This window comes from Streptomyces populi (assembly GCF_002911015.1).
Lineage (GTDB): Bacteria > Actinomycetota > Actinomycetes > Streptomycetales > Streptomycetaceae > Streptomyces > Streptomyces populi.
In genome coordinates, this window is record NZ_KZ626856.1 from 1 (window position 1) to 105,521 (window position 105,521).

Annotated in this window: 90 protein-coding genes, 3 pseudogenes and 1 riboswitch; of the genes and pseudogenes, 39 read left to right on the forward strand and 54 right to left on the reverse strand. The window is 72.7% G+C overall.

The genetic code is table 11. The features are described 5' to 3' along the window. Positions 1-193 precede the first annotated feature (193 nt). From CW362_RS11660 to CW362_RS11690, 7 genes are all read right to left on the reverse strand, one after another. Positions 194-1,237: a zinc-dependent alcohol dehydrogenase family protein gene (locus CW362_RS11660; RefSeq protein WP_103549328.1), complete on the reverse strand. Its 1,044-nt coding sequence runs from the start codon at positions 1,235-1,237 to the stop codon at positions 194-196. 40 nt (positions 1,238-1,277) lie between these two features. Further along, on the reverse strand, positions 1,278-1,949 hold the full coding sequence (locus tag CW362_RS11665) for a lysoplasmalogenase (protein WP_103549329.1): 672 nt from the start codon (positions 1,947-1,949) through the stop codon (positions 1,278-1,280). Further along, positions 1,946-2,812 (reverse strand): sterol desaturase family protein, encoded by an 867-nt coding sequence (locus tag CW362_RS11670; RefSeq protein ID WP_103549330.1) that lies wholly within the window; start codon positions 2,810-2,812, stop codon positions 1,946-1,948. Before CW362_RS11670 ends, CW362_RS11665 begins: the two co-directional genes overlap by 4 nt. A gap of 420 nt (positions 2,813-3,232) precedes the next feature. Further along, positions 3,233-4,501, reverse strand: a complete 1,269-nt coding sequence (locus tag CW362_RS11675; protein WP_240657754.1) for an amidohydrolase family protein — start codon at positions 4,499-4,501, stop codon at positions 3,233-3,235. Then, complete coding sequence (locus tag CW362_RS11680; RefSeq protein ID WP_103549331.1) at positions 4,498-5,781, reverse strand: amidohydrolase family protein; 1,284 nt, start codon at positions 5,779-5,781, stop codon at positions 4,498-4,500. Before CW362_RS11680 ends, CW362_RS11675 begins: the two co-directional genes overlap by 4 nt. Before the next feature lie 9 nt (positions 5,782-5,790). Continuing rightward, positions 5,791-6,675 (reverse strand): SDR family NAD(P)-dependent oxidoreductase, encoded by an 885-nt coding sequence (locus CW362_RS11685; protein WP_103549332.1) that lies wholly within the window; start codon positions 6,673-6,675, stop codon positions 5,791-5,793. Further along, the gene (locus tag CW362_RS11690; RefSeq protein WP_103549333.1) at positions 6,675-7,472 is read right to left on the reverse strand and encodes an acetoacetate decarboxylase family protein; all 798 of its coding nucleotides are present in this window, start codon (positions 7,470-7,472) and stop codon (positions 6,675-6,677) included. Before CW362_RS11690 ends, CW362_RS11685 begins: the two co-directional genes overlap by 1 nt. A gap of 332 nt (positions 7,473-7,804) precedes the next feature. On the opposite strand from CW362_RS11690, the gene CW362_RS11695 reads away from it, so the two are divergent. The 6 genes from CW362_RS11695 (at position 7,805) to CW362_RS11720 (ending at position 14,313) form a co-directional block, all read left to right on the forward strand. Continuing rightward, the gene (locus CW362_RS11695) at positions 7,805-8,803 is read left to right on the forward strand and encodes a DEDDh family exonuclease (protein ID WP_103549334.1); all 999 of its coding nucleotides are present in this window, start codon (positions 7,805-7,807) and stop codon (positions 8,801-8,803) included. 78 nt (positions 8,804-8,881) lie between these two features. Further along, positions 8,882-9,115, forward strand: a complete 234-nt coding sequence (locus CW362_RS11700) for a hypothetical protein (protein WP_103549335.1) — start codon at positions 8,882-8,884, stop codon at positions 9,113-9,115. Positions 9,116-9,200: 85 nt separating this feature from the next. Next, complete coding sequence (locus CW362_RS11705; RefSeq protein ID WP_103549336.1) at positions 9,201-9,992, forward strand: SURF1 family cytochrome oxidase biogenesis protein; 792 nt, start codon at positions 9,201-9,203, stop codon at positions 9,990-9,992. Between the two features lie 412 nt (positions 9,993-10,404). Next, on the forward strand, positions 10,405-11,706 hold the full coding sequence (locus CW362_RS11710; protein WP_103549408.1) for an RNA-guided endonuclease InsQ/TnpB family protein: 1,302 nt from the start codon (positions 10,405-10,407) through the stop codon (positions 11,704-11,706). 19 nt (positions 11,707-11,725) lie between these two features. Continuing rightward, positions 11,726-13,543, forward strand: a complete 1,818-nt coding sequence (locus tag CW362_RS11715; protein ID WP_103549337.1) for a glycoside hydrolase family 15 protein — start codon at positions 11,726-11,728, stop codon at positions 13,541-13,543. Between the two features lie 14 nt (positions 13,544-13,557). After that, on the forward strand, positions 13,558-14,313 hold the full coding sequence (locus tag CW362_RS11720; RefSeq protein WP_103549338.1) for an SDR family oxidoreductase: 756 nt from the start codon (positions 13,558-13,560) through the stop codon (positions 14,311-14,313). A gap of 101 nt (positions 14,314-14,414) precedes the next feature. On the opposite strand, the gene amaP is transcribed toward CW362_RS11720, so the two are convergent. The 5 genes from amaP to CW362_RS11745 all read right to left on the reverse strand — a co-directional run bounded on the left by amaP (position 14,415) and on the right by CW362_RS11745 (position 16,867). Continuing rightward, complete coding sequence (gene amaP / locus CW362_RS11725) at positions 14,415-14,993, reverse strand: alkaline shock response membrane anchor protein AmaP (RefSeq protein ID WP_162684046.1); 579 nt, start codon at positions 14,991-14,993, stop codon at positions 14,415-14,417. A gap of 5 nt (positions 14,994-14,998) precedes the next feature. Continuing rightward, complete coding sequence (locus tag CW362_RS11730) at positions 14,999-15,688, reverse strand: DUF6286 domain-containing protein (RefSeq protein ID WP_103549340.1); 690 nt, start codon at positions 15,686-15,688, stop codon at positions 14,999-15,001. After that, positions 15,685-16,107, reverse strand: coding sequence for an Asp23/Gls24 family envelope stress response protein (locus tag CW362_RS11735; RefSeq protein ID WP_103549341.1), 423 nt, complete (start codon positions 16,105-16,107; stop codon positions 15,685-15,687). The genes CW362_RS11730 and CW362_RS11735 overlap by 4 nt, the downstream gene beginning before the upstream one ends. Before the next feature lie 3 nt (positions 16,108-16,110). Beyond that, on the reverse strand, positions 16,111-16,296 hold the full coding sequence (locus tag CW362_RS11740; RefSeq protein ID WP_103549342.1) for a hypothetical protein: 186 nt from the start codon (positions 16,294-16,296) through the stop codon (positions 16,111-16,113). Between the two features lie 85 nt (positions 16,297-16,381). Beyond that, complete coding sequence (locus CW362_RS11745; protein ID WP_103549343.1) at positions 16,382-16,867, reverse strand: Asp23/Gls24 family envelope stress response protein; 486 nt, start codon at positions 16,865-16,867, stop codon at positions 16,382-16,384. Positions 16,868-16,954: 87 nt separating this feature from the next. On the opposite strand from CW362_RS11745, the gene CW362_RS11750 reads away from it, so the two are divergent. Next, a complete protein-coding gene (locus CW362_RS11750; protein WP_103549344.1) occupies positions 16,955-17,941 on the forward strand; it encodes a nucleopolyhedrovirus P10 family protein in 987 nt (328 codons plus the stop codon). Between the two features lie 239 nt (positions 17,942-18,180). On the opposite strand, the gene CW362_RS11755 is transcribed toward CW362_RS11750, so the two are convergent. The 3 genes from CW362_RS11755 to CW362_RS11765 all read right to left on the reverse strand — a co-directional run bounded on the left by CW362_RS11755 (position 18,181) and on the right by CW362_RS11765 (position 21,309). Next, entirely contained in the window at positions 18,181-18,972 is a 792-nt protein-coding gene (locus CW362_RS11755) for an enoyl-CoA hydratase/isomerase family protein (protein ID WP_103549345.1), read from the reverse strand. Positions 18,973-19,117: 145 nt separating this feature from the next. Next, a complete protein-coding gene (locus CW362_RS11760) occupies positions 19,118-19,339 on the reverse strand; it encodes a helix-turn-helix domain-containing protein (protein ID WP_006123601.1) in 222 nt (73 codons plus the stop codon). A gap of 371 nt (positions 19,340-19,710) precedes the next feature. Then, positions 19,711-21,309 (reverse strand): ABC-F family ATP-binding cassette domain-containing protein, encoded by a 1,599-nt coding sequence (locus CW362_RS11765; RefSeq protein WP_103549346.1) that lies wholly within the window; start codon positions 21,307-21,309, stop codon positions 19,711-19,713. Between the two features lie 258 nt (positions 21,310-21,567). Between CW362_RS11765 and ypfJ the strand changes: the two genes are divergently transcribed. After that, a complete protein-coding gene (gene ypfJ, locus CW362_RS11770; protein ID WP_103549347.1) occupies positions 21,568-22,443 on the forward strand; it encodes a KPN_02809 family neutral zinc metallopeptidase in 876 nt (291 codons plus the stop codon). A 113-nt stretch (positions 22,444-22,556) separates the two neighbouring features. On the opposite strand, the gene CW362_RS11775 is transcribed toward ypfJ, so the two are convergent. The 3 genes from CW362_RS11775 to CW362_RS11785 all read right to left on the reverse strand — a co-directional run bounded on the left by CW362_RS11775 (position 22,557) and on the right by CW362_RS11785 (position 26,281). Further along, the gene (locus tag CW362_RS11775) at positions 22,557-23,966 is read right to left on the reverse strand and encodes a hypothetical protein (protein ID WP_206300932.1); all 1,410 of its coding nucleotides are present in this window, start codon (positions 23,964-23,966) and stop codon (positions 22,557-22,559) included. A gap of 329 nt (positions 23,967-24,295) precedes the next feature. Beyond that, positions 24,296-25,423: an alpha/beta hydrolase family protein gene (locus CW362_RS11780; RefSeq protein WP_103549349.1), complete on the reverse strand. Its 1,128-nt coding sequence runs from the start codon at positions 25,421-25,423 to the stop codon at positions 24,296-24,298. A gap of 135 nt (positions 25,424-25,558) precedes the next feature. Continuing rightward, a complete protein-coding gene (locus CW362_RS11785) occupies positions 25,559-26,281 on the reverse strand; it encodes a class II aldolase/adducin family protein (protein WP_103549350.1) in 723 nt (240 codons plus the stop codon). Between the two features lie 494 nt (positions 26,282-26,775). Here CW362_RS11785 and CW362_RS11790 point away from each other — a divergent pair, with 494 nt between their 5' ends. The 9 genes from CW362_RS11790 to cobI all read left to right on the forward strand — a co-directional run bounded on the left by CW362_RS11790 (position 26,776) and on the right by cobI (position 39,655). Next, entirely contained in the window at positions 26,776-28,017 is a 1,242-nt protein-coding gene (locus CW362_RS11790; RefSeq protein WP_103549351.1) for an inorganic phosphate transporter, read from the forward strand. A gap of 20 nt (positions 28,018-28,037) precedes the next feature. Further along, positions 28,038-28,256: a hypothetical protein gene (locus tag CW362_RS11795; protein ID WP_103549352.1), complete on the forward strand. Its 219-nt coding sequence runs from the start codon at positions 28,038-28,040 to the stop codon at positions 28,254-28,256. A gap of 135 nt (positions 28,257-28,391) precedes the next feature. Beyond that, positions 28,392-28,532, forward strand: a riboswitch (cobalamin riboswitch). Between the two features lie 107 nt (positions 28,533-28,639). Next, complete coding sequence (locus CW362_RS11800) at positions 28,640-29,611, forward strand: cobalamin biosynthesis protein (protein WP_103549353.1); 972 nt, start codon at positions 28,640-28,642, stop codon at positions 29,609-29,611. Further along, positions 29,608-31,200 (forward strand): cobyric acid synthase, encoded by a 1,593-nt coding sequence (locus CW362_RS11805; RefSeq protein ID WP_103549354.1) that lies wholly within the window; start codon positions 29,608-29,610, stop codon positions 31,198-31,200. Before CW362_RS11800 ends, CW362_RS11805 begins: the two co-directional genes overlap by 4 nt. Then, positions 31,197-34,850, forward strand: a complete 3,654-nt coding sequence (cobN, locus tag CW362_RS11810; protein ID WP_103549355.1) for a cobaltochelatase subunit CobN — start codon at positions 31,197-31,199, stop codon at positions 34,848-34,850. The genes CW362_RS11805 and cobN overlap by 4 nt, the downstream gene beginning before the upstream one ends. Beyond that, a complete protein-coding gene (locus CW362_RS11815) occupies positions 34,847-36,874 on the forward strand; it encodes a putative cobaltochelatase (protein WP_103549356.1) in 2,028 nt (675 codons plus the stop codon). The genes cobN and CW362_RS11815 overlap by 4 nt, the downstream gene beginning before the upstream one ends. After that, complete coding sequence (cobO, locus tag CW362_RS11820; RefSeq protein ID WP_103549357.1) at positions 36,874-37,473, forward strand: cob(I)yrinic acid a,c-diamide adenosyltransferase; 600 nt, start codon at positions 36,874-36,876, stop codon at positions 37,471-37,473. The genes CW362_RS11815 and cobO overlap by 1 nt, the downstream gene beginning before the upstream one ends. Continuing rightward, the gene (locus CW362_RS11825; protein WP_103549358.1) at positions 37,467-38,927 is read left to right on the forward strand and encodes a cobyrinic acid a,c-diamide synthase CobB; all 1,461 of its coding nucleotides are present in this window, start codon (positions 37,467-37,469) and stop codon (positions 38,925-38,927) included. The genes cobO and CW362_RS11825 overlap by 7 nt, the downstream gene beginning before the upstream one ends. Beyond that, a complete protein-coding gene (gene cobI / locus CW362_RS11830; RefSeq protein WP_103549359.1) occupies positions 38,924-39,655 on the forward strand; it encodes a precorrin-2 C(20)-methyltransferase in 732 nt (243 codons plus the stop codon). Before CW362_RS11825 ends, cobI begins: the two co-directional genes overlap by 4 nt. A 38-nt stretch (positions 39,656-39,693) precedes the next feature. Here cobI and CW362_RS11835 read toward each other — a convergent pair whose 3' ends face one another. Continuing rightward, on the reverse strand, positions 39,694-40,422 hold the full coding sequence (locus CW362_RS11835; RefSeq protein WP_103549360.1) for a ZIP family metal transporter: 729 nt from the start codon (positions 40,420-40,422) through the stop codon (positions 39,694-39,696). A gap of 108 nt (positions 40,423-40,530) precedes the next feature. Here CW362_RS11835 and cobM point away from each other — a divergent pair, with 108 nt between their 5' ends. The 6 genes and pseudogenes from cobM to cobC all read left to right on the forward strand — a co-directional run. Beyond that, the gene (gene cobM / locus CW362_RS11840) at positions 40,531-41,376 is read left to right on the forward strand and encodes a precorrin-4 C(11)-methyltransferase (RefSeq protein ID WP_103549361.1); all 846 of its coding nucleotides are present in this window, start codon (positions 40,531-40,533) and stop codon (positions 41,374-41,376) included. 77 nt (positions 41,377-41,453) lie between these two features. After that, positions 41,454-42,722: a precorrin-6y C5,15-methyltransferase (decarboxylating) subunit CbiE gene (gene cbiE / locus CW362_RS11845; protein ID WP_103549410.1), complete on the forward strand. Its 1,269-nt coding sequence runs from the start codon at positions 41,454-41,456 to the stop codon at positions 42,720-42,722. Further along, complete coding sequence (gene cobJ, locus CW362_RS11850) at positions 42,719-44,425, forward strand: precorrin-3B C(17)-methyltransferase (RefSeq protein WP_103549362.1); 1,707 nt, start codon at positions 42,719-42,721, stop codon at positions 44,423-44,425. The genes cbiE and cobJ overlap by 4 nt, the downstream gene beginning before the upstream one ends. Then, a complete protein-coding gene (locus tag CW362_RS11855) occupies positions 44,422-44,622 on the forward strand; it encodes a hypothetical protein (RefSeq protein WP_162684048.1) in 201 nt (66 codons plus the stop codon). Before cobJ ends, CW362_RS11855 begins: the two co-directional genes overlap by 4 nt. Further along, positions 44,619-45,554, forward strand: coding sequence for a sirohydrochlorin chelatase (locus CW362_RS11860; protein WP_103549364.1), 936 nt, complete (start codon positions 44,619-44,621; stop codon positions 45,552-45,554). The genes CW362_RS11855 and CW362_RS11860 overlap by 4 nt, the downstream gene beginning before the upstream one ends. Further along, positions 45,544-46,614, forward strand: a pseudogene (gene cobC, locus CW362_RS11865) (Rv2231c family pyridoxal phosphate-dependent protein CobC); the annotation flags it as partial. The gene CW362_RS11860 and the pseudogene cobC, both read left to right, overlap by 11 nt. A 642-nt stretch (positions 46,615-47,256) precedes the next feature. On the opposite strand, the gene CW362_RS11870 reads toward cobC, so the two are convergent. From CW362_RS11870 to CW362_RS11890, 5 genes are all read right to left on the reverse strand, one after another. Beyond that, on the reverse strand, positions 47,257-48,192 hold the full coding sequence (locus tag CW362_RS11870) for an SCO1860 family LAETG-anchored protein (protein ID WP_162684049.1): 936 nt from the start codon (positions 48,190-48,192) through the stop codon (positions 47,257-47,259). A gap of 263 nt (positions 48,193-48,455) precedes the next feature. Then, a complete protein-coding gene (locus CW362_RS11875) occupies positions 48,456-49,547 on the reverse strand; it encodes an amidohydrolase family protein (protein ID WP_103549365.1) in 1,092 nt (363 codons plus the stop codon). Between the two features lie 89 nt (positions 49,548-49,636). Next, positions 49,637-50,428: an amino acid ABC transporter ATP-binding protein gene (locus CW362_RS11880; protein ID WP_103549366.1), complete on the reverse strand. Its 792-nt coding sequence runs from the start codon at positions 50,426-50,428 to the stop codon at positions 49,637-49,639. Further along, positions 50,425-51,258 carry an amino acid ABC transporter permease gene (locus tag CW362_RS11885; RefSeq protein WP_103549367.1) on the reverse strand — a complete coding sequence of 278 codons (834 nt, stop codon included), beginning with the start codon at positions 51,256-51,258 and terminating at the stop codon, positions 50,425-50,427. The genes CW362_RS11880 and CW362_RS11885 overlap by 4 nt, the downstream gene beginning before the upstream one ends. Then, a complete protein-coding gene (locus CW362_RS11890) occupies positions 51,255-52,100 on the reverse strand; it encodes a transporter substrate-binding domain-containing protein (protein ID WP_103549368.1) in 846 nt (281 codons plus the stop codon). Before CW362_RS11890 ends, CW362_RS11885 begins: the two co-directional genes overlap by 4 nt. A 195-nt stretch (positions 52,101-52,295) precedes the next feature. On the opposite strand from CW362_RS11890, the gene CW362_RS11895 reads away from it, so the two are divergent. From CW362_RS11895 to thpD, 5 genes are all read left to right on the forward strand, one after another. Further along, complete coding sequence (locus CW362_RS11895; RefSeq protein ID WP_103549369.1) at positions 52,296-53,396, forward strand: pyridoxal-phosphate-dependent aminotransferase family protein; 1,101 nt, start codon at positions 52,296-52,298, stop codon at positions 53,394-53,396. A gap of 474 nt (positions 53,397-53,870) precedes the next feature. Further along, on the forward strand, positions 53,871-54,410 hold the full coding sequence (gene ectA, locus CW362_RS11900) for a diaminobutyrate acetyltransferase (RefSeq protein WP_103549370.1): 540 nt from the start codon (positions 53,871-53,873) through the stop codon (positions 54,408-54,410). A gap of 47 nt (positions 54,411-54,457) precedes the next feature. Beyond that, the gene (gene ectB, locus CW362_RS11905) at positions 54,458-55,729 is read left to right on the forward strand and encodes a diaminobutyrate--2-oxoglutarate transaminase (protein WP_103549371.1); all 1,272 of its coding nucleotides are present in this window, start codon (positions 54,458-54,460) and stop codon (positions 55,727-55,729) included. 147 nt (positions 55,730-55,876) lie between these two features. Next, positions 55,877-56,281, forward strand: a complete 405-nt coding sequence (locus tag CW362_RS11910; protein WP_103549372.1) for an ectoine synthase — start codon at positions 55,877-55,879, stop codon at positions 56,279-56,281. Between the two features lie 7 nt (positions 56,282-56,288). Beyond that, on the forward strand, positions 56,289-57,176 hold the full coding sequence (thpD, locus tag CW362_RS11915; protein WP_103549373.1) for an ectoine hydroxylase: 888 nt from the start codon (positions 56,289-56,291) through the stop codon (positions 57,174-57,176). Positions 57,177-57,246: 70 nt separating this feature from the next. Here thpD and CW362_RS11920 read toward each other — a convergent pair whose 3' ends face one another. From CW362_RS11920 to CW362_RS11935, 4 genes are all read right to left on the reverse strand, one after another. Next, positions 57,247-58,299: an aminotransferase class V-fold PLP-dependent enzyme gene (locus CW362_RS11920; RefSeq protein WP_103549374.1), complete on the reverse strand. Its 1,053-nt coding sequence runs from the start codon at positions 58,297-58,299 to the stop codon at positions 57,247-57,249. A gap of 114 nt (positions 58,300-58,413) precedes the next feature. Then, on the reverse strand, positions 58,414-59,130 hold the full coding sequence (locus tag CW362_RS11925) for a DsbA family oxidoreductase (protein ID WP_103549375.1): 717 nt from the start codon (positions 59,128-59,130) through the stop codon (positions 58,414-58,416). 79 nt (positions 59,131-59,209) lie between these two features. Further along, positions 59,210-59,749: a GNAT family N-acetyltransferase gene (locus CW362_RS11930; RefSeq protein WP_206300933.1), complete on the reverse strand. Its 540-nt coding sequence runs from the start codon at positions 59,747-59,749 to the stop codon at positions 59,210-59,212. Beyond that, positions 59,746-60,741, reverse strand: coding sequence for a GlxA family transcriptional regulator (locus CW362_RS11935; protein ID WP_240657755.1), 996 nt, complete (start codon positions 60,739-60,741; stop codon positions 59,746-59,748). The genes CW362_RS11930 and CW362_RS11935 overlap by 4 nt, the downstream gene beginning before the upstream one ends. A 70-nt stretch (positions 60,742-60,811) precedes the next feature. Here CW362_RS11935 and CW362_RS11940 point away from each other — a divergent pair, with 70 nt between their 5' ends. After that, complete coding sequence (locus tag CW362_RS11940) at positions 60,812-62,197, forward strand: MFS transporter (protein WP_103549377.1); 1,386 nt, start codon at positions 60,812-60,814, stop codon at positions 62,195-62,197. On the opposite strand, the gene CW362_RS11945 is transcribed toward CW362_RS11940, so the two are convergent. Next, complete coding sequence (locus CW362_RS11945; RefSeq protein WP_103549378.1) at positions 62,157-62,765, reverse strand: DUF1349 domain-containing protein; 609 nt, start codon at positions 62,763-62,765, stop codon at positions 62,157-62,159. The genes CW362_RS11940 and CW362_RS11945 overlap by 41 nt on opposite strands. Before the next feature lie 382 nt (positions 62,766-63,147). Next, positions 63,148-64,677: an aldehyde dehydrogenase (NADP(+)) gene (locus CW362_RS11950; RefSeq protein WP_103549413.1), complete on the reverse strand. Its 1,530-nt coding sequence runs from the start codon at positions 64,675-64,677 to the stop codon at positions 63,148-63,150. Between the two features lie 132 nt (positions 64,678-64,809). On the opposite strand from CW362_RS11950, the gene CW362_RS11955 reads away from it, so the two are divergent. Beyond that, the gene (locus CW362_RS11955) at positions 64,810-65,583 is read left to right on the forward strand and encodes an IclR family transcriptional regulator (RefSeq protein ID WP_103549379.1); all 774 of its coding nucleotides are present in this window, start codon (positions 64,810-64,812) and stop codon (positions 65,581-65,583) included. A 108-nt stretch (positions 65,584-65,691) separates the two neighbouring features. Beyond that, the gene (locus CW362_RS11960; RefSeq protein ID WP_103549380.1) at positions 65,692-67,143 is read left to right on the forward strand and encodes a peptidoglycan D,D-transpeptidase FtsI family protein; all 1,452 of its coding nucleotides are present in this window, start codon (positions 65,692-65,694) and stop codon (positions 67,141-67,143) included. A gap of 98 nt (positions 67,144-67,241) precedes the next feature. Here CW362_RS11960 and CW362_RS11965 read toward each other — a convergent pair whose 3' ends face one another. Then, positions 67,242-68,693, reverse strand: a complete 1,452-nt coding sequence (locus CW362_RS11965) for an NCS2 family permease (RefSeq protein ID WP_103549381.1) — start codon at positions 68,691-68,693, stop codon at positions 67,242-67,244. 255 nt (positions 68,694-68,948) lie between these two features. On the opposite strand from CW362_RS11965, the gene CW362_RS11970 reads away from it, so the two are divergent. The 3 genes from CW362_RS11970 (at position 68,949) to CW362_RS11980 (ending at position 71,367) form a co-directional block, all read left to right on the forward strand. Beyond that, on the forward strand, positions 68,949-69,515 hold the full coding sequence (locus tag CW362_RS11970) for a SigE family RNA polymerase sigma factor (RefSeq protein ID WP_103549382.1): 567 nt from the start codon (positions 68,949-68,951) through the stop codon (positions 69,513-69,515). Next, positions 69,512-70,369 carry a hypothetical protein gene (locus tag CW362_RS11975; protein ID WP_103549383.1) on the forward strand — a complete coding sequence of 286 codons (858 nt, stop codon included), beginning with the start codon at positions 69,512-69,514 and terminating at the stop codon, positions 70,367-70,369. The genes CW362_RS11970 and CW362_RS11975 overlap by 4 nt, the downstream gene beginning before the upstream one ends. A 167-nt stretch (positions 70,370-70,536) precedes the next feature. Then, on the forward strand, positions 70,537-71,367 hold the full coding sequence (locus CW362_RS11980; RefSeq protein WP_103549384.1) for a pectate lyase: 831 nt from the start codon (positions 70,537-70,539) through the stop codon (positions 71,365-71,367). Between the two features lie 79 nt (positions 71,368-71,446). Here the strand turns inward: CW362_RS11980 and CW362_RS11985 are convergent, their stop codons facing one another. The 17 genes and pseudogenes from CW362_RS11985 to CW362_RS12070 form a co-directional block, all read right to left on the reverse strand. After that, positions 71,447-72,241, reverse strand: a complete 795-nt coding sequence (locus CW362_RS11985; protein ID WP_103549385.1) for an HAD family acid phosphatase — start codon at positions 72,239-72,241, stop codon at positions 71,447-71,449. A 99-nt stretch (positions 72,242-72,340) separates the two neighbouring features. After that, complete coding sequence (locus CW362_RS11990) at positions 72,341-73,453, reverse strand: right-handed parallel beta-helix repeat-containing protein (RefSeq protein ID WP_103549386.1); 1,113 nt, start codon at positions 73,451-73,453, stop codon at positions 72,341-72,343. A 44-nt stretch (positions 73,454-73,497) separates the two neighbouring features. Beyond that, the gene (locus tag CW362_RS11995; RefSeq protein WP_103549387.1) at positions 73,498-74,628 is read right to left on the reverse strand and encodes a pectinesterase family protein; all 1,131 of its coding nucleotides are present in this window, start codon (positions 74,626-74,628) and stop codon (positions 73,498-73,500) included. Positions 74,629-74,630: 2 nt separating this feature from the next. Continuing rightward, positions 74,631-75,959, reverse strand: a complete 1,329-nt coding sequence (locus CW362_RS12000) for a pectate lyase family protein (RefSeq protein WP_103549388.1) — start codon at positions 75,957-75,959, stop codon at positions 74,631-74,633. 47 nt (positions 75,960-76,006) lie between these two features. After that, a pseudogene (locus tag CW362_RS12005) lies at positions 76,007-76,438 on the reverse strand (SGNH/GDSL hydrolase family protein); the annotation flags it as partial. Between the two features lie 60 nt (positions 76,439-76,498). After that, on the reverse strand, positions 76,499-77,722 hold the full coding sequence (locus CW362_RS12010; protein WP_103549414.1) for an RNA-guided endonuclease InsQ/TnpB family protein: 1,224 nt from the start codon (positions 77,720-77,722) through the stop codon (positions 76,499-76,501). 191 nt (positions 77,723-77,913) lie between these two features. Further along, a pseudogene (locus tag CW362_RS12015) lies at positions 77,914-78,177 on the reverse strand (rhamnogalacturonan acetylesterase); the annotation flags it as partial. Positions 78,178-78,290: 113 nt separating this feature from the next. Further along, a complete protein-coding gene (locus tag CW362_RS12020) occupies positions 78,291-79,700 on the reverse strand; it encodes an ABC transporter substrate-binding protein (protein WP_240657756.1) in 1,410 nt (469 codons plus the stop codon). Between the two features lie 178 nt (positions 79,701-79,878). Then, positions 79,879-81,450: a glycoside hydrolase family 43 protein gene (locus CW362_RS12025; protein ID WP_103549389.1), complete on the reverse strand. Its 1,572-nt coding sequence runs from the start codon at positions 81,448-81,450 to the stop codon at positions 79,879-79,881. Beyond that, positions 81,450-82,292: a DUF6807 domain-containing protein gene (locus CW362_RS12030; protein WP_103549390.1), complete on the reverse strand. Its 843-nt coding sequence runs from the start codon at positions 82,290-82,292 to the stop codon at positions 81,450-81,452. Before CW362_RS12030 ends, CW362_RS12025 begins: the two co-directional genes overlap by 1 nt. Further along, positions 82,289-83,446: a Gfo/Idh/MocA family protein gene (locus CW362_RS12035; protein ID WP_103549416.1), complete on the reverse strand. Its 1,158-nt coding sequence runs from the start codon at positions 83,444-83,446 to the stop codon at positions 82,289-82,291. The genes CW362_RS12030 and CW362_RS12035 overlap by 4 nt, the downstream gene beginning before the upstream one ends. Before the next feature lie 50 nt (positions 83,447-83,496). After that, positions 83,497-84,399, reverse strand: coding sequence for a carbohydrate ABC transporter permease (locus CW362_RS12040; protein WP_103549391.1), 903 nt, complete (start codon positions 84,397-84,399; stop codon positions 83,497-83,499). Then, positions 84,396-85,328 carry a carbohydrate ABC transporter permease gene (locus tag CW362_RS12045; protein WP_103549392.1) on the reverse strand — a complete coding sequence of 311 codons (933 nt, stop codon included), beginning with the start codon at positions 85,326-85,328 and terminating at the stop codon, positions 84,396-84,398. Before CW362_RS12045 ends, CW362_RS12040 begins: the two co-directional genes overlap by 4 nt. A gap of 100 nt (positions 85,329-85,428) precedes the next feature. Beyond that, positions 85,429-87,159 (reverse strand): L-arabinonate dehydratase, encoded by a 1,731-nt coding sequence (gene araD, locus CW362_RS12050; RefSeq protein ID WP_103549393.1) that lies wholly within the window; start codon positions 87,157-87,159, stop codon positions 85,429-85,431. Continuing rightward, positions 87,147-88,055, reverse strand: coding sequence for a dihydrodipicolinate synthase family protein (locus CW362_RS12055; protein WP_103549394.1), 909 nt, complete (start codon positions 88,053-88,055; stop codon positions 87,147-87,149). Before CW362_RS12055 ends, araD begins: the two co-directional genes overlap by 13 nt. Continuing rightward, entirely contained in the window at positions 88,052-88,708 is a 657-nt protein-coding gene (locus CW362_RS12060) for a GntR family transcriptional regulator (RefSeq protein ID WP_103549395.1), read from the reverse strand. Before CW362_RS12060 ends, CW362_RS12055 begins: the two co-directional genes overlap by 4 nt. Before the next feature lie 447 nt (positions 88,709-89,155). Further along, complete coding sequence (locus CW362_RS12070) at positions 89,156-89,743, reverse strand: TIGR03086 family metal-binding protein (protein WP_103549397.1); 588 nt, start codon at positions 89,741-89,743, stop codon at positions 89,156-89,158. Between the two features lie 333 nt (positions 89,744-90,076). Here CW362_RS12070 and CW362_RS12075 point away from each other — a divergent pair, with 333 nt between their 5' ends. Then, positions 90,077-90,802 carry a DUF4097 family beta strand repeat-containing protein gene (locus tag CW362_RS12075; protein WP_103549417.1) on the forward strand — a complete coding sequence of 242 codons (726 nt, stop codon included), beginning with the start codon at positions 90,077-90,079 and terminating at the stop codon, positions 90,800-90,802. A 78-nt stretch (positions 90,803-90,880) separates the two neighbouring features. On the opposite strand, the gene CW362_RS12080 is transcribed toward CW362_RS12075, so the two are convergent. Beyond that, the gene (locus tag CW362_RS12080) at positions 90,881-92,059 is read right to left on the reverse strand and encodes a hypothetical protein (protein ID WP_103549398.1); all 1,179 of its coding nucleotides are present in this window, start codon (positions 92,057-92,059) and stop codon (positions 90,881-90,883) included. Continuing rightward, the gene (locus tag CW362_RS12085; protein ID WP_103549399.1) at positions 92,056-92,997 is read right to left on the reverse strand and encodes a 5-dehydro-4-deoxyglucarate dehydratase; all 942 of its coding nucleotides are present in this window, start codon (positions 92,995-92,997) and stop codon (positions 92,056-92,058) included. The genes CW362_RS12080 and CW362_RS12085 overlap by 4 nt, the downstream gene beginning before the upstream one ends. 273 nt (positions 92,998-93,270) lie before the next feature. Between CW362_RS12085 and CW362_RS12090 the strand changes: the two genes are divergently transcribed. Beyond that, positions 93,271-94,080 carry an NAD-dependent epimerase/dehydratase family protein gene (locus CW362_RS12090; protein WP_103549400.1) on the forward strand — a complete coding sequence of 270 codons (810 nt, stop codon included), beginning with the start codon at positions 93,271-93,273 and terminating at the stop codon, positions 94,078-94,080. A 101-nt stretch (positions 94,081-94,181) separates the two neighbouring features. Then, positions 94,182-95,369, forward strand: a complete 1,188-nt coding sequence (locus CW362_RS12095; protein ID WP_103549401.1) for a TerD family protein — start codon at positions 94,182-94,184, stop codon at positions 95,367-95,369. Between the two features lie 392 nt (positions 95,370-95,761). On the opposite strand, the gene CW362_RS12100 is transcribed toward CW362_RS12095, so the two are convergent. Beyond that, the gene (locus tag CW362_RS12100) at positions 95,762-96,328 is read right to left on the reverse strand and encodes a TetR/AcrR family transcriptional regulator (RefSeq protein ID WP_103549402.1); all 567 of its coding nucleotides are present in this window, start codon (positions 96,326-96,328) and stop codon (positions 95,762-95,764) included. Between the two features lie 136 nt (positions 96,329-96,464). Between CW362_RS12100 and CW362_RS12105 the strand changes: the two genes are divergently transcribed. Beyond that, positions 96,465-97,913 (forward strand): MFS transporter, encoded by a 1,449-nt coding sequence (locus tag CW362_RS12105; protein WP_103549403.1) that lies wholly within the window; start codon positions 96,465-96,467, stop codon positions 97,911-97,913. 161 nt (positions 97,914-98,074) lie between these two features. Here the strand turns inward: CW362_RS12105 and CW362_RS12110 are convergent, their stop codons facing one another. The 3 genes from CW362_RS12110 to CW362_RS12120 form a co-directional block, all read right to left on the reverse strand. Further along, positions 98,075-99,664 carry a TROVE domain-containing protein gene (locus CW362_RS12110; RefSeq protein ID WP_103549404.1) on the reverse strand — a complete coding sequence of 530 codons (1,590 nt, stop codon included), beginning with the start codon at positions 99,662-99,664 and terminating at the stop codon, positions 98,075-98,077. Between the two features lie 549 nt (positions 99,665-100,213). Then, a complete protein-coding gene (locus tag CW362_RS12115; protein WP_103549405.1) occupies positions 100,214-101,671 on the reverse strand; it encodes an alkaline phosphatase PhoX in 1,458 nt (485 codons plus the stop codon). Positions 101,672-102,382: 711 nt separating this feature from the next. After that, positions 102,383-103,807 carry a hypothetical protein gene (locus tag CW362_RS12120; RefSeq protein WP_103549406.1) on the reverse strand — a complete coding sequence of 475 codons (1,425 nt, stop codon included), beginning with the start codon at positions 103,805-103,807 and terminating at the stop codon, positions 102,383-102,385. A 490-nt stretch (positions 103,808-104,297) separates the two neighbouring features. Between CW362_RS12120 and CW362_RS12125 the strand changes: the two genes are divergently transcribed. Beyond that, positions 104,298-105,521, forward strand: a 1,224-nt coding sequence (locus CW362_RS12125) for an endonuclease/exonuclease/phosphatase (protein WP_103549418.1), incomplete at its 3' end; no start/stop codon positions are given.

Consider the following 105,521-nt stretch of genomic DNA (forward strand, 5'->3'; position numbering starts at 1 on the left):
CTCCCGCGCGCGAGGGCCGGGCGCCGGGCGGCCCCGCGGTTCCGGCCCCCAGGGACCGCGGGGCATCGCACGGCCGTCACGGGAGCGGTGGTGCCGGGTGCGGTCGGCGCGGTGCCGGCACCGCTCACGGCGTCCCCGTCGGCCGGACGACGGGAGCCGCCGTCCCCGTGGGTGCCGTCCGGCCGGTCCGGTGTCAGCCGGTGACGAGGACCTTCAGCGCGGTGCGCTCGTCCATCGCCTTGTAGCCCTCGGGCACGCCGTCCAGGCCGACGGTCATGTCGAAGACCGGGGACGGGTCGATGGTGCCGTCCAGGACGTCGGGCAGCAGCTCGGGGATGTACGCGCGCACCGGGGCGACCCCGCCGCGCAGGGCGATGTTCCGGTCGAACATGACGCCCAGGTCGAGGCCCGTACCGCTGCCGTGGGGCACTCCGACGAAGCCGATGGCGCCGCCGTCGCGGGTGATGTTGACCGCCGTGCTCATGGACTGCTCGGTGCCGACCGCCTCAACGACGCAGTGGGCGCCCTGACCGCCGGTGAGCTCGCGGACGGCCTCGACGGCCGCCTCGCCGCGCTCGGCGACGACGTCCGTGGCGCCGAAGCGGCGCGCGATGTCGGTGCGGACCTGGTGGCGGCCGAGCGCGATGATCCGCTCCGCGCCGAGCCGCTTGGCCGCGAGGACGGCGCACAGCCCGACGGCCCCGTCGCCCACGACGGCCACGGTCGAGCCCTTGCGGACACCGGCGCCGAGGGCCGCGTGGTGGCCGGTGCCGAGGACGTCGGAGAGCGTCAGCAGGGCGGACAGCAGGTGGTCGTCGGAGGCCGCCTCCTTGGGCAGCCGCACGAGGGTGCCGTCGGCGAAGGGGACGCGCACGGCCTCGCCCTGGCCGCCGTCGTAGCCGACGGAGCCCCAGAAGCCGCCGTGCACGCACGACGTGGTGAGCCCGTCCCGGCAGTACTCGCAGACGCCGTCGGACCACATGAAGGGCGCCACGACCAGGTCGCCGCGCCGGACGCCGGTCACCGCGGCGCCCGTCTCCTCGACGACGCCGAGGAACTCGTGCCCGATCCGCTGGCCCGGCTGCCGGGCCGCCTCGCCGCGGTACGCCCACAGGTCGCTGCCGCAGATGCAGGACCGCAGCACCCGCACGATCGCGTCGGTGGGCAACTGCACCATGGGCTCCGGCACCTCCTCCACACGCATGTCGTACGGGGCGTGGATGGTGGTGGCGCGCATGGCGAGGATCCTTCTCGTGCGGAGCGTGGGTGAGGTGCGCTCAGGGGGTGGTCGAGCGCACCTCACCGTACGCCGTCACGGTCGCGCGTCGCGCGGCGAGGGGGCCGAGCACGCCTCGGACCAGCAGGAACTGGGCCGCGATGTACGTGAGCATGATCCAGAAGGCCGCCTTCGGAAGCTGCGGCCAGTCGGCGACGCCGGTGGCGATCAGTGTGTCCGAGAGCATGAAGAGAATGCCGCCGAGCGCCGCGACGGGCCCGAGGCGCGTGGCCCCGTACGCCATCGCGGTCAGCAGCAGGCTGTAACCGGCGACGGGGACGCGCAGGCCGGCCGGCAGGCCGGGCCACAGCAGGACGACGAGGACGGCGAGGGCCGTGGCGTACGCGAGGACGAGCCGTGCGTCCCGCGCGCGTGCCGTCCGGCGGAAGAGGACGAGGTAGCACACGTGCCCCGCGGCGAAGGAGGCCATGCCGGCGAGGAAGGCGGGGTCGGCGTCGGAGAGCAGCGCCAGGTCGCCGCACCAGCCGAGGAGCAGGGCCGCCAGGAGCAGCCGGGGCGCTCCGCGCACACCGGCGTGGGCCGCCAGGAGCGGCATCAGGAGCGCCTTGGCGATCCGGTGCGCGGAATCGGCTCCGGCGAGCAGCGAGAGGAGGTCGACGGCCGCCGTCAGGGCGAAACAGACGAGCAGGACGCGCGCGGCACGCGGGTTCACGCGGCGGTCTCCGTGGCCGGGACCGCGACCGGCGGCGCGGGCTGCCAGCCGGGCCCGCCGAGGAGCCGTCCGGCGCGCTCGCGCCAGTTCGCCGCCGCCCGCAGGTCCCTGGCGATGGAGGTGTACTCGTGGGTGGCCACGCGCAGCGGGTTGTACGTGGAGATGTTCTTGGTGAGCCCGTAGACGGGCCGTTCGGTCTCCGCGACGAACGATCCGAAGAGCCGGTCCCAGACGATGAGGATGCCGCCGAAGTTGCGGTCCAGGTAGCCGCCCTGGGAGGCGTGGTGGACGCGGTGGTGGGAGGGGGTGTTGAGGGCGAACTCGAACCAGCGGGGCATCTTGTCGATGCGCTCGGTGTGGATCCAGAACTGGTAGACGAGGCTCACCGACGAGCAGAACGCGAGCGCGGCCGGGTGCACCCCGACGGCGATCATCGGGAGGTAGAAGGGCCACGACGTCAGGCCCGTCCAGGGCTGGCGCAGCGCGGTGGTGAGGTTGAACTTCCTGCTGGAGTGGTGCACGACGTGACAGGCCCACAGGAGGCGGATCACGTGGTGGCCGCGGTGGGACCAGTAGTAGAAGAAGTCCTGGGCGAGCAGCATCGCCGGGATCGTCCACCACAGGACCGGCACCCGCAGCGGGGTCAGTTCGTAGACCGCCGAGTAGACCGCGACGATCGGGACCTTCCACAGGGCGTCGAAGAACAGGCTGCCGAGCCCCATGCCGAGGCTCGTCGCGGCGTCCTTCGTCTCGTACCCGGCGGCGTCGTCGTCCGGATGGACGCGGACGCTCACCATCTCGATCACGGCGAGGAGGACGAAGGCGGGTATCGACCAGAGCACGACGTCGGGCAGGTTCGGCATGGGTGAACCGTAGATGCGCTGGTCGGCCGCGTACAGAGGCTGTCACCCATGAGTATTACCGGGGGTACGCACCTGCTTCCCGCCGTCCTCCGCCGAGAAGCGCCGCGCGTCCGGCCGCAGGAGCGCCCGCCGTCCGTACCGTCACCCGCCCCGCCGTACGCTCACCCGCCCACCGCCCCGGGGCAGGGCCCCGGCGCCGAGTTCCACGGAGGCGCCGGCCGCGCCGACGACGAGGCCCCGGTGGGGACGATGGCGTCGTCGGCGCCCAGGACGGCGGCCCGCGGCCGGTTCAGCCGCGAGCCGAGGGTGTCGCCGCGGGCCTCGCCGTGCGTCGGTCCCGTCGCCCGGGGAGGATCGCGCCCGGGGTGCCGCCGCGGGCGCACCGGCCCGGGGGCCGCCGCTCCCGCGGGGACCCCGGGTTCACCACACGCGCACCGAGCCTCCTCTCGCGAACACCGGGCTCGTCGCGTCGGCGGGCGGGGTGTCCAGCGGTTCGGCGATCTCGGCCACCGTGGGACCGGTCTTGGCGGCGATCTCGTCGAGGTACGCGAGGTCGAAGCCGTAGACACGGGCCGCGTTGCCGCCGGTCATGGCGGCGACCTCCTCGCGCGGCAGGCCCGCGTAGGCGAAGCGCAGCCCCTCGCGGGTGTAGGGGTGGGTGCCTTCGTCGTGCGGGTAGTCGCTGCCCCACATGATCTTGTCGAGGCCGATGCGGTCGCGCAGCGGCACCTCGTGGGGGCGCATGAAACTGGCCCCGACGAAGCAGTTCTCGCGCCAGACCTCGGAGGGGCGGTCGCCCATCGCCGCGGCCAGCCCGGCGCCGAACTTCGACTCGGCCGTCGACGCCCTGCCCGCCGCCGCGACCAGCCGACCGTGGTAGTAGTCCAGCATGTCGAGCACCCCGGGGATCCAGCCCGAGCCCTGCTCGGTGAGCACCAGCCTCAGACCGGGGTGCCGGCGGAACGCGCCGCCGAACACGAGGTGCCACAGCGCCCGGTGCGAGAACCAGGTCGTCTCCACCATGAAGACCGCGCGGGCCGCCGGTTCGTCCCCGAGCGGCGGCGAGGCGGAGCCCGCGTGGTGGTTCACCGGGACGCCCAGTTCGGCGCAGGCCGCCCAGATCGGGTCGTACGCCCGTGAGTACAGCTCGGGCAGGCCCGAACCGGGGGGTGTGCCGGGCAGCAGCAGCCCGCCCTTGAGTCCGGCGTCCGTCGACCGGTGGATCTCCTCGACCGCCGCGTCGACGTCGTTCAGGAGGATCTGGAAGACACCCGCGCGCCGGCCGGGCGCCGCCGCGCAGAAGTCGGCGAGCCAGCGGTTGTGGGCCCGCAGCCCCGCCCAGCGGCGCTCGAACTCCGCCGCCGTCGGGGCCGGTGCCATGAGGGAGGCCGACGGGAAGAACGGCGGGATGGTGTTCGGGAAGAGCACCTCCGCGACGATGCCGTCCGCCTCCAGCTCCGCGAGACGCCGCGCGGAGTTCCAGTTCCGGTCGGCGGTGTCGGCGAGCAGGTCCTCGTACGGGTTGACGTAGCCGGCCGCCCAGGCGTCGAAGTCGTCGTGGTACCGGCGCTCCAGGTAGGGCTTGTAGTCGAGGAGGTCGGCGCCCGCGTGGCAGTCGGCGGAGATGACGGTGTAGCGCTCCTCGGCACCCGTGCCGTCCTCGGCACCCACGCGGTGCCCGGCGGTCACGGGCTCACCCCCAGCACGGGGAAGTCGTGGTCCGTCAGCCAGTGGCGGCCCACCTCGCGCGAGCGCGCCCAGGACGCCTCGACCGCCGACTGGTCCTCGTCCTGGCCCAGTTCGGCCGGGGTGGGTCCGATCCTCCGAGCGACCGGGGCGAGCGCGCCGACGTCGAAGCCGAACACCTCGGCCGCCGCGAGACCGAGCATGCGGCGGGTCTCGGCGACCGGGATGTCGTGGAAGGTCCTCGCCAGCCACGTCCGGGTGTCGGGCCAGGTGCCCTCGGGGTGCGGGAAGTCGCTGCCCCAGAGGATGTTGTCGACGCCGATCTCATAACGCTGGGCGAGTTCACGGCGCTTGGTGTTGGTGGCGCAGACGAACACCTGCCGGTCCAGGTACTCGTGCGGGGGCCGCTTCAGCTCCGCGAAGGGCGACAGCTTCTTACCGCCGTGCGCGCCGAGGTAGAGCCGGTCCATGAACCACAGCAGGTTGGGCAGCCACCAGCAGCCCGACTCCGCGACGCCGAACCGGAGTCCGGGGTGCCGCTCGAAGACCCCCGACCAGAGCAGGAACCACAGCGGCCGCGCGGGCCACCAGGTCACCTCGGAGACGTAGATGCCCAGGTGGTCGCCGTATTCCTGGCGCGGGGCCGCGCCGGAGTGGGTGAGGACGGGCATCGCGCACTCGGCGGCCGCCGCCCACACGGGGTCGTAGCGACGGTCGTGGTAGGGCTCCTTGTCGACCCACATGGAGGGGATCATCAGCGCGCCGAGGCCCGACTCCTTGGCGCGGTGGACCTCGGCGACGACCTCGCCGGTCTCCCCGGTGACGGGCAGCAGGGCGACCCCGCAGTGCCGTTCGGGGTGCTCGGAGACGAAGTCGGCGAGCCAGCGGTTGTGGGCCCGCGCGCCCGCCATGCCGAGCTGCGGGTCCTGGTCGCCGGAGAGGCCGAGGCCCACGCCGAACGGGGCCGCGGTGCGGCTGTCCACGGCGTCCGCGTCGGGGAAGACGACCTCGGCCGCCACCCCGTCGCCGTCCAGTTCCTTGAGGCGCTGCGCGGTGTCCCAGCCGCCGCGCAGGCCCTCCTCGTTGTCCTGGAACCACTTGTCCGCGAACGCCTCGTTGCGGATGCCGAGGCGGTTCATCTCCTCGCGGCGCCGGCCCTGGCCCGCGAGGAACTCGTCGAACTCCCGGTGGAACCGGGCGTCCAGATAGGGCCGGTACTCCTCGGTGGGAAGCCCGGCGTGGCAGTCGGAGGAGATGATCAGATACGGGTCCTGTTCGGTCACCGCGCCCCCTCAGTCGAGGATGAAACTTTCCAGGTACGACGGATCGGCCCGCTCGAGCATCGACCGCGACCGGGCCCGGATCTGCCGGTCGCTGTGCTCGCTCTCGGGCAGCAGCCAGAAGCGGCCCGCGCGGATCCCCTCGGCGACGAGGTCGGCGACCTCCTCGACGGGGGTGAACCGCACCTCGTGGCCCGCCTCGTTCATCGCGGCCTCCCACTGGGCGAGGCTGCGGTACGGGGTCCTGCGGGGCCGCTCCTTCGCGTACCGCTCGGGCCGGTTGCGGTGCGACTCCCACAGGCCCGTGCGGAGCATGTGCGGCCCGGGGAACAGCACGGAGGCGCCCACGCGCGCGTGCTCCGCCTTCAGGTGCGCGTACAGCGACTCGGTCAGCGTCACCACGGCCGCCTTGGTGACGGCGTACACGGAGGCGGTGGGCAGCGGGGCGATCCCGCCGTCGCCGGACGAGGTGTTGACGACGTGGCCCGGCTCACCGCCGGCGAGCATCCGGGGCACGAACGCCTGGACTCCGTGGAAGACGCCCCACACGTTGACGGCGAAGGCCCACTTCCAGTCGTTCGGGTCGTGCTCCCACATCCGGCCCTCGGCGCCGGAGCCGACACCGGCGTTGTTGCACAGGACGTGCACCGCGCCGCAGGTGGCGTACACGTCCTCGGCCAGCGCGAGGACCTCGGAGCGCTCCGAGACGTCCACCACGCGCGCGTGGACGTCGGCACCGTCCTCGCGCAGCTCCCCGGCCGCCTTCTCCAGCGCGGCCTCCTCCACGTCGGCGAGGACCACCGTCAGGCCGTCCGCCGCGAACCGGCGGGCCATCGCGAGCCCGATGCCGCTCGCCGCGCCGGTGACGACGGCGACCTGCCCCGCGCGCAGTTCCATCAGACGCTCCCCTCGGGCGGACCGTCGAGGATCTGCAGCGGATCGTCGTAGCGCTGGTGGATGTACGGCAGCAGTGCCTGCGCGCTGACGCGTTCGGCGACCCTGCCCCGCTGGGCGGAGGTCTTCTCGCCGAAGGTGATCCCCACCAGTCTGCGTACGGGCAGATCGGCGACCGGGTCGTACATCGACTCGCGCAGGACGACGTCCCCGGTGACCCGCTCCAGCCTGCGGACCTTCTCCTCGCGCAGGCAGTGCACGAGGACCGGATCGGCGTCGAACCCCGAACCGTCCACCGCGGGGAGGAACTTGAAGTAGAAGTCGGTCCTCTGTCCGGGTTCCGGCAGCGGCAGCGGCCCGCTCACCGCGCCGCGCACCTCGACGAAGGCGATGCCGTGCCGGGCGAGCACGCCGCGCACGACGAGCCCGTCGCGTTCGACGGTCACCTCGCCGAGCTTCTTGGGCTCCCCGAAGACCTCGCGGCCGCCGACGAGGGCCCGCTCATGGGTCATCGGCATGACCAGCGGGTACCAGCCCTCGACGTCCCCGTGCGCGGCGGCGACGGCGAACGAGCCCGCGCCCAGCGGGTATCCGGGAAGATCCACCTTGCTGACGGTGACCCGCACCAGGGGCCGGGCGACGGGTTTCAGCGGGGGCGGCAGGACCGCCGCGACCGCGTCCGGGTCGCTCTCCCAGACGGCCACCACACCGGTGGACCAGATGTCGGGGAGCTTGGAGCTCGCGGTGCGCGCGGCGGCGGTCTCCGCCTCGGTCCGCGCGCCGTACCTCACTCGTGCCATGTCCGTACCGCCCTTCGTAGGCGCTACCTGCTGGGGCGCGCAGCACGCTTGCACCGCACGGGTGAAAGGTCCATAGCCGTGCGCGCCCCGGACCGCCCCGGACCGCCCCGGACCGGCGCCGGAGGGGACCGTCCGCCGCCCGGTCCGGACGGCGGACGCGGTCCGGACGGCTGACGCGGTCCGGACGGTGAGGGACCCGGCGGCGGGCCGGACGCGTCGGCGGCGGGCTCGCGGGATCCGGACGCGGAGCCCGTGCGGGCGGGATCCGGGAGGGCCCCGGACGGCGAAGGCGGGGACCGGAATGTCGGTCGGGGCCCGTATCCTCATTGACCATGCTCGAAGACCTCACGACCGCAGCGCCCCCTGCCTCCTGGCCGGCCGCGTATCCGCAGGGATACGCGGTCGTCGACGTGGAGACCACAGGACTGGCCCGCGACGACCGGATAATCTCCGCCGCCGTCTACCGGCTGGACGCGCGCGGCGAGGTCGAGGACCACTGGTACACGATGGTCAATCCGGAGCGGGACCCGGGCCCGGTGTGGATCCACGGTCTGACCAGCGAGGTGCTCGAGGGGGCGCCGCTCTTCGGGGAGGTCGCCGAGGAGTTCGCCGCCCGGCTCGACGGCCGGGTGCTGGTCGCGCACAACGCGGTCTTCGACTGGTCGATGATCGCGCGGGAGTACGCGCGCGCCGGGCGCGAGGCGCCGGTGCGCCGGCGCCTGTGCACCATCGCGCTCTCCAAGGAGCTGGGCCTGCCGCTGCCCAACCACAAGCTGGAGTCGCTCGCCGCGCACTTCGGTGTCGTGCAGCAGCGGGCGCACCACGCGCTGGACGACGCGCGCGTGCTGGCCGAGGCGTTCCGGCCGAGCCTGTGGGCCGCCGCGCGGGGCGGGGTGCGGCTGCCGCTCCTCGAATGCCTGCCGCTCAAGGAGTGGTCCGACAGCGCCGCGGCTCCGCGGGGCGGACGGCAGTCCGGCGGCCCCGCGTCCGGTGGCTACCCGTCGGGGAGCTGGCGCCCCTCCCGCAAGCGCCCCGCGTGCCCCTATCCGAACCCCGGACGGTACACGGCGGACAAACCGCTCAAGCAGGGCATGCGGGTCGCGTTCTCCGGCGACACGTCGGTCGATCGCGAACTGCTGGAGGACCGGGCCGTCGAGGCCGGTCTGCACGTCGCGACGAGCCTGTCCCGGCTCACCAGCCTGCTGGTGACCAACGACCCGGACTCCAGCACGTCGAAGGTGGTCAAGGCCAGGCAGTTCGGGACACCGGTGATCGACGAGGCCGCGTTCGGCCAGTTGCTGCGGGACGTCGAACCCGCATCGGAAGGGTGACGGACGTACGGGTGATTGACGGGCGACTCGCCCCGCGCCCGCTCGCCCGCACCGCCCCGGCACCCCACCCTGTGGCGCATGGCGAGATGCGAAGTATGCGGCAATGACTACGGAATGACCTTCGAGGTGCACGCGCAGGGCGCCGTGCACGTCTTCGACTGCTTCTCCTGCGCGATCCACCGGATGGCCCCGATCTGCGAGCACTGTCGTGTCCAGGTCATCGGCCAGGGTGTCGAGGTCGAGGGCCACTGGTACTGCGGCGCGCACTGCGCCCGCGCGGAGGGGAGGGCGGGGATCGTCGACAGGGTCTGAGTCCCGGCCTCCGGGCAGGACACCGCACGGCCCTCGGCGGGACCCTCCCGTCGGGGGCCGAATCGTGCCGAGTACCGTCAATGGGGTGTACCGCTTCCTGTTGTCCCGGCAGTGGGTGATCCTCACCCTCGTGGCCCTCGCGCTCATCCCGACGATGATCGAGCTGGGCTTCTGGCAGCTCCACCGGCACGAGCACAAGGTCGCCCTGAACAAGGTGATCTCCGACTCGCTCGCCGCGAAGCCGGTGCCCGTGGAGACGGTCACCGCGCCGGGGCGGCAGGTCCGGGACGACGACCTGTTCCGCCGGGTGAGCGCGAAGGGGCACTTCGACACCGCGCGCGAGGAGGTCGTCCGCCGCCGCACCAACGCCGACGGCGCGATCGGCTACCACGTCCTGACCCCGTTCGTCCTGGACGACGGCCGGGTCCTCATGGTCAACCGGGGCTGGGTCCCGGCGGACGGGGCGCAGACCGCCTTCCCGAAGATCCCGGCCCCCGCCCGGGGCGAGATCACCGTCACCGGCCGGCTGATGGCCGACCAGACCACCGCCGACAGCGGCATCAAGAACGTCCGGGGCCTGCCCGACCGCCAGGTCATGCTGATCAGCAGCGGGCAGGAGGCACGGCGGCTCGGCGAGGAGGTCCTCGGCGGCTACGTCGAGCAGACCGCCCCGGCGCCCCGGGGCGACTCCCCCGAGCTGATCCCGGACCCCGAGCACAGCGACATCGGCCCGCACATGGCGTACGCGATCCAGTGGTGGCTCTTCTCCGCGGGCGTCCCCGTCGGCTGGGTGGTCCTGGCCCGGCGCGAGCGCCGCGACCGGGCGGAGGCCGCCGCCACGGAGACCTCCCCGGAGGCGGAGCCGGCGGGGGTGTAGCGAAGGGGCGAAGCCGCGCTCTGTCCTTCCTCCCCCGCCCCTGCCTCTGCCTTTCCCCGCGCCCGTACCGCCACGTCATGGGCGTCCGCGCCACTCCGGCGGCTCGATTGACGTCCGCCCCGGTCGGGGACCCGTCCACCTTGTTTTCGGGCAGGGTGCCCGGTCCTTCGGGGCCGGGGTGAATGCCCGCCTCCTGCGGAGCGGGTCGGGGGAAGTGGAATCGCCACCAGGGAGGTGCGGCTTCTCGGGCGAGACGGCGGTGAGGCGGACCTCGAGCAGGTGTGGCAGCTCGGAGTCGACGGTGATCGCTTGACGGTGGCCGACTGGCTGGTGGCCGGGAGTGGTCACTCGCACGAGTGGTGTCGGTCGATGATGTGGGCGGTCAGGGAACGTGCGGGCTAGGTTCATGGTCATGGCACGGTTTCGGATGTACCCGACGGGCGAGCAGGCGGGCGTCATGCTCGAACACTGTGCGCACGCCCGGTACGTCTGGAATCTGGCCGTCGAGCAGCACGCGCACTGGTACCGGGGCCGTAGGGCGGCGCCCGGTTTTGCCGAGCAGTGCCGTCAGCTCACCGAGGCCCGGCGCGACAACGCATGGCTGGGCGCCGGAAACGCGGATGTGCAGCAGCAGGCGCTGAAGGACTTTGCCACGGCGAAGAACGCCCGCTTCACCTCCGGGTTCGGTGAGCCGACCTGGCGCAGGAAGCACGTGCACGAGGGCTTCCGGGTCATCGGCACCGACCGCGTCCCGGAGTTCGAGGCGGACGGCTCACCGAGGCTCAACGCGAAGACCGGAAAGCAGGTCATGGGCCGGTCCGTGGTGGTGCAGAGGCTCAACCGGCGGTGGGCGCGGGTGAAGGTGCCCGGCTGTGGCTGGGTCCGGTTCCGGCTCAGCCGCAGCGGCAAGGGCTCCCGGCTGCCGCAGGCGAAGACGTTCCGTGTCACCTTGCGCAACGGCCGGTGGCACATCGCGTTCGCCGTCGTCCCCGCCCCGGTCGAGGGGCCCGGCACGGGTGAGGTCATCGGCATCGACCGGGGCGTGGCCGTCACTGCCGCCCTCTCCGACGGCCGGAAACTGAACTGTCCCCGGCTCACCGTCAGGGAACGCACGCAGGTCCGCAAGCACCAGCGCCGCGCCGCCCGCGCCCCCAAAGGCAGTGAGCGCAAGGCCGCCGAGTACGCCAAGGCCGCCCGTATCAAGGCCCGTGAGGCGGACCGGCGCAAGGACTGGTGCGAGAAGACCAGCACCATGCTCGCCCGCAACTACGACGTGGCGCGATTCGAGAAGCTGAACATCAAGACCATGACCGCCTCCGCGAAGGGAACGGCCGAACAGCCCGGCAGGAATGTCAGGCAGAAGGCCGGGCTGAACCGGGCGATCCTCGCCCAGGGCTGGGGCCTGCTCCGGCAACGCACCGGGCACAAAGCCCCGGGTCGGGTCGAGGACGTCCCCGCTCCCTATACCAGTCTGCGCTGCAGCGCCTGCGGTTGGATCGACAAGAACTCGCGCAAGAGCCAAGCCGAGTTCTGCTGCTCCTCCTGCGGCTTCACCTGCAACGCCGACACCAACGCAGCAGTCAATGTCGCGGCAGGACAGGGCGGGATCCCCCGCCCCCGGCGAACAGCCGGTGCCGGAGGGGTGACAACGGCCACCAGCCGCTCGAACACCCGTGAACCCCAACCCGTAAGGGCTGGAATCCCCCTCTTTTAAGAGCAGGGAGGATGTCAACGTGCACCGACGCATCGAGGACTACGCGCTCATCGGGGACGAGCAGACCGCCGCTCTGGTGGGCCGCGACGGCTCCGTCGACTGGCTGTGCCTGCCCCGCTTCGACTCCGCGGCCTGCTTCGCGGCCCTGCTGGGCGACGAGGACAACGGTCACTGGCGGATCGCGCCCGAGGGGGCGGAGCTGTGCACCCGGCGCGCCTACCGCCCGGACACCCTGGTGCTCGACACCGAGTGGGACACCGCCGAGGGCTCGGTCCGGGTGACCGACCTGATGCCGCAGCGCGAGCACGCCCCCGACGTCGTACGCATCGTCGAAGGTCTCGGCGGCCGGGTCCGGATGCGCGGCCTGCTGCGGCTGCGGTTCGACTACGGCTCGGTCGTGCCGTGGATGCGCCGCTCGGACGGCCACCGGGTCGCCGTCGCCGGTCCCGACTCGGTGTGGCTGCGCAGCGAGCCGCCGGTGCGCACCTGGGGCGAGGACTTCCGCACCCACTCCGAGTTCACCGTGGAAGCGGGCGAGAAGGTCGCCTTCGTCCTGACCTGGCACCCCTCGCACCGGCCCCGGCCGCCCCTGAGCGATCCCTTCGAGGCGCTGGAGACCAGCGTCCAGGACTGGAGGGCGTGGGCGGCGCGCTGCCGTTACGACGGGCCGCACCGGGACGCCGTCGTCCGCTCCCTGATCACCCTCAAGGCCCTCACCTACGCGCCGACCGGCGGCATCGTGGCCGCCCCCACCACCTCGCTGCCCGAGGAGCTCGGCGGCGTCCGCAACTGGGACTACCGCTACTGCTGGCTGCGCGACTCCACCCTCACCCTCGGCGCGCTCCTGTCGGCCGGCTACCACGAGGAGGCCGAGGCCTGGCGCGACTGGCTGCTGCGCGCGGTCGCGGGCGACCCGGCGGCCCTGCAGATCATGTACGGCCTCTCGGGGGAACGCCGGCTGTCGGAGTACGAGATCCCCTGGCTGTCCGGCTACGCCGGCTCCGCGCCCGTCCGGGTCGGCAACAGCGCGGTCGAGCAGTTGCAGCTCGACGTGTACGGCGAGGTCATCGACTCGCTGTCGCTCGCCCGGCGCTCGGGCCTGCCGTCCCGGCCCCACATGTGGCGGGTGGAGTGCGCCATGATGGAGTTCCTCCGGGTGGCCTGGAGGCAGCCGGACGAGGGGATCTGGGAGGTGCGCGGCCCGCGCCGGCACTTCGTGTACTCCAAGGTGATGGCCTGGGTGGCCGCCGACCGCGCCGTACGCACGCTGGAGGACGACCCGACGCTCGACGGCGACATCGAGGGCTGGCGGGCGATGCGCGACGAGGTGCACCGGGAGGTGTGCGAGCGCGGCTTCGACCCCGTCCGGAACACCTTCACGCAGTCCTACGGCTCGACCGAGCTGGACGCCTCCCTGCTGCTCATCCCGCGCGTGGGTTTCCTGCCCCCCGACGATCCGCGGGTGGTCGGGACGGTCGACGCGGTCCGCGCCGAACTCGCCCCCGACGGTTTCCTGGTGCGCCGCTACAACACCACGACGACGACCGACGTCGACGGGCTCCCGGGCGACGAGGGCGTCTTCGTCGTCTGCTCGTTCTGGCTCGCGGACGCACTGCATCTGACGGGCCGTACGCAGGAGGCGCGCACGCTGTTCGAGCGGCTGGTCGGCCTCACCAACGACCTGGGACTGCTGTCCGAGGAGTACGACCCGGTCGCGGGCCGCCAGCTCGGCAACTTCCCGCAGGCCTTCAGCCACATCGGCCTGGTGGTGTCCGCGCTCAGCCTGTTCGGCGTCGACGAGGCGGAGGAAGCGGACGGGGCCGTGCCCCCGGGATAGGGGAGGATGGGGCCATGGATCTTGGACTGAAGGATCGTGTGTACGTCGTCACGGGGGCCACCCGGGGCCTGGGCAACGCCGCCGCGCGCGAACTCGTCGCCGACGGCGCGAAGGTGGTCGTCACCGGACGCGACGAGGAGACCGCGTCCGGCGCCGCCTCCGCGCTCGGCCCGAACGCCGTGGGGGTCGCGGCCGACAACGGCGCCGCCGAGACCCCGGCCCGGCTGATCGCCGGCGCCCGGAAGCACTTCGGCGGCTTCGACGGCATCCTGATCAGCGTCGGCGGGCCGCCGCCCGGGTTCGCCGCGGACAACACCGACGAACAGTGGATGGTGGCGTTCGAGTCGGTCTTCCTCGGTGCGGTGCGGCTGGCCCGCGCGGCCGCCGAGGAGCTCGGCGAGGGCGGGGTCATCGGCTTCGTGCTCTCCGGCTCGGTGCACGAGCCGATCCCCGGACTCACCATCTCCAACGGTCTGCGTCCGGGCCTCGCGGGTTTCGCCAAGTCCCTCGCGAACGAGCTGGGCCCGCGCGGCATCCGTGTCGTCGGGCTGCTGCCGTCCCGCATCGACACGGACCGCGTCCGCCAGCTGGACGGTCTGTCCGCCGACCCCGAGGCCACCCGCGCGGCCAACGAGGCCCGCATCCCGCTGCGCCGCTACGGCACCCCGGAGGAGTTCGGCCGCACGGCCGCGTTCCTGCTCTCCCCCGCCGCGTCGTACCTGACGGGCATCATGCTCCCGGTGGACGGCGGGATGCGGGGCGGGTTCTAGGACCACGCGGCCGCCGGACGCCGCGGAGCCCGGCATCGAGACGGCCCGGCCCGCTCGTCACGTGGCGGCCTGTTCGCCCGTCCGTGTGCCGGAGGCCCCGCTCAGGTCACGCGTTCCGCGCGGTGCTTGACCCCGCGCAGCCGTACCTCCGCCGGGAGCGCGGCGAGGCCGGCCGAGTCCCGTGCGTGCGCCAGCGCCTCCACGGTCAGCAGACGCAGCGCGTGCCCGGGGTCCACGTGCGGTTCCAGCAGGAGCCGTACCCGCGCCTCGGGCAGGCCGCGCCGACCGGTCAGCCGGACGGTCGCGCGGTCGACGCCGCCGAGGCGGGACGACTCGGCGGCCAGCACGCCCTCCAGGGCCCGTCCGCGCAGCAGCGCACCCGCCCCGTCGCCGGTGTCGACGAACACCTCGGCCAGCCGTCGGCGCCGCACGACGGCGACCAGCCACCACAGGGCGAGCAGCAGGAGCACCGCGAGCCCGGCGATGACGACGGGCCACCACCAGCCCTGGTCCCGCCACCTGGTCCGTTCGGCGGTGCTGAGCAGCACGTCGTGCCGCCCGTCGTGGATCCACCACGACGGCGGCCGGACACCGAGTCCGACGGCGAGCACGGAGCCGCCGAGGACGAGCAGCACGAGCCCGATGAAGCCGATCAGTACGCGGTTGACGATCCGCGGCACGGACCTCACCCCTTTCGTCCGGGGCGCGCGACACGCACCGACAGGGCGGGCGAGCGGACCAGTCCCAGCCCCTTGATGCCGTCGGCGAGCGTGGTGTCGAGGTCGGCGCGCACGTCGTCGAGTTCCCGGAAGTGCGCCACCGCGCGGACGTCGACCTTGCGGCGCTTCACGCGTACGCGGACCGACCGCACACCGGCGACCTCCATGGCCCGGTCGCGGAGCGCCAGCGCGGCGGCGTCCCGGTGCAGTCCGGCCCGGACGTCGGCGTGGGTGCGCCGCATCGGCAGCACGTCCCGCAGTCCCGGTGTGGCCGCGAGGACGATCAGCCAGAGCCCCACCACGGCGGCGGCCGCGGCACCGGCGAGGACCGCCGTGTCGTCGAGCGGCCGTTCGGCGAGCTGCTCGGCCAGCCAGGTCCGCCAGCGCAGCGCGGACCGTCCGGCGCGCACGGCCACGACGTCGTACAGGAAGGCGCCCGCCGCGACGACGAGCAGGAACGCGAGGATGCCCGCCGGGACGCGGCGCGCCGACCAGAACCGGCCCTGCCGGCCGTACTCGTCGTCGGCGGCGGTGTCCAGCGGTTCGTAGGCGGCGGCGGAGGCGGACTGCCCGAGGGCGCCCGCGTCGCCCCCGCCGCCCCGCTTCTCCAGCAGGGGCGTCTTCCGGGTGTCCTCGGAGCCCTGGGACTCGCTCATCGCGTCCTCCCCCGTGCCACGCCGGGCCCGTGCGTCAGGTGCAGCCGCTCCACCTGGACGGCCACCTCGGGCACTTCCATCCCCGCCAACGCCTCTACCCGCTCGGCGACATGACGACGCACCTCGCCGCACCGGGCACCGATGTCGGTGGGGTAGCCGAGTTCGAGACTGACCCGGACCCGGGCGCTGTGCGTCGGGGTGCCGCCCGTCCCCCCGGAGCCCGAGGCCTGCCGCCGCACGACCACCGTCGCGTGCGGGGGCACGGCGTCGGCGGGCGGCGGGGGCAGTGCCTCGCGCGCCGCGCGCGAGGCGATCTTCGCGACGACGCGGTCGGCGATCCGGGTGGCTCCCCGCTCGGGGGGCGGGACCCTCGCGAGCTCCGGTCCGGTCTCACCGAGCCGGTCGACATGGCCTGGCACGCGTCACCGCCGCCGTTCGTTTCGGGCGCGGAAGAAGTCGCCGACGTCCAGGTCCCCCTCCAGGAGCCGTCCGACGACGAACCCGACGGCCCCCAGGGCGGCCACCAGGAGGAAGGCGCCGAAGCCGCCGAAATACCCGGCGAAGGCCAGCGCCATTCCGGCGATCATGCCGATCACGGCCAAACTCATGGTGCGCTCCTCAGCGGTCGGGGGCCGTGTGATCACTCATGGTGCGGTGGCCGGTGCGTCCCGGGGCGTCCCGACGGTCAGGGGGTCACTGGAGCCGCGACTCCGGCTCCTCTTCCTCTTCCTCGGGAAGCTTCACGTCACTCACCGCGATGTTGACTTCCACCACTTCGAGCCCCGTCATGCGCTCGACGGCGGTGATGACGTTCTCGCGCACGGCATGCGCCACGTCGGAGATCGACACGCCGTAGTTGACGACGATCTCCAGGTCGAGCGCCGTCTGGAGCTCTCCGACCTCGGCCTTCACACCCCGCGTCACGGACTTGTCGGAACCGCCCGGCACCCGGTCGCGCACCGCTCCGAAGGTGCGGCTCAGTCCACTGCCCATCGTGTGGACACCGAACACGTCGCGGGCGGCGAGCCCGGCGATCTTCTCCACGACTCCGTCGGCGATCGTGGTCCGGCCCCGGGTGGCGGGATCTCCGCCGCCGCGTCTGACGGGCTTACGGGTCTGCTGGGACTCCTTCTCGGTGTCGGGGCTGTCCGTCCGGTCCCGCTCGCTCATGTCGGTCATCGCCGTACATCCCTTTCGGTCGTCCTCCTCTGCTCACAGTAGGTCGGGTCGCGCGGTCTCGCGCCGCGGATGGGGCACGCTGGAGCAATGACGGCGGACCGGTGGACGCAAGGGGTACGGCATCAGCTCGGGCTCGGCAGGCTCCTGCCGCTGGGGCTCGCGCTCGACGGCGCGTGGATCACGGAGGAGGCGGCCGGGGCGGTGCTGCGGCGGGAGACGGCGGCCGTGGAGGGGGTGCGGCTCGGCACCTTGCGGATCGCGCTCGCCGACCCGGACCGGGCCGGTACTCCGGCCGTGCCGCCCCCGCCCGGTGCGGTGCCGCCCGGTCCGCTGCGTGTCAGCGCGGAGTTCCGGGTCTCGGTGGACCCCACGTCCCCGGGCGCCGAGCCGCTCCCGTCCGTCGCGGCCCGGCTGCGCCTGGCCGTGGTGTCCGCCGCGACACGGCTCCTGGGCCTCGACGTCGTGGAGGTGGACCTGCGGGTGACGGACCTGCTGGAGGAGGACGGGGCACCCGCGGCGCACCCGGCGGGCGTGGAACGAGGGGCGCCCGCCGCGGTCCCTGCCGCCGGCGTACGCGAGGCGCGGGCCGTCCCGCCGGCCGACGGCGTACGGGGGACGCGGACCGCGGTACCGGCCGACGGTGCGCGGGAGGGCCGGGCAGACGCACGGGCCACCGGCGCCCGGGGGACACCGGCCCCCGCCCCGGCCGACGGCGCGGGGACGGAGCCCGCGGCGGTCCCGGCCGCCGACGGGCCGGACGACGGCGTGCCGACGGCGCCCGTGCCGAGGGATCCCGAGGGGACCCGGATCGCGGCGGCGGCCCTGGCCGTCCCGGGCGTCACCCGTCTCACGGACATCCTGGGCAGACCGGTCCGCGTCGAGAGCACGCCCGCCACGGACCCGGCCCTGCCGCGCCGCCACATCCGCGTCGAGCTGGAGGTCTCCGGGGACGAGCGGACGGTGGACGTGGCGCGGGCGGTCAGGAGCGCGATCACCGAGACCGCGCGGGACACCCCGTCGGTGGCGGTCCTGGTGACCTCCGTGACCCCGGGCACCCCGTCCCGGCGACCGTGACCACCGCGGGCCGGGAGCGGCCACCCTCCGGGGACGCGACCACCCCGAGCCGGGGCGACCGCCCCCGGAAGGCGTGACCCGCGCGCACGACGGAACACCCGCCGCCGGAGGCACGACCCCGCGAGCCGGGGCACCCGGTTCCTGGGAGCCCCGGCCTCCGCGTGGCGGGGGCGCCCGGCGTCACCGGGCGTTCCGCCTCGCGGAGGACAGGGCGGAGAGGCCGGTGCGCGCCCGGAGGGCTACTCGCCCACGCCCGCGAGGTCGCGGAGCCTGCGCGCCTGGGACGCCCGCTCGGCGGAACGCTGCTCCTCGTACGACCGCTCCTGGGCCCCGCGCAGCAGGGCCTTCGTCTCGATCACGGCGTCCCGCGGAGCGGCCAGCAGCGCCGCGGCCAGGTCGCCGACCGCCGCGTCGAGCTGCTCACCGGGCACGGCGAGGTTGGCGAGCCCGGTGCGCTCGGCCTCCTCGGCCAGGACGAAGCGGCCCGTGGCGCAGATCTCGAGCGCACGGGCGTACCCCACGAGGCCGACCAGCGGGTGCGTCCCCGTGAGGTCGGGCACCAGGCCGAGGCTGGTCTCGCGCATGGCGAACTGCACGTCGTCGGCGACGACGCGAAGGTCACAGGCGAGCGCGAGCTGGAACCCCGCACCGATGGCATGCCCCTGGACGGCGGCGATGGACACGATGTCGCTGCGCCGCCACCAGGTGAACGCCTCCTGGTACTCGGCGATGGTCGCGTCGAGGTCGGCGTCGGAGCCGCGCGCGAGGTCGATGAACGACGGTTCCCCGTCGAAGCCCTCGGGCGTGAACGCCTGCCGGTCGAGCCCCGCGGAGAAGGACTGGCCCTCGGCGCGCAGGACGACCACCCGGACGGAGCCCGGCAGTGACCTCCCGGCCTGCGTCAAGGCCCGCCAGAGAGCAGGACTCTGGGCATTGCGCTTGGCCGGATTGGTCAGCGTCACCGTGGCGGTCGCGCCGTCGACGGTGAGCCGTACGCCGTCCTTGTCGAGTACCGGGTCGAGCGAAGCCATGGGGTGCCTCCGATGGGTGCGGTCGGATCAGACGCGCGCCCCGCGAGGACACGGGGAACGCACCTAAGTGACTGCACAGTAACCACCCGGCCGGTCACCCGACCGACCGGGTGGTCACCACCGAAGCCGATGGGGACGCCCGGCCTCAGGCCGAGGCGGCCTTCTTGCCCCGCGTCGCACCGCCACGCCCTCGGAGCGTGACGCCCGACTCGCTGAGCATCCGGTGCACGAAGCCATACGAGCGGCCGGTCTCTTCGGCCAGCGCTCGGATACTCGCACCGGAGTCGTACTTCTTCTTCAGGTCTGCCGCGAGCTTGTCGCGCGCGGCGCCGGTAACCCGGCTGCCCTTCTTCAGAGTCTCGGCCACCCGGTCCTCCTCATGGGAAGTGCGCTCTGGACTCTCATGATCACCCCTTTCGGGCGCCATGGCCACCCATTCGGCAAGGTCCGTAAGACAAGGTTTTGACGACAGGAGCCCGTCCCCACGAACGGAATCAACAATTCCGGGTAGTGCGGCTCGTACAGCCGAACGGGTTTCTCCGCGAAGTACCTGGTCAGCGACGCAGAACGGCCGAGCCCTTGCGAACAAAGGACTCGGCCGTGAAATCGATGTACGACACACCCCGGTACGAGGAGATCTCACACAGATGATGGATCACGGATCGGCCGAATGATCCATACGCGGTGGATCAGCCAGTCGATCAAGCGGCGCGGGCCCCTCCCGGAGGCCGCGCGGGCTCAGGCGAGGGCCACCAGGTCGGCGTAGTCGGCGCCCCACAGGTCCTCGACGCCGTCCGGCAGCAGGATGATCCGCTCCGGCTGGAGCGCCTCGACGGCACCCTCGTCGTGGGTGACGAGGACGACGGCGCCCTTGTAGGTGCGCAGCGCGCCGAGGATCTCCTCGCGGCTGGCCGGGTCGAGGTTGTTCGTCGGCTCGTCGAGCAGCAGGACGTTCGCGGACGAGACGACGAGGGTCGCGAGCGCGAGCCGGGTCTTCTCGCCGCCGGAGAGGACACCGGCCGGCTTGTCGACGTCGTCGCCGGAGAACAGGAACGAACCGAGCGTCTTGCGGACCTCGACCAGGTCGAGGTCGGGGGCGGCGGAGCGCATGTTCTCCAGGACCGTGCGCTCGGGGTCGAGGGTCTCGTGCTCCTGCGCGTAGTAGCCGAGCTTCAGGCCGTGGCCCTCGACGACCTCTCCGGTGTCGGGCTGCTCGGCACCGCCGAGCAGGCGCAGGAGGGTCGTCTTGCCGGCGCCGTTCAGGCCGAGGATGACGACGCGGGAGCCCTTGTCGATGGCCAGGTCGACGTCGGTGAAGATCTCCAGCGAGCCGTACGACTTCGACAGGCCCTCGGCCATGAGCGGGGTCTTGCCGCAGGGCGCGGGCTCCGGGAAGCGCAGCTTGGCGACCTTGTCGGAGACGCGGACGGACTCCAGGCCGGAGAGCAGCCGGTCGGCGCGCTTGGCCATGTTCTGCGCGGCGACCGTCTTGGTGGCCTTGGCGCGCATCTTGTCGGCCTGGGCGTTGAGGGCGGCGGCCTTCTTCTCGGCGTTCTGGCGCTCGCGCTTGCGGCGCTTCTCGTCGGCCTCGCGCTGCTGCTGGTAGAGCTTCCAGCCCATGTTGTAGACGTCGATCGTGGCGCGGTTGGCGTCCAGGTAGAACACCTTGTTGACGACCGTCTCGACGAGGTCGACGTCGTGGGAGATCACGATGAAGCCGCCGCGGTACGTCTTCAGGTACTCGCGCAGCCAGACGATGGAGTCGGCGTCGAGGTGGTTCGTCGGCTCGTCGAGCAGCAGGGTGTCGGCGTCCGAGAAGAGGATGCGGGCCAGCTCGATACGGCGGCGCTGACCGCCCGAGAGCGTGTGCAGGGGCTGGCCGAGCACGCGGTCGGGCAGGTTGAGCGCGGCGGCGATGGTCGCGGCCTCGGCCTCGGCGGAGTACCCGCCCTTGGTCAGGAACTCCGTCTCCTGGCGCTCGTACTGCCGCAGGGCCTTCTCGCGGGTGGCGCCGGAGCCGTTCGCGATGCGCTGTTCGTTCTCGCGCATCTTGCGGATCAGGACGTCGAGGCCGCGGGCCGACAGGATGCGGTCGCGCGCGAGGACGTCGAGGTCTCCGGTGCGCGGGTCCTGTGGGAGGTAGCCGACCTCGCCGGAGCGGGCGACGGTTCCACCGGCGGGCTGGCCCTCGCCCGCGAGGACCTTGGTGAGGGTCGTCTTGCCCGCGCCGTTGCGGCCGACCAGGCCGATGCGGTCGCCCTTCGTGATGCGGAAGGTGGCGGACTCGATGAGGATGCGGGCACCGGCGCGCAGCTCGATACCGGAGGCGGAGATCACGGTCAGACTCCAGAGCGGGATTGATGGCGGGGTGGACGGCCGAGGACGTTCACGCCGTCTAATGCGCGAGGAGAATGGCCATGGGCCAAGTCTAACGGGGCGGTGCAACCAGTTTTCCGGTGTGTGGTGCGCGGCACCTGTGACGCTCGCCCCCTCCCGGGGAGCCGAGACCCGCGTCGCCCGTTCGGACCGCGGGCCGGGGCCGGGTGCCGAAGAGCGTACGAGGATGGCGCCACGGAGCGACGAAAGCGGTGGCCCATGCGGTTCGACGACGACGGCCCGGACACCTCCGGGGTGCGGTACGTGCGCGGCGGTCGCGTCCCCGGCGGCTGGGCGGCCGTCGGCGGCGGCCTCGCCTGTCTGGTCGCCCTGGCCCTCGGACCGGTCTTCGGGGTGGGTCCCGATCTGCCCGGGCTCTCCCCGGACGGCGGCCGGTCCGGGGAGAAGGTCTCCTCCCTCGCGCAGGTGCGGCGGAGCTGTCCGGAGGGACGGGAGGCCGACGCCCGGGAGGACTGCCGGACCGTGGCGGTGGTCGACAGCGTCCAGTCCTACTGGACCCGGGAGTTCGCACGCCGGGGAAGCGCCTACACCCGCGCCCCGGCGGTGTTCTTCAGCGGCCGGGTGAACACCGCGTGCGGCACCGCCTCGTCCTCCGCCGGGCCCTTCTACTGCCCCCGGGACCGCGAGGTCCGTCTGGACCTCGGCTTCTTCGACGACCTCCGCACGAAGTTCGGCTCCGGCGGGCCGTTCGCGCAGGCCTACGTGGTGGCGCACGAGTACGGGCATCACGTGCAGAACCTCACGAACACGCTCGCCCGCTCACGGGACGGCGCGGGCGGCGACCCCGTGAAGGTGGAGCTCCAGGCCGACTGCTACGCGGGGGTCTGGGCGCGGCACGCGACCACCACACCGTCCTCGTCGACGGGCAAGCCGTTGCTGACCACGCTGACGGACGCCGACATCCGCGACGGCCTGGACGCGGCGGCCGCCGTCGGCGACGACCGGATCCGGGCCGGGCAGCAGGGCCGGGTGACCCCGGAGACCTGGGCGCACGGATCGGCCCAGCAGCGGCGGCAGTGGTTCTACCAGGGCTTCACCGGCGGCGACATGGCGCAGTGCGACACGTTCCGGTGAGCCGGGCGGACGGACCCGGACCGCGGGCCCGTGCGTGGCGCACGTCGTCGGCGCACACCACCGGCGGGCCGTGGACCGCGGCGCGGGGATCCTGACGCCCCGGCCGGCTCCGGTCAGCTCCCTCCGGTGTGCACCTGGAAGGCGGCCCTGCGCACGGCCTTGGCGAGGGCGGGGTCCGGGTGGGCCGCGGCGAGCGCGACCAGCACCTGCACCGTGCGCGGGTGCCCGACCGTGCGCACCTCGTCCAGGAGCGCGGGCACGGTGGGCTGCACCGCCGACTCCAGATGACGGACGAGGAGCGGGGCCTCGCCGTGGTCGGCGACGGCGGCCGCGGTGTCGACCCACAGCCAGGTGGACTCGGCCCGGGTGAGGACCTCGTGGGCCTCCTCGGGGTCGTAGCCGTCGTGCTCGGCGAGCCACAGCAGGGCGTAGGGGCGCAGCGGGGTCTCCTCGACCACGGCGCGCACGTCCGGCTCCGCGGGGGCGCCGACCACGCGCAGCGCCTCGAAGGCGAGGCCGCGGGTGAGGGCGTCCTCGCCGCGGGCCGCGTCGATGAGTTCCGTGACGGCGCCGCCGACCGGGCGGGCGGCGAGCCAGGCGCGGTACTCGGCGCGGGCGGCGTTGGGGCGCAGTTGGGCACAGCCGCGGAGCATGTCCTCGGCCGACTGCTCGATGTTCCCGGCCGGGCTCTGCGCGGCGACGCAGATCTGCTCCAGCTTGACCCAGACCGCCCAGCTGCCGAGCGCGGTGAGGGTGGCCTGTCCTTCGCCGCAGGTCAGCGCGCCGACGGAGGCGAGGGCCTGCAACGCCCATTCGAGGAGCGGGGCGAGGGGGGCGTCCGGGACCTCGGCGGGCTCCGGGGCGGGCTCGGCCGCGGGTTCGGGGCCGTAGGAGACCTCGCAGCGCTCGGTGCGCAGCTCCGTGACGCGCTGCCCGAGGAGGTCGAGGAGCTGCTCCACCGGGACGGGCCCGGCGGAGAGCTGGAGGAAGGAGAGCACCTGGGGCATCGCGGAGACGACCTCGGCGACGGCCGCGGGCTCGCGGTCCACCGGCTCGGGGTACGCGAGGGACCAGGCGTCGAAGAGGGCGACCCAGCCGCGCAGGACGGCGCTGTCGTCGCGGCTCCAGGCGCGCAGCCGCCATCCCGGGCGGGCGTCGCCGCCGTGCACCTCGATGAGACCGGCCAGACGGGCGGTGTCCCAGTCGGCGCGGACCTGGACCGGGGTCAGTCCGAGGTCCGCGGCGGCCCGCTGCGCGGTGGCGTCGGAGAGGGTGCCCTTGCCGTCGGGGTTCGCGCCGTCGCGCCCCGGGCGCAGGGCGGCGTCGGCCCAGCGCGCCACGCGGGCCGCGTCGGACAGGCCGGTGCGCGCCATGCGGGCGAGTTCCGCGGGCGGCGGTGTGCCTTCCGGCGGCCTGGGGGCGGGGCGGCGGGTGCGGCGCTGGGTCACCGCTCGGGGAGCGGTCGCGAGGGACCGCGGGCTGACGAGTCGGAGCCTGGAGTCGCGCGGGTTACGGGACGTCACGGGTGCAGTCTTGCGGTTGACAGTCCGAAAACCCAAACGGAATGCCGTCGCAGGCCACGGGGGCGCCGGGAGCGGGGCCCTCCCGAGGTGCCCGGCGCGCGGGAAGGAGTGCCGCGCGGAGTTGTCCGGGACCGAACCGGAAGTACGCCTTCGCGTCGGCCGGAACGGCCCGGGCGGGCCCGGTCCCGAGCCCGCCCGGCGGGCCGTCCCGCCGGGGCGCGCGGGGGTTCACCGCCGGTGCGCGCGGGGCTCGGTCGCACCGGTGCGCGCCGGGAGCGACGACCGGGGCCCCGGGAGTCCGTGCCCGTCCCTGCCGGCGGTGCGCCGGCTCACATCAAGGGGGTGAGGAAGCGGCGCAGGGCCTCTTCGTAGCTCGCCGGGTCGGCGTTCCACATGGCGCCGTGCGGGGCGTTCGGGACGGTGTGCAGGGTGACCAGGTCGGGACGGCTCGCGGCGAGGCGGCGGGAGGGGCCCCAGGGGGCGATGCCGTCCTCCGGGCCGTGCACCAGCAGGGTCGGCACCTTGACCTGGTCGGGGTGCGCGGCGTGCGCGATGCGGTCCCCGCGTACGCCGGTGCGGCCCTGCGCGGCGCGCACCGCGAGCGGCAACAGGAAGCCCGGGGTGTGGCGGGCGCCGGCCAGGGCGCGCAGCGTGGTCTCCCAGTCGAGGACCGGTGAGTCCAGGACGAGCCCGCAGATCCGCTCGCGCAGCGCGGAGTGGGCGGCGGCGCGCAGGGCCATGGTGGCGCCGGTGGACCAGCCGTACAGGACGACCCGCTCGGCGCCGAACCGCACGGCGTAGCGGATGGCCGCGTCGAGGTCGCGCCACTCGGTCTCGCCGAGGTGGTTCAGGCCGTCCGGCGGGCGGGGCGCCCCGAGGTCGCCCCGGTAGGCGAGGTCGAGGACGGGGAAGTGCCGGCCGTTGAGGAACTCCATCATGTTCATGGGGTGTTCCCGGGTGGTGCCCAGGCCGTGCACGGTGATGATCCAGGTGTCGCGGACGGCCGGCACGAACCAGGCGGGCAGGGCGCCGAGTTCGCCGGGTACGTCGACGTCGGCGTGTTCGAGTCCGAGGGCGGCCCCGGGGTCGCCGACGTACAGGTTCGGGGTGAGCCACACCTTGTCGCCGGGCTCCAGGGATCCGTGCGTGACGCGCTCCAGGGTGCGCACGACGGTGTCGGCGGTGTGGGGCACGGAGTTCTGGAGGGGGCCGACGACCGCGTGGGAGCCGTCGCCCGCGAGGCCGTAGGTTCCCGGGCGCCGGGAGGCGAGGGTCCTGGTGAGGGTGATGCCGCCCGCCGTCGTGGCGTGCACGGTGAGCCGGGGCTCGGTGGGCAGGGGCTTGCCGGGCCTCGTCTTCAGCGCGGCGTCGCTGGCGAACCGGCCCGCCGCCACGGAGGCCGCGCCCGCGGCTATGGCTACGGTGGCGGCCGCTGCCGTGGCTCTTAGGGTGCGCACCCGACCAGTCTCCCGGGGGACCTCGTCATCGGCCAGCGGGAGGGAATCCGGGAGTGACGGCGGGCGCTCGCCGGGCCTTCGCGCGGGGACGGTCCGAGGAGGCGTCACCGTCCGCGGGGACGGTCCGGCGTGGCCTCACGGCCGTTGGCCGTACCCCCGCAGCCGCTCCCCCGCCTCCTCGAGCTGGTCCGGTGAGAGCAGGGCGGGCGCGAGGCCCGGGACCGAGGCGGACAGGAGCCAGACGCGGCACATCCACTCCAGCTGGGCCGTACGGTCGTACGCCTGGTCCAGCGAGGCCCCGTGGGCGATGGTGCCGTGGTTCCGGAGGAGGCAGGCGGTGCGGCCGGCCAGCGCCCGGAGCGTGTTCTCGGCCAGCTCCGGCGTGCCGTAGGCCGCGTAGGGGGCGACGCGGACCGGGCCTCCCATGGCCGCCGCCATGTAATGGACGAGCGGGAGTTCGGGGACGAGGAGCGAGACGGCCGTCGCGTGCGGTGCGTGGGTGTGGACGACCGCCCGCGCCTCGGTGGCGCGGTACACCGCGAGGTGCATCGGCAGTTCGCTGGTCGGGCGCAGCGAACCGAGCACCTGTCGGCCGTCGAGACCGACGCCGGTGACGTCGTCGGGTGTCAGCCGGTCGTAGGGGACGCCCGTGGGCGTGACCAGGACGGTGTCGCCCACGCGGACCGAGACGTTGCCCGACGTGCCGACGACCAGCCCGTCGGCGACCGTGCGGCGGGCCGTCGCGACGAGTTCGTCCCAGGCCCGCCGGAGGGCGTCCCGTGTGTCCCGCCCGTCGGGTCCGTCCGTCGTCCGTGGGTGCTCGTGCCCGTCCTGTACGTCCCCGTGCCGCTCATTCATGACGCGATCCTGTCAGGCACTGCCGTCCACGGGCTCCGGGCAGGTGTGTTCCAGAGCGGATACGGTCCCTCAAAAGCCCATGGTTGTATGTGATTTACATCACATCATACCGATGAAACGTCGCTGTGACCTCGTTCGGACATTTGCCGCGGATCACACCCCGTGGTCGGCCCGCTACGACCCGGATTGCACCCGGACCCCGCCCCCGGAGCACCCCTTCGGGCCCCCCGGACGGTGTGACGGGGGCTACAGCCTGGGCGTGACGGGGATCTCGCCGTTCAAACCCGCTCCGACCCGAGCGGTCCACCGGGGTTCGAGAGCCCAATCGGAGTACGGAATTCCGTATCCGTTCGAACCCTCCGAGCCCTCCTTCGACACAAGCGGAATGCGGGTCCACTGTTCGGGACACCATCAGGTCCGACCCAGTTCACCTTCCGTTCACCCAGGTTGCCTACGGTCCACCTGCCACTGACGTCCAACAGAAGCCTGGGTAAATGGAACACATCACGCTCCTCCTCGGAATCGTGATCGTCACCGCTCTCGTGTTCGATTTCACGAACGGTTTCCACGACACCGCCAACGCGATGGCCACCACCATCTCGACCGGCGCACTCAAGCCCAAGGTCGCGGTGGCCATGTCCGCCGCCCTCAACCTTGTCGGCGCCTTCCTCTCCGTCGAGGTCGCCAACACGATCTCCAAAGGCCTCGTCGACGAGACGGGCATCCGGCCGGAGGTGATCTTCGCCGCCCTCGTGGGCGCGATCCTCTGGAACCTGGTGACGTGGCTCGTCGGACTCCCGTCCAGCTCCTCGCACGCCCTCATGGGCGGCCTGGTCGGCGCCACCATCGCCTCCGCCGGCACCGGCGCCGTGCACGGTGACGTCCTGGTCGGCAAGGTGCTTCTGCCCGCCGTCGCCGCCCCGGTCGTCGCGGGTCTGGCGGCGATGGTCGCGACCCGTCTGTCGTACAAGCTCAGCGGTGGCGCCGACACCAAGGCCACCAAGAAGGGCTACCGCGCCGGCCAGATAGCCTCCGCGGGCCTGGTCTCGCTGGCCCACGGCACCAACGACGCGCAGAAGACGATGGGCATCATCACCCTGGCCCTGGTCGCCGGTGGCGCCATCGCCCCCGACTCGAACCCGCCGGTCTGGGTCATCCTCTCGGCCGGTGTCGCGATCGCTCTCGGCACCTTCCTGGGCGGCTGGCGCATCATCCGCACGATGGGCAGGGGCCTGACCGACCTCCAGCCGCAGCAGGGCTTCGCCGCCCAGACCAGCGCGGCCACGGTCATCCTGGCCTCCTCGCACATCGGCTTCTCCCTCTCCACCACGCACTCGGTCTCCGGTTCCGTGATGGGCGCGGGCCTCGGCCGCAAGGGCGGTGTGGTCCGCTGGTCCACCGCCACCCGCATGGCCGTCGCCTGGGTCCTCACGCTGCCCGCCGCCGCCCTGGTCGGCGCGCTCGCCGAATGGGTGACCGGTTTCGGCACCTGGGGCACCGCGCTCGTCGCCGTCTTCCTGGTCGCGTCCAGCTTCGCGATCTGGCGCCGCTCGCGTCACGAGGTCGTCGACCACAACAACGTGAACGACACCGAGGAGCCCCCCGGTGTGGTGACGCAGGCCATCGCCGCCGTCACCCCGCCCCCGGCCGGCACCCTGACCGACGGCCTCACGGCCACCATCCCCGCTCCGGCCGAGCCCACGGTGAACCCGTCGGCGCAGTCCCGCGTGGCCTGAGAACCGAAGGAAGAAACAGCATGCACATCGACTGGTCAGCCCTCGGGTCGGTCTTCGGGGTCAGCCTCGGAATAAGCGTGGCCCTCGTCGCCCTCTTCACCCTCGGCGTCGCCGGCCTCTCCAAGAAGGAGACGGCCCAGGGCGGTTCCGCGGTCGCGGCGGCCACCGGCGCGTACGTCTGCTTCGCGGCCTGCGCCGCGGCGGTGGCGTACGGCATCTCCCTGATCATCACCAAGTAACGGCACGGGCGGCCCGCACCCGGGCCGCTCCGAGCGGTACCGCGCGTGGGGCGCGGGACGGATCACCGTCCCGCGCCCCACGCGCATGTGGGCCTGCGCACACTGTCCCTCCGCAGGTCAAGAGCCAGTTGACGGCCGTTCACACCCCGTGGTGGACTGCCGGAGCCAAGTACGGCGGCATGAGAGGAAGCCGGTGCGAATCCGGCGCGGTCCCGCCACTGTCATCGGGGAAGAAACTCCCCGGGAGCCAGGAACTCTCACCGCCGGTCTCGTCGAACCAGGGCGTGGACACCCTGAGTGAGGACATATCGCCATGCGCGGCTGCCCGTTGCCCGTTCCGCTGAGTACGAGGGTTCCGCTCCACCCCACGGCCGGCTGACCCCGTGCGTGCCGATCGCGTCTTCGCGTACGGCGCCGCCGCCGGCCTCCTCGGCGACCTGCTGCTCGGCGATCCCCGCCGGGGGCACCCGGTCGCCGCGTTCGGGCGGGCCGCCGCGGCCGTGGAGCGGACCCTGTGGCGCGACCACCGCGGGTGGGGCGCCCTGCACACCGCCGTCTGCGTGGGCGGCGCCACCGGACTCGCCGTGCTCGCGAGCCGTCGCGTCCGCTCCTCTCCCACCGCCTCGATCGCCCTGACCGCCGCCGCCACCTGGTCCGTCGTCGGGGGAACCTCCCTCGGCCGCGAGGCGCGGGCGATCGGCGGCGCGCTCGCCGCCGGTGACCTCGCCGTGGCCCGGGAGCGGCTGCCGCACCTGTGCGGACGCGACCCGCAGGCGCTGGACGCCGACGGCGTCGCGCGCGCCGTCGTCGAGTCCGTCGCCGAGAACACCTCCGACGCCGTCGTGGGCGCCCTGGTCTGGGGCGCCGTCGCCGGCGTGCCCGGACTCGTCGCCTTCCGCGCGGTCAACACCCTCGACGCCATGGTCGGACACAAGTCCCCCCGGTACCGGCGCTACGGCTGGGCCTCCGCCCGGCTCGACGACCTGGCCGGCTGGCCGGGAGCGCGGCTGACCGCCGTCCTCGCGGCCGTGGCCGGGCCCGACCCGCGCGGCGCCCTGCGTGCCTGGCGCGCCGACGCCCGCCGGCATCCGAGCCCCAACGCCGGTCCCGTGGAGGCCTCGTTCGCGGGCACCCTCGGCGTCCGGCTCGGCGGCACCCTCGCGTACGGCGGACGGGTCGAGCACCGGCCCGTGCTCAACGGCACGGGGCGCGCCGTCGACGTGCACGACATCGAACGGGCCGTACGGCTCTCCCGGCGCGTCGGCTGGCTCGCGCTCGGGGCGAGCGCCACCGCCCGGATCCTGCTCGGCCGGACCGGACGGGCTTCGTCCACCAGGAAGGGACGCACCGCATGAGCGGCGGGCTGCTGATCGCCGGGACCACCTCCGACGCGGGCAAGAGCGTCGTGACCGCCGGGATCTGCCGGTGGCTGGCGCGCCAGGGCGTCAAGGTCGCGCCGTTCAAGGCGCAGAACATGTCCCTGAACTCGTTCGTGACCCGCGAGGGCGCCGAGATCGGGCGGGCGCAGGCCATGCAGGCGCAGGCCGCCCGGGTCGAGCCGACCGCGCTGATGAACCCCGTGCTGCTCAAGCCGGGCGGCGACCGCACCAGCCAGGTCGTCCTGATGGGCAGGCCGGTGGGCGAGATGAGCGCGCGCGGGTTCTTCGGGACGGCCGGGTCCGGGACCGGCGCCCCGGGGGGCGCGTCCCCCGGGGACCGGTTGCGCGGGGGGCGCCAGGAAGCACTCCTCGCGACCGTCCTCGACTGTCTGGCGACGTTGCGGGGCACGTATGACGCGGTGATCTGTGAGGGCGCCGGGAGTCCGGCCGAGATCAATCTGCGGCGCACCGACATCGTGAACATGGGGGTGGCGCGCAACGCCGGGCTTCCCGTGCTCGTCGTCGGCGACATCGACCGGGGCGGGGTGTTCGCCTCGTTCTTCGGGACGGTCGCGCTGCTGTCCCCCGAGGACCAGGCGCTCGTCGCCGGGTTCCTCGTCAACAAGTTCCGCGGTGACGTCAGCCTGCTGGAACCCGGGCTCGACATGCTGCACGGCCTCACCGGGCGGCGCACGTACGGCGTGCTGCCGTTCCGGCACGGTCTGGGCATCGACGAGGAGGACGGACTGCGCGTCTCGCTGCGCGGGGCGGTCCGGGAGTCGGCGGTCTCCGCCCCCGTCGGCGCGGACGTCCTGCGGGTCGCCGTGTGCGCGATCCCGCTGATGTCCAACTTCACCGACGTGGACGCGCTGGCCGCCGAACCGGGTGTCGTCGTGCGGTTCGTGGACCGGGCCGAGGAACTGGCCGACGCGGACCTGGTCGTCGTGCCCGGGACCCGCGGCACGGTCGAGGCGCTCCGGTGGCTGCGCGAGCGCGGCCTCGCGGACGCGATCGCCCGCCGGGCCGCCGAGGGGCGGCCCGTCCTCGGCGTCTGCGGCGGCTACCAGCTCCTCGGCGACCACATCGAGGACGAGGTCGAGTCCCGCGCCGGCCACGTCGACGGTCTCGGACTGCTGCCCGTACGCGTGCGGTTCGCGCGGGAGAAGACCCTGGCGCGGCCGGTGGGCACGGCCCTCGGCGAGCACGTCGAGGGGTACGAGATCCATCACGGCGTCGCCGAGGTGACCGGCGGCGAGACGTTCATGTCCGACGCCGCCGGAGCGGGCCTGGACGGCTGCCGGGTCGGCGCCGTGTGGGGCACGCACTGGCACGGATCACTGGAGTCGGACGGTTTCCGGCGGGCCTTCCTGCGCGAGGTGGCCGCCGCCGCGGGCCGCCGCTTCGTGCCGGCCCCCGACACGTCGTTCGCGGCGCTGCGCGAGGAGCAGCTGGACCGGCTCGGCGACCTGATCGAGGAACACGCGGACACGGACGCGCTGTGGCGGCTCATCGAGTCCGGCGCGCCGCAAGGACTGCCCTTCATTCCACCGGGAGCACCCGCATGAGCACTGTGTTGTTGTTGTCGACCGCCGACACGGACCTGCTGGCGGCCCGCGCCAGCGGCGCCGCCTACCGGATCGGCAACCCGACCCGGGTGGACGTCACCGGCGAACTCCCCGCGCTCGTCGAGGGCGCTGACCTGGCCGTCGTGCGGCTGCTGGGCGGCAAGCGGGCCTGGGAGGAGGGGCTGGCCTTCCTGAAGGCGTCCGGGATCCCGACCGTGCTGCTGGGCGGCGAGTCCGTCCCGGACGCCGAGCTGATGGCCGAGTCGTCGGTGCCCGCCGGTGTGGTCGCCGAGGCGCTGCGCTATCTCGTCGAGGGCGGTCCGGCCAACCTCGGGGAGCTGGCCCGGTTCCTCTCCGACACCGTGCTGCTGACGGGTGAGGGTTTCGAGGAGCCGCACCGGACGGCGGAGTTCGGCGTGCACGGCGAGCGTGCCCTCACCGAGGGCCGGCCGACGGTCGGCGTCCTGTTCTACCGGGCCCACGAACTGTCCGGGAACACCGCGTTCGTGGACACCCTGTGCGACGCGATCGAGGCCCGCGGCGCCAACGCCCTTCCCGTGTACTGCGGTTCGCTGCGCGGAGCCGACCCTGGCCTGTACGAGATCCTCGGCCGGGCCGACGCGCTCGTGGCCACGGTCCTCGCCGCGGGCGGCACCCACGCCTCCGAGGCGTCCGCGGGCGGCGACGAGGAGGCCTGGGACATCGGGGCGCTCGCCGACCTCGACGTCCCGGTGCTCCAGGGGCTGTGCCTGACCTCGTCGAGGGCCGCCTGGGAGGCCTCGGACGCCGCCCTGTCCCCGATGGACGCGGCGATGCAGGTGGCCATCCCGGAGTTCGACGGCCGGCTGATCACCGTGCCGTTCTCGTTCAAGGAACAGGGCCCGGACGACGTCCCGGTGTACGTCGCCGACCCCGAGCGGGCCGCCCGGGTCGCCGGGATCGCCCTGCGGCACGCCCGGCTGAAGCACAAGCCGAACGCGGAGAAAAAGCTCGGGATCGTCTTCACCGCCTACCCGACCAAGCACTCGCGGGTCGGCAACGCCGTCGGTCTCGACACCCCCGCCTCCGCCGTGCGGGTCCTCGACGCGCTCCGCGACGCGGGCTACGCCCTCACCGACTACCCGGACAACGGCGACGAGCTGATCCACCGGCTGATCGCCGCCGGCGGCCACGACGTGGAGTGGCTGACCGAGGAGCAGCTCGCCGCCGCCCCGGCGCGCGTGCCGCTCGCCGACTACCGGGCCTGGTTCGACACCCTCGACCCCGCGCTGCGCGAGGCCATGCTGGAGGCGTGGGGCGAGCCGCCGGGCTCCCTCTACGTCGACGGCGACGACATCGTCCTGGCCTGCCTGGAGTTCGGGAACGTCGTCGTGATGATCCAGCCGCCGCGCGGCTTCGGCGAGAACCCGATCGCGATCTACCACGACCCCGACATGCCGCCGTCGCACCACTACATGGCCGCCTACCGCTGGCTCGAGAACAGTTTCGGCGCGGACGCCGTCGTGCACATGGGCAAGCACGGCACGATGGAATGGCTGCCGGGCAAGGGGCTCGGGCTCAGCGGTGGCTGCGCGCCCGACGCCGTCCTCGGCGAACTCCCCCTGGTCTACCCGTTCATCGTCAACGACCCCGGCGAGGGCACGCAGGCCAAGCGGCGCGGGCACGCCACCGTCGTCGACCACCTCGTCCCGCCGATGGCCCGCGCCGACACCTACGGCGACCTCGCCAAGCTGGAGCAGCTCCTCGACGAGTACGCCCTGGTCTCCGACCTGGACCCGGCCAAGGCCCCGGCCGTGCGCGCGCAGATCTGGACGCTGGTCAAGGCGGCCGAACTCCACCACGACCTGCACGTCGACGAGCAGCCCGACGACGGCGACTTCGACGAGTTCGTGATGCACATCGACGGCTACCTCTGCGAGATCAAGGACGTGCAGATCCGCGACGGGCTGCACATCCTCGGCGGCGGCCCGGAGGCCGAACCGCGGGTGAACCTCGTGCTCGCCGTGCTGCGCGCCTCGCAGGTGTGGGGCGGCACGGCGAACGCGCTGCCCGGTCTGCGCGCCGCGCTCGCCGAGCACTTCGGCCTGGTGGAGAAGGAGTTGCTGGCCGAGCCGGGCGCTCCGGTGAAGGCGCCCGTCGAGCTGACCGACCTCGTGGAGGGTCCGGCCCGTACGGCGGCCGACGCGATCGACCTGCTGGAGCAGCTGTGCCGGCGGGCGGCCCTCGGCATGGAGGAGCGGGGCTGGGACGCGGCAGCCGTGCCGGGGCTCGTGCGGGACCTCCTCGGCACCGAACTCCCCGACGCCGTCGCGGTGCTGGAGTTCGCCTGCCGCGAGGTGGTCCCGCGGCTGGCGCGGACGACGGACGAGATCGGGCACATCCTCAAGGCCCTGGACGGCGGTTACGTCCCGGCGGGCCCGTCGGGCTCGCCGACCCGCGGTCTCGTCAACGTCCTGCCGACCGGCCGCAACTTCTACTCCGTCGACCCCAAGGCCATTCCCTCCCGGCTCAGTTGGGAGGTCGGCCAGTCCCTCGCCGACTCGCTCGTGCAGCGCTACCTCCAGGACACCGGCGCCTACCCGACGTCCGTCGGACTGACGGTGTGGGGCACGTCCGCCATGCGCACCCAGGGCGACGACATCGCGGAGATCCTCGCGCTGCTCGGCTGCCGTCCGGTGTGGGACGACGCCTCGCGCCGGGTCACCGGCTTCGAGATCGTGCCCCTGGAGGAACTGGGCCGCCCGCGCATCGACGTCACGGTCCGCATCTCGGGCTTCTTCCGGGACGCGTTCCCGCACGTGGTCGGGCTGATCGACGACGCCGTACGGGCGGTCGCCGAGCTGGACGAGCCGGCGGACCGCAACTTCGTCCGCGCGCACGCCGACGAGGACACCGCCGAGCACGGCGACCGGCGGCGCGCCACCTCGCGCATCTTCGGCTCCAAGCCGGGCGCGTACGGCGCCGGTCTGCTGCCGCTGATCGACGCCCGGAACTGGAGGAGCGACGCGGACCTCGCCGAGGTGTACGCCGTCTGGGGCGGCTACGCCTACGGGCGCGGGCTCGACGGGCGGGCGGCTCGCGGGGACATGGAGACGGCGTTCAAGCGGATCGCGGTGGCGGCGAAGAACGTCGACACCCGCGAGCACGACCTCGTCGACGCCGACGACTACTTCCAGTACCACGGCGGCATGGTCGCGATGGTGCGGCACCTGACCGGGGCCTCCCCGGAGGCGTACGTCGGCGACTCCGCCGTGCCGGACCAGGTGAAGACCCGCACGCTGGGCGAGGAGACCCACCGGGTCTTCCGGGCCCGGGTGGTCAACCCGCGCTGGATGGCGGCGATGCGCCGGCACGGCTACAAGGGCGCCTTCGAGATGGCGGCGACCGTGGACTACCTGTTCGGCTACGACGCCACGGCCGGGGTCGTGGACGACTGGATGTACGAGAAGCTCAGCGCGGAGTACGTCTTCGACGCGGAGAACCGGGACTTCATGAAGAAGTCCAACCCGTGGGCGCTGCGCGGGATCACCGAACGGCTCCTGGAGGCCGCCGACCGGGGCCTGTGGGCCGAGCCGGACGCGGACACCCTGGAGCGGCTGCGCGCCACCTATCTGGAGCTCGAAGGCGACTTGGAGGGCGACGACCAGTGAGCACCCCGTTCCCGTTCACGGCCGTCGTCGGCCAGGACGACCTGCGGCTCGCGCTGCTGCTGAACGCCGTCAGTCCGGCGGTCGGCGGAGTTCTCGTGCGCGGCGAGAAGGGCACCGCCAAGAGCACCGCCGTGCGCGCCCTCTCGGCGCTGCTTCCCGAGGTCGACGTCGTCTCCGGGTGCCGTTTCTCCTGCGACCCCGGTTCCCCCGACCCCGCCTGCCCGGACGGGCCGCATGAGGCGGACACCGGTGCACGACGCCCGGCCCGCATGGTCGAGCTGCCCGTCGGCGCCTCCGAGGACCGGCTGGTGGGCGCCCTGGACATCGAGCGGGCACTCGCGGAGGGCGTGAAGGCCTTCGAGCCCGGCCTGCTGGCCGACGCGCACCGCGGGATCCTGTACGTCGACGAGGTCAACCTCCTCCACGACCACCTGGTCGACCTGCTGCTGGACGCGGCCGCGATGGGTGCCTCGTACGTCGAGCGCGAGGGCGTCTCCGTACGGCACGCGGCGCGGTTCCTGCTCGTCGGGACCATGAACCCGGAGGAGGGTGAACTCAGGCCCCAGCTGCTCGACCGGTTCGGGCTGACCGTCGAGGTCGCCGCCTCGCGCGAGCCCGACCAGCGGGTGGAGGTCGTACGCCGACGGCTCGCCTACGACGACGACCCGGCCGGCTTCGCCGCGCGCTGGGCCGACGAGGAGGCCGCCGTACGGGCGCGGATCGTGGCGGCCCGCGCGCTGCTGCCCTCCGTGCGGCTCGGCGACGGGGCGCTGCGGCAGATCGCGGCGACCTGTGCCGCCTTCGAGGTCGACGGCATGCGCGCCGACATCGTGATGGCGCGGACCGCGACCGCGCTCGCCGCGTGGGCGGGACGCACCGACGTGCTCGCCGAGGACGTACGGCAGGCGGCGCTGCTGGCGCTGCCGCACCGGCGCCGCCGGAATCCGTTCGACGCGCCGGGTCTCGACGAGGACAAGCTCGACGAGACGCTGGAGGAGTTCGGGGGCACCGACGGTGGGACGGACGACGACCCGGACCCCGACCCCGGTCCGGACGGACCCGGCGGTGGCGGCCGGCCGCCGCAGGACGGTCCGGACGAGGGTTCCCCGACCGGTGACGTGCCCGCGCAGGGCGAACCCTCGGAGAGCGGGAAGGCGCCGGCCGGACAGGGTGGCGAGCAGTCGCCCGCACGGGCGGCCGAGCCCTTCCGTACGAAGGTGCTGAGCGTGCCCGGGATCGGCCAGGGTGCCGCCGGGCGGCGTTCGCGGGCGCGGACCGAGCACGGGCGGACGACGGGGGCCCGGCGGCCGCAGGGGAAGCTGTCCAAGCTGCACCTGGCGGCCACCGTCCACGCGGCGGCACCTCATCAGCGGGCGCGGGGCCGCTCCGGGCCGGGGCTGGTGGTGCGCCGGGACGATCTGCGGCAGGCGACGCGGGAGGGCCGTGAGGGCAACCTCGTGCTGTTCGTGGTCGACGCCTCCGGGTCCATGGCGGCCAGGCAGCGCATGAGTGCCGTGAAGGGCGCCGTGCTGTCGCTGCTGCTCGACGCCTACCAGCGCCGGGACAAGGTGGGTCTGGTGACCTTCCGGGGCTCGGCGGCCGAGGTCGCCCTGCCGCCGACCTCGTCCGTGGACGCGGCCGCCGCCCGGCTGGAGTCGCTGCCGACGGGTGGCCGTACGCCGTTGGCGGCCGGGCTGCTCAAGGCTCACGACGTACTGCGGGTGGAGCGGCTGCGGGATCCCTCGCGGCGGGCGCTGGTCGTGGTGGTGACCGACGGGCGGGCCACCGGTGGTCCGGAACCGGTGGCGCTCGCCGGGCGTGCGGCGCGGCTGTTCGCGGCCGAGGGCGTGGCCTCGGTGGTCGTGGACTGCGAGTCGGGGCCGGTGCGGCTGGGGCTCGCGGGACAGCTCGCGGGTGAGCTGGGGGGTACGGCGGTGACGCTCGACGAGCTGCGGGCGGACTCGATCGCCGGTCTCGTCCGGGACGTGCAGGGTGTGCAGGGGACTTCGAGGAGGGCCGCGTAGTGCCGCAGGGACAGCCGAGTGTCGTACCGGACGACGGTCTGACGACCCGCCAGCGCCGTAACCGGCCGCTGGTCGTCGTGCACACGGGGATCGGCAAGGGCAAGTCCACCGCCGCGTTCGGGCTCGCGCTGCGCGCCTGGAACCAGGGGTGGCCCATCGGGGTGTTCCAGTTCGTCAAGTCGGCGAAGTGGAAGGTCGGCGAGGAGAACGCGCTGCGGGTGCTCGGCGCCTCCGGCGAGGGCGGGTCCGTCGACTGGCACAAGATGGGCGAGGGCTGGTCCTGGGTCCAGCGCGACGCGCAGATGGACAACGAGGAGAAGGCCCGCGAGGGCTGGGAGCAGGTCAAGCGCGACCTCGCCGCCGAGACGTACCGGCTGTACGTGCTCGACGAGTTCGCGTACCCGATGCACTGGGGCTGGATCGACACCGACGAGGTCGTCGCGGTGCTGCGGGACCGGCCGGGCACCCAGCACGTCGTGATCACCGGGCGCAACGCCCCGGAGAAACTGGTGGACCTCGCCGACCTGGTGACCGACATGTCCAAGGTCAAGCATCCGATGGACGCCGGCCAGAAGGGCCAGAGGGGCATCGAGTGGTGACGTCCTCGTCCGTGCCCCGGCTGGTCGTCGCCGCGCCCTCCTCGGGCAGCGGCAAGACCACCGTCGCCACGGGGCTGATGGCGGCCTTCGCCGGGCGGGGGCTCGCCGTGTCCCCGCACAAGGTGGGGCCCGACTACATCGACCCCGGGTACCACGCGCTCGCCACCGGGCGCACGGGACGCAACCTCGACGCGTACCTGTGCGGGCCGGAGCTGATCGGTCCGCTGTTCGCGCACGGGGCGCGCGGCTGCGACCTCGCGGTCGTCGAGGGCGTGATGGGGCTGTACGACGGGGCCGCGGGCGAGGGGGAGCTCGCGTCCACGGCGCAGGTGGCGAAGCTGCTGCGGGCGCCGGTGGTGCTGGTCGTCGACGCGTCCTCGCAGTCGCGGTCCGTGGCCGCGCTGGTGCACGGGTTCGCCTCCTGGGACCCCGAGGTGCGGATCGGGGGCGTGATCCTGAACAAGGTCGCCTCGGACCGGCACGAGGCGCTGCTGCGCGACGCGCTGGACTCCTCGGGGGTGCCGGTGCTCGGTGTGCTGCGGCGGGCGCCGCAGGTGGACACGCCGTCGCGGCACCTCGGTCTGGTACCGGTCGCCGAGCGGCGGACGGAGGCGGTGGCCGCGGTCGCCGCCATGGCCGCGCAGGTCTCCGCCGGATGCGACCTGGACGCGCTGACCGCGCTGGCGCGCGGTGCCGGTGCCTTGTCGGGCGCGGCCTGGGACGCGGCCGAGGCCGTCGAGTCGGCCACCCGCGACCACCCGGCTCGCCCGGCCGAAAGGCAGGGGCCACGGGTGGCTGTCGCGGGCGGAGAGGCGATCACCGGCCCCTCGACCCGCCCGCCCGGCCGGCCGGCGCCCGTGGTGGCCGTCGCCGGCGGGGAGGCGTTCACCTTCTCCTACGCCGAGCACGCCGAGCTGCTCACCGCCGCGGGGGCCGAGGTCGTCACCTTCGATCCGCTCCGTGACGAGCGACTGCCGGACGGGACCCGGGGCCTGGTCGTGGGCGGCGGCTTCCCCGAGGTGTACGCGGCCGAGCTGTCCGCGAACGAACCGCTGCGCAAGGCGGTCGCGGCCCTCGCGGAGTCGGGCGCCCCCGTGGCCGCCGAGTGCGCCGGGCTGCTCTACCTGTGCCGGGAGCTGGACGGGCGGCCGATGTGCGGGGTGCTCGACGCGAGGGCCCGGATGGACGAGCGGCTGACCCTCGGCTACCGGGACGCCGTGGCCCTCGGCGACAGCGTGCTCGCCGCGGCCGGCACCCGGATGCGCGGGCACGAGTTCCACCGGACGGTCGTGGAGCCGGGCGCCGGGCCGTCCCCGGCCTGGGGGATGCGCGCCCCCGAACGGCGCGTCGAAGGTTTCGTGCAGCAGGGCGTGCACGCGAGTTATCTGCACACGCACTGGGCGTCCGAGCCCGGTGCGGTCCGTCGGTTCGTCGAGAGGTGCCTGACGTCATGAGCAGCAAGCTGATCGGGGTCGGGGTCGGCCCCGGCGACCCGGAGCTGGTGACCGTCAAGGGCGTCAACGCCCTGCGCGCCGCGGACGTCGTCGTCGTCCCCGTGATGGACACCGGCGAACGCGGGCGGGCCGAGGCGACCGTGCTGCACTACGTGCCCGAGCAGAAGGTCGTCCGGGTGGTGTTCGCGCTCAACGAGCGCAGCGACCGGGGGCGGCGCGAGGCCGCCTGGGACGCCGCCGGGGAGCGGGTCGCGGGTCTGCTCGGCCGGCACGGCACGGTCGCCTTCGCCACGATCGGCGACCCCAACGTGTACTCGACGTTCACGTATCTCGCCCACACGATCGGGGAGCTGGTTCCCGGCACGGTCGTGGAGACCGTACCGGGCATCACCGCCATGCAGGACCTCGCGGCGCGGTCGGGTGCCGTCCTCACCGAGGGGACCGAGCCGCTCACGCTCGTCCCGGTGACCGCGGGGGCGGCCGTGCTCAAGGACGCGCTGAACGGGCCCGGCACGGTGGTCGCGTACAAGTTCGGACGGCAGGCCGCCGAGGTGGCCGAGGCGCTGCGGGACAGCGGGCGGCTCGACGACGCGGTCTGGGGGTCGGCGCTCGGCCTGGAGGACGAGTCGATCCGCCCGGCGGCCGAGCTCGGCGGGGAGCCGCTCCCGTACCTCTCGACGCTCATCGCGCCCGCGCGCCGCGACGGGACCCGCGGCGGAAAGCTGTGACCCCCACCCGTCCGGCACGCCCGGCGGGCCGCACGGGCTCAGCCCGCGAGGCCCACCACCAGCCAGATGAAGGCCACCCCCGCGACCGTGAAGAGCAGGGTCGAGCGGGCCGGGTGGTCGTGGTGCGCCTCCGGGAGGATCTCGGCGGCGGCGAGGTAGAGCAGCACGCCGCCGAAGAGACCGAGGTACCCGCCGAGCAGGCGCTCGGGGATGGTGAAGAAGAGCGTCGAGGCGGCGCCGATCATGGGGGCCGCCGCGTCCGCGTACAGCATGAGCAGGGCCTTGCGGCGGGCGTTCCCGTACAGGCTCGTGATCGTGTACGTGTTGAAGCCGTCCGCGAAGTCGTGGGCGATGACCGCGAGGGCGACGGCCAGCGCCATGCCCCCGCCGACCTGGAAGGCGGCGCCGATCGCGACGCCGTCCATCGCGCTGTGGCCGACCATCGCGGCGGCCGCCGTCAGGCCCACCTCGGGCGCCCGTCCGTCGTTCTCCCCGCCCCCGTGCGCGGCCTGGCGGTGGGCGAGGAGCCGTTCGACCAGATGGGCCAGCAGGAAGCCGCCCACGAACAGCAGCAGCGCGGCCGGGACCCCGAACACCTCGGTGCCCGCCGCGTCCAGCGCCTCCGGCAGCAGGTCCAGGCCGACCACGCCCAGCATCAGGCCGCCGGCCAGGCCGAGCACCAGATGGCGGCGGTCGGTCACCCGCTGCGCCGTCCAGCCGCCGGCCAGCGTCATCAGGAACGCGCCGAGCGCGACGAGGACCGCCATGGACCCTTGCTATCCGATCAACCCCCGTGTCCGCACCTCAGGCGACGGCCCCGGACCCACTGACCCCCTCGCAGCACCCCGATCTTCCGTAGGAGAGGACCCATTCCCATGGCCGAAGCCCCCACCGGCAAGGTGACCTTCGTCGGTGCCGGCCCCGGCGCCGCCGACCTGCTGACGTTCCGCGCCGCGCGCGCCATCGCCGAGGCCGATGTCGTGATCTGGGCGGCGAGCCTGGTGCAGGCCGAGGTCCTCGATCACGCGCGCGAGGGCGCCGAGATCCTCGACTCGGCGACGATGTCGCTGGAGGACGTCGTCGCCGTCTACGAGCGGGCCCGCGCCGAGGGCCTGCGGGTGGCGCGGATCCACTCCGGCGACCCGGCCCTGTGGGGCGGGACGCAGGAGCAGGTCGACCGGTGCGCCGGGATCGGCATCGAGACCGAGATCGTGCCGGGCGTCTCGTCCTTCTCCGCGGTGGCCGCGATCGCGCAGCGCGAGCTGACGATCCCCGAGGTCGCCCAGTCCGTGATCCTGACCCGGCTCGGCGGCGGCAAGACGCCGATGCCGCCCGGGGAGGACGTCCGCGAGTTCGCGAAGCACGGCACGACGATGGCGCTGTTCCTGTCGGCGGCGCGCAGCGGGCAGCTGGTGCGGGAGCTGCTGGAGGGCGGCTATCCGACGACCACGCCGGTCGTCGTGGCCTACCAGGCGACCTGGCCGGAGGAGCTGATCGTGAAGTGCACGGTGGGCACGCTGGAGGAGACCGTCAAGGAGCACAAGCTCTGGAAGCACACGCTCTTCCTGGTCGGCCCCGCCCTCGACGCGAGCGGCACCCGCTCGCACCTCTACCACCCGGGTCATTTCCACGGCTTCCGCAAGGCCGACCCGCAGGCGCGCGCCGAGCTGCGGGCCGCGCGCCGGGCCGGTGCGGGCGGTACCCAGGACCCGGCGTCGTGAGCGTGGACGTCACCGGAGCGGAGGTCCGGCCGGCCGGCGGGCGGGACGCGTCCGCCCCTCCGGCGGGCCGGCGCGGTGTGATCACCGTCGTCGGTACGGGCACGGGGGCGCCGCTCTCCCCGGAGGCCGGGGCGGTGCTCGCCGGGGCCGGGCTGGTCGTGGGGGCCCGGCGGCATCTGGCGGCCGCCCGGACGCCGGAGCGGGCGGAGCGGGTGGAGCTCGGGCCGCTGGCACCGGCCCTTGACCGGATCGCGCGGTACACGGACGACGGAGCCCCCGGGGGCCCGGTCGTGGTGCTCGCCTCGGGCGACCCCGGGTTCTTCGGGATCGTGCGGGCGCTCGCGGAGCGGTTCGGGTCCGGGCGGCTGGACGTGCGCCCCGGTGTCTCGTCGGTGGCGGCCGCCTTCTCCCGGCTCGGGCTGCCCTGGGACGACGCGGTGGTGGTCAGCGCGCACGGACGCGAGCTGCGCACGGCCGTCCTGGTCTGCCGGTCGCGGCCCAAGGTGGCGGTGCTGACCGCCCCCGGGTCCGGGCCCGCCGAGCTGGGCGCGGCCCTCGCCGACGCGGGCGCGGAGCGCGTCCTGGTGGTGGCGAGCGCCCTCGGCGATCCGGAGCGGGAGCGCGTCGAGCGGGTCACGCCCGCCGAGGCCGCCGCCCGCGACTGGGGTCCGGCGGTCAGTGTCGTGCTCTGTCTGGACGAGGCGCGGGCCCTGGCGCCCGTGCGGACGGTCGCCGGGCCGGTGGCGGGCCCGGACCGCTGGGCCCTGGAGGAGGGCGAGTTCGCCCACCGCGACTCGATGATCAGCAAGTTCGAGGTGCGGGCGCTGGCGCTGGCCCGGATCGGGCCTCGGCTCGGCGACCTGGTGTGGGACATCGGCGCGGGCTCCGGTTCCGTCGCCGTGGAGTGCGCGCGGTTCGGCGCCGCGGTGACCGCGGTCGAGAAGACCGTGGACGGCTGCGACCGCGTCCGTGCCAACGCGGCGGCGCACGGCGTGGACGTGCGGGTCGTGCACGGGGCCGCGCCCGCCGTGCTGTCCGGCCTGGACGCCCCCCACGACCCGGACGCGGTGTTCGTCGGCGGCGGCGGACGGGAGCTGCCGGAGATCGTCTCGGTGTGCGCACGGCGGGCCCGGCGGGCCGTCGTGATCGCGATGGCCGCGCTCGACCGGGTGCCGGCCGCCCGTGACGCGCTCACCGCCGCCGGATTCGCTTGTGACGGCGTCCTGTTGCAGTCCTCGCGGCTCGCCCCGCTGCCGGGTGAGGTCTCCCGGCTCGCGGCGGCCAATCCCGTCTTCGTGCTGTGGGGCGTCCGGCCTCCGGCCACTACCGAAGGAGTCCCCCAGTGATCGGCCTGATTTCCGCCACGGCGGCGGGCGCGGCGGCCCGTGACCGGCTCGCCGCGGCCTGGCCCACGCGTGCCCGGGTGTACGACGGGCCCGTGGCGGACGCCGTGCGGCGGGCCTTCGCGGAGTGCGACCGGGTGGTGTGCTTCCTCGCCACGGGCGCGGTCGTACGGCTCGTCGCGCCGCTGCTCTCGGACAAGGGGACGGACCCCGGCGTGGTGTGCGTCGACGAGGCGGGGCGGTTCGCTGTGTCGCTGGTCGGCGGCCACGCGGGCGGGGCGAACGAACTCGCCCGTGAGGTGGGCGAGTTGCTCGGTGCCGAGCCGGTGGTGACGACGGCGACCGACGCGGTCGGGGTACCCGGTCTCGACACCCTCGGCCTCCCGGTGGAGGGGGATCTCGCCGGGGTCTCGCGGGCGATGCTGGACGGCGAACCGGTGGTGCTGGAGCGGGAGTCGCCCTGGCCGCTGCCCGCGCTGCCGCCGAACGTGGGGAGCCCCGCGGCGCCGGGAGCCGCCGTCGTCCGGGTGAGCGACCGTGAGCGGGAGCCCGTCGCGCGCGAGGTCGTGCTGCGTCCGCCGACCCTGGTCGTCGGTGTCGGCGCCTCCCGGGGCGCGCCCGTTGAGGAGGTCCTCGCACTCGTCCGGGACACCCTGCGCGAGGCCGGGCTCTCGGTGTCGTCGGTGGCCGAACTGGCCACCGTGGACGCCAAGTCGGAGGAGCCCGGTATCACCGGGGCCGCCGCCCGGCTCGGGGTCCCGGTCGTCACGTACACCGCCGAGGAGCTGGCTGCCGTCAGTGTCCCGAACCCCTCCGGCGCGCCGCTCGCCGCCGTGGGGACCCCGTCCGTGGCGGAGGCCGCCGCGCTGATCGGCGGGGGCGAACTCCTCGTGCCCAAGCGGAAGTCGGTGCGGGACGACGGGCTGCCCGCGATGGCGACCTGTGCGGTCGTGCGCCGCCCGGCGCGCGGACGGCTCGCGGTCGTCGGCCTCGGTCCCGGGGCCCGCGATCTGCTCACCCCGCGGGCGACCGCGGAGCTGCGGCGGGCCGCGGTGCTCGTCGGGCTCGACCAGTACGTCGACCAGATCCGCGACCTGCTGCGGCCCGGCACGCTGATCCTGGAGTCGGGGCTCGGCGCCGAGGAGGAGCGGGCGCGCACGGCGGTGGCCGAGGCGCGACGCGGACAGGCCGTCGCGCTGATCGGCAGCGGCGACGCGGGCGTCTACGCGATGGCCTCGCCCGCACTGGCCGAGGCGTCCGACGACATCGACGTCGTCGGGGTGCCCGGTGTGACCGCGGCGCTCGCGGCGGGGGCGATCCTCGGCGCGCCGCTCGGCCACGACCACGTGTCGATCAGCCTGTCCGACCTGCACACGCCCTGGGAGGTCATCGAGCGCCGGGTGCGCGCGGCGGCCGAGGCCGACATCGTCGTGACCTTCTACAACCCGCGCAGCCGGGGCCGTGACTGGCAGCTCCCCAAGGCGCTCGCGATCCTCGCGGAGCACCGGGAGGCGTCGACGCCGGTGGGGGTCGTGCGCAACGCCTCCCGCCCGGACGAGTCGAGCCGGGTCACGACGCTGGGGTCCCTGGATCCGGGAATCGTCGACATGATGACCGTGGTGACCGTGGGCAACACGGCGACCCGCGAGATCGCCGGGCGCATGGTGACCCCGCGCGGCTACCGCTGGCAGAAGGAGACCGAGTGAGACCGGTGAGCGAGGCGCCGCCCGGGTCCCGGGCCGAGCACCCCGGCCGGCGGGGTTCCGCCGGCACCCACCCCCCGATCCCGCGGGCCGACCGGGCCCCGGAGACGACCGTGCGGGCCGACCTGGCCCCGAAGACCGCCGGGGCCCACCAGGCCCCGAAGACCGCCGCGGCCGAGGCCGCCGAGGAGACATCGTGACCACCCCGCCCCCCGCCCTGCTCGTCGCCGGACACGGCACCCGGGACGAGGCCGGAGCCGAGGCCTTCCGTTCCTTCGTACGGGAACTGGGCCGCCGCCATCCCGAACTGCCCGTCGCCGGCGGGTTCATCGAGCTGTCGCCGCCCCCGCTGGGCGAAGCCGTCGCCGAACTCGTCGGACAGGGCGTACGGCGTTTCGCCGCCGTGCCGCTGATGCTGGTGTCGGCCGGGCACGCCAAGGGCGACATCCCGGCGGCGCTGGCCCGCGAGAAGGAACGGCACCCCGGGATCTCGTACACGTACGGGCGTCCGCTGGGCCCGCATCCGTCGCTGCTCTCCGTGCTGGAGCGGCGGCTGGACGAGGCCCTGGGCGACAGCGTCACGACCCCGGAGGAGCGGGCCGGGGTGACCGTGCTGCTCGTGGGCCGCGGGTCCACCGACCCGGACGCCAACGCCGAGGTGCACAAGGCGGCGCGGCTGCTGTGGGAGGGCCGTGGGTACGCGGGCGTCGAGACCGCGTTCGTGTCGCTGGCGGCACCGGACGTGCCCGCCGGCCTCGACCGCTGCGCGAAGCTGGGCGCGCGCAGGATCGTGGTCCTGCCCTACTTCCTGTTCACCGGCATCCTCCCGGACCGGGTGCGGCGGCAGACGGAGGACTGGGCCGCCGCGCACCCGGAGACCGAGGTGCGCTCCGCCGACGTCATCGGTCCCGAGCCCGAACTGCTCGACCTGGTCATGGAGCGCTACCGGGAGGCCGTCGCGGGCGACCTGCGGATGAACTGCGACTCCTGCGTCTACCGGATCGCGCTGCCCGGCTTCGAGGACAAGGTGGGGCTCCCCCAGCAGCCGCACTTCCACCCGGACGACGACGGCGGCCACGACGGGCACGGTCACCACCATCACGGGGGACACACGCATTCCCATGCCCACTGACGAGGCCGCCGAGGGCGGGCACGATCTGCGGCACCACGGCGACGCCGAGGTGCGCGACGACGGTTCCAAGCTGACCGATCTGGCCGTGAACGTCCGGGCGGACACCCCTCCCGCGTGGCTGCTGGAACGGATCTCCGCGTCGCTGCCGTCGCTGGCGGCCTACCCGGACGGGCGGGCCGCGCGGGCGGCGGTGGCGGCGCGGCACGGGCTGCCGGTGGAGCGGGTGCTGCTCACGGCGGGCGCGGCGGAGGCGTTCGTGCTGCTCGCGCGCGCCCTGGAGGTGCGCCGGCCGGTCGTCGTGCACCCGCAGTTCACGGAGCCGGAGGCGGCACTGCGGGACGCCGGGCACACGGTGGGCCGCGTCCTGCTGCGCGAGGAGGACGGCTTCCGGCTCGATCCGGCCGCCGTCCCCGAGGACGCCGATCTCGTCGTGATCGGCAATCCGACCAATCCGACCTCGGTGCTGCATCCGGCCGGGGCACTCGCCGAACTGGCCCGTCCGGGGCGGGTGCTGGTGGTCGACGAGGCGTTCATGGACGCGGTGCCGGGCGAACGCGAGAGCCTGGCCGGGCGGACCGACGTCCCCGGTCTCGTCGTGCTGCGCAGCCTCACCAAGACGTGGGGCCTCGCGGGGCTGCGGATCGGCTACGTGCTCGCCGAGCCCGGGACGATCGCCCGGCTGGAGCGCGCCCAGCCGTTGTGGCCGGTCTCCACGCCCGCGCTCGTGGCGGCACAGGTGTGCGTGTCCGCGCAGGCGCTCGCGGAGGCGGGGCACGCGGCACGGCGGATCGCCAAGGACCGGGACCATCTCGTCGCGGGGCTGAGGGAGTTCGCCTGCACCGACGGACTGCGGGTGGTGGAGCCCGCGGAGGGCTCCTTCGTCCTGGTCCGGCTGCCCCGGGCCGCCGGGGTGCGCCACGCCCTGCGCGATCTCGGGTTCGCGGTACGGCGCGGGGACACGTTTCCCGGGCTCGGGGACGCGTGGCTGCGCATCGCGGTACGGGACCGGGCGACGGTCAACCGCTTCCTCCAGGCCCTGGACCGGGCCATGACCATCGCGGGGGACGGCGCGGGCCCCACTCCGGGGCGGGACGGAGGCCCGGCCCCCGCCGACGACGGAGGCGGCGGCCCCATTGCGGGACGGGACGAGGGCCCAGCCCTCGGGAACGACGGAACCGGCATGCCCGGCGGCGCAGGGGGCGGCCGGGACCACATCTCCGGGAACGGCGAGGCCGGAGACGGGCAGGGTCATAGCGCTGGGCAGAGCGAGGACGGAGACGGGCGCGGCGGGGACGGGCGCGGTACGGGGATCATTGCGCCCCGGCAGCCGCCGACACCCTCGCCCTGCCCCCGCCCGAAGCCGCCCCGGAACTCCCCCTCGCCCTGACCGGCCCGACGCGGACGTCCGGTCCCGGAACCACGGCCACCCGCGTCGCGCCGGGGTCGACATGGACCTCCACCCCGGCTCGCCCCGTCAGGTGGCCCCGGCCTCCGCCGACCGGCGCGGCGGGCCGGAGTCGGGCTCCCGCCGTCGACCGGCCCGTCGGACACGCCCCCGTCGTGGCCTCGGCCTCCCGGCGCCGGCCTGACCAGCCCCGCACGGAACCCGTCGCCCCCGTCAGGGCACAGCCCCGGCTCCCCCTCCGGTCAGGCCGCCCCGGGACCCTCCCCGCCCCTCGGGCCGGACCGTCCGGTGCCGGGTTCAGCTCCTGCGGCGGCGGGAGAGGGTGACCGCTCCGGCGCCCGCGGCGAGCAGGACCGCCGCGCCGCCGGCCAGGTACGGCGTCAGGGAGCTGCCCCCGGTCTCGGCGAGGCCCCCGGCCTCCTCCTCCTGCCCGCCCTGCGGGGACGCCTCGGCCACCGGGGCGGCGGCCTCCTTCGAGGGGGCGGGGGACGCGGGCTCCTCGGCGGCGGGCGCGGCCGGGGACTCGCAGGTGGACCTGGCCAGGGTCACCGTGCCCTCGACGGCGGCCACGCCCAGCTTCAACGGGTCGACGGACACGTTGAGTTCGAGCGCGGAGGCGGCCGCGGTCCGGGAGGTCGTCCCGGTCTTGGAGAGGTCGAGCCGCACCTCCCCGACCCCGGGAACCTTCACGTGCGTCGGACCGCCCGTCGTCAGCGTGACCTTCTTGCCGAGGACGGTGACGGAGCCCAGCAGGTTCGCGGTGGCGACCGGCTGCTTCCCCGCCTCGCAGGTCGCCTTCGAGGTCACCTGCTCGACCTCGATGAGCGACAGCAGCGGCAGCCCGGGGACGTGGACCACGGCGTGCGCGAGGTGGGTCGAGCCCTCGGCCTTGGCGGCCGAGACCGTGGCCTCGGCGTGGGCGACGTCCGCGCGCAGCACGCTGAAGGGACGTCCGCCGTCGACGCCGTCCAGTTGGGCGGTGAGGGAGGTCTTGTTCGCGCTCCGCGGTGCCCGCACCTCGTTCAGGGAGACCGCGAGCGGGACGTCCACGGTCTTCTTGAGGAGGGACACGTCGAGCCCGGTGCGGAGCACGACGGCGCTCGCGCGGCCGTGGCCGTCGCTCGCGTGGGCGGAGCCCGCGCCGGCCAGCGCGGTGGGACCCGCGGCGAGGACGGTGGCCGCCGCGGTGACGGCGAGACGGCGTACGGGCATGCGGTGGTCGATGCTGTTCAAGGGTGGGACCCCCCTAGGAGAAAGCCTGGGACCCGGAAAGAATTACGCACCGAGAGTGAACAGTCAGGCACCTGACGTGAGTTCACTCCTTCGTGGGTTTACCGCGCACGCCTTCGAATCCCGGGGCACGGCTGTTCCCCCTCGTCACTCGCTCAACGCACCCGGCCGAACGCGCCCGTTGACGCGCCCGCCCGCGGACCGCTCGCGCGCGGGACGAGCCCGGTGGTGCACAACGAGCGTTCCACCGGACCCGTCACGCTCCGTCAACCGACGACCCTCCCGTTCAGGACCACCCGGCGCGGATCCGCCAGGACCCGTACGTCCTGGCGCGGGTCCCCTTCGTAGACCACGAGGTCCGCCGGCGCCCCCTCGTCGAGGCCGGGCCGCCCGAGCCAGCGCCGGGCGCCCCAGGCGGTGGCGGAGAGTGCCTCGACGGGCGGGATGCCGGCGGTGACGAGCTCGGCGACCTCGGCCGCGACGAGGCCGTGTGCGAGGGAGCCGCCCGCGTCGGTGCCGACGTAGACGGGGATCCCGGCGTCGTACGCGGCCCGCACGGTGTCGTAGCGGCGCTCGTGCAGCCGTCGCATGTGCGCCGACCACCGGGGGAACCTGGCCTCGCCGCCGTCCGCGAGCCGCGGGAAGGTGGCGATGTTCACCAGGGTCGGGACGATGGCGACCCCGCGCTCGGCGAAGAGCGGGACGGTGTCCTCGGTGAGCCCGGTGGCGTGCTCGACGCAGTCGATGCCCGCCTCGACCAGGTCCCGCAGCGAGTCCTCGGCGAAGCAGTGCGCGGTGACCCGGGCGCCGAGCCGGTGCGCCTCGGCGATCGCCGCCTCGACCGCCTCGCGGGGCCAGCAGGCGCTCAGGTCGCCGGTGCCGCGGTCGATCCAGTCCCCGACGAGCTTGACCCAGCCGTCGCCGCGCCGGGCCTCCCGGGCGACGTACGCGACGAGGTCCTCGGGCTCGATCTCGTGGGCGTAGTTGCGGATGTAGCGGCGGGTGCGGGCGATGTGCCGGCCGGCCCGGACGATCTTCGGGAGGTCCTCGCGGTCGTCGATCCAGCGGGTGTCGGAGGGCGAGCCGGCGTCCCGGATGAGCAGGGTGCCGGCGTCGCGGTCGGTCAGCGCCTGCTTCTCGGAGACGTCGGCCGGGACCGGGCCGTGGGCGTCGAGCCCCACGTGGCAGTGCGCGTCGACCAGGCCGGGCAGCGCCCAGCCCTCGACGGTGCGGACGTCACGGGCGCCGCCGGGGCGCTCGTAGGAGATCCGGCCGCCGACGACCCACAGCTCGTCGCGGACGTCGTCGGGTCCGACGAGGACCCGTCCCTTCACGTGCAGTACCGGGTGATCGCTCATGTACCGCACCTTAGTGAGGCGGCCCCTCCGTCACCGCTCCGCGCCCCCCGGTTCCGCGGCCGGTGCGGTCCCGGCCGCGCGCGGCGGCCCTACTCCCGCGCGTCCTCCGCGCCCGGCGTCTCCTCCTCGACGTCCGCCATCGCCGGGTCGAGCAGCCGGGACAGGAAGTGCCGGGTCCGCTCGTGGGACGGGTTGCCGATGACCTGCGCCGGGGTGCCGTCCTCGACGATCACGCCGCCGTCCATGAAGACGACCCGGTCGGCGACCTCGCGCGCGAAGGTCATCTCGTGGGTGACGACCATCATCGTCATGCCCTCGTCGGCGAGCATGCGCATGACGGCGAGGACGTCGCCGACGAGTTCGGGGTCGAGCGCCGAGGTCGGCTCGTCGAAGAGCATCACGTCGGGCCCCATGGCGAGCGCGCGGGCGATCGCGACGCGCTGCTGCTGGCCGCCGGACAGGGAGGCCGGAAAGGCGTCGGCCTTGTCCGCGAGCCCCACCCGGGCGAGGTTCTCGGCGGCGACGCGGGCCGCCTCCGCCTTGTCCCGGCGGAGCACCCGGCGCTGCGGCAGCGTGAGGTTGCCGGTCACCGACAGGTGGGGGAAGAGGTTGAACTGCTGGAAGACCATGCCGATACGACGGCGTACGGCGTCGATGTCGACGTCCGGGTCCGTGACCTCCGTACCGCCGACGAACACCTGTCCCCCGGTGGGCTCCTCCAGGAGGTTCACACAGCGGAGCAGGGTCGACTTGCCGGAGCCGGACGGGCCGATCACGCAGACGACCTCGCCCTGGCCGATCTCCAGGTCGATGCCCTTCAGCACCTGGTTGTCGCCGAAGGACTTGTGGAGGTCCCGCACCCGGATCTCGGGTGTGCTCACTTGTCGGCCCCCTTCCTCTTGTCCTCGAGACGCCGCGCGAGGAAGCCGAGCGGGATCGTGACGAGCAGGTAGCACAGGCCCGCGACGAGGATCGGCGTGGAGTTCGCGGTCTCGCTCGCCAGGTCCCGGCCGTACTTGGACAGTTCGCGCTCCTCCAGGGTGACACCGAGGAACAGCACCAGCGAGGAGTCCTTGAAGAGGGTCACGAGTTCGTTGGTGAGCGGTGGGACGATGATCCGGAACGCCTGCGGGACGACGATCGAGACCATGGCCCGCGCGTGCGAGAAGCCCAGCGAACGGGCCGCCTCCATCTGCCCCTTGGGCACGGCCTGGATACCGGCGCGGAACGTCTCGGCCATGTACGCGGCCCCCACCGTGCCGAGCGCGATGGCGACCTTGCCGTACGTCCCTCCGGGGATCTCCGTGCCGGGGAAGGCGAGCGGCACCGCGACGCCCACGAAGATGAAGATCAGCAGGGCGGGCAGACCGCGGAAGATCTCGATGTAGACGCCGGCGACCCACCGGTAGGGACCCACCGAGGACAGCCGCATCAGGGCGAGGACGATGCCGAGCACGAGACCGACGACGAAGCCGAACGTCGTGTAGAGGACGGTGTTCTTCAACGCCAGCGTGATGACGTCCGGGAACATCTGCTTGACCAGGTCCCACTGGAAGAACTGGTTCTTCAGACGGCCCCAGTCCGCCGTGACCGCGAGGGCGATCACGACGGCCGCGAAGACGGCGTACTGCACACCGCGCGAGATCTGGCGCTTGCGGCTCCGGCTCAGGCCGGTCCTTCGGGGCTGGAGGGGCGTGCCGGGTTCACTCATGAGGCGGACGGGGAGGCGACGGCCGCGTCGTACGGGCCGATCCACTTCTCGTAGAGCTTCTTGTACGTGCCGTCGGCCTTGGCGTCCGCGATGGCCTTGTTGATGGCGGCGAGCAGCTTGGTGTTGCCCTTCTTCACCGTGAAGCCGTACTGCTCACCGGTGTTGATGTTGTCGGCCACCTCGAAGGCGTCGGCGTTGGCCTTGTCCTTCAGCCAGCCCTGGACGACCGGGTAGTCGATGACGACGGCCTTGACCTGGCCGGTGCGCAGGCCGTTCAGCACCGCGTCGGAGGACTCGAAGGAGATGGGGTCGAAGCCCTGCTTCTTCGCGTAGTCCTCACCGGTGGTCTGCGCCTGGGCGCCGAGCTTGACGCCCTTCGCCTTGACGTCGGCGAGCGAGGTGACGCCGCTCTTCTTGTCGACCAGGACCGCCTGGGTGGCGTCGAAGTACGGGTCGGAGAAGTCGACGTTCTTCTTGCGCTCCTCGGTGATCGTCATACCGGCGGCGGCGAGGTCGCACTGCTCGGAGTTGAGGAACGCGCCCGTCTTGAAGTTCTCGAAGGGCGTGTCGACGATGGCCTGCTTCACCCCGAGGTCCTGGGCGACGAGGTCGATCAGCGACACGTCGAAGCCCTGCACCTTGCCGTCGATCTCCGACTGGAAGGGCGGGTAGGGCAGGTGGGTGCAGGTCGTGAGCTGACCGCTCTTGACCAGCGGGACCCCGCTCGCGGTGGTGGTCTTGCCGCCTCCGCTGTCCGAGGAGCAGCCGGCCACGAGCAGCAGCCCGGCCGTGGCGGTGGTGGCGGCCAGGATGCGGGTCCGACGTCCGGGGACCGAGTACACGGGGACCTCCAGTGGGGGAGCAGAGGGTCGTCTGCGGGGAACACAGGGTTCCGATTATAAGGAAAGGTTTGGGTTGCTCAAATCATTCCGATGGCCACTGGGCCGTCTGGCCTCAGAATTCGCCGGTCCGGGTATCCCAGGGGCGGCGGTTACGCTCTGATCGTCGACCCCACCGTGAGTGAAGAGAGCACCGTCGTGACCCATCCCTTTCTTGACCTGGCGCCGCTGAGCGCCGCCCGCTTCGCGTCGATCGAGGACCGTGTCGCCCGGCTGCTCGGCACCGCGCAGGACGTCGTGATCATGCAGGGCGAGGCGCTGCTCCCCCTGGAAGGAGCCATCCGGGGGACGGCCGGTCCCGGCACCACCGCCCTGAACGTCATCACCGGCCCCTACGGCCAGACGTTCGGGAACTGGCTGCGGGACTGCGGTGCGACCGTGATCGACCTGGCGGTGCCGTTCCACACCGCGGTCACCGCCGCGCAGATCCGCGAGGCCTTCGCCGAGCACCCGTCGATCGACTTCGTGTCGCTCGTGCACGCCGAGGCCGCCACCGGGAACACCAACCCGGTGGCGGAGATCGGCGAGGTCGTGCGCGAGCACGGCGCGCTCTTCTACCTGGACGCCGTCGCGTCGATCGGCGCCGAGCCGGTGCTGCCGGACGCCTGGGGCGTCGACCTGTGCGTGATCGGGGCGCAGAAGGCGATGGGCGGCCCCGCCGGGGTGTCGGCCGTGTCGGTGAGCGAGCGGGCCTGGGCACGGATGGCCGCGAACCCCGGCGCGCCGCGCCGCTCCTACCTCTCCCTGCTGGACTGGAAGGAGCGCTGGGTCGACGGGGGCCGCACGGCGCTGCTGCACGCGCCGGCCCAGTTGGAGATGCTGGCGCTGGAGGCGTGTGCCGAACGGATCGAGGGCGAGGGCCTCGCCGCGGTGATGGCCCGTCACGCCTCGGCCGCCGCGGCCACCCGGGCCGGAGCCGTGGCCCTCGGCGGGGGTCTCGCGCCGTACGTGGAGGCCGCCTCCGACGCGGCGCCCGTCGCCACCACGCTGCGGGTGCCCGAGGACGTGGACGCGTCCGCGGTGGTCGCGAAGGCGCTGGCCGCGGATCCCACGCTGCCGCTCGCCGCGGGCGGCGGCGCCCTCGCGCGGTCGATGGTCCGCGTGAACCACTACGGCCCCGACGCCACCCTCGACGCCGTCCGCGCCTGCCTCGCGGGGCTCGGCGCGGCCCTGGCCGAGTCCGGCCTCCCGGTGGACCCGGAGGGAGCGCGCCGGGCCGCGGAACTGGCCTGGGGCTGACCCGCGGACGTCCGGCGGAGGCGTCCTCGCCTCCGCCGGGGCACCGGGCCGGGGCCGGGGTCGGAGGGCCGCCCCCGGGCCGTCGGACCGGGGGCGGAGGGTCCGCGCGGCGCGCCCGCGACGGCACGGGAATCGCAAATCCACTCCCCACCGTTATCCTGCCGACAATTCGGAACGGAATTTCCCGGCATTCTCCCGGAAAAGCTTCCCGCGTTCTTCTGCCCGCTCCTCCGGTGGCTAAACGCAAAGATCCTGCGAACACCGAATGGCGCGTTCCGGCAGATCCCCCACACATTTCGTCGCTGTGACGCACTCCACAGCGCACCCCTTTTCTGGGGTATTTTCCGGGCGGAAGCAACCATATACCCACGGTCGCCGCCACTCCCTCACGGGCGCGTGATAACACATCACCGATGCATCCGTAACCCGGTCCGACGATGCAATCCAAGCTTTCCGTCGGTAAATTCAATCCGCATGACCGTCGCCCAAGCAGACCTGTCAGCGAAATTCCTGGAAATGCCCGAGGGCCTTCGGATCGACCGTCCGGAGGTGGCCGACGGGGCCGCCCTCTGGCGTATCGCCAAGGACTCCCGGACCCTCGATCTGAACTCCTCGTACAGCTATCTGCTGTGGTGCCGTGACTTCGCCGGCACCACTGCGGTGGCCCGTGACGCCGACGGACGGCCCGTCGGTTTCGTCACCGGGTACGTGCGCCCCGAGCGTCCCCGGACGCTCCTCGTGTGGCAGGTGGCCGTCGACGCGGCGCACCGCGGCAAAGGACTGGCCGCGCGCCTGCTCGACGGGCTGACCGCGCGGGTGGCGGCCGAGCGCGGGCTGTCCGCCGTCGAGACCACCATCACTCCGGGCAACACCGCCTCCGAGCGCCTGTTCACGTCGTACGCGCGGCGTCACGGCGCGGCCGTGGAGCGCGAGGTGCTGTTCGGGACGGCGCAGTTCCCCGACGGGCCGCACGACCCCGAAGTGCTGTACCGCATCGGCCCGTTCTCCGCCTGACCCCTCCTTCCTCCCCTCCCCCCCCACGCTTCGAGGAGCGAATCGCCTTGACCATCACCCAGCCCGACCTCAGCGTCTTCGAGACCCTGGAGTCGGAGGTGCGCAGCTACTGCCGCAACTGGCCCGTCGTCTTCGACCGGGCCCGGGGCAGCCGCATGTACGACGAGGACGGACACGAGTTCCTCGACTTCTTCGCCGGTGCCGGGTCGCTGAACTACGGCCACAACAACCCCGTGCTCAAACGGGCCCTGATCGACTACCTGGAGCGCGACGGCGTCACCCATGGGCTCGACATGTCGACGACCGCCAAACGCGGCTTCCTCGAGGCCTTCCAGAACCTGGTGCTGCGGCCGCGCGACCTGCCGTACAAGGTGATGTTCCCCGGCCCGACCGGCACCAACGCCGTCGAGTCGGCGCTGAAGCTCGCGCGGAAGGTGAAGGGGCGCGAGGCGATCGTGTCGTTCACCAACGCCTTCCACGGAATGTCGCTCGGTTCGCTCGCCGTGACCGGCAACGCCTTCAAGCGGGCGGGCGCGGGCATCCCGCTGGTGCACGGCACCCCGATGCCGTTCGACAACTACTTCGACGGGCAGGTGCCGGACTTCCTGTGGTTCGAACGGCTCCTGGAGGACCAGGGCTCGGGGCTGAACCAGCCCGCCGCGGTGATCGTCGAGACCGTGCAGGGCGAGGGCGGGATCAACGTCGCGCGGCCCGAGTGGCTGCGCGCGCTCGCCGCCCTGTGCGAGCGCCGCGACATGCTGCTCATCGTCGACGACATCCAGATGGGCTGCGGGCGGACCGGGGCGTTCTTCTCCTTCGAGGAGGCGGGGATCGTGCCCGACATCGTGACGGTGTCCAAGTCCATCAGCGGGTACGGGCTGCCGATGTCGCTGTGCCTGTTCAGGCCCGAGCTGGACATCTGGGAGCCGGGCGAGCACAACGGCACCTTCCGCGGCAACAACCCGGCGTTCGTGACGGCCGCCGCCGCCCTGGAGGCCTACTGGACCGACGGGTCCGCGATGGAGAAGCAGACCCGGGCCCGTGGCGAGCAGATCGAGCAGGCGCTGATCTCCGTCACCGAGGAGAACCTCGCCGACGTCAAGGAGTACCGGGGCCGGGGACTCGTCTGGGGGCTCGAGTTCAAGGACAAGGCGCGCGCCGGCCGGGTCGCCCGGCGCGCCTTCGAACTCGGGCTGCTCGTCGAGACGTCCGGCCCGGAGAGCGAGGTCGTGAAACTGCTGCCCGCCCTCACCGTCACCCCCGACGAACTCGACGAGGGCCTGCGCACGTTGACCCGCGCGGTCGCCGAGACCGCCTGACCGGCGCCCGCGCGCCACGGGACGCGCGGGCCGGGCACGAACACGGGAAACCCGGGCACGAGAGACGCGGGCACGAGAGACGCGGGCACGAGAAGCCCGAGCACGAGAAGCCCCGCGAGAGGCACGAGAGAGAGGCATCGCACCACCGTGATAGTCCGTTCGCTCAAGGAACTCGAAGGAACCGACCGGCACGTGAAGGCGGCGACCGGTACGTGGGAGAGCAAGCGCATCGTCCTCGCCAGGGAGAAGGTCGGCTTCTCCCTGCACGAGACGGTCCTGTACGCGGGTACGGAGACCTCGATGTGGTACGCGAACCACATCGAGGCCGTGCTCTGCGTGGAGGGCGAGGCCGAACTCACCGACGAGGAGACCGGCGAGAAGCACTGGATCGCCCCCGGGACGATGTACCTGCTGAACGGCCACGAGCGCCACACCCTGCGCCCGAAGACCGACTTCCGGTGCGTCTGCGTCTTCAACCCGCCCGTCACCGGACGGGAGGACCACGACGAGAACGGCGTCTACCCCCTGCTCACCGAACCCGAGGAGGTGTGACACACCGATGACCACACTCACCGATCCGTACCCCAGCCGCGCCGCCACCGAAGTGGCCGTGCCCCGCCAGGACCCGGTCGTCTGGGGCGCTCCGGACGAACCCGGCCCGATCTCGGTCCCCGATCTGCACTCCTACGAGCGCGACGGCTTCCTCTCCGTCGAGCAGCTCCTCTCCGAGGACGAGGTCGCCGTCTACCGGCGGGAGCTGGAGCGGCTCGTCACCGATCCGGCGGTCCGCGCGGACGAGCGCTCGGTCGTCGAACCGAGGACGCAGGAGATCCGGTCCGTCTTCGAGGTGCACCGGATCAGCGAGGTCTTCGCCGGTCTCGTGCGCGACGAGCGCGTCGTCGGCCGGGCCCGGCAGATCCTCGGCTCGGACGTGTACGTCCACCAGTCGCGGATCAACGTCAAGCCGGGCTTCGGGGCGAGCGGCTTCTACTGGCACTCGGACTTCGAGACCTGGCACGCGGAGGACGGTCTGCCGAACATGCGGACCGTGTCCGTCTCGATCGCGCTGACCGAGAACCTCGACACCAACGGCGGCCTCATGATCATGCCGGGGTCGCACCGGACGTTCCTCGGGTGCGCGGGGGCCACGCCGAAGGACAACTACAAGAAGTCGCTCCAGATGCAGGACGCCGGCACTCCCTCCGACGAGGCGCTCACCGAACTCGCGAGCCGGCACGGCATCAGGCTCTTCACGGGCAGGGCCGGTTCGGCGACCTGGTTCGACTGCAACTGCATGCACGGCTCGGGGGACAACATCACCCCGTTCCCGCGCAGCAACGTCTTCATCGTGTTCAACAGCGTGGAGAACACGGCCGTCGAACCGTTCGCGGCGCCCGTGCGCAGGCCGGAGTTCATCGGGGCGCGGGACTTCACTCCGGTGCGGTGACGCCTCCGGCGGAACGGGCGGGAGACCGGCGGTCCCGGGGAGCGCGTGCTCCCCGGGACCGTCCGGCGTGTCAGCCGGCCAGCACGTCCAGGAGGCGGTCGACGTCGGCGGGCGTGTTGTAGAGGTGGAACGACGCTCGCAGGTTGCCCGCCCGGTTCGACACCTCGATCCCGGCCCGGCTCAACTCGCCCTGCCGGTGGCCGAGTCCGGGCACGGAGACGATGGCGGAGCCGGGCGCGGGCAGCGCCTCGTGCTCCAGCGCGGCCAGCCCCGCGCGGAACCGTCCGGCGAGGGCCAGGTCGTGCTCGTGCACGGCGTCCACGCCGAGTTCCTCGATCAGGGCGAGGGAGTGGCGCACCCCGGCGAAGGTGAACAGGGCGGGACTGACGTCGAACCGGCGGGCGGAGTGGGCTAGTTCCTGCACCGGGCCGTAGCAGGAGTCCCAGGGCCGCTCCGCGGCGACCCAGCCCGCGTAGAGCGGGGTGAGTCCGCCGAAGTCCTCGGGCACCACGAGGAAGGCCGCGCCGTGCGGGCCCAGCAGCCACTTGAAGGTGGTGCACACGGTGAAGTCGTAGCCGTCGGCGTCGACCGGCAGCCAGCCCGCGGCCTGCGAGAAGTCGACGTAGGTGCGCGCCCCGTGGGCGCGGGCCGCCTCGCGCAGCGCGGGCAGGTCGGCGATCCGCCCGTCGGCGGACTGGGCGGCGCTGACCGCGACGAGCGCCGTGCCGGGCCGCACGGACTCGGCGAGCCGCTCCAGCGGCACGGCGCGCACCTTCAGGTCGCCGCGGACGTGGAACGGGTTCAGCACGGAGGTGAAGTCGTCCTCGGCGGTGAGCACTTCGGATCCCGGGGCCAGCGCGGTCGCGACCAGCGCGGTCTGGGCCGCGACGGACGGACCTGCGGCGACCCGGGCGGCCGGGACACCGGCCAGCCGGGCGAAGGAGGCGCGGGCCAGCTCGACGTCCTCGAAGAGGGGGTCGAGCGGCCTGCCCTCGGACCGCAGGGCCACCGCCCCGTGCAGGGCGGCGACGGTGCGGGCGGGGAGCAGGCCGGTGCTCGCGGTGTTCAGAAAGGTGTTCTTCGGGGCGAACTCGGCACGGACGAGGGTCTCGAAGGTCTCCATGGGACCACTGTGGGCCCGGACCGTGCCCAAGTCCATTGCGGACTTCTACGTGGTTCCCCCAAGCGGTGCTTATGAATGGGCTCCGACCTGCGGCGCCGGAGCCCCTGCCCGCCCTTACCGGTCCTGCGGAACGGCACAGCCGTCCGGGCCGCAGGCCTCGGCGTCCTCCCCCTGTACGAGGGTGAGCTGCGGACGCTCGCCCCAGGCCTGGGCCAGCGCCTGGGCGAAGACCTCGGCGGGCTGCGCGCCGGAGACACCGTACGTGCGGTCCAGGACGAAGAAGGGGACGCCGTTCGCGCCCAGCTCGGCGGCCTCGCGCTCGTCGGCGCGGACGTCGTCGGCGTAGGCGGCCGGGTCGGCGAGCACCGCGCGGGCCTCGTCGGCGTCGAGCCCGGCGGCGACGGCCAGCTCCACGAGCCGCTCGTCGTCGCCGAAGACGGTCGCCTCCTCGGCGAAGTTCGCCCGGTAGAAGATGCCTATCAGCTCGTCCTGGCGGCCGCGCGCCTTGGCCAGGTGCAGCAGGCGGTGCATGTCGAAGGTGTTGCCGTGGTCGCGGTCCCGGGTGCGGTACGCGAGTCCCTCGGCGGCGGCCTGGGTGCCGAGGTTGTCCTCGCCCGCCTGCGCCTGTGCCGCGCTCATCCCGTACTTCTTGGTGAGCATCGTGATCACGGGCTGGACGTCGCCCTTGGCGCGGCCGGGGTCCAGCTCGAAGGAGCGGTGCACGACCTCGACCTCGTCACGGTGCGGGAAGGCGTCGAGCGCCTTCTCGAAACGGGCCTTCCCGACGTAGCACCAGGGGCAGGCTATGTCGGACCAGATCTCGACGCGCATTCTTCGGCTCTCTCCAGGTCGTGCGGATACGGGACACCCTCCGGGGACGTCATTTAGGTGAACGTTCAAGCGGCTCGGGTCATTCCCCGGCCGTCCGCGCGCTCCCGGCCCCCTCCGCGCGCCCGGCCACGGCGTACCGCAGATACAGGTGGTGATCGCCCTCCTCGGGCGGGTTGTCCGGGTCGGGGACCCAGCCCTGGCGGGCGTAGAAGGCCTGCGCGCGCAGATTGTCGGTGTGCACGTCGAGCGTCGCCGTGCGCTTCCCGTCGGCCTGCCACTGCTCCACGCAGGCCGCGTGCAGCGCCCTGCCGATCCCGGCCCGCCAGCGGTCGGGGTCGACGTGGAACTGGAAGAGCTTGACCGTGTCCGCGGGCGCGCCCTCGTCGGTACGGAAGGAGGCGATGCCGACGATCCGGCCCTGTGCGACGGCGCACAGCACATGCGCGTCGGGGCGGGCGATGGAGCCGCGCCACGCCTCGGTCCAGTCGACGTCGCCCTGCGGGACACCGTCCGGGTAGTACGTCGAACGGGCCCGGACGTGCAGATCGGCGATGGTCTCGGCCTCGGCGGGCAGGGCGGTGCGGATCACCAGCGCGCCGGTCACACGTTCACTGATCATGCAACGGAGGACGTCACCGTTCCGGTCGCGGTTCCGTGCCGGCTGAACTGGGCCCGGTAGGCGCTCGGGGTGAGCCCGGTCCTGCGCACCACGTGGACGCGCAGCGAGTCGGCGGTGCCGAGTCCGCAGGCCGCGGCCACCCGGTCCATCGGCAGGGTCGTGGTCTCCAGGAGTTCCCTGGCCCGTTCCACGCGCTGGTGGAGCAGCCATTGCAGGGGGCTGACCCCGCTCTCGGCGTGGAACCGGCGGGTGAGGGTGCGCACGCTGACGCCCGCGTGCCGGGCCAGGTCGGCGAGGGTGAGCGGCCTGTCGAGGTGGCGCATGGCCCAGCCCCGGGTGTCGGCGCAGGCGTCGCCGCGCTCGGGGGGCAGCGGGGTGTGGGTGAACTGGGTCTGGCCGCCGGGCCGTACGGGGGCGACCAGGGCGCCGCGGGCGACCTCGTTGGCGACGGCGGCGCCGTAGTCGGTGCGGATGACGTGCAGGCACAGGTCGATGCCGGCGGCGTAGCCGGAGGAGGTGAGGAACGGCCCGTCCTGGACGTAGAGCACGTCTCCGCGCAGGTCGACCTGCGGGTAGCGCCTGCGCATCTCGTCGGCGTGGGCCCAGTACGTGGTGGCCCGGCGGCCCTGGAGCAGACCGGCCTCGGCGAGCTGGAAGGCGCCGGTGCAGATGGACGCGACGCGCTTGCCGGCGGCGGCCGCCTCGCGGACGGCCGCCACGATCCGCGGGTCCGGCTCGAACGGTGCCCCGGTGCCGGCGACGACCACCGTGTCCGCCTCCCGCACGGCCTCCAGACCGTGCGGGACGTACAGGTCCAGTCCGCCGGTCGTGGGCAGGGGTCCCGGCTCGGCCGTGCAGACGACCACCTCGTAACCGGGCCGGCCGTCCACCTCGACCTTGCCGAACAGCATCTCCGGCATCGCGAGGTTGAACAGCGCGACCGGGGACGGGGCGATGACGGCGACGCGGTGCGGGGCGGGACGGTCGGGCATGGCCAGAACCTCCGGACGCATGGCATTCAGGCCACTACTGTACGGCGCCGGGTGTCACCAGCATGGGGACATGCCGACGAACCAGATCTCCAGAGCCCACGAACCCGGCCTCGAACAGCGGGACTTGGGTCCCGGGAAGCCCGCGCTCACCCTCACCGCCGCGCTGCTCGGCTTCGCGCTGACCTGTCTCGACGCGTCGGTGGTGAACGTGGCCCTGCCCGCGATCGGCTCCTCGTTCGACGCCGGGATGTCCGGTCTGCAATGGGTGGTGGACGCCTACACCCTGGCCTTCGCCGCGCTGATGCTGTCCACCGGCGCCTTCTCGGACCGGGCCGGGGCGAGCCGGGCGTACGCGCTGGGCACCGCGGTGTTCACGTTCGCCTCGGCGGCCTGCGGACTGGCCCCGGACCTGTCGGCGCTGATCGGCGCCCGGGTGGCGCAGGGCGCGGCGGCGGCGGCGGTCGTGCTCCCGGCCTCGCTGGCGCTGGTGCGCCAGGCGTACCCGGAGCCGGCCCGGCGGGCCCGCGCCGTGGCGGCCTGGGCGGCGGGCGGTTCGCTGGCGGTGGCGCTCGGCCCGGTGGCGGGCGGCGCGCTGACCACGGCCTGGGGCTGGCGCGGCGTCTTCTTCGTCAATCTGCCGGTGGGCGCGGCGATCCTCGTGCTGCTCGTGCGGGCCCCGCGCTCCCGGCCCCGGCCGGCCCCGCTGGACCTGCCCGGCCAGCTGACGGCGGTGGTGGCCCTCGCCGCGCTGACGTTCGCGGTGATCGAGGGCGGGACGGCGGGCGGCGTCGCGGCCGCGGTGGCCGTCGTCGCGGGGGCCGCGTTCCTGTGGATCGAGAAGCGGCAGCCGCACCCGGTGGTGCCGCTCGGCCTGTTCCGCGACCGGACCGTGGCCACGGCGGTCGCCGTCGGCTCGGCCGTCAGCGTGGCCTTCTACAGCGTGGTGTTCGTCTTCTCGCTCTTCTTCCAGCAGGTCCAGCACCGCTCCGCGCTGGGCGCCGGGCTGCTGTTCCTGCCGATGACGGGCCTGATCGCGGTGACGAACGTGGTGGCCGGCAAGCTCACGGAACGCCACGGGCCGCGGCTGCCGATGCTGGTGGGACAGCCGGTGGCCGTCGCCGGGCTGCTCGGGCTCCTCTGCGTCGACGCCCGTACTCCCCCGGCGCTGGTGGCGCTGCTGCTGGTCCCGCTGGCGCTGGGGTGCGCGCTGACGGTGCCGCCGCTCACCGCCGCGATGATGGACGCCGTGCCCGCCGAACGGGCGGGGCTGGCGGCCGGGGTGCTCAATTCCGCCCGGCAGGTGTCCGGGGGCCTGGGGATCGCGGTGTTCGGGGCGCTGGTCGCGAGCGGGTTCGAGGCCGGGATGCGGCTGAGCCTGGCCGCCGCCGCGGCCCTGCTCACGGTGACGTCAGCCCTCAGTGTCCGTCTCTCAGGTCGCTCGGCCAGGCGGGCCTGAACTCGATGTGGTCGTAGGTGACCACACAGCCCTCACCCATCGGCGACTGGGTCATGAAACCGACCAGCGCCGCGCCCGTCTCCTTCTCCCCGCCCAGGGTGAAGAGGCGCACGAAGGTCCACCGCTCGCCGTCGCGGGAGGCGTGGAAGGCGAAGGCGCGGCCCGTGCGGCTCACCCTCAGCCAGACGGAACTGCCGTCCACCGTGAAGGAGTTGGCGTCGTCGGAGTGTTCCCGGGTGACCACCGTGCAGACGGTGGGCACGTCCGGGGAGTACTCCAGACAGAGTTTCGCCCAGGCCCGCTCCCCCACGTGGACGTAGAGCACGCCCGCGTCGAAGGCCGCCCCGAAGCCGACGGTCACGCGGGCGATCAGCTGGAAGTCGCCCTCCGGCGAGCCCAGCAGCCGCGGTGCGTCGGAGGCCGGGTCGAGGCCTTCGCCGGTGGGCGGCACGAAGCGGTCCTGCCGGGGCCCGGCCCAGCCGGTGAGCACGCCGTCCTCGTACGACCAGTTCCCGTCGGGGCCGTACGTACGGAAGGAGAAGGGGAGTTCGGGGAGCGTGACGTCCATGCCCCCGAGTCTCTCAGGTCCGCGCCCGCCCCACGGGGGCACTGGTCCGACCCGTCAGCCGCCGGTGCCGTCCCGTCCCGTACGAAGCCCGAGCAGCCCACGACCGGACCGACCGGAACGAAACCGGAGCGAACCCGCAGCCGAACCGACCCGCACGGAAACCGGAGCGGGCCCGCGACCGGACCGACCGGCACGGAAAGGGATCGGACCCGCAGCCGAACGGACCGGCACGGAAACCGGAGCAGGTCCACGGCCGGGCGGACCGATGCGGAACCGCAGCGGGCCCGCCGCCGGGCGGACCGGCACGGAACGGGACGTGGCCCGCCTCCGCACGGTCCGCCCGCCGCGAGGCGCAACGCACCGGTCCGCCCGCCGCGAGGCGTCAGCGCTCCAGTCGGCCGTCGTACCGGCGCGGGAGCCCCAGCGGGTTGTCGTCGCGCAGCTCGGGCGGCAGCAGTGCCTCGGGCACGCCCTGGTAGGCCACCGGCCGCATCCAGCGCTCGATGGCGGTGCCGCCGACCGAGGTGGACGTCGAGGTCGTCGCGGGGTACGGCCCTCCGTGGTGCTGGGCCGGGGCGACGGCGACGCCGGTCGGCCAGCCGTTCACCAGGACCCGGCCCGCGAGGGAGGTGAGTTCGGCGAGGATCTCCGCGCCGCGCCCCTCGCCCGCGGCCTCCTCCGCGGAGAGCTGCACGGTGGCCGTGAGGTTGCCGGGGAGCCGGGAGAGCACCGCGCCCGCCTCGGACTCGTCCTCGTAGCGCGCCACGACCGTGAGCGGCCCGAAGCACTCCTCGAGGAGCAGGTCGTGCTCGCCCTCGGCCGCGAGCCTGCTCGCGGGCACGGTCAGGAAGCCGGGGCTCACGGTGTGCTCGCCGCCCGCGCCCGGTGTCACCGGGGTCTGGACGTCCGGGAGCCCGGCGCGCTCGGCGACCCCGGCGATGAAGTTGTCGCGCATGCGGTGGTCGAGCAGGACCCCGGCGGCGGTGCCGCTCACCGCGTCGGTCAGGGACTTCAGCAGCCGGTCGCCCGCCTCACCGGCCGGGGCGAGCACCAGGCCCGGCTTCACGCAGAACTGGCCGACGCCCAGGGTCATCGAGCCGGCGAGTCCCGTGCCGATCTCCTCGGCGCGTTCGACGGCCGCGGCCTCGGTGACGACGACGGGGTTGAGGGAGCCGAGCTCGCCGTGGAACGGGATCGGCACCGGGCGCGCGGCGGCCGCGTCGAACAGCGCGCGCCCGCCGCGGACGGACCCGGTGAACCCGGCCGCCGTGACCAGCGGGTGCCGGACCAGCTCGACACCGGCCTCGAAGCCGTGCACGAGGCCGACGACGCCCTCGGGGATCCCGTGCCGGGCCGCCGCGCGGCGCAGGACGGCCGCGACCAGCTCGGAGAGCGCCGGGTGGTCGGGGTGGGCCTTGACGACGACCGGGCAGCCCGCGGCCAGCGCGCTCGCCGTGTCGCCGCCGGCCACCGAGAAGGCGAAGGGGAAGTTCGATGCCGAGTACACGGCGACGACGCCCAGCGGCACCTTGTAGCGGCGCAGGTCCGGGATCGGAGGGGTCGCGGTGGCGTCGGGGTGGTTGATCACGACGTCGAGGAAGGCGCCCTCGTCCACGATCCCGGCGAACGCGCGCAACTGGTAGCAGGTGCGGGCGAGCTCTCCGGTGAGCCGGACCGGGCCGAGCGCGGTCTCCGCGTCGGCGGCCTCGACGAGCAGGTCCGCGGAGCCTTCGAGCAGGTCGGCGGCGGTGCGCAGGAACGCGGCGCGTACGGTGCGGTCGGTGAGGGCGGGACGCGCGGCGTGCGCGGCGCGGACGGCCTCGTCCACCTCCTGGCCGGTGGCCTCCACCGCGACCTGTTCCCGCTGCTTCCCGGTACGGGGGTCGACACTCCAGACTGGTGCTGCTGCCACCGCGGGTCCCTTCACATGTGATGCCACGTTCGTGTGTCACTCACCAGGTGTGTTCGATATGCTGAACGCTGTCTCTGATGGTGAATTTCCTGCTCGGAGACTATTTCCCGTCCAACGAAGGGGTCAAGGGCGATGTCGGCAGGCGAGACAGGCGGCGGGGCGCAGGTCAAGTCCGCGGTGCGGACCGTTGAATTGCTGGAGTACTTCGCCGACCGGCCCGGAATGCACTCCCTCGCCGCGGTCCAGGAGGCCGTCGGATATCCCAAGTCCAGCCTGTACATGCTGCTGCGCACGCTCGTGGAGCTCGGCTGGGTCGAGACGGACGCGACGGGCACGCGGTACGGCATCGGCGTACGGGCCCTGCTGGTCGGCACCTCCTACATCGACGGCGACGAGGTGGTCGCCGCGGCCCGCCCCACCCTCGACCGCCTCTCCGACGACACCACCGAGACGATCCACCTCGCGCGCCTGGACGGCACGAACGTCGTCTATCTGGCCACCCGGCAGTCGCAGCACTATCTGCGCCCCTTCACCCGGGTCGGCCGCAGGCTCCCCGCCCACTCCACCTCGCTCGGCAAGGCGCTGCTGGCCACGTACGGCGACGAGCAGGTCCGCAAGATGCTGCCGGAGACGCTCCCCGCGCTGACCGAGCACACGATCACCGACCGGGAGAAGCTCATCGAGGAGCTGCACCAGGTGCGGGAGCAGGGCTTCGCGGTGGACCGCGAGGAGAACACGCTGGGGCTGCGCTGCTTCGGCGTGGCGATCCCGTACCGCACGCCCGCCCGTGACGCGATCAGTTGCTCCGTCCCCGTGGCCCGGCTCACCCCCGCGCACGAGCAGATGGTCAAGGACGCCCTGTTCGACGCCCGCGACCGGCTCACCCTGGCCACCCGCAGGCTCTGACGGAAGGGGCCCGGCACCCCTCGTGAGGCATCGGCCTCATGAGGGAACGATGAGAAAAACGGGCGGACGGGAACGATTCACCCCTGACCGCTCGTCCTTCAGTGCGGGATGAACAAGACGATCAGGCGTACCGCCGTCTTCACTCTGCTGCTCGTGCTCTCCCTGCTGGTCAGGGCGACCTGGGTGCAGTTCTACGACGGCCGGGCGCTCGCGGACGACAAGGAAAACCGGCGGAACGCGATCGCGCTGTACGCGAACCCGCTCGGGAACATCATCGTGGCCGGGGAGGCGATCACCGGCTCCGCGCGGACGACAGGGAGCGATCTCAAGTACAAGAGGACGTACAAGGACGGCAGCCTGTACGCGGCCGTCACCGGTTACAGCTCCCAGGTCTACGGGGCGACCCAGCTGGAGGGCATCTACCGGAAGCTGCTGGACGGCTCGGACATCTCCCTGAAGAACCCGCTGGACACGCTCACCGACAAGCACGCCGACCCCGGTGACGTGGTCACGACGATCGACCCGGCCGTGCAGAAGGCCGCTTACAACGCGCTCGGGAGCAACAAGGGCGCCGCCGTCGCGATCGACCCGAAGACCGGCAAGATCCTCGCGGTCGCCTCGACGCCGTCGTACGACCCGACGTCGATCAGCGCGGGCAACGACAGCGTCTGGAAGAAGCTGACCAAGGATCCCGACAAGCCACTGGTCAACCGCGCGCTGCGGCAGCCGCTGCCGCCGGGCTCGACGTTCAAGCTGGTCGTGGCCGCCGCCGCGCTGGAGGACGGGCTCTACGCGGACGTGGACGCGAAGACGGACAGCCCGGACCCGTACCTCCTGCCGGGCACGACGACGAAACTGAGGAACGAGAACGCGTCCGCGCCCTGCGAGAACGCCTCGATCCGGGTCGCGCTCCAGTACTCCTGCAACAACGTCTTCGGGAAGATGGCGGTCGACCTGGGCCAGGACAAGGTCAGGGCGATGGCGGAGAAGTTCGGCTTCAACGACACGGAGCAGGACGTGCCGGTGCGGGCGTACGCCAGCGTGTACCCCAAGGACATGGACAAGTCGTCCACGGCGCTGACCGGCATCGGGCAGTACGACGTCACCGCGACCCCGCTCCAGATGGCCATGGTGTCCGCCGCTATTGCCAACGATGGCAAGCTGGTCTCGCCGCACATGGTGTCGCAGACCAGCGATGCCGACGGCGACGTGCTGAGGGACTACGACGACAGCGCCGGGACCGAGCGGATCGTCAGCTCGGAGACGGCGCAGCAGCTCCGGTCCGCGATGCAGACGGTCGTCGAGGACGGCACGGGCACCAACGCCCTGATCCCCGGCGCGACCGTGGGCGGCAAGACCGGCACGGCCCAGCACGGCGAGAAGAACAGCAAGACGCCGTACGCCTGGTTCACCTCGTTCGCGAAGTCCGACACGAACGGCAAGGAGGTGGCCGTCGCGGTGATGGTCGAGCAGTCGGACGCGGCGCGCTCGGAGGTCAGCGGCAACGGACTGGCGGCGCCGGTCGCCAAGGCGATGATGCGCGCGGCGCTGAAGGGCTGAGGCTCGCCCGGCCCGTACGCGAGGCGGCCCCGCGCCCGATCGGGCGCGGGGCCGCCTCGTCACGTGCGGGACCCGCCGCGCGGTCCGGCCGCCTCACGTCACTTCACGCCGAGCAACTGCTCCACCGGGTCGATCGCGAAGTAGACCAGGAACAGCGCCGAGACCGCCCACAGCAGCCAGTTGACCTCCTTGGCCTTGCCCAGCACCGTCTTGATGACGACGTAGGCGAGGAAACCGGCGCCGATGCCGTCGGTGATGGAGTACGTGAACGGCATCGCGACGATGGTCAGGAACGCCGGGATCGCGATCTCGTACTCGTCCCAGTCGATGTGCTTGACGTGGGTCATCATCAGGAACCCGACCGCGATCAGCGCGGGCGCCGCGGCCTGGAGCGGCACGATGGTCAGCAGCGGGGTGAGGAAGAGCGCGAGGCCGAAGAGGCCGCCGGTGACCAGGTTGGCCAAGCCGGTACGGGCGCCCTCGCCGACGCCGGCCGCGGACTCGATGTAGGCGGTGTTGGAGGAGGCGGAGCCCAGGCCGCCCGCGACGGCGGCGGCGCCGTCGATGAACAGGACCCGCCCGATGCCCGGGACCTGCCCCCGCTCGTCGAGCAGCCCGGCCTCGGCGCTGATGCCGACGATGGTGCCCATGGCGTCGAAGAAGTCCGACAGCACCAGGGTGAAGACCAGCAGGACCGCGGTGAGCACACCGGCCTCGGCGAAGCCGCCGAACAGGCTGAAGTGACCGACGAGCCCGAAGTCCGGGCTCGCGACGATCTTGTCCGGGACCTCGGGGGTGGTCAGGCCCCAGCTCTTGATGCCGGCGACGGCGTCGATGACGATCGCGACGACGGTCATCGTCACGATGCTGATGAGGATCGCGCCCTTCACCTTGCGGGCGAGCAGGGCGATGGTCAGCAGGACACCGAGACAGAAGACGAGGACGGGCCAGCCGGTGAGCCGGCCCACGGCACCGAGCTGCACGGGCACGGTGGTGTGCGCGGCGTCCGGGATGCGGCTGACGAACCCGGCGTCCACGAAGCCGATGAAGGCGATGAACAGACCGATGCCGACGCCGATGGCCTGCTTGAGCTGCTGCGGGATCGCGTTCATGATCGCTTCCCGGAGGCCGGTGAGCACCAGGACGCAGATCAGGACGCCTTCGATGACGACCAGGCCCATCGCGTCGTCCCAGCTCATCAGCGGGGCCAACTGGAAGGCGACGACGGCGTTGAGGCCGAGGCCCGCGGCGATGGCGAGCGGGAGGTTGCCGCCGATCCCCATGACGACGGTCATCACGCACGCCACCAGCGCGGTGGCGGTGACCAGTTGGCCGGTGTCGAGCGTGTGCCCGAACTTGTCCTTGGCGCTGCCGAGGATGATGGGGTTCAGGACGAGGATGTACGCCATGGTGAAGAAGGTGGCGAATCCGCCGCGTATCTCCCGGCCGACGGTGGAACCTCTGGCGGATATCTTGAAGAACCCGTCGACCCCGCCTGCCGCCGGTGGTGCGGCACTTGGCCGGTTGTCGACCTTTTGCGCTTCGGACATGGCGATTCTCCTCGTTGCCTGTGTGCTCGGTGCGCGGATGCTGGCTGGATTGTTCCCCTCTTCAAGCACTTTCAGGTTTTCCTCGTGTTACGGAATCAGGTTCGGTCTGCCATACGCTGTTCGAAGGCCCGTACGACCGGCTGGTACGCTCACGCACCTCGCCCCGCCACAACTCCCGTGCCGCCCACCGGAATCACGGGGCCGTACCCGCCGCACCCGCACCGGTGCACCGGCCGACGCGAGGGGAGGTACCCCGTGGGCACCGTCGTCGACGACGCCGCCTCCGTGGAGTTCCGCGCCTTCTTCGAGCGGCACTACGCCGAACTGGCCCGGCTGGCGCACCTGCTGACGGGTGAGCCGGACGCCGCCGACGATCTGGCCGCCGACGCGCTGCTCGCGCTGTGGCACCGCTGGGACCGGGTACGGGCGGCGGACCGTCCGGCGGCGTACGCGCGCGGGGTGGTCGCCAACCTCGCCCGCACCCGGATCCGCGCCGCGGTGCGCGAGCGCCGGCGGATCACCCTCTTCTGGTCGCAGCGCGAGGACAGGACCGAGAACCCCGACGTGGCGGGCACGGTCGACGTCCAGGAGGCGCTGCGCCGGCTGCCGTTCCGCAAACGCGCCTGTGTCGTGCTGCGCCACGCCTTCGACCTGTCGGAGAAGGACACCGCGCTCGCCCTCGGGGTCTCCGTCGGTACGGTGAAGAGCCAGACCTCCAAGGGCATGGCGGAACTGAAGCGGCTGCTCGGCACCGACGAGACGTCGGTACGGGTGCACGCGGGTGCGCTGCCCGCGGGCGGGGCCGGAGGACGAGACCGATGAGGGAGTCACGGGAGGTGCACGACGAGCTGCGCGCCCGGCTGCGCGATGCGGCCGGGGCGCACGAGCCGGACCGCGCGCGCATCCTGGCCCGGGTGGAACGCGGCATGGCGGGCCCCGGTGAGCGGCGGCCCGCGCGGCGCGCGGTACGCCCGCCGCTGCTCGACTGGTTCCGCGTCCTGGGCGCCACGGCCGCGGTCGCCGGCATCCTGGCGGCGGGCGGTTACGCGGTCGCCTCGGCGGTGAAGGACGAGGGCCCGGCCCGGCGGACCGTGGCCGTCCCGCCGACGCCCGCCCCGTCGCCGGACCCGTCCGGCCGGGCGCCGGCCACTCCCGGTCCCAGCCCTCGTACCGGGACGCCGAAGGAGCCGGACCGACCGCGGCCGTCCCCCTCGGACACCCCCGTGGCGACCGCGACCACCCCCACCCCCGCGACCCGGGCGCCCGCCGGGGACACCGGGGACGGCCCGCTGTGGTCGGACGGCTCGGTCGACCCGCACAGCAACGACTTCTGGGCGCAGAGCGACGTCACCCTGAGGACCACGGAGCGGCTCACCTCGCTCACGGTCACGTTGAAGGTGCGGCAGACCGGCGGGGTGAGCGGCACGGGTGCCTGGCGCTCGCTGCCGGAGGGCGACTTCACGACGACGGTCGCCGAGCGGGACGGCTTCCTCGTCTACACCTGGACGCTCAGGCCCGGTCGCACGGTCTGGCCGGGCGAGTGGGTCTTCGCCGGCCAGTACGACCACGCCCGCGGCGGCCGGGACGCGAAGGACGACGGCTACACGGTGACGGCGGCCACGGAGGACGGCGAACGGTCCTCCGTGGCCGGGGACTTCGCGGCCCGCGCCGCATGACGCGCGGCCGTCGCGAGCCGTCGGCCGCGCGGCGGACGGCTGCCCCGGGCAGCGGGCCACGTCCGGCGGACGCGGGCCGGGAAAGATCCGCGGACGCGGCAACCTTCCTCCCCGGCCGCGGCGACCAGGAGACGCACGATCTCCTCACCACGCAAGGAACCCGCTTCATGACTGCACGAGTTGAACAGCGCGTCCGCCATCGCCGTCGTCTCTCCGCACGGCGTGCCGTGATCGGCGGCCTGTCCGCCCTCGCCCTCACCGGCACGGCGATCGCCACGACCGCGACACTGGGCTCGGCCGGCGCGGCGACGACCTGGCCGGAGGCCAGGGGCAGCAAGGCCGTGACGTCGACGGTCTCGGTGTCGGGCACCTTCGACGGCAGGATGGCCGAGTTCTTCGGCAGCGGGGCGCTCGGGACCGGCGGCCAGGAGGAGGACCAGGGGCCGATCTTCGAACTCGCCGACGGCGCGGTCCTCAAGAACGTCGTCATCGGCACGCCCGCCGCCGACGGTGTCCACTGCCTGGGCAGCTGCACCCTGCAGAACGTGTGGTGGCTGGACGTCGGCGAGGACGCGGCGACCTTCAAGGGCACGTCGTCCTCGGCGGTCTACAAGGTCTACGGCGGCGGCGCCAAGGGCGCGGACGACAAGGTCCTACAGTTCAACGGCGCGGGCAAACTGGTGGTCAGCAAGTTCCGGGTGGAGAACTTCGGCAAGCTGGTGCGCAGTTGCGGCAACTGCAAGAAGCAGTTCAAGCGCACCGTGGTCATCGACGACGTGGACGTGACGGCTCCGGGCAAGGCGATCGTCGGGGTCAACTCCAACCTCGGCGACACCGCCTCGCTGCGCCGCGTCCGCGTCCACGGCGACACCAAGAAGAAGATCAAGACGTGCGTCCGCTTCCGGGGCAACAGCACGGGCAAGGAACCGACGGAGCTGGGCAACGGCCCGGACGGCACCACGTGCAGGTTCACGGCGTCGGACGTCACGTACGACTGAGTCCGGGATCCGTCGGCCGACGGCAGACGAACGCCCCCGCCGGTGACGACCGGCGGGGGCGTTCGACCATGGGGGCGTGTCAGCTCACGAAGTACGTGGGGTTCGGGAGCTTGTAGGTCTTGTCGGCGTAACCGCCCTCGAGGTCCGAGTACTGGTCGCCGAAGTTGGCGACGATGTCGTACCCGAGGGACTCGATGTGCTTGCGGGTGCCGGCCTTGTACTGCACGGTCGTGCAGTTCCAGGCCGCGGCGGTGGCGCAGTCGCTCAGGTAGGCGGGCGGGTTGGCCGCGTCCTTGAGGAACATGTGCGCGGAGTCGAGGTTGACGTCGACGCCGACCTTCTTCAGGTTCTCGACCGCGGAGGCGCGCTGCGACTCCTTCAGGCCCGAGTTGTAGAACACCTCGACGCCCTTGGCGGCGGCGTACTTGACGAGGTCGGGGCTGCCGAAGACGGCCGGACGGTCCGCCTGGGCGACATAGGCGGCCCAGGAGGCCGAGTTGTAGGTGTAGTTGGTCTTCTTCTCGTAGTCGAGGGAGAGCAGCAGCGTGTCGTCGATGTCGAAGACGACCGCGGCCTTCTCGTGCCGGTGGTGGGCCTTGCGGGCCGCCTGGTCGATGTGCCGCTTGGCGGCGGCGTCGAGGCGCGCGAGGTCCTTGGCGTAGGGGCTGTCGGGGGACGCCTGGTAGACACCGTTGCTGTCGGCGGTGGTGCCGTAGTAGGTGTCGATGTCCTTGACGAGGACGCCGATGTTGTAAGGCTCGTGCGTCGAGTTCGCCGTCGACTGGCCGGCGGTGGCGACGCCGGTGCCGTACAGGGCGGCACCGGCGACGGCACAGGTCGCGGCGACGGCCGCGATGCGGAGTGGCTTATGCATGACAGGTTTCTACGCGCGTAACGTCGTCGGGCGCGAGGTCTTTTGCCTGATCGATACATACTTTTCGGCCGACTTGGGCCCACTCCTGTCCGGCGGGTGTCAGTTCATGGTCGCGCCGATGGTCGTGCTGCCCGTCGTGAGGAAGGTGGTCGCGGGCAATGTCCCGCCGGTGGAACGGGAGTTGTAGGTGGTGGTCGCGTCCGTGGAGACGAACGACGGGGTGGAGACGCCCGAGTCCCAGTTGTTGCCGGCCGACGTCACCGAGGAGCCCTTGGACACCGCGGCGGTGCCGTTGCCCACGGCGAGGTTCTTGCCGAGCCGGGCGGCACTGGTGGCGAAGTAGTAGCCGTACTTCCCGTTGGCGTAGGCGGTGGTGCGGTTGATGACGATGGCGCCGGTGTTGGAGTTCTCGGTGAACCCGCTGCCCGCGTCGTCCCAGGCCGCCGAGTTGTTGACGACGTGGGCGACGACCTCGCCGTCGCCGCCCAGTTTGTAGCCGTTGCCGTCGCCCGCGAAGGCCGAGTCGCCCCAGCGGTTCTTGCCGTTGCCGAAGGACCAGGTGTGTTCGACGGTGACCGGCGAGGAGAAGGACCAGAAGTCGATTCCGTCGTCCGCGTTGTTGTAGAGGCGGGCTCCGGTGATCAGGTTGCCGGTGCCGGAGCCGAACTTCACGGCGACGCCGTCGGCGTTCTCGCCGTGGGTGGCGGCGTCGTAGTTGCCGTACGAGTCGAGGTTCCTGACCGTGTTGTTGACCGTGCCGTCGCCGGTCAGCGTGAAGCCGGAGTCGCCGCCGTCGATGGTCTTGACGTTGCTCCAGACGGTGCCGGTGCAGGACTGGCAGACGACCGCGCTGTCCGGGGAGTTCTGGAACGTGATGTTGGAGACGTTCCAGTAGTCGGCGGTCAGCTTGAAGATCCAGTCGCCCGACGGGAGCGAGGAGCCGTCGATCTTCACGGTCTCCGAGCCGTACGCGGTGAGGGTGACCGGTGAGGAGGAGGTGCCGTTGGTGGTCGACTGGAGGGTGGCCGTCGGGTAGTAGGTACCGCCGCGCACCTGGATCACGGTTCCGGCGGCGGCGCCGGAGATCGCGCTGGTCAGCTCGGCGGTGGTGTCGACGACGACGGTGGCGGCCTGCGCCTGTCCGGGGAGGACGGCCAGGCCCGCGCCCAGCGCCAGGGCGGCGCCGAGACAGAGAGCGGTACGACGAGACATGGAGTGGAGTCCTTTCGTCGTGCGGTCGGACGGAACGGTGGGAATCACGGGCACCAGTCGCCGAGATAGGCGGCACGGGTGTGCCGCTCGGCCTCCGTGTCCGTGAGCTGGGGACGGTTCTCCGGGACGGTGATCACCGCGCCGGGGCCCGTGTTGCGGTACTCGGCGAAGCGCTGGTCCTGCCACGGATGGGCGGCGGACATGTCCGTGTAGGGCGCGACCGCGTCGATGCCGGCGCCCAGACGGGTGTCGCGGACGGTCAGCATCGGCCGGGCGGTGGGGTCCGAGCCGGGCACCCAGGGGCGCGCCAGCTTGTAGTACGCGTCCGGCGCGGCGCTGCCGATCGCACAGCGGGTGACCAGATATCCGCGCGGGTCGGCGGCGGCCGTGGACGGCGCGAAGACGAAGCCGTACGGGGCACCGGCCAGGTCGGTGCGGTCCAGGGTGCGGAAGCGGCAGTGCTCGAAGACCGCCGTCGCCCGCCCGAAGACGAAGTCCACGTCCCCCTCGACGTAGCAGTCCCGGTAGTACTGCCGGGCGAGGACGGCGAGCGCGGTCGTGTCGGCGTACAGGGTGTCCTGGTGGCCGAGGAAACGGCACCGGTGGAACGCGGAGCGGTCGCCCTGCACCTTGATCGCCACGGCCTGGGTGCCGGTGATGTCGGGGTGGTCGGCGCGCAGCCAGTCGTTGGCGAAGGTGACCGAGCGGGCGGTGAAGCCGTCGGTGCGCACGCTGGTCGTCGCCGACCCGGTGGTGCCGTAGGTGCCCGAACCGTCGGGCCTGGGCGTGCCGTTGGCGTTGTCGTACACCACGACGACATCGCGCGGGTCGCCGGTGGCGCCGATCCAGGTCATCTCGGACCCGGCGGCGCCGGGCAGGCCGGTCGCCGGGTCGACCGCTCCGACCGAGACCGTCTCGCGGTACACGCCCGGCGCGATGACCAGGGTGAATCCGGCGCCGGTCGCGGCGGTCACGGCGGCCTGCACGGTGGTGTGGTCGCCGAGGCCGCCGGGGTGGACGTACAGCGTCCTCGCGTCGAGCCGCGCGGACGGGGAGCCGTGGCGCCCGAACGGGGAACGTCCGGTGGCTCGGGCCGGGGCCGCGAGCACGGGAGCCAACGCGGCTCCGGTGCCCGCGGCGATGAACGCCCTTCTGCCGACGGGGTGTCCGGCCATGGTCAGCAGATCCTTCCGGCGCCGGCCCCGTGGTCGACGATCCGGGCGACGGCCCGCGCGGGATCGACCTTCGTCCGCAGGACCGGGGTCCAGCCGGCGCCGGACTGGAGGGTCTCGGCGGGGATCTCCGCGTTGTGCACGGCGATCAGATCGGTGAGGACTCCGTTGACGTAGTTGTCGGCCGCCGTCAGCGGGGCCTCCTTCCACTTCTTGAGGATCTTCCCGGCGCCGACCGAGGCGGGCAGGGTGAACGCGTTGTGCTCGGCAACGAGTTGGGACTCCATGCCGATGCCGTAGCTGTAGCCGTATCCGGCGTCGGCCACGAAGTGGTTGTTGTAGGAGTCCACTTGTCCGAAGCGCACCCGCGGGGCCCGCTCGACGAGGCCGGTGAACAGGTTGTGGTGGAGGGTGACCTTCAGATGGCCCCGGTCCACCGCGGCGGTCGAGGCGCTGTCGCTGTTGCCGATCAGGATGGTCTTGTCGTGGTCGGCGAAGACGTTCCAGGAGACGGTCACGTGGTCGGCGCCCTTGACGATGTCCAGTTCGCCGTCGTGCTGTTGGTAGATCCGGCCGTAGTAGGCGGGCAGCGAACTGTCCGGGTGGTCGCCGTCGGTGAACGTGTCGTGGTCGAGCCAGACGTGCGTGGCGCCGTACACGACCGCGCTGTCGTACTCGGAGTTCCAGTTGCCGGTGTCGCCGTCGGTGGGGTCCCACTGCGGGAAGCAGTCGAGGGGGCTCTCGAAGGTGAGGTTGCGGACGATGACGTTGTCGACGTCCTTGATCTGGAGGCTCGCGCCCTTGAAGCCCGCGTTCCGTCCGAGGCCGACGATGGTCGTGTTGGCGGGGACGTACGCCTTGATCGCGGTGTCCTGGTTGACGGCGGAGGCGGCGCGCAGGTCCTCCTGCTCACCGCTGACCACCTGGTCGTATCCCCACACCGCGGGGTCGTAGTCGGCGAGGTACCGGTCGAAGTCGTAGCCGGGGGCGGCGAAGGAGTCGCAGCCGGAGGCGTTGGCGTCGATGGTCCCCCTGACCTTGATGATCTTCGGGGCGCCGCCCCCGGCGGCGAGCGCAGCCTTGAACTCCGCCCAGGTCGCGACCGTGCTGACCTGCGCGGCGGCCGCGGCCGAGCCGCCGGTGGTGCCGGTCCCGTCGGAGGCCCAGCCGTCGCCCGCGGCGAGCGTCTGCCGGCCGAGCTCACGGGGGCGGGCCTCGGCGGTGGCGCCGGTGGCGGCGAGCACGAGGGCGGTGCAGCCGATCAGCGCGGCGGCTCTCCGCACGGTGACCGCGCGCCAAGTTGCGGCATGCCCATGCCATATCTGTGTGTTCATGATGCGGTTCTCTCTCCTTCGGCTCGGGGACTCGGGAACTCGGGCTTTCAGGCGGTGGGCCAGGTGATCCAGGACTCGGGGATCTCCACGCCGAGACGGCGCACGTCCTGGGGCGTGAGCACCCGGCGGTGCAGCAGCGCGCCCGCGACCAGGCGGGCCACGGCGATGGCGCCCGGCGGGTTGAAGTGCGTGTTGTCCTGTTCGGTCGCGGTCCAGTTGAAGTACTTCTTCGTCTCCTCGACGCCGAGCCGCTGCCACAGCGCGATGGACAGCGCCCGGATGTCGAGGAGCGGCACGTGCTCGTCCGCGGCGAGCGCGCGCATCGACGCCGGGTAGTCGCCGTGCGTCGGCACCGCGTTGCCGTCCGCGTCGAACTTCCTGCGCTCCACCGGGGTGGCGAGCACCGGCCGGGCACCCCGGGCCCGCGCGCCGTCGAGGTACTGCCGCAGACAGTCCTGGTACGTCGTCCACGGCTCGGTTTGACATGCTCCTCGCCTGAAGGGCGAGGATTCCGGCCTTCGCGACTGGTTGCCGTGCCGCTACGCGGCGCGGTTTCCGGTCGGGAGTCCGTGGCTTCCTGTTTCTTCGCGCTGTGCCGGGATTGCTCCTGGTCTTACCGGCGCTCCGCAGGCCGATGCCGCCAGTCCGGCGGCCTGTCTGATGTTGAGTGCGGCGTTGTGGTCCCGGTCGTGACGGGTGCCGCAGGCGGTGCAGGTCCACTCCCGCACAGTGAGGGGTTTGGGTCCGTCCTTGACGCCACAGACGGAACAGACCTGGCTCGTCGGCTCGAACCGGCCGACCTTCACCAGGGTGCGGCCGTACCGGGCGGCCTTGTACGCCAGCATGTTCACGAACTGTGCCCAGCCCGCGTCGTGCACGGACTTGGCCAGCCGGGTGCGCGCCAGTTCCTTCACCGACAGGTCCTCCACGGCGATTCCTTGGTTCTCGGAGATCAGCCGGGTGGAGAGCTGGTGGTGGAACTCACGGCGCGCGTCGGCGACCTTGGCGTGGACGCGGGCGACCTTCCCCCGGGCCTTGGCCCGGTTCTTCGATCCCTTCTGTTTGCGGGACAGCTCCCGCTGGGCCTTCTTCAGCTTCTTCTCCGCCCGGCGCAGGAACCGCGGCGAGTCGATCTTCGTGCCGTCGGACAGGACCGCGAAGGAGGTCAGTCCTAGGTCGATGCCGACCGTCTGATCGGTGTCGGGCATCCGGGCGGCGTCGGCTGCGGGGTCGGTGTCGACGACGAAGGAGGCGAAGTACCGTCCCGCGCTGTCCTTGATCACGGTGACGGAGGTGGGGGTGGTGGGCAGGGTGCGGGACCACTTCACCTTCACCGCGCCGATCTTCGGCAGATTCAGACGGCCGGCGCCGGTGATGCTCCAGCGGGCGTTGGCGGTGAACCGGACGGACTGCCGGGCGTCCTTGCGGGACTTGAAGCGGGGCGCACCCAGCCTGGGGCCCTTGCGGGTGCCCTTGAGGGAGGCGAAGAAGTTGCGGTAGGCGGCCTCGGCGTCGCGCAGGGACTGCTGGAGCACCACGGAGGAGACCTCGCCCAGCCAGGACCGCTCAACTGTCCGCTTGGCCTCGGCGATCAGGCGCGTGGACAGCTCTCCGGCCTTCGGGAACGGCTGCCCGGCCCTGCGCGCGTCCTCGCGGGCGCGGACCGCGTCGTTGAACACGACACGCGCGCACCCGAACGCTTTGGCCAGCGCGTGGCGCTGACCGGTGTCCGGGTACAGCCTGAAGGCGTACCGGAGCTGCATGGCGATCACACTAGGCATATCGAAACCGCGACGTCACCGGGAACACACAAGCGATCCGTCACCGGCAGAGTCCGGCTCCGCCGGAACATCATCGCGACGCTCCGCGTCGACACCACAAGATTCGCTTCACCGCCGGTTTGAAGGCCGGAGCACTGAAAATGCATCCCGTAGCGCGTCGGGGCGACGGTCTTCTCGTCGATGAAACTCTTCGAACTCCGGCCGTTCACAGCGTGGTCGGCGACCACGACATCCTCGCGGAGGAAGAACGGGAGGGCCATGCCCCACCCGGTCTCGGGCGCGGCGTCGGCGTACTTCTGGGCGGCGGTGGAGTCACCGGCGATGTAGAGGGTGCGTGACCGTCGGCGCGGACCCGCGGACGCGGGGCCGGAGGCAGCGACGGCGAGGGGCAGGGCGGCGACCGCCGCCGAGGTGACCTGTCTGCGCGTGAGGGACACGGGCGTGTTCCTTTCGACAGAGGTTCGGGAGGGATTCTGGGAGGAGTTCCGGGGAGAGGCCGCCCGGCCCGGCCGCGGCGGGCGCCGCGGCCGGGCCCGGCGGGCGGGCCGGGCTAGTGGTGGGCCTTCCAGTCGGCTTGCGCCTTGTCGAGCTGGTCGGCCAGCGTGTCCAGGAAGTCCTTCACGCTCATCTTGCCGAGCAGCACCTTCTGGAAGTTCGGCTCGTTGTCGGCCTTGGAGATGGTGTTCCAGTCGGGCAGGTAGTACGGCAGCTGAACGATCTTGGTGCTGGAGCCGTTCAGCGCCTCGGCGGCCAGCCTGGTCGGCTCGGCCTGCTGGATCCAGGCCTCCCCGGCCGCGTCGGTGTTCGCCGGCACCTGGCCCGCCGACTCGTTGAACTTGGAGTTCTCCGCCGCAGAGACGGCGAACTCGATGAACTTCCAGGCGGCCGCCTTGTTCTTGCCGGACTTGAACAGGCTCAGCCCGTCGACCGGGTTGGAGATCTGCACCCGCGTGCCGTCGTCCAGCGTGGGGTTCGGGATGCCGCGGAACGTGCCGGCGCCCAGCGCCTTCAGGTGGTCCTGGTAGGAGCCGAGGTTGTGGCTCAGCATGCCGATGGTGCCGCTGTCCCACTGCGCGACCATCTTGGTGAAGTCGTTGTTGACGTCGGCGGACGGGGTGGCCTTCTTGTAGAGGGCGACGTACTTCTCCAGGGCCGCCACGTTCTTCGGGTCGTTGACGGTGGTCCTGTCGCCGTCCCAGAACGAGGTGATGCCGGTCTGGCCGTACGCCGCGTCCAGCGCCGGGGCGATGGAGCCCTCGCCGCCACGGATGGTGAAGCCGAACTTGTTCTTCCCCTTGTCCGTGAGCTTCGCCGCGGCCTCGTAGAACTTCGACCAGGACGTCGGCGCGTCCAGGCCCGCCGCCTTGAACAGGTCGGTGCGGTACCAGAGCGTGCCGTTGTTGGCGGAGGTCGGCACCTGGTACAGCGTGTCCCCGCCGCCCGCCGCCCGGCTGACGTCGAGCAGGTTCCGGCTCAGCTTCCCGTTCAGCGAGCTCTTCTCGATCCGGCTGTCCAGCGGCTCCAGAGCCCCCTGGGCGGCGACCTCGGCGAGCATCGCGGTGCCCACGCCTCCGACGTCGGGCAGCCCGCCGCCCTGGATGGCGGTGTCGTACTTGGACTGGGCACTGGCCGCCGGGACGCCGACGTACTTGACCTTGATGTCCGGGTACTTCTTCTCGAAGTCGGCGATGATCTGCTTCCAGATGTCGGTGCGGACACCGCCGTTGTTGTCCCAGAAGGTGATCTCGCCCTTGCCGGACCCCTCGGTCCCCTTGTCCCCCGCGCTGCCGCCGCCGTCGTCGCCGCAGGCGGTGGCGGTCAGCGCGAGCACGGAACCGAGGGCGACGGCCACGGCGGCACGCCGGGCTCCGCGAACGCCGGGCCTCGCCGGGCCGGCTCCCGGCGGGATGTTCAGCGGGCTGTTCTCGAAGGGGCTGTTCTCGCGTCTGCTGATCTTCATCGATCGGCTCTCTTCTTCGGGATCCAACGGGGCGACGGGGTCGGTGAGGTGCTCTCGGAGATCGGTGTCCGGCTGCTTCCGGAAGGGACGTGCCCTTCCCTCCACATCCGGCAAGCGCTTGCTACGGAGGTGCGGCATTGCGGCTCCCAACGGGCGGACGAACGGCGGACGGTGACCCTCAGGGGATCGCGGTGACACGAAAACGCGTGAAGGCGGCGGCCCCCGCGTGCCCCGCGCCCGTCGGCGCGAGCGCGAACAGGCCCAGCAGCGCACCGACCCAGCCCCGGCCGGTCGCGGCGAAGACCTGCCCCGAGGGCTGCCGGCCGCCGCCGGTGTCGTAGGAGAAGCGGCAGCGGGCCCCCGCGCCGATCTCGATCCACAGCCGGGCCCTGCCCCGGGGCGCCGGGCGCGCGGGAGCGGCGTCGCGCTCGCGCCCGCTCCCGCACCGCCCGGAGCGCGTGACGGGTGCCGCCGGGGCGGCCGGCTCGGCGAACCGGTGCACGAGCCGTACCGATCCCCCCGGCTCGCGCTCCAGACCGATCCAGCCGAACGCGTCCCCGAGCACGACGAGCCCGGCCCGCGCGCCCGGCTCCTCGCTGTCGAGGCACAGGTCGACCTGGACGGTGGCGGCCGTGCCCGGCATCCGCTGGGTCAGGACGTGGGGCACCGCGCGCAGGTCGTGCGCGTACGCCGTACGGACACAGCTCAGCCGGAGCCCGTCGCCGGAGTGCTGGGTGGCCCAGCCGTCCTGGGGATCGGCGGTCCACTGCCACTGGCGCCCGAAGCGGCCGCCGGGGAAGTCGTCGTCGGTGGCGGGCGCGGACGGCGGCTGGGCCGGCAGGTCCGGCTTGCGGTGCACGGCCACGGGGGCGCCCCTGTCGCCGATCACGGGCCAGCTGTCCTCGCCCCAGCGCATCGGCTGGAGGTGGACGACCCGCCCGTAGGGCCCGCGCTGCTGGAAGTGGACGAACCAGTCCTCGCCCGCCGCCGTGCGCACCCAGCCGCCCTGGTGGGGGCCGTTGACGGGGGTGTTCCCCTGTTCCAGCACCACCCGCTCCTCGTAGGGTCCGAAGAAACCGCGCGAGCGGAAGGCGCCCTGCCAGCCGGTCCCGACTCCTCCGGCGGGCGCGAGGATCCAGAACCAGCCGTCGTGCCGGTAGGCCTTGGGCCCTTCGAGGGTGAACCAGCCGGGGATCAGATCGGCGTCGACGATCACCTTCCCCTCGTCGAGCAGCCCGGTGCCGTCGGGGCGCATCCGGTGTCCGGTGAGCCGGTTCTTCACTCCCGAACGGGACCTGGCCCAGGCGTGCACGAGGTACGCCTCACCGGTCCCCTCGTCCCACAGCGGGCAGGGGTCGATGAGCCCCTTGCCCTCCTTCACCAGGTGCGGCCGGGTCCAGGGGCCCCTGATCTCAGGCGCGTTGACCTGGAAGATGCCGTGGTCGGGGTCGCCCCAGAAGATCCAGAAACGGTCGTCGTGGTGGCGCAGCGCGGGCGCCCACACACCCCCGTCGGGCCGGGGGGTCCTGAACGCGCGGGCCGGTTCCAGGCGTTGGAGCGCGTGTCCGACGAGTGTCCAGTTCACCAGGTCCCGGGAGTGCAGCAGCGGCAGGCCGGGGACGCGGCCGAAGCTGGAGGCGGTGAGGTAGAAGTCGTCGCCCACGCGGAGCACATCGGGGTCGGACCAGTCGGCGTCCAGGACGGGATTGCGGTAGGTGCCGTCACCCAGGTCCGCGGAGGGCAGGGCCATCAGGGACTCACCGCCTTGCGGACCAGCGCGGCGGCCCCGCTCCGGTCGAGGGTGCCGTCGGCGACGACGGTGACGACCCTGCGGACGAGCGTGCCGCCCGCCTCGACGGTGAGGCGCTCGTCGTGGGCGAGGGAGGAACCGACGCCCGGGTACTCGGCGGCGCGCACGAACCACGGGTCGCGGCGGGTCGCTCCGGTCGCCCCGGCGAGGACCAGCGTCCAGCCGGCGCCCGTGAGGGCGAGCCAGTCGGCGGGGCGCCCGTGGACCGCCTCCTCGCCCTCGGCGTCGGCGGTGAACACGCCCGGGGCGTCCTGTTCCTTGCGGGCCCGCCAGAAGAAGCCGCCGTAGGCCGCGCCCGGCCGTCCGTTGGTGGCCGGGCTGCCGATCGACAGGCCGCGCGCGGTGACGTTCGTGAGGGAGAAGGTGAGGTCCAGCGCCCAGGCGGTGTCGGTGAGCGGTACGGCGGCGACCGTACGGCGTTCCCGCAGCAGTTCGGTGCCCGCGGCCGTCCAGCGCAGTTCCTCCACGAAGCCGTCGGGGTCACGCAGCTGGAAGCCGACGTGCCGCTGGGCCCCGTGGTCGTCGAGCTCGGTCGGCCCCTGGCCGCGGACGTAGGTGCGCCCGCCCCAGAAGTTGTGCCCCTCGACGTCGGGTACGGCCACACCGACGCCGAGGTGGTGCGGGTGATCGGCCGGGCCCGTCTCGGTGACGGCCGTGCCGCCCAGGGTGGTGACGGGGTGCAGGTACGGGCGCGGCGAGAGCCGGTCGGGCAGTGCGGGCCGCGTGACGTAGCGGGCGACGGGACGGCCACCGATCCGCAGGACCAGCGAGTCGTCGTTCATCGGGTGCTCACCTCTTTCGGGAGCGCCCAGGAGGCGCCCAGCTCGGAGTAGAGGGCGAGGGTGTCGGCGGCCGCCGCGACGAATCCGTCGACGCCGGGCACGACACGGCGCCGTTCCCCGGGGAGCGTCCTCCAGGCGTCCGGGGGCAGCGCGACCGGGTCGGGTGCCCGCCGGACGGCCTCGACGACCTCCATGAAGGCGCCCGTCGCCGCGGGCGGGACCAGCAGTCCGGCGCCGCCGCTCAGGTGCTCGGCCAGGTTCTCCAGCAGATCGGTGCGGCCGTACCGGATCTCCTCGGGGCCGTGTCCGGACCGTTGCAGGAGCACCCGGTCCTCCTTGTACCAGAAGGTGATCCGGCCGCCCGTGCCGTGCACCAGGACGTACGGTTCGCCGGGGTGTTCGGCGCAGAGCGTCGCGGCGACCGTGATCCGGCCCCCGGTGGTCGTCACCCGGACGCACGAGGTGTCGTCGGACTCGATGGCGTTGGCGCGCAGCAGCTCGGTCTCGACGCCGGTGACGTCCTCGGCTCGGGTCGAACCGTCCAGCGCGAGCGCGGTGGCGACGGCGTGGGCCAGCGGGTTGGTCAGGACCCCGTCGACCACGTCCACGCCGTCGAGCCGCCGCCTGCCCGCCCAGGGCGCGCGCCGGAAGTACGCCTCGTCGCGTGCCCAGGCACCCGCCCCGCCGATGCCGGTCACCCGGCCGAGCGCGCCCTCGGCGATCAGTTCCCTGATGGCGGGCACGGCGTGCGAGCCGAGCGACTGGAAGCCGATCTGGCAGACGGCTCCCGCCGCCGCGACCCCGTCGGCCATGCGCCGGAACTCGGCGCGGGAGGGAGCGGGCGGCTTCTCCAGGAGCAGGTGGACGCCCCTGCGCGCGGCGGTCAGCGCGAGGTCGGTGTGGGTGGGGATGGGGGTGCAGATCACCGCGACGGCGGCGCCGGTGGCATCGAGGAGGGCCCCGAGATCGGCGGACTGCTCGACGCTCCGCCCGCCCAGTTCCTCCTCGGTGAGCGGGGTCAGCTCGCAGACCCCGGCGAGGCGCACCACGCCCTTGTCCTGGAGGCGGCGGATGTTGTCCAGGTGCCAGCGTCCGTGGCCGCGGGCACCGGCGAGGACGACGGGCAGCGGAAGGCGGAGCGTGCCGGCGGGCATGGGGCGGGGGTCGTCCGGGTGCCGGTCACGGTCCTGGCGCGAGGCGGTCGTCATCCCTTCACCGCCCCGGCGCTGAATCCGGTGATCAGCCACTTCTGGATGAAGGCGAAGACGACGACCACGGGGACGGCGGCGACGATGCCGCCCGCGGCGAGCGCGCCCAGGTCGACGCTGTCGGAGCTCATCAGGGTGTTGAGGCCGACCGGAACGGTCTGCTTGCTCTGGTCGCTGAGGAACATCAGGGCGAACAGGAAGTGGTTCCAGGCGTGCACGAAGGCGAAGGAGCCGACGGCGATCAGCCCGGGCCGCAGCAGCGGCAGGACGACGATCCGGAAGGCGTCGAAGCGGTTGCAGCCGTCCACCCAGGCGGCCTCCTCCAGGGAGTACGGCACGTTCCTGATGAACCCGCTGATGAGGATCATCGACAGCGGCAGCTGGAAGACGGTCTCGGCGATGACGACGCTGACCAGCGAGTTGATCATCCGGAGTTCGGCGAAGATCTGGAAGAGCGGGACGAGGAGCAGCGCGCCCGGCACGAACTGCGAGCAGAGCAGCGCGAGCAGGAAGCCGCGCTTGATCCTGAAGTCGAAGCGGGCGAGCGCGTAGCCGCCGGCGAGGGCGACGAGCGTGGTCATCACCAGGGTGGCGACGGCGATGATCACGCTGTTCTGGAAGTAGGTCCCGAAGCTGCGCTCGGTCCACACCTTGTCGAAGTGGTCGAGCGTCATGGGCCAGGGCACGAGCGAGGTGGACCCGGCGGGGCGCAGCGCGAACAGGAGGATCCAGTAGAAGGGGACCAGGGTGAAAAGGAGGTAGCCGCCCAGGGGGACGTAGATCTGCCAGCGCGGGACCTCGTCCCAGGCCCGCCGCTTCCTCGTCGCGCGCGGGCGGGGCTCCTCGACCGGCGGGGCGGGTGTGACCGGGGCGACCGCCTCGGCGTCCTTGGTGATCATTTGTCCCCGCCTCCGAACTTGCTCAGCCGCAGATAGACGATCGAGCAGAACAGCAGGATCACGAACGCGACGGTGGTGAGGGCCGAGGCGTAGCCGAAGTTGTGGGCGTCGACGCTGGTGTTGGCGATGTAGAGCGGGAGGGTCGTCGTCTCGCCCGCGGGTCCGCCGCCGGTGAGGGTGTAGAGCAGGTCGACGTTGTTGAACTCCCACACGGCGCGCAGCAGCGTGGAGAGGACGATCGCGTCCTTGAGGTGCGGCAGCGTGATGTGCAGGAACTGGCGGACGCGGCTCGCCCCGTCGACCTCGGCCGCCTCGTACAGGTCCTTGGAGACGGACTGGAGGTCGGCGAGGATCAGGATCGCGAAGAAGGGGACGCCGCGCCACAGGTCGGCGACCACCGCCGCCGGGAAGACGGTGGAGGTGTCCGAGAGCCAGCTGGTGCCGTACGAGCCGATGCCGGCGTCGGCGAGGTAACGGGTGACGCCCGTCTGGGAGTTGTAGAGCAGCACCCAGATCGCCGAGGTCAGCACTCCGGAGACGGCCCAGGGCGAGAAGACCAGCGCGCGCCCCACCGCCCGGCCGACGAAGGTCTGGTTGACGATCAGCGCGAGCGCCAGACCGAACAGCAGTTGGAGGCCCACCTCCACGACGACCCACTTCGCGCTGAAGGTCAGGGTGTCCCAGAACTGCGGGTCGTCGGTGAAGGCGTGCGCGAAGTTGTCGAGGCCCGCGTAGCCGTTGCGCCACGGTTTGGTCGGGTTGTAGTTCTGCAGGCTGTAGTAGAAGACGCTGATGACGGGGTAGGCGATGAACCCCAGCATCAGCAGCGCCGCCGGGGCGATCAGCAGATACGGAAGCCCCCGCGGGGTCGCGGTGGCTCGCCGCCGGGGTGGCGCGGGCGGTTTCGCCACGGCTGCGGCTTGGGCCATGACTGTTCTCCGTTCGCAGTGGGGCAGGTACAGCGGGTGCAGGAAGCGCTTGCTACGACCGCATGGGTCGAGCCCTTCCTCGTGCGGATGCCGGGGGGTCTCAGCCCGCGTACGGGTCCGGCACCTTGCCCGGACGGGCCAGGAACGCGAAGTCGCAGCCGGTGTCGGCCTGGGTGATCTGGTCGTTGTAGAGCGCGCCGTAGCCGCGTTCGTACCGGACGGGCGGCGGGGTCCACGCGGCCCGCCTGCGCTCCAGCTCCGCGTCGTCCACGTGGAGGTGGAGCGACCGCGCCCCGACGTCGAGGGTGATCCGGTCCCCGCCGCGCACGAGGGCGAGCGGGCCGCCGACGTGCGACTCGGGCGCCACGTGCAGCACGCACGCGCCGTAACTCGTGCCGCTCATCCGGGCGTCGGAGATCCGCACCATGTCCCGTACGCCCTGCTTCAGCAGATGGCCGGGGATGGGCAGCATCCCGTACTCGGGCATGCCCGGTCCGCCCTTGGGACCGGAGCCCCGCAGCACGAGGACGCTGTCCGCGGTGATGCCGAGCGACGGGTCGTCGATGGTGCGCTGCATCGTGCGGTAGTCGTCGAAGACGACCGCGGGACCGGTGTGTTTCAGCAGGTGCGGCTCGGCGGCGATGTGCTTGATGACGGCGCCGTCGGGGCAGAGGTTGCCGCGCAGGACGGCGACCCCGCCCTCGGCCGCGACCGGGTTCTCCCGGGTGCGGATGACGTCGTCGTCGTGCACCCGGGCGCCCGCGAGCTGCTCGCGCAGGCTGTCGTGGGACACCGTGGGCCGGTCCAGGTGCAGCAGGTCGGTGATCCGCGACAGGAACCCGGGCAGGCCGCCGGCGAAGTGGAAGTCCTCCATGAGGTGCTTCCGTCCGCCGGGCCTGACGTTCGCGAGCACCGGGACGGTCCTCGCGATCCGGTCGAAGTCGTCCAGGGTGAGGGTGACACCGGCCCGTCCGGCCATGGCGATCAGATGGATCACGGCGTTCGTCGAACCGCCGATGCCGAGCACCGTCGTGACCGCGTCCGTGAAGGCGTCGGCGGTGAGGATGTCGGACAGCTTCCGGTCCCTGCGGACGAGTTCGACGATCCTGATCCCGGCCGCGGCCGCCATCCGGTCGTGTCCGGAGTCGACGGCGGGGATGCTGGAGGCACCGGGGACGGTGACGCCGAGCGCCTCCGCGGCGGCGGTCAGCGTGGACGCGGTGCCCATCGTCATGCAGTGCCCCGGCGACCGGGCGAGCCCGCTCTCCAGCTCGGTCATCTCGCAGTCCCCGATGAGACCCGCGCGCCGGTCGTCCCAGTACTTCCACATGTCGGTGCCGGAACCGAGGACCTCGTCGCGCCAGTGCCCCGGGAGCATCGGCCCGGCGGGCACGAAGACGGTGGGCAGGTCGACCGAGGCGGCCCCCATGAGCAGCGCGGGCGTGGTCTTGTCGCAGCCGCCCATCAGCACGGCCCCGTCCACCGGGTACGACCGCAGCAGTTCCTCGGTCTCCATCGCGAGGAGGTTGCGGTAGAGCATCGGGGTCGGCTTCTGGAAGGTCTCGCTCAGCGTGGACACCGGGAACTCGAGCGGGAATCCGCCGGCCTGCCACACGCCCCGCTTGACGGCCTGGGCGCGGTCGCGCAGGTGCACGTGGCACGGGTTGATGTCGGACCAGGTGTTGAGGATCGCGACGACCGGCTTGCCCAGGTGCTCCTCGGGGAGGTAGCCGAGCTGCCGGGTCCTGGCCCGGTGGCTGAACGAACGCAGCCCCTCGGTCCCGTACCACTGGTGGCTCCTGAGGTCCTCGGGCCGCTTCACAGGGACCATCCGGCGGCTATGGCGGCGACCTCGGACCGCTCGTTCGCGGTCAGCGGCCGGCTCGGCGGGCGCACGTCACGGCGGCACAGGCCGAGCGAGGACAGGGCTTCCTTGACGACGGTGACGTTGTTGGCGGAGGCGTCGGCGGCGCGCAGTTCCTCGAAGCGGCGGATCCGCTCCCAGACCTTCATCGCGGCCGGGTAGTCGCCGCAGCGGAGCGCCTCGATCATGTCCAGCGAGACGGCCGGGGCGACGTTCACCAGGCCCGAGGTGAATCCGGTGGCGCCCGCCGAGAAGTACGAGGGGGCGTACGGCTCGGCGAGTCCGGCCACCCACACGAACCGCTCGAGGCCGGCGTCCCGCGCGAAGGACGCGAAGCGCGCCGCGTCGGGCACGGCGTACTTCACCCCGATGACGTTCGGGCAGGCGTCCGCGAGTTCGGCGAGCCGAGAACCCGCGAGCAGCGGATTGCGGATGTACGGGACGACGCCCAGCTCCGGCACGGCCTCGGCGATCGCCCGGTGGTAGTCGACCCAGCCGCCCTCCGAGACGTACGGGTGCACGGGCTGATGGACCATCACCATCGGTGCGCCGAGGGCACGGGCGTGCCGCGCGGAGGCGACGGCGGTGGGCAGGTCGTGCCCGACGCCGACGAGGACGGCCGCGCGGCCGTCGGCCTCCTCGACGGTCAACTCGGTGATGGTCCGGCGCTCTTCGGGGGTGAGGGCGTAGAACTCGCCGGTGTTGCCGTTGGGGGTGAGGGTGCGGACGCCGCCGTCGATCAGCCGGCGCAGCAGGGTCCGGTGGGCGTCCCGGTCGATCGTGCCGTCCTCGGCGAACGGGGTCACCGGGATCGCCACGACCTCGGCGAGTGCCGCCCGCTGGGTCTCGAACGTCGCTGTCATTCCTGTCCGCCCTCCTCCTGGCCCTGCGGGAAGGCCCGTCGCACGAACGAGGCGATGTGCGCGTGCAGCGCTCCGGCCGCGCCCTCGGCGTCACCGTCGAGGGCGAGACGCAGGATCTCCCGGTGCTCGCCGGCCTCCCGCTCCCAGGAGGGCTCGGAGGCCCAGGCGACCGCCGAGACGAGGGCGGCCTGGTCGCGCACCTCGTCGAGCATCCGGCCGAGCAGCGGATTTCCGCAGGGCGCGTACAGGGCGCGGTGGAACTCCCGGTTGGCCAGCGACCGTTCGGCGGTGTCGGCGGCGGCGTCGGCGCGGGTGAGCGCGTCCCGGGCGGCGTCGAGGGAGGCCCCCCGGCGCACCACCCGGCGCAGTGCCTCGGGTTCGAGGAGCAGCCGTACGTCGTACACCTCGCGCGCCATGTCCGCGTCCACCATGCGCACCGTGACGCCCTTGTACTGGTTCATCACGACGAGCCCGGTGCCGGCCAGGGTCTTGAGCGCCTCGCGCACCGGGGTCTTCGACACCCCGAACTGCGCGGCGAGGTCGGTCTCGACCAGGGCCTGTCCTGGGGTCAACTGCCCGGTGAGGATGCGGTGTTTGATCCCCTCCAGCACGAACTGCGTGCGGGACGGGATCGGGGTGGGCACAGAGGTCATGCGCGCCTCTCTGGTCTCACGTCTCGGATCACGGGAGCCGGGCACCGGTCACGGACACCGGTCCCCGGTCTCGCACATCGCGTCTCATATATGACGTACGAAGTACGACGCGTCGAAGGTAGGAGCGTGACCGTGTTTCGTCAACGCTTCCGACAGAGGGAATTCCAGAGGGAATCGAGGAGCCGCGGGCGCCCGCGGGCCCGGGTCCCACCACCGGGGCGGGGCGCGCCGGCCGTTCGCTCCCGCGACGCCGTACCGGGAACGCGTACGGGCCGCCCGCTCGGCGGGCGGCCCGCGACTCCCCCTCACCGCGGCGGCGGTTCAGCAGGTGGACCGGCACGGCGGCCCGGCGGGGCGCCCGGGCGTCCCCGCCGCCCCGGGCACCGTGCGACGCGTGTGCTTCGGTGACGCGGCGGTGCCGGACCACGGCCCACGGACCGCTCCCCGCTACGGCTTCCAGCCGGGGTCGCGGCCACTGAGGCCGATCACGCGGTCGAGGAGCGGCGCGTCCTCGGGCACCGGGACGAGGGGGCCGAAGATGCCCCCGAGGCGGGTCGGGTCGTCGGCCACACCGGCGAGGAACCCGTGCGTCACCTCCAGGAGGACGGCGTCGGGGGTGTACTCCTGACCGGTGGCCCGCGCGAGGTCCCAGCCGTGCACCACCAGTTCGTCGGCGGCGACGGCCGCGGCGGCCCCGGCGGGCAGCGTCACCCCGCCCGCCCTGGTCGTCCCGGTCCAGGCGGCCGGGTCCCGCCAGGCGTCGGCGAGTTCGTCGAGCGCCTTCGGCAGGGCCTCGCGCCAGTCCGGCCCGACGTCGGGCAGGGAAGCGGTCGGGCTGGTGTCGGTCGTGGGGCCCAGGTCCTTGCGCCCGGCGTCGCGGAAGGCGACGGCCAGTCCGGTCAGATGCCCGAGCAGGTTGCGTACCGCGTACTCGGGGCAGGGTATGACCCCGTCGAGCTGCGCGTCCGTGACACCCTCCGCGAGGCGCGCCACGACGAGGGCCTGCGGCCCGAAGTCGAAGGTCTGGCCGGTCATCCGATTCTCCTCAGAACGCGTGTCCATGTCGTATCCACTTCGGCGGGAGACCCGCGCGGCACTCCCATGGATCAGACCCCACCCGCACCGGAAATTCATCGATCCCTGGAGCGGTCCGGGCGCCCGCATAGCGTTCACCCTCACTTCATTGCAACAAATTCAATGAAGTGCGTTGCATTAGAGCCAGAACCATTGCAACAAATTCCCGCCATTCACCTGCAATAACAACACAGTTGAGCGAGAAGTATGTTGCCCGATCCATGAATGCAACGTAGCGTTTCCACTATCAGAAACCAGCAGGGACCCCACATGACGCAGCCGAAGGAGAGCACCATGCAGAAGTTCGACACCCCCGCCCCCGTCTCCGCGATCATCGACATCCCCGCGGGACGCATCCGGTTCATCGCCGCCGACCGGACCGACACCACGGTCGAGGTCCTGCCCGCGGACGCCTCGAAGAGCCGCGACGTGAAAACGGCGGAGCGGACCGGGGTCACCCACGCCGACGGCGTCCTGCGGATCGAGACTCCGGCCGCAGACAACCGGATACTCGGCAACTCCGGGTCCGTCGAGGTCACCGTTCATGTGCCGTCCGGCTCCCGCGTCGAGGCGAAGGCGGCCGCCGCCGAGCTGCGGGGCGTGGGACGGCTCGGTGACGTCACCGTCGAAGGCGGCCACCGTTCGGTGGAGCTCGACGAGGCCGACAGCGTCCGCGTGACCGGCCTCGACGCCGACGTCACCGTCGGCCGCCTGAACGGCTCCGCCGAGATCAGCACGCAGAAGGGTGACCTGGACATCACCCAGGCCGGGCCCGGGACCCTCACCCTGAGCACCCAGGCGGGCGACATCACCGTCGGCCGGGCCGCACCCGGAACCCTCACCCTCAGCACTCAGAAGGGCGACATCACCGTCGACGCGGCCCCCGGCGTCTCCGCGACGCTGGACGCCGGCACCACCCTGGGCCGGATCAGCAACACGCTCAAGAACGCCGGTGACGCCCCCGCCCTGACCATCCGCGCCACCACCGCCCACGGCGACATCATCGCGGGCAGCCTGTGACGGGCTGACGCCGCGACCCGCGCCCGCCCCCTTCGCCCCCGTCCCGGGCGGAGGGGGGCGAGGGCGGTCGAACGGCTCCTAGTCCAGCCCCGCCAGCACCCCCCGCACGGCCTCCAGATCGGTGTCCGAAGCCAGCCCCGCGTGGTACAGCCGCAGTTCCGTCGCGCCGAGCGAGGCGGCACGGGCCGCGTCGGCCGCCAGGCCGTCCGGCCGGCCCCCCATCCCGGACACCACGGTGAAGTTGGCGGCCAGGACCTTCCCCCGCGCGCCCGCGCGCACCGCCTCCGCGAACGGCGTCAGCGGACCCGCGCCCCCGGTGCACGGCACGACCACTCCGTCGGCCACGGACAGGACGTGCCCGGGATCCACCCCGGCGTTGGCGCCGCAGTGGAAGGAGACGGGGTCGGCGTGCAGCAGCACCTGGAACCCGGCCGGCGCCGCGGAACGGACCGCCGAGACCGTCTCCTCCTGGAGCGAGCGGGCCACCTGGTCGCGCCAGAGGCGGGTGGCCGCCGCGGCCCCCGCCCCGAGCAGCTTCTCCACCCCGGCCCAGCCCCCGCCGGACGGCTCCCCCCGCCACACCGGCTCCAGCGCACCGCGCACGGAGGACGCCAGTTCCTCGGCGTCGAGACCCGCCCGGCCGTATCCGTCCGCGCACGCGGCACAGAAGCAGAGGGACATCAGGTACTGCCCGGCATCGCCGAGCGGCACCCCGCCGGCCTTGTCGTGGGCGTGCAGATGGGCCAGCCCGTACCAGCCGAGCGACTCCAGCTCCGTACCCGCAGCACCGGGCCGGACCGCGGCCTCCGCGGCGAGGCCGGCCAGATAGGCGCGGGTGGCGGGCTGGGCGACACAGGGGGCCCAGGGATAGCGGTCCCCGTAGGCGTTGACGACCGAGGTGGCCGGATGCTCCTCCCCCATACGGGAGTTGTGCGCGAGCACGACCCAGGTGTGGACGTCGAGCCCCACCCCGGCGAGCGCGGCCGCGGCCTCGCCGTACGCGTCACCGGGCGCCCAGTCCCCGGCCGGGTACGGGCGAAGGGCACGGCCCCGCCACCGCGCCTCGTCCACCGGGTACAGCACGGCGGCGTGCGAGGCCGTGACGATCCGGTGCCGGGGATGGCGGGGCGTCAGCGCGCGCGTGGAGTGGTAGGCGGACGCGAGCGTCACCTGGCGGACGCCGAGACCGGCGGTCCTGGCGGGGGCCTCCGGGTCCCCGTTGACGTCCCAGGGGTAGAGGAACGCGGACGCCCTCACAGCTCCTCCCCGATGAGCGCGTACCCGCGGTCGATCAACTGCGCGAGCTGCTTGACGTGGTCCTCGGCCGGTTCGTGCAGCGGTGGCCGGACCTCGCCGACGTCCAGTCCGCGCAGCCGGACACCGGCCTTGACGAGGGCGACCGCGTAGCCGCGCCCCCGCGCCCGCAGGTCGGCGAAGGGCCGGTAGAAGCCGTCCAGCAGCCGGTTCACCGTCGTGTCGTCCCCGGTGTTCAGGGCGCGGTGGAAGGCCAGCGCGACCTCGGGGGCGAAGCAGAAGACCGCCGAGGAGTACAGCGTGATCCCCAGCCCCCGGTAGGCGAGCCCGGTCAGTTCGGCCGTCGGCAGACCGTTGAAGTAGAGGAATTCGCCTGGCACTTCACTCCGTACGGCGCTGACGATCCGCTGCATCAGGTCCAGGTCGCCGATCCCGTCCTTGAAGCCGACGACCCCCTCGGTGCGGGCGAGTTCGACCACGCTCGCGGGGGTGAAGACGGCGTTGTCGCGCTGATAGACGATGACGTCAAGGGCGGTGGCCGCAGCCAGCTCCCGGTAGTGCCGCAGCAGCCCCTCCTGCCCGGCCTTCACCAGATACGGCGGCATGGCGAGCAGCCCGTCGGCCCCGGCGGTCTCCGCTAGGCGCGCGTAGCGCACGGCGAGGGCGGTCCCGTACCCGGCGCCCGCGACCACCGGGACGCGCCCCCCGGCCGCCTCCACCGCCGCTCGCACCAGCACCTCGAACTCCTCGGGCACGAGCGCGTGGAACTCGCCGGTGCCGCAGCACGCGAAGACCGCCGCCGCCCCGGCCTCGACGCCGCGCCGCACGTGTTCCCGGTAGACACCGGGATCGACGGTGCCGTCGGGGCCGTACGCGGTGACGGGGAAGAAGAGCGGCCCGCTGGGGATGCTCAGCCGAGCGGCGAGAGGGGCTGACGTCACGGACTCTCCCTGTAAAAGATGCCCATCGAGTGCACGTTTCTGATCCACGTCCATATCCCTGAACGCGCCCACGCTAAGCCGCCGCCTCGGGGCCGGTCAAGCACGCAAACCCGCAACACGAAGGCGAATTCCCCCCCCTTCGCGCGACACTTGACGCGACACGTCACCGATCCTTAGCGTGTCCACGGATGTGAATCGAATACACGAATACGATCGCTCGGGGACTCACCGCCGCCCACCCCGGCACACCGACCCGCACGAAGGAGATCCCGCATGCCGGCTCCCCGCACCGTCCTGCTCACCGGCGCCGCCGGCGGACTCGGCACCCTGATGCGGGGGCTGCTGCCGGAGTACGGCTACGAACTGCGCCTGCTCGACATGCTCCCGGTCGAGGGCGAACCGGAGGCGGTCACCGCGGACCTCGCCGACCGGGCGGCACTGCGCGAGGCGGTGCGGGGTGTCGACGCGATCGTCCACCTCGCGGGCATCTCCCTGGAAGCCTCCTTCGACAAGATCCTCAGGGCGAACATCGAGGGGACGTACAACCTGTACGAGGCGGCGCGCGAGGAGGGCGTACGGCGCCTCGTCTTCGCCTCCTCCAACCACGCGGTGGGCTTCACCCCGCGCCCGCAGGGGGACGACCCCCTGATCCCCGTCGACACCCCGCGCCGCCCCGACACCTTCTACGGCCTCTCCAAGTCGTTCGGCGAGGACCTGGCGCAGTTCTACTGGGACAAGCACGGCCTGGAGACCGTCTCGGTGCGCATCGGGTCCTGCTTCGCGGAACCCACCAGCGTGCGCATGCTCTCCGTGTGGATGAGCCCCGAGGACGGCGCCCGCCTCTTCCACGCGGCCCTGACCGCGAAGGACGTGGGGCACTCGGTCGTCTACGGCTCGTCCGCCAACACCCGCCTGTGGTGGGACCTTTCGTCGGCACGGGCCCTCGGCTACGAACCGCGCGACGACTCCGAGCCGTACGCCGAGAAGCTCATCGCCGAACAGGGGGAACTCGACCCCGGCAACCCGGACCACGCCCACCTGGGCGGACACTTCACGACCCACCCGCCGCTCTGGCCGCACTGACACAGCGGAGGGAGACGGACCATCGTTCCCCGGAGCCACATCTCACCCTTGGGTAAGGGAACGGTAAAGCGCCCCCGCTCGTTACCCCAGTCATGACAGCTATGACCCCCGGCTCGAACATCCCCCTCCCCGTCTCCCGCGTGACGGTGGACGTCACCGCCCCGGTGCGGCTCGACGTGTCGAGCCTGCTGCTCACCGCCGACGGCAAGGTGCGCTCCGACGCCGATTTCGTCTTCTACAACCAGCCCACCGGACCCGGTGTGACCTACCGTTCGGGCGGCGGCACGGCCCCCGACGCGATCACGGTGGACACGGCCGCGGTGCCCCCGGACATCGAGAAGATCGTCGTCACGGCGAGCCCCGACGCGGCCGGCCAGTCGTTCCAGGGCATCGAACCCACGGCCACGATCCGCAACGCGGACGACAACACGGTCCTGGCCACCTTCACCCCGCCCCGGCTGGGCCCGGAGACGGCCCTGGTGGTCATCGAGGTCTACCTCCGCAACGGCGCCTGGAAGGCCCGCGCCGTCGGCCAGGGCTACGCGAACGGCCTGGCGGGCATCGCCACCGACTTCGGCGTGAGCGTGGAGGAACCCGCCCAGCCCGCCCCCGTGGCACAGCCCCCGGCCGCGGACCCCCGCCTCGCCGCCCCGCAGCCCCCGGCCGCTCCCCCGATGCCGCCCATGCCCCCCGCGCCCCCCGCCGCCACCGGCAAGATCAACCTGGACAAGGGCCGGGTCAGCCTCCAGAAGAACCAGACGGTGTCCCTGGTCAAGGGCGGCGCCCCGCTCCTGTCCAAGGTCCAGATGGGTCTCGGCTGGGAGCCCGCCTTCCGCGGCAAGGACATCGACCTGGACGCCTCGGTCATCGCGTACGGTCCGCAGCGCAACCACATCGACAGTTGCTACTTCGGCAAGCTCTCCATCGTGAACGGCGCGATCAAGCACTCCGGCGACAACCTCACGGGCGAGGGCGGCGGGGACGACGAGGTGATCACCGTCGACCTCGGCCGCCTCCCCCAGGAGGTCACCGGCCTCGTCTTCACGGTCAACTCCTTCTCCGGCCAGAAGTTCACCGAGGTGGCCAAGGCCTACTGCCGCCTCGTCGACGCCGCCAGCGGCGAGGAACTCGTCCGCTTCGACCTCACCGGCGCCGAGGCCCAGACGGGCGTCATGATGGCCAAGCTGATCAAGCAGTTCTCCGGCGAGTGGGAGATGACGGCCATGGGCACCTTCATCAAGTCCCGCACGGTCCGAGGCATGGTGAAACCGGCAGCGGAAGCCCTCTGAGCCACCAGGAGTCCCCCCAGCCGGGGGCGAGAACCCGACCCCCAACCGTTTCTTCGCCCCCGCCGCCCCTACCCTCCCCCAAGGTCTCGGCTTCTCCCCCAGCCTTCGGCCGGGAGGGACCCCCAGACCAGGGGGACCCCCATCGTCCCCAGGGGCGCTGCCCCCGGACCCCCGCCCCTCGAACGCCGGAGGGGCCGAAAATCACGCCGGTGAGGACCTGCACCCAAGCCACCGCTCACCCGCAGCCGGGTACGCACGGAAGGGGCCGTGCCGGTACATCGATGCCCGTCGCCACCGACGCCCACCCCTCACCCGACGGCGACGGGCCGATGCACCGGCACGGCCCCGACCCCCCACCGAACCGCACCCGAGCCCGGCGACACCCCGGAGGGCTACGCCCGCAACCCCTCCGTCATCAACGACAGATACCGCCGGATGTGCGCCCCGTCCCCACCGCCCAGCTCCGACGCCGAAGCCACCCCGTGCGCCAGCCGCAGCACCTCGATCGGCTCCAGATCCCCCCGCAGGGTCCCCTCCCGCTGAGCCGCCCCGACCAGCCGCCCCGCCGCCGCCTTCACGGAGGAACCGCACCGGGCCAGCACCTCGGAGCTCCCGTCCGCCACGGCCGACCCGAGCAGCGCCTTCAGCCCACGGACCTGGATCATCCCCGCGGCGAGCTCGTTCAGCCACTCCACGAGGGCCTCCCCCGGCGGCAGCTCCGCCGCGAGTTCGTCCGCGCGCACGGCGATCGCCTCGATGGCGTCCACGTAGACGGCCTCCAGCAGCGCCTGCCGGGTGGGGAAGTGCCGGTACAGCGTCCCGGACCCCACACCGGCCCGCTTGGCGATGTCGTCCAGGGACGCGCCCTCCCCGTGTTCGGCGAACGCGACCGCCGCCTCCTCCAGGAGCCGCTCGTAGTTCCGCCGCGCGTCCGCCCGCATCGGCTTGACCTGGGCCATTCAGCTACTCCTTGCGAACCGGGGACCCTCTCCGTATCTTGGCGAGAGCCAAACGGAGACAGTCCCCGCTTATCTCGGCGGGCAGTCCGCGCTGCCCACCCGCACCGTACCGGGGACGCCAGACCAGGAGTACTCCATGCCCACGCCGCCCACCGGCACACCGTCAACCACCTTACGTCCGGCCCGACTTGACGCAGCCGACCCGACCACGGCCGCCACCCTGCTCGTCATCGTGACCGCCTACCTGATGGTGGGAGTCGACTCCACCGTCGTCAACGTCGCACTGCCGGACATCCAGCGGGACCTCGGCTTCACCCCCACCGGCCTGTCCTGGGTCCTCAACACGTACACGCTCGCGTTCGGCGGCCTGCTCCTGCTCGGCGGCCGGATCGGCGACATCGCGGGCCGCCGTCGCACCCTGACCGCGGGCTCCCTCCTCTTCGCCGCCGCCTCCCTGCTCGGCGGCCTCGCCGCCGAGGGCTCCTGGCTGCTCGCGGCCCGCGCGCTCCAGGGCGTGGGTGCCGCGCTCATCGCCCCCAGCACCCTCGCCCTCATCACCACCGGTTTCCCCGAGGGCCCCCGCCGCCACCACGCTCTCGGCGTCTACTCCTCGATGGCCGGGATCGGTGCGTCGGTCGGCCTGGTCCTCGGCGGCATGCTCACCTCGTGGGCGTCCTGGCGCTGGTCCCTGCTGATCAACGTGCCGATCGGCATCGCGGTCGCCGCCGCCCTCCCCCGCTTCGTCACCGAGACCCCGCGCCACACGGGCCGTTTCGACGCGACCGGCGCCCTCACCGGCACAGCGGGCACGGCCTCACTGGTCTACGCGTTCATCCGGGTCTCGGAGGAGGGCTGGAGCGACACCCGGGCGATGACGGCTTTCGGCGCGGCCGCCGCCCTGCTCACCGGCTTCGTCCTGGTGGAGGCGCGCGCGGAGCAGCCCGTCATGCCGCTGCGCCTCTTCGCGAGCCGCAACCGCGCGGGGGGCTACGCCGGTGTCCTGCTGCTGCCCGCGGGCATGTTCGGCGTGTTCTACTTCCTCACCCTCGTAGGCCAGCAGGCCCTGGGATACAGCCCGTTGCGCGCCGGTTTCGCCTTCCTCCCGATGACCTTGCTGATGTTCACGACCGTGCGCCTCGTGCCACGGCTGCTCCAGCGATTCGGCACCAGGCCCGTGCTGCTCACCGGAATGTCCCTGATCACCCTCGCGGGCGGCTGGCTGTGGCGGCTGGAGCCCGGCGACGGCTACCTCACCGGCCTGCTCGGCCCGCTGCTGGTGATGGGACTGGGCGTGGGCCTGAGCTTCATGCCGCTGAACGCCACCATTCTCGCGGGCGTCGCACCGCGTGAGGCGGGATCCGCCTCCGGACTGCTCCAGACCCTCCAGTGGCTCGGCGGCACCCTCGGGCTCTCCGTCCTGGTCACCGTCTTCGGCACGGCGACCCAGCACGCCCACGGCTCACCCGCGGAGATCCTCACCGAGGGCTCGGCCCGCGCGTTCGGCGCCGGCTCCCTGATCGCCCTGGCCGCACTGGTGCTGTCGGCGTTCGTGATCACGGGCACCGCACGCGAACGCGACGCCTGAGAAGACCTCTCGCCACCCCGGTGCACAAAGCGGCGCGGCCCGTACCGAAGTACGGACCGCGCCCAGGACCTCAACCCTCAACCCTCAACACCCAGCACCCAGCACCCAGCACCCAGCACTGGGCACTCAGCATCGGACATTGGGCACTCGGCACTCGGCCCTCAGTCGGCCTGCACCCACGGCCAGTCCGCGTCCCGCGCCTTCTCCAGGAGCGGCACCATCCGGAAAGCCGCGTCCGAGAGCCCGCCGAACGTGTGCCGGTTGCCCTTCCCCGAGGGACCGTGGCCCGCGCGGTAGCCGGCGAGGTTCCACGTGTAGACCGGAACGTGCGCCGGCACCTGCTCGGTCGGGTCGCCGTGCCGGCTGTACGCGGCCTGCTCGTCGGTGACGATGAGGACCCGGTCGTGCTTCCTGTAGTGCTTGCGGACCGCCTCGGTCGTGTTGGTGCCGCCCAGGTCGCCGAACCGTCCGATGACCTTGAGCACGGACTCGCCCGCACTGAACTTCACCTGCCTGCTGGTGGTGCCGAACTCGACGAGATCCGCGTCGGCCGCCCGCAGCGCGAGCGCCGTACCGAAGATCGCCGCCGCGTCGGCCCGGTTGAGCTCGGAACGCTCCGACATCTGCGAGCAGAACATCGAGCCCGAACGGTCCACGAGCACCAGGGTCCGGCCCGGCAGCGCGGGCACGTTGGCCAGCGAGTGGCCGAGCGCCTGCTCCAGCGGGTACGACCAGCGCAGCGACGGCGCGTGCTGGTAGGCCGCGAGGTAGCGGAACGGGAACTGCCGCGAGCGCGCGACCTCCGCCGGGTCGCTGATCTTCGCGGCGACCCGGGCCGCCACCTCGTCGCCGACTCCGGCCTTGTCGAAGTTGCGCAGGTTGCGGACGAGCGCCATGGCGCCCATCGACGGGATGACCGCCTCCCAGGCCGCCTTGTCCAGCGGGCCCTGTAGCCAGCCGGCCAGCGCCTCCCAGGTCATTCCGGCGTCCGCCAGGCGCTGCGCCCCCTGCGCTCCGGTCACGGCCTCGCGCCGCTCGTCCGGCCGCAGCGCCATCAGGTCGCGGTGGGCGGCGAGCACGGGCAGCGACTCGGGGACGACGGCCGTGTCCGGGTTGTGGCGCCGGTCCAGCGCGTACTGGAACAGGTCGCCCTGCCAGGGCTTGTCCGGGTCCGGCGCCGCGTGCACGAGGTTGAGGATGTCGCCGAAGCGGTACCCCTTGGACGCGGTGTCGTACTTCAGCAGCGACTTGCCGTTGTAGAGGCGCCGTACGGCGTCGGCGACGCCCCGCTTGACGGGCTTGGGCACGTTGCGGCCGTACCGGGAGGTCCAGTAGGCGAGCAGCTCGCCCGGCTCGTCCGGACGGCGCAGCACGGAGGCGATGACCTGCCGGTTGGCCGGGCCGTCGGTGACGCCCGCGTCCAGGCGCGCCTTCACGTACTCGGCGGCGCCCACGAGCGAGGCCGTGCGCAGGTTTCCCTCTCCGCGCAGCCAGCCCAGCAGGCCGGCGGTCCAGGACGGGTCGGTGACGGCGAGCTCGCGCACGAGCGCGGCGAACCGGTCGTCGCGGGCCTCGCCGGTCTCGTAGAAGGTCTGCTGCGAGACGAAATTGGCGACCGCGAGCAGGAAGAGCTCGGAGCGCGCGTCGCGCTCGCGGCCCAGGCCGCCCTGGTGGGTGCGCAGCACCCGGCCGGTGGACGTCACGCGGGAGGTGGGCTGTGCCTTCGCCGTCTTGTTGTTGAAGCGTGCCATGCTGAATTCCCCCGAATTCGGATGAGTTTCGGAGGGAGGCACAGCAAATGGAGGGCGTCCGAGATCCGAATTCGGCAACGGGCTTACGCAGGCGCTCAACCGGATTGAGCTACACCGACCCGAAGTCGGTGACGGGATTTGAACCCGCATCCTCCTGATCCCATATGAAGTAACCGTCGCCTGCGCACCGGGCACCCACCATGAGCTGCGCCTCCCGAGATCAATTCGGCTGCGGCGTGGATTCTTTGGAAGAGAAGTAGCCGCAGCCCGCGCACCGGGAGGTGCATGAAGTTGTGGTGTCCAGAGATCGAGATCGGCGGAACCGACGTAGGTGCTCTACCTTCTGAGCTACACCGGCGCATAGTACCGGTGGCGGGACTCGAACCCGCGACCGCCCCATTAACAGTGGAAGTAGGTCCTGCCTTCGCACCTGGACGTGCATCACTTTAGGAGGCGTGCCGCGGGCCGGGCGAGCGAATTAATTCCCGCCGGATCCGGGACAGCCGGACCGGTTCCGTCGCTCCGGTCCTGCTGCCCCGGGCCGGGGATTCAGCCGCGCTTCTGCCGCTTCCAGGGACCGGTGATGGCGAGCATGATGCCCGGGTCCTGGATGTTGGCGAAGAGGGTCCGGCCGTCGGGCGAGAAGGTGACACCGGTGAACTCGCTGTACTCCGGCGCCTCGGCGGTGCCGATGTTGAGCTCGTTGCGGGCGATCGGGTACGTGCGGCCGCTCTCGGTGGCACCGAACAGGTGCTGGACACCCTCGCCGTCCTCGGCGATGACGAGGCCGCCGTACGGGGAGACGGTGATGTTGTCCGGTCCGTCGAAGGCACCGTCGACGGACGGGGCGGGGTTCACGCCGATGAGGACCTTCAGCGTCAGGGTGCGGCGCTTGGGGTCGTAGAACCAGACCGCTCCGTCGTGGGCCTGGCCGGGGCTCTCGGCGCGGGCGTAGGAGGAGACGATGTAGACACCGCCGTCGCCCCACCACATGCCCTCGAGCTTGCGGGCACGGGTGACCTGGCCGTCGGTGAACTGCTTGCGGACGGAGACGCTCTTGGCGTCACGGTCGGGGACGTCGACCCAGTCCACGCCGTAGACCGTGCCGGTCCTCGTGGCCCGGGAGAGGTCGTCGACGAACTTGCCGCCGGAGTCGAAGCACCTGAAGGCCTGGAGCGCTCCGGCGTCGTCGGCCAGGGTGGCGAGCCGCCCGTGGCCGTGCTCGAAGCCCTGCGGAGGCGTCCAGCGGTACAGCAGGCCGTTGGGGCCCGAGGCGTCCTCGGTGAGGTAGAGCCGGCCGCGCTTGGGGTCGACGACGACGGCCTCGTGGGCGTAACGGCCCAGCGCCTTGACGGGCTTGGGGTTCTTGTTGCGGCGGCGGTCCTGGGGGTCGACCTCGAAGACGTAGCCGTGGTCCTTGGTCATGCCGTTCTGGCCGGCCTTGTCCTCGGTCTCCTCACAGGTGAGCCAGGTGCCCCAAGGGGTGTTGCCGCCGGCACAGTTGGTGGAGGTGCCGGCGATGCCGACCCACTCGGCGACCTTGTCCCGGCGCACTTCGACGACCGTGCAGCCGCCGGACGCGGCCGGGTCGTAGACGAGCCCCTCGGTGAGCGGCACGGGGTGCGACCAGTCGGAGCGGGGGCCCTTGAGCTCGTGGTTGTTGACCAGGAGGGTGGCGCCGCGCGGGCCCTCGAACGTGGAGGTGCCGTCGTGGTTGGACGGTGTGAACTCGCCCGAGTCCAGCTTGGTGCGGCCGCTGTAGGTGATGACGCGGTAGGAGAACCCGGCGGGCAGCGAGAGGAGGCCCTTCGGGTCGGTGACGAGCGGGCCGTAGCCGACGCCACCGTGGCGGGCCTCGGCCGATTCCCCTCCCGCGCCTTCGACCTCCGTCTCCGTGGCGGCGAGCGCGTTGGGCGCGGTGGCGAGGGCACCCACGCTGCCGACGAGGACCACGCCTGCGCCGGTGATCGCGGACTGCCTGGCGAAGTCCCTGCGAGAGAGCGACATGTGATGTCTCCTGTGACGGTGGACTCGGACTGCCGTACGGGGCGGGGGGCGGCCTCGGTTTGCGGCCACACCGTCCCGCCCTCTCTTGAACACCAGTTGAACGCGCGCCGTCTTCCGGGGTCCAGCTTGCGTGAATCCACCCGCCCGGCCCAGGGGAACGCCCCGTTCCGCAAAACAGCCCACCAGCGACCGCGACCGGCACCCCGGCAGGGCACCGGACCACGGCACCTCCGCCACGGATCCCTGCCGTCACGGAACCCGGCACCGGCACCGGCACCCGGCACCCGGCACCCGGCACCCGGCACCCGGCACCCGGCCATGACACCGGACATCCGGTACGGGTGTCACGGCACCACACCCCGCGCAGGCCCACGGCATCCGGTCCCGGGCGGGACGCCGGATGCCCGGCGCGCGGCACCCGGACCACACAGGGCACGGGCGTCACGAAGACGGAGTCACGACATCCGAGTCACGACATCCGAGTCACGGCATCCAAGTCATGACACCCGCGCCGCGGGCCCCGGGCGTCACGGCACCCGGGTCACGGAGGTCCCGGAACCCGGCACGCCGGGGCAGGGACAGAGGCAGAGGCAGGGACGCAGCGCCCTGGCACCCCGCGCCCCGGGACAGGAACACCGTCCCCGGCATCCCGCCCGGGAACCGCACCGGGCGCGTCACCCGGCGCCCGGGAACCGCACCGGCCCGGCGCCTTCACACCCCCTGCTGCGACCGGGCCTTGAACGCCGCCTTGCGGGCCTCCTTGGCGACCTTCTTGTCGGGGTGCAGGCGCCCCATGGCCTCCAGGACGTCCGGGGCGGCGGGGTGCTCGACCCGCCAGGCGGTGTCGAAGAAGCCGCTGTGCTGCCGGGCCAGGCCCTCGACCAGGGCCTGGAGCTCCGCGGAGTTCCCCTCGGCGGCGAGCTGTGCCGCCACCGTGTCGATGGTCAGCCAGAAGACCATCGCCTCGGACGGCGGGGGCACGTCGGGCACGTCGTGCTCGGAGAGCCAGACCCGGGCGAGACCGCCCAGCTCGGCGTCGTCGAGCACCTCGCGCAGCGCGGGCTCGGCCTCCGTGCCGACCAGCGCGAGGGCCTGCTGGCAGTGCAGGCGGCGCAGCGGGGCACCCGTGTCCGCGCCGCGCGCCGCCGAGAGCAACTCCCGTGCCGCGGGAAGCGGTTCACGCCGGGCGAGCCACTGCTCGATCTCGGCCTGCGCGGCGGTCGGGGGAAAGCCGGCCGTGCCGTCCAGCAGCGTGTCCGCGCCCTTGTCGGCCAGTTCGCCCACCGCGGGGGCGGAGAAGCCCGCCTCCATCAGCCGGGCGCGCAGTCCGTACAGGCCGAGGGGCGTCAGGCGCACCACGCCGTACCGCGACACGTCCATGTCGTCGGCGGGGGCCGGCTCCTCCGCGGCGTCCGCCATCAGGGCCTCGTCGACCGGCTGGAAGGCGACGAGCCCGATGGGTTCCAGCAGCCGGAACTGGTCGTCGAGCCGCATCATGGCGTCCGAGACCTGCTCCAGGACGTCGTCGGTGGGCTCTCCCATGTCGTCGGGCAGGATCATCGAGGCGGCCAGCGCGGGAAGCGGCACCGACACCTCCCCGAGCGCGTCCTCACCGACGGTCAGCAGGTACAGGTTGCCGAGCACCCCGTCGAGGAACTCGGATTCCGCGTCCGGGTCCCAGTCCAGCGAGGAGAGGTCGGTCTCGCCCTCTTCCTCCATGGCGTCGACGAGCTCGCCGAGGTCGGGCGCGCTCGCGTCGGCGAGCACGACGTCGAGGGCGCCGAGCCAGAAGCCGAGGACGTCCCGCGGGGCGCCGGAGGTGAGCCGGGCGAGCCCATCGCCCGGGGCGACGGTGCCCTCCGCCTCGTCCACGATCTCGACGAGCCCGGTGTCGACGGCCACCCGCCAGGCCTCGTGGGCGAGGGCGGCCGCGTCGTCGCCGGACAGACCGAGGACGCCGGCCGCCTCGGGGAGCTGTTCCTCGACGAGCTCGCCCCCGGCTCCGACCCGGGTGGCGGGGCCTGCCCAGCGGGCCAGCCGTGCGGCGCGGGAGAGCAGCGGCGCGGCGAGCGCGTCCCTCGCCAGCCGCGCCTCGGAGTGCAGCCGCACGGGCGGCAGGGAAGAGCTGTCTGACATCGGCTGAGTTCTCCTCCGGACGACCACGACGAGCAGGGCGGACAGGCAAGCGGTTCAAACGGTCCGAGCGGTCCGTACGACCCGAGTGATCCGTACGGTCCGAACGGTCCGAACGTCTCAAGCGGTTCGAGCGGGGCTTCCGCCCGGAGTCGCGCCGGACGGTGACACGCACCGCCGGTCGCGGCGGGCACCGGAGCCCGCCGGACGCCGACGGGCGCGCGAACCCGGAGGCGGCCCGGGAGAGCCGTGCCAACTGCTCAGCCTAGACGGATTTCCACCCATGCCGCCCGGTTCATGTATCCGACAGGTCTCGTACATCGCCGAAACCTTGACAACTCCCCTCGTCACACACGAGATTGACGCGCGTAGAAGTTCAACGGCCGTGCGGCCCCACCCCTTCTACGCGCGTCACCGGCTCGTACGCATGTCGCGCTCCCCCCACCAGTCCACCCTCGTCCCGACGCTCATGAACGTCCCCGGAGGGATTCCCTTGCCGAGCAAGAGAACCGCGCGCATCGGCGCGCTGACCGTCGCCGCGGTCTGTTCCACCGTCTCCGCCGTCGTCCTCACCACACCGGCCCAGGCGGACACCGTCCACATCCACGACGTCCAGGGCACCACCCGGACCTCCCCCCTCGCGGGCACGAAGGTCACCGACGTGCCCGGCATCGTCACCGGCGTGCGGACGTACGGTTCGTCCAAGGGCTTCTGGTACCAGGACCCCACCCCGGACGCCGACCCCGCCACCAGCGAGGGCGTCTTCGTCTTCACCAGCTCCGCCCCCAAGGTCGCCGTCGGCGACTCGGTCACGGTGACGGGCACGGTCTCGGAGTACGTACCGGGCGGCGTCTCCACCGGCAACCAGTCGGTCACCGAGGTCACCAAGCCGACGGTCACCGTCGTCTCCAGCGGCAACCCCGTCCCGGCCGCGACGGTCGTCGACGCCAAGTCCGTGCCGGGCACCTACGCCCCCGCCGGCGACACCGCCGCGGGCGGTTCGGTCAACGCCCTTCCCCTGGAGCCGGCGAAGTACGCCCTGGACCACTACGAGTCCCTGGAGGGCATGAACGTCCAGGTCGCCGACACCCGCGTGGTCACGGCCACCGACCCCTACACCGAGCTGTGGGTCACGGTGAAGCCGCACGAGAACGCGACCCGCCGCGGCGGCACGGTGTACGGCTCGTACACCTCGCAGAACACGGGACGCATACAGATACAGTCCCTCGGCGCGACCGCCGACTTCCCGACCGCGAACGTCGGTGACAAGCTCACCGGTGTCACGGCGGGCCCGCTCGACTACAACCAGTTCGGCGGCTACACCCTCGTCGCCAACCAGCTCGGCACCCTTCAGAAGGGCGGCCTGGAGCGCGAGACCACGCGCAAGCAGGCGCGCGGCGAGCTGGCCGTGGCGACGTACAACGTCGAGAACCTGGACCCGGGCGACGCCACGTTCGCCGCGCACGCGTCCGCGATCGTGAACAACCTGAACGCGCCCGACATCGTGTCCCTGGAGGAGATCCAGGACAACAACGGCGCGACGGACGACGGCACGGTCGCCGCCGACCAGACGGTGAACAAGCTGATCGACGCGATCGTCGCGGCGGGCGGCCCGAAGTACGACTGGCGCTCCATCGACCCGGTCAACGACCAGGACGGCGGCGAGCCCGGCGGCAACATCCGCCAGGTCTTCCTCTTCAACCCCGCGCGGGTCTCG

Bases quoted from the DNA above. Each gene is read 5' to 3' on its own strand.
- CW362_RS11660 (WP_103549328.1), bottom strand. From the start codon at position 1,237: ATGCGCGCCACCACCATCCACGCCCCGTACGACATGCGTGTGGAGGAG.
- CW362_RS11670 (WP_103549330.1), bottom strand. From the start codon at position 2,812: ATGCCGAACCTGCCCGACGTCGTGCTCTGGTCGATACCCGCCTTCGTC.
- CW362_RS11685 (WP_103549332.1), bottom strand. From the start codon at position 6,675: ATGGAACTGCGCGCGGGGCAGGTCGCCGTCGTCACCGGCGCGGCGAGC.
- CW362_RS11690 (WP_103549333.1), bottom strand. From the start codon at position 7,472: ATGGCACGAGTGAGGTACGGCGCGCGGACCGAGGCGGAGACCGCCGCC.
- CW362_RS11695 (WP_103549334.1), top strand. From the start codon at position 7,805: ATGCTCGAAGACCTCACGACCGCAGCGCCCCCTGCCTCCTGGCCGGCC.
- CW362_RS11700 (WP_103549335.1), top strand. From the start codon at position 8,882: ATGGCGAGATGCGAAGTATGCGGCAATGACTACGGAATGACCTTCGAG.
- CW362_RS11710 (WP_103549408.1), top strand. From the start codon at position 10,405: ATGGCACGGTTTCGGATGTACCCGACGGGCGAGCAGGCGGGCGTCATG.
- CW362_RS11720 (WP_103549338.1), top strand. From the start codon at position 13,558: ATGGATCTTGGACTGAAGGATCGTGTGTACGTCGTCACGGGGGCCACC.
- CW362_RS11730 (WP_103549340.1), bottom strand. From the start codon at position 15,688: ATGAGCGAGTCCCAGGGCTCCGAGGACACCCGGAAGACGCCCCTGCTG.
- CW362_RS11740 (WP_103549342.1), bottom strand. From the start codon at position 16,296: ATGAGTTTGGCCGTGATCGGCATGATCGCCGGAATGGCGCTGGCCTTC.
- CW362_RS11745 (WP_103549343.1), bottom strand. From the start codon at position 16,867: ATGACCGACATGAGCGAGCGGGACCGGACGGACAGCCCCGACACCGAG.
- CW362_RS11750 (WP_103549344.1), top strand. From the start codon at position 16,955: ATGACGGCGGACCGGTGGACGCAAGGGGTACGGCATCAGCTCGGGCTC.
- CW362_RS11755 (WP_103549345.1), bottom strand. From the start codon at position 18,972: ATGGCTTCGCTCGACCCGGTACTCGACAAGGACGGCGTACGGCTCACC.
- ypfJ (WP_103549347.1), top strand. From the start codon at position 21,568: ATGCGGTTCGACGACGACGGCCCGGACACCTCCGGGGTGCGGTACGTG.
- CW362_RS11785 (WP_103549350.1), bottom strand. From the start codon at position 26,281: ATGAATGAGCGGCACGGGGACGTACAGGACGGGCACGAGCACCCACGG.
- CW362_RS11790 (WP_103549351.1), top strand. From the start codon at position 26,776: ATGGAACACATCACGCTCCTCCTCGGAATCGTGATCGTCACCGCTCTC.
- CW362_RS11795 (WP_103549352.1), top strand. From the start codon at position 28,038: ATGCACATCGACTGGTCAGCCCTCGGGTCGGTCTTCGGGGTCAGCCTC.
- CW362_RS11805 (WP_103549354.1), top strand. From the start codon at position 29,608: ATGAGCGGCGGGCTGCTGATCGCCGGGACCACCTCCGACGCGGGCAAG.
- cobN (WP_103549355.1), top strand. From the start codon at position 31,197: ATGAGCACTGTGTTGTTGTTGTCGACCGCCGACACGGACCTGCTGGCG.
- cobI (WP_103549359.1), top strand. From the start codon at position 38,924: ATGAGCAGCAAGCTGATCGGGGTCGGGGTCGGCCCCGGCGACCCGGAG.
- CW362_RS11835 (WP_103549360.1), bottom strand. From the start codon at position 40,422: ATGGCGGTCCTCGTCGCGCTCGGCGCGTTCCTGATGACGCTGGCCGGC.
- cobM (WP_103549361.1), top strand. From the start codon at position 40,531: ATGGCCGAAGCCCCCACCGGCAAGGTGACCTTCGTCGGTGCCGGCCCC.
- CW362_RS11875 (WP_103549365.1), bottom strand. From the start codon at position 49,547: ATGAGCGATCACCCGGTACTGCACGTGAAGGGACGGGTCCTCGTCGGA.
- CW362_RS11885 (WP_103549367.1), bottom strand. From the start codon at position 51,258: ATGAGTGAACCCGGCACGCCCCTCCAGCCCCGAAGGACCGGCCTGAGC.
- ectA (WP_103549370.1), top strand. From the start codon at position 53,871: ATGACCGTCGCCCAAGCAGACCTGTCAGCGAAATTCCTGGAAATGCCC.
- thpD (WP_103549373.1), top strand. From the start codon at position 56,289: ATGACCACACTCACCGATCCGTACCCCAGCCGCGCCGCCACCGAAGTG.
- CW362_RS11920 (WP_103549374.1), bottom strand. From the start codon at position 58,299: ATGGAGACCTTCGAGACCCTCGTCCGTGCCGAGTTCGCCCCGAAGAAC.
- CW362_RS11925 (WP_103549375.1), bottom strand. From the start codon at position 59,130: ATGCGCGTCGAGATCTGGTCCGACATAGCCTGCCCCTGGTGCTACGTC.
- CW362_RS11930 (WP_206300933.1), bottom strand. From the start codon at position 59,749: ATGATCAGTGAACGTGTGACCGGCGCGCTGGTGATCCGCACCGCCCTG.
- CW362_RS11935 (WP_240657755.1), bottom strand. From the start codon at position 60,741: ATGCCCGACCGTCCCGCCCCGCACCGCGTCGCCGTCATCGCCCCGTCC.
- CW362_RS11940 (WP_103549377.1), top strand. From the start codon at position 60,812: ATGCCGACGAACCAGATCTCCAGAGCCCACGAACCCGGCCTCGAACAG.
- CW362_RS11945 (WP_103549378.1), bottom strand. From the start codon at position 62,765: ATGGACGTCACGCTCCCCGAACTCCCCTTCTCCTTCCGTACGTACGGC.
- CW362_RS11955 (WP_103549379.1), top strand. From the start codon at position 64,810: ATGTCGGCAGGCGAGACAGGCGGCGGGGCGCAGGTCAAGTCCGCGGTG.
- CW362_RS11960 (WP_103549380.1), top strand. From the start codon at position 65,692: ATGAACAAGACGATCAGGCGTACCGCCGTCTTCACTCTGCTGCTCGTG.
- CW362_RS11965 (WP_103549381.1), bottom strand. From the start codon at position 68,693: ATGTCCGAAGCGCAAAAGGTCGACAACCGGCCAAGTGCCGCACCACCG.
- CW362_RS11975 (WP_103549383.1), top strand. From the start codon at position 69,512: ATGAGGGAGTCACGGGAGGTGCACGACGAGCTGCGCGCCCGGCTGCGC.
- CW362_RS11980 (WP_103549384.1), top strand. From the start codon at position 70,537: ATGACTGCACGAGTTGAACAGCGCGTCCGCCATCGCCGTCGTCTCTCC.
- CW362_RS11985 (WP_103549385.1), bottom strand. From the start codon at position 72,241: ATGCATAAGCCACTCCGCATCGCGGCCGTCGCCGCGACCTGTGCCGTC.
- CW362_RS11990 (WP_103549386.1), bottom strand. From the start codon at position 73,453: ATGTCTCGTCGTACCGCTCTCTGTCTCGGCGCCGCCCTGGCGCTGGGC.
- CW362_RS11995 (WP_103549387.1), bottom strand. From the start codon at position 74,628: ATGGCCGGACACCCCGTCGGCAGAAGGGCGTTCATCGCCGCGGGCACC.
- CW362_RS12000 (WP_103549388.1), bottom strand. From the start codon at position 75,959: ATGAACACACAGATATGGCATGGGCATGCCGCAACTTGGCGCGCGGTC.
- CW362_RS12010 (WP_103549414.1), bottom strand. From the start codon at position 77,722: ATGCAGCTCCGGTACGCCTTCAGGCTGTACCCGGACACCGGTCAGCGC.
- CW362_RS12020 (WP_240657756.1), bottom strand. From the start codon at position 79,700: ATGAAGATCAGCAGACGCGAGAACAGCCCCTTCGAGAACAGCCCGCTG.
- CW362_RS12025 (WP_103549389.1), bottom strand. From the start codon at position 81,450: ATGGCCCTGCCCTCCGCGGACCTGGGTGACGGCACCTACCGCAATCCC.
- CW362_RS12030 (WP_103549390.1), bottom strand. From the start codon at position 82,292: ATGAACGACGACTCGCTGGTCCTGCGGATCGGTGGCCGTCCCGTCGCC.
- CW362_RS12035 (WP_103549416.1), bottom strand. From the start codon at position 83,446: ATGCCCGCCGGCACGCTCCGCCTTCCGCTGCCCGTCGTCCTCGCCGGT.
- CW362_RS12040 (WP_103549391.1), bottom strand. From the start codon at position 84,399: ATGATCACCAAGGACGCCGAGGCGGTCGCCCCGGTCACACCCGCCCCG.
- CW362_RS12045 (WP_103549392.1), bottom strand. From the start codon at position 85,328: ATGGCCCAAGCCGCAGCCGTGGCGAAACCGCCCGCGCCACCCCGGCGG.
- araD (WP_103549393.1), bottom strand. From the start codon at position 87,159: ATGGTCCCTGTGAAGCGGCCCGAGGACCTCAGGAGCCACCAGTGGTAC.
- CW362_RS12055 (WP_103549394.1), bottom strand. From the start codon at position 88,055: ATGACAGCGACGTTCGAGACCCAGCGGGCGGCACTCGCCGAGGTCGTG.
- CW362_RS12060 (WP_103549395.1), bottom strand. From the start codon at position 88,708: ATGACCTCTGTGCCCACCCCGATCCCGTCCCGCACGCAGTTCGTGCTG.
- CW362_RS12070 (WP_103549397.1), bottom strand. From the start codon at position 89,743: ATGACCGGCCAGACCTTCGACTTCGGGCCGCAGGCCCTCGTCGTGGCG.
- CW362_RS12075 (WP_103549417.1), top strand. From the start codon at position 90,077: ATGCAGAAGTTCGACACCCCCGCCCCCGTCTCCGCGATCATCGACATC.
- CW362_RS12090 (WP_103549400.1), top strand. From the start codon at position 93,271: ATGCCGGCTCCCCGCACCGTCCTGCTCACCGGCGCCGCCGGCGGACTC.
- CW362_RS12095 (WP_103549401.1), top strand. From the start codon at position 94,182: ATGACCCCCGGCTCGAACATCCCCCTCCCCGTCTCCCGCGTGACGGTG.
- CW362_RS12100 (WP_103549402.1), bottom strand. From the start codon at position 96,328: ATGGCCCAGGTCAAGCCGATGCGGGCGGACGCGCGGCGGAACTACGAG.
- CW362_RS12105 (WP_103549403.1), top strand. From the start codon at position 96,465: ATGCCCACGCCGCCCACCGGCACACCGTCAACCACCTTACGTCCGGCC.
- CW362_RS12110 (WP_103549404.1), bottom strand. From the start codon at position 99,664: ATGGCACGCTTCAACAACAAGACGGCGAAGGCACAGCCCACCTCCCGC.
- CW362_RS12115 (WP_103549405.1), bottom strand. From the start codon at position 101,671: ATGTCGCTCTCTCGCAGGGACTTCGCCAGGCAGTCCGCGATCACCGGC.
- CW362_RS12120 (WP_103549406.1), bottom strand. From the start codon at position 103,807: ATGTCAGACAGCTCTTCCCTGCCGCCCGTGCGGCTGCACTCCGAGGCG.